Origin of the sequence: Streptomyces sp. NPDC005898 (assembly GCF_040629635.1) — a bacterium.
Classification (GTDB): domain Bacteria; phylum Actinomycetota; class Actinomycetes; order Streptomycetales; family Streptomycetaceae; genus Streptomyces.
Genome location: NZ_JBEXWC010000006.1, coordinates 57,672 through 173,014, shown reverse-complemented (window position 1 = coordinate 173,014; position 115,343 = coordinate 57,672). Strand labels below are relative to the sequence as shown.

Sequence of the window (115,343 nt, the reverse complement as noted above, 5' to 3'; positions counted from 1 at the left end):
TACGGCGCCACCAAGCTGGCCGGCACCCTCGCCGTCCTGGACACGCCGCTCGACGCCACCGTCCTGCGGATCACCGACCCGGTGGGCCCCGGGGCGCCCCCGGACGGCCTGCCCGGCCGCCTCACCGCCGAGCTGAGCCGCGCCCTGACCCGGACACCGCACGGCCCGGTGCGCGTCGGCGTCCTCTCGGCGCACCGGGACTTCGTCGACGTACGCGATGTCGCGCAGGCCGTGGCGCTCGCGCTGGCCCTGCCGGGGCGGCTGCCGCGCCTGCTCAACATCGGCAGCGGCCGGGCCGTGCCGGTGCGCGACCTGGCGCGGGCCCTCGCGACCCTCGCGGGCTTCACCGGCGACATCGAGGAGGCGCCGGGCGCGGCGGGACGCTCGGCGGCGGTGCCCTGGCAGTGCTCCGACGTGACGGCCGCCGAGTGGGAGCTGGGCTGGCAGCCGCGGTTCACGCTGCGGGAGTCGCTGGCCGCCCTGTGGGCCGTGGACGGCTCCCCGCGCCCGGCGCCGGCCGCCGGGGACCCGCGCTGATCCCGCCGGTCCCGCTGCCGGCCCACGGCGCGTCCCGCCCCACGTGAAAACGGCCCCCGCCCGTTCGGGCAGGGACCGTTTTCGGACTTTCTTCAGCGGGCCGTGCGCGTGTGGACGTAGTCCACGAGCCGGGTCAGCGCCTCGGGGTCCGTGGTCGGCAGGACGCCGTGGCCGAGGTTGAAGATGTGGCCCTCCAGGCCCTCCGCGGCGGCCAGCACCTCGTCCGTCTTCGTCTCGACGGCCTCGCGCGTGGAGAAGAGGACGGCCGGGTCGAGGTTGCCCTGCAGCGCCTTGCCGGGGCCGACGCGCCGCGCCGCCTCGTCCATCGGCACCCGCCAGTCCACGCCGACGACGTCCGCGCCGGCCTCGCCCATCGCCCCGAGCAGCTCACCGGTGCCGACGCCGAAGTGGATGCGGGGCACGCCGTACCCGGCGACCGCGTCGAAGACCTTGGCCGAGGCCGGCAGCACCGAGCGGCGGTAGTCGGCGGGCGAGAGCGCGCCCACCCACGAGTCGAAGAGCTGCACCGCGCTGGCGCCCGCCTCGATCTGCACCTTCAGGAAGGCGGCGGTGATCTCCGCGAGCCGGTCGAGCAGGTCGGCCCAGAGCTGCGGGTCGCCGTACATCAGCGCCTTGGTGTGCTCGTGGTTGCGGCTCGGGCCGCCCTCCACGAGGTAGCTGGCGAGGGTGAAGGGCGCCCCGGCGAACCCGATGAGCGGGGTGGAGCCCAGCTCGCCCGTCAGCATCCCGATCGCCTCGGTGACGTAGTGGACGTCCTCCGGGGTGAGGTCGCGCAGCTGCGCGAGGTCGGCGCGCGAGCGGATCGGGTTCTCGACGACCGGTCCGATGCCGGGCTTGATGTCGAGGTCGACGCCGATCGCCTTCAGCGGGACGACGATGTCGCTGAAGTAGATCGCCGCGTCCACGTGGTGGCGGCGCACCGGCTGCAGCGTGATCTCGGTGACGAGGTCGGGCCGCATGCAGGACTCCAGCATGGCCGTGCCCTCGCGGACCTTGCGGTACTCGGGAAGTGAGCGCCCCGCCTGCCGCATGAACCAGACCGGCGTGTGCGGCACCGCCTCGCGCCGGCACGCCTTCATGAAGGGGGAGTCGTACGTCGCTGTGTTCTGCCGGCCCGTGGGGCTCTGGCTGTTGTTGGCACTCACGCGGAAAGTCTCGCACGTCGACCGGGAGCCCCCTCACGGGTGTCTCTCCCTGCGCGAAGGCGTCGTTCCCCTTAACCTTCCCCGCATGGCTGCGGCTCAGGGACAACGGTCGGACGGCGCTGGAGAGATGGACGGTTCGGAGGGGAATGTGGCGGATGCGGCTCCGCCGCCCTTCCGCGCGGCGGTCGAGGCGCTGCGGGAGGCACGGCTGCGGCCGGAGATCGAGATCGAGCCGACGCGACCGCCGCAGCGGCTCGCGCCCTACGCGTACGCGCTGGAGGCGGCGGTCGTGGACGGCGAGGAGGACCTCGCGGACGGGCGGCTCGTGCTGCTCCACGACCCGGCGGGACACGACGCCTGGAAGGGGCAGTTCCGGTTCGTGACGCTGGTGCGGGCGGAGCTGGAGCCGGAGATGGCCGCGGATCCGCTGCTCCCGGAGGTCTGCTGGACGTGGCTGACCGGGGCGCTGCGCTCGCGCGGGCTCTCGGTCGGGGAGGCGAGCGGCACGGTGACCCGCGCGGGGTCGTACTACTTCGGGGGGCTCTCGGAGCGCCCGCCCGCCTCACAGATCGAGATCCGGGCGTCCTGGACCCCCCGCGAGGGCGGCGCGGGAGTGCCGGACACGGCGGCGCATCTGGGGGCGTGGTGCGAGCTGCTGTGCCAGGTGGCGGGGCTGCCGCCGGCCGGGCCCGCGGGGGACGGCTCCGTGGTGTCGCTGCCCCAGCGGCGGGGGCCGCTCTCCCCCTGACCGTCCGGCGCACCGTGACCGCCCCGTGGCCCCACGCCACGGGGCGCTTCTGTGTCGCTCGGAAGAGTGACGGTTCGGAATGATCTTCGGATGGTCGAGCGCGTGTCCGAATTGCCCCGATTGACACTCATCAAATCGTGATCATTCCTAAAGCCCGACGGGTTTGCTGCCGAAGAGGTTTGTGACCTTGAAAAGCATGGTTCGTCCCGGCTTCCTCCCCGAGCCGGTCCCGTCCCGCCCCCTTCCGCTCCCCCCAGGAGGCCTGGTGTCCGTTCTCCTCGAGCAGCCCGCAAGCCTGGTCGCCTACCGCCCGAACAAGCCGACCGCCATGGTCGTCGTGGCCGACCCCCGCGTCAGATCCACCGTCACCCGCCACCTGTGGGCCCTCGGTGTACGCGACGTCATCGAGGCCTCGTCGATCGCGGAGGCTCGTCCCCGCATCGGCAACCCCCGCGACATCTGCGTCGCAGACGTCCACCTCCCCGACGGCTCCGGCCTGACGCTGCTGTCCGAGACCCGTGCCGCGGGCTGGCCCAACGGCCTCGCCCTCTCCGCCGCCGACGACATCGGCGCCGTGCGCAACGCCCTCGCGGGCGGCGTCAAGGGCTACGTCGTCACCGGCACGCGGACGAACGTCGGACTCCCCACCCGCCCCGGCGCCGCCCCCATCGGTTCGGCCGCCGCCCGAATGCACCGCCGCCCCCCGGGCGCCCCGAGCCACCCCGGCGGCTACCGCGAGCTGTCCGGCCGGGAGGTCGAGGTGCTCCGGCTCGTCGCCGAGGGCCAGTCCAACAAGGCCATCGGCGTCTCCATGGGCCTGTCCGCCCTGACCGTCAAGAGCCACCTCGCCCGGATCGCGCGCAAGCTCGGTACGGGTGACCGGGCCGGGATGGTGGCGGTCGCGCTGCGCACCGGAATCATCCACTGACCGATTTACACCCCTCCCGCGCCCGTCGACGGAACGTTCCGTCGACGGGTGCCGCGCATACCCGGATACCCTTGACAGGTGACCGACGCCCAAGAGACCGCAGCAGACAGCTCACTGCGAACCACCGGAGGCGCCCCTCCGGACGACGGCCTCGCTTCCGATGGGCTGCCGACCCCCTTGCTGGAACCGCGTGACGGCATTCCGCCGGTGATCGCCGACGAGGAATCCCTCGCCGCGACGATCGCCGCCTATGCCCGCGGCACCGGCCCCGTCGCCGTCGACGCCGAGCGCGCGTCCGGCTACCGGTACGGCCAGCGCGCCTACCTCGTCCAGCTCCGCCGCGAGGGCGCGGGCTCCGCGCTCATCGACCCCGTGGCCTGCCCCGACCTCTCCGCGCTCGGCGAGGCCATCGGCGACACCGAGTGGGTGCTGCACGCCGCCACCCAGGACCTGCCGTGCCTGCGCGAGATAGGCATGGTCCCCTCGCGGATCTTCGACACCGAGCTGGCGGGCCGGCTCGCCGGGTTCCCGCGCGTGGGTCTCGGCGCGATGGTCGAGAGCGTGCTCGGCTTCAGCCTGGAGAAGGGCCACTCCGCCGTCGACTGGTCAACTCGGCCCCTCCCCGAGCCCTGGCTGCGGTACGCCGCGCTCGACGTGGAGCTCCTCGTCGACCTGCGCGACGCCCTGGAGAAGGAGCTGGACCGGCAGGGCAAGCTGGAGTGGGCCCGCGAGGAGTTCGACGCCATCGCCTCCGCGCCGCCCGCGCCGCCCCGCAAGGACCCCTGGCGGCGGACGTCCGGCATGCACAAGGTGCGCAGGCGCCGGCAGATGGCGGTCGTACGGGAGCTGTGGAACGCCCGCGACCGGATCGCGCAGCGGCGCGACGTGTCGCCGGGCAAGGTGCTCGGCGACGGCGCGATCGTCGAGGCGGCGCTCGCCCTGCCGCCCAACGTGCACGCGCTCGCGGGGCTCACCGGCTTCGGGCACCGCATGGGGCGGCGCCAGCTGGAGCAGTGGCAGGCCGCGGTGGACCGCGCCAAGGCGCTGCCGGACTCCGAGCTTCCGCAGCCCGGGCAGACGGTGAGCGGGCCGCCGCCGCCACGGGCCTGGGCGGACCGCGACCCCGCGGCGGCCGCGCGGCTCTCCGCCGCGCGGGCGGCGATCTCCTCGCTCGCCGAGGGCCTCAACATGCCCCAGGAGAACCTGATCACTCCGGACACGGTCCGGCGGCTGTGCTGGGAGCCTCCGGCTCAGGTGGACGCGGACGCGGTGGCGGCGGCGCTGGCGGCGTACGGGGCGCGGCCGTGGCAGGTCACGCAGGTGACCCCCGCGCTGGTGACGGCGCTCTCCTGACCCGGCGCCCCCTCTCGCCGCCCCGCCCGGGCAGACGTGCGGGCACCGCGCATCGGGGCGACCGCCCCACCCCGACCCGCCGCTCCGCGGCGGACACCTCCCACCCACCCACCCGTTTACCCGGCATCCCACGGTGACCGACCCCCAGCCCCCACCAACCCGGGGCAACGGGTGGGTGGGTGGGAAAACACCCGCCGCGAAGCGGCGGACACCCACCCCACCGCCCGGCGCGAGCCGATTGTGACGTTCGCCTCCCCGAGCCGACCCTTGGCCACATAGTTACCGACAAGTAGCATGGCCGGAGGAAGCGCGCCGCAGGCGTGGCGCAACCGCACCCTGGAGGAGAGCCATCGTGCCTCGTACCGTCAGGGACGTCGTCTTCGTGGACGGCGTCCGCACCCCGTTCGGCAAGGCGGGTCCGAAGGGCATCTACCACGAGACCCGTGCCGATGACCTCGTCGTGAAGGCCATCCGGGAGCTGCTGCGCCGCAACCCGGACCTCGACCCCGCCAAGATCGACGAGGTCGCCATCGCGGCGACCACGCAGATCGGCGACCAGGGTCTGACGATCGGCCGCACCGCCGGCATCCTCGCCGGGCTCCCGCAGTCCGTGCCCGGCTACTCCATCGACCGCATGTGCGCCGGAGCCCTCACCGCCGTGACCTCGGTCGCCGGCAGCGTCGCCTTCGGCGCGTACGACATCGCCGTGGCCGGCGGCGTCGAGCACATGGGCCGCCACCCCATGGGCGAGGGCGTCGACCCGAACCCCCGCTTCGTGAGCGAGAAGCTGGTCGACGAGTCCGCCCTGTTCATGGGCATGACCGCCGAGAACCTGCACGACCGCTACCCGAGCATCACCAAGCTGCGCGCCGACGAGTACGCCGTGCGCTCGCAGGAGAAGGCCGCCAAGGCCTACGCCGACGGCAAGATCCAGGCCGACCTCGTGCCGATCTCCGTACGCCGTACCAACGAAGAGGCCGGTGAGACCGGCTGGGGCCTCGCCACCGCCGACGAGCCGATGCGCCCGGGCACCACCCTGGAGAACCTCGCCGGGCTGAAGACGCCGTTCCGTACCCACGGCCGCGTCACGGCCGGCAACGCCGCCGGGCTCAACGACGGCGCCACCGCCTCCCTGATCGCCTCCGAGGAGTTCGCGCGGGAGAACAACCTCCCCGTGAAGATGCGCCTCGTCTCGTACGCCTTCGCGGGCGTCGAGCCGGAGGTCATGGGCTATGGCCCGATCCCGGCCACGGAGAAGGCGCTCGCCAAGGCGGGCCTGTCCATCTCCGACATGGGTCTCTTCGAGATCAACGAGGCGTTCGCCGTGCAGGTGCTCGCCTTCCTGGAGCACTACGGCATCGCGGACGACGACGCGCGCGTCAACCAGTACGGCGGCGCCATCGCGTTCGGCCACCCGCTCGCCTCCTCCGGCGTACGCCTGATGACGCAGCTGGCGCGGCAGTTCGAGGAGCAGCCCGAGGTGCGTTACGGCCTCACGACCATGTGTGTCGGCTTCGGCATGGGCGCCACGGTCATCTGGGAGAACCCGAACCACAAGGACGCCGGAGGCGACAAGTGAGCACCACGACCACCGAGCTTCTGAAGGGTGCGGCCGAGCTGTTCCCGGACGAGGTCGTCACGCAGGCGCACGTGCGCCACCTCGAGCTGCCGGGCGGCGCGGGGCGCTTCGCGCTCATCACGCTGGACAACGGCTTCGACCACACCAAGCCGACCACGTTCGGCCCGGGCTCGCTGGCGAACCTGAACGCCGCGATCGACCAGGTCGAGAAGGAGGCGTCCGAGGGTTCCGTCGTCGGTGTCGGCATCACCGGCAAGCCGTTCATCTTCGCCGTCGGCGCCGACCTCAAGGGCGTGGAGATCCTCAAGCGCCACGAGGACGCGCTGGCCATCGGCAAGGGCGGCCACGACGTCTTCAAGCGCCTGTCGGGCCTCGCCGTGCCGACCTTCGCGTACTACAACGGCGCCGCGATGGGCGGTGGCGTCGAGGTCGGTCTGCACTGCTCGTACCGCACCGTCTCCAAGGCGCTGCCCGCCTTCTCGCTGCCCGAGGTCTTCCTCGGCCTGGTCCCGGGCTGGGGCGGCTGCGCGCTGCTGCCGAACCTGATCGGCGCCGACCGCGCGGTCTCGGTCATCATCGAGAACTCGCTCAACCAGAACCGTCAGCTCAAGGGCAAGCAGGTCTTCGAGCTCGGCATCGCCGACGCGATCTTCGAGGGCGCCGACTTCCTGGAGCAGTCGCTGCTGTGGACGGCCTCCGTCCTCAGGGGCGAGATCGAGGTCGTCCGTCCCGAGGTCGACCGGGGCGAGGCCTGGGACGCCGCCGTCGCGCGCGGCCGTGCCATCGCCGACTCCAAGGTGCACGGCGCCGCTCCGGCCGCCTACCGCGCCCTGGAGATCATCGAGGCCGCCAAGGACGGCGACCTCCAGAAGGGCTTCGACGCCGAGGACAAGGCGCTCGCCGACCTCATCATGGGCGGTGAACTGCGCGCGGGCATCTACTCGTTCAACCTCGTGCAGAAGCGCGCCAAGCGCCCCGCCGGCGCCCCGGACAAGAACCTGGCGCGCCCGGTCACCAAGGTCGGTGTCGTCGGCGCCGGTCTGATGGCCTCGCAGCTCGCGCTGCTGTTCCTGCGCCGCCTGGAGGTGCCGGTCGTGCTGACCGACATCGACCAGGAGCGCGTCGACAAGGGTGTGGGCTACGTCCAGGCCGAGATCGACAAGCTGCTCGGCAAGGGCCGCATCAACCAGGACAAGGCCAACCGCCTCAAGGCGCTGGTGAGCGGCGTCCTGGACAAGGCCGAGGGTTTCTCCGACGCGGACTTCATCATCGAGGCCGTCTTCGAGGAGATCGGCGTCAAGCAGCAGGTCTTCGCGGAGGTGGAGGCGGTCGCCCCGGCGCACGCCATCCTCGCCACGAACACCTCCTCGCTGTCGGTCACCGAGATGGCGTCGAAGCTGAAGCACCCCGAGCGGGTCGTCGGCTTCCACTTCTTCAACCCGGTCGCGATCCTGCCGCTCCTGGAGATCGTGCGCGGCGAGCGGACCGACGACGCCTCGCTGGCCACGGCGTTCGGTGTCGCCAAGAAGCTGAAGAAGACCGCGGTGCTCGTGAAGGACGCCCCGGCGTTCGTCGTGAACCGCATCCTGACCCGCTTCATGGGCGAGATCCAGAACATCATCGACGAGGGCACCCCGGTCGCCGTCGCCGAGAAGGCCATCGAGCCGCTCGGTCTGCCGATGTCGCCGCTGGTCCTCCTGGAGCTGGTCGGCCCGGCCATCGGCCTGCACGTCTCGGAGACGCTGAACCGCGCCTTCCCGGAGCGCTTCACCGTCTCCCCGAACCTCGCGGCCGTCGTCAAGGCGGGCAAGCGCGGCTTCTACGTGTACGACAGCGGGAAGCCGGAGCTGGACCCCGAGGTCGCCGCCCTCCTCAAGCAGGGCGACGTCGTCCTCACCGAGGAGCAGGTGCGCGACCGGGTGCTCGACGCGGTGGCCCAGGAGATCGGGCTCATGCTCGACGAGGGCGTCGTCGCCGAGGCCCAGGACATCGACCTGTGCCTGATCACCGGCGCGGGCTGGCCCTTCCACCTGGGCGGCATCACGCCGTACCTGGACCGTGAGGGCGTCAGCGAGCGGGTGAACGGCAAGCGGTTCCTCGCCCAGGGCGTGGCGAGCGTCCCGGCGTAACTCCTGCGCCGCCGCAACACGGCCGGGGCCGTACGGGAGCGACTCCCGTACGGCCCCGGCCGTTTCGCCGCCCGCGCGCCGTTTCCCGGTGCGCACCCGGCGTCAGACCGTCGTCCACGCCTCCAGGGCGAGGCCCGGCTCCGCCTTCTGGCGGGCGAGCCGCAGCGTGCCGTCGAGGCCGATCGCCGCCATGACCACGCGGCCCCGGGCGTCGAGGGCCAACGCCGGTGCGCCCATGCAGCGTTCGCCGGTCTCGGCCCACCACAGGCCCGCTTCCTCGTCCTCCGTGGGGAACGCGGCGAGCGCGGGGCGGCCGCCGGCGGTGCGGTGCGCGAGGACCGTGCAGTCGTGGCCGTCTATGGTCGTGCGCAGGGCCGCGACGGGTCCGGTGCCGGGGGCGCCGCCGAGCGGCACGGCCGGGCCGCCGTCGGCCGGGCGGTGGGCGAGCATGCCGCTGCCGTGCGCGTCGGCGGCGTAGTACGTGAAGCGGTCGGGGCCGGTCTCCAGGACCGTGCCCGAGCCGGGGGCCGCGGCGAGCGGCACGTCGTCCCGCCGCGTGAGGTCGCCGCCCTGCTTGTCCTGCGCCCAGCGCAGCGTGGCCTTGTCGCCGGGTGCGAGGACCTCGACGCGGCCGGTGGAGGTGGCGAGGGCGACGATGCCGTCCAGGGCCTCGCGGACCTTGAAGTCCTTCCAGGCCTCCCACTTGCCGCCCTTGCCCTCACGGCGCATCCGCACGCTGTGCACGGCGTCCCGCACGAAGACGTGGACGGTGCCCGCCGCGTCCACGGCGGCCGCGGGCGCGCCGAGGTGGGGGGCGCGCTCGACGAGCTTGGTGTGCGGGTTGCCGAGCGAGCGCCAGTCCATGAGCGGGCGGCCCGTCTGGTACTGGATGGAGTGCACGAGGTCGACGACGACCTTGCCGTCGGCCTCGCGCCGCTCACCGCGGCCCACGAAGTGCACGTAGCCGTCGGCGCCCTGGGCCAGCGTGAGGTAGGTCAGGTCGGGCGCCGCGAAGAAGTCGGGGCCCGTCCAGTCGGGGCCGCCGGGCGCGGTCTCGGTCCAGCGCAGCAGCCCGCCCTCGGCGCGGGCGTACGCGGTGAGGCGGCCGTCCTTGCCGCGCAGCAGCCAGCGGGCGGTGTCCGGGGCACCGGTGCTGACGGACCTCGTCGTCGGCGGCATGTCTCGGCGGCAACCCTTCCACGTTCACGTGCGCACAGCGTTTTGCCTATTAGTTTACGTTTGCCGCATGAGAACTCTTGTCGTCGTCGACGGCGCCAACGTGGTCGGTTCCGTGCCGGACGGCTGGTGGCACGACCGCCGCGGGGCCGCCGAACGCCTGCGGGACCGGCTCGTCGCCCACGCCGAGAAAGGCGTCGAGGGCCACCCGGGCCCGGTGGACGTCGTCCTGGTCGTGGAGGGCGCGGCGCGGGGCGTCGAGTCCGTGCCGGGCGTCCGCGTGGAGAGCGCGCCCGGCAGCGGTGACGACCACATCGTGAAAGTGGCCGCGGAGGCCGCGGGCCGGCCGTGCCTGGTCATCACGGCCGACCGCGAACTGCGCCGCAGGGTCGGTGAGGTGGGCGCCCACTGCGCGGGCCCGAGGACGGTGCGCGCGCCCTGAGCGACCTGCCTCGGCTAGAGCCGCTTCGCGCTGCGCAGCGTCGAGGCGTAGTAGCCGTTGCCGTCGAGGCGGGAGGTGCCGCCCTTGTCGCCGATGGTCGGGCCGTTGACCTCTTCCCGGCTGGAGATGAAGATCTTGTGGCCGTCGGCGTCGTGGCCGAGGAACATGCCGACGTGGTCGAGGCGCTGCTTGGTGCGGGCGTCGAGTTTAAAGAAGACCAGGTCGCCCGGTTGCACCACGTCGATGGACTTGGGGCGGTCGGCCGCGCCGACGCCCTTCAGCTCGATGACGTCCGTGCCGGCCTTGCCGCGCGCCATGCCGTTGGCGGTGCGGGGGAGGCCGTCGCCGGAACTGTCGTCGGCCATCAGGGGGTAGCGGGCCCGGTAGCCGAAGACCGTGCGGATGAAGCCCGAGCAGTCCATGGAGCGGGCCCGCAGCTTCTCGGGCTGGACGGTGGTGCCGTTGCGGAAGGTGTAGGGGATGCCGAGGTAGTCGTAGAAGTCGGACTGCTCCAGGCGCAGGTCGTTGCCGGAGCTGCCGTTGGGGTTCAGCGGACCGAAGTCGGCGTCACCGGCGTACGCGATGCCCTCGTCGTCCTTCTTGACGGGGGCGCCCTCCACGTACTGGAACGCCATCGCGAAGATGTCGTCCTCCTCGCTGCCGGAGAACTCCTTGTACCAGTCCTTGAACCACTTCTCCTTCTCCGCACCCTCGCGCCACGTCTCCGGCATCAGCCGCACCCAGTCGTTGGTGACGACGCGGGACTTGGTGTTCGCGGGCTCGGTGAAGGTGCGGCTCGGGCCGGTCAGCGTGGCGGTGCGGGCGCCGTCGGTGAAGGTGGCGAGCACCTTGCCGCCGTCGGTGCGCAGCACGGAGCGGTCGGGGTTCTTCAGGCGCTCCCACTTCAGCTCGCCGCTCGCCTGCTGCCCGGTGCTGTTGCGCAGCCCCGGGGTGTCGGTGACGGCCTGCACCTTGGGCACCTTGGCCGCTTCGTCCGCGCGCAGTTCCACGGTCAGGTAGGCGCTGCCGGCGAGCAGGGCGAGCACGGTCGCCGCGTGCAGGACGGGACGTTTCTTCTTGGGCGGCATGAATGACTCCAGGGAATCAGGCGGACGGCATGAAGCCGAGGAGGATCCCGGCGGTGAGGACGACGTAGGCCATGAGCGTCACCGAGCCGGTGGCGAGCAGCGTGGGGCCCTTGGGCTGGCGCACGAGCTGGTAGGCGATCAGGCCCGGGACGATGAAGCCGAGGGTCTGGTTCGCGTACATGAGCGGGAACTCCAGGGAGAGCACGATCATCACGGTGGCCTGGAGCGTCACGCCGAGCAGCACGACCGCGGCGAACAGCCGCTTGCCGTAGAGGATCACGTACTTCTGCATCAGCAGGGTGCCGGCGTACGTCAGCACGGTCACGCCGACCACCATGGCCGCGCGCTGGAGGTCCTCGACGAGGGTCAGCGCCAGCCAGCCCGGGGTGATCATGCCGCCGGGCGAGAGGTTGGTCGTCAGGTAGCAGACCAGGGAGAAGAGCAGCCCGAGCGCGATGCCGACCGCGGCGATCTCAGGGGTGAGGACGGAGGGAATCAACGGGGCTCTCCTGGGCTGTGCCACTGCTGGGTGTCGTCTGCGGCGGGCGGTGCGGGCGGCACCCGCGGCTCGAACATGCCGCGGGGGGCGGGGGGCCGGCCGTGGGTCTCGTACGGCTGGTGCTGCTGCTGATGCTGGTGCTGCTGGTGCTGCTGATATGGCTCGTACTGCTGGTGCGGGTCGTACTGCTGCGCCTCGTAGGACTGCTGGGCCTGCTGGGCCTGCTGGGTCTCGTAGCGCTGCTGGGCCTGCTGTGCCTCGTAGGGCTGCTGGTACGGCTCGTGTGCCTCGTACCGCTGTTCCGGGGCGTGGTGCTGCGCGGGGAGGCGGACCTGCGGGTGCTGGCCGGTGCTCGTGTACCGCGTCTCGTACGCCTCGGAGTAGTGCTGATAGGGGTCGACGTGCGGCTCGTAGAACGGCGCGGGCTCCTCGGGGGCCTGCTCCTCGCTCTCGTCCGGCGGCAGCTCCGCGAGGTGTTCCAGGAGCAGCTCGCCCTGGCCGTGGATGTTGCCGATCGCCACCAGGGAGGAGTCGGGACCGAGCTGCGCGAGCATCTCGCGCATGAACTCCTCCGGGTCGCGCCGGTCGCCGCCGAGGTCGACGGCGTGCGAGCGCCACTCGGCGGGGATCGCGTCGATGGCCGACTTGGCGGGGTGGCCGATGACGAAGACCTTGTCCGGCTTCAGGTCGGGGATGATCTCGCCCATCTGGCCGTTGCGCTCGACGCGGTCGGGGCGGCAGTTGATGACGACGTTGAGCGGCCGGTGGATGGCGCCGAGGTCGAGCAGCTGGTTGATGTTCATCAGCGTCGACTCGGGGTCGTTCGCCGCGAAGACGTTGGCGAAGCGGAGCTTCTTGCCGTCCTCGGTGGCGTACCGCTCGACGGAGAGGACACCGGGGTCCGGCGGCGCCTCGTACATGCCCTGGAGGGCGACCTCGCGGCCGACGCCGAGGAGGTCGGCGACCTTCAGCGCGATGGCCACGTTCTCCTTGAAGGTGAACCAGCTGAAGCCGCGCAGCTCGTCGTCGGTGACCGTCTCGGGGTCGGCGTAGACCAGCTCGCAGTTCCGGGCGTCGGCCTCCTCCTTGAGGATGTCGAAGCGGTCCTTCTCCGCGGTCACGCAGATGCCGCCCTCCGGCATGGAGCGCGAGAGCGAGCGCGCCACGTCGTCGAGGGTCGGGCCCATCTCGGCGAGGTGGTCCTCGCGGACGTTGCAGAGCACGCCGATGGTGGAGCGGATCAGCTTGGACTGGTTGATCTCCTGGAGGGCGGGCATGACCGCCATGCACTCGATGACCAGGGCGTCCGGGTGGTAGGCCGCGGCGCGCCGCACGATGCCGATCTGCTCGACGACGTTGGCGATGCCGAACTTGCGGTAGACGGGCTCCTCGGTGGCGTCCGGGTGGATGAACCGGGCGGCGGTGCCGGTGGTCTTGGCGACCGTGGTGAGGCCGCCGCCGCGCAGGGCGCCCGCGCACAGCCGGGTGATGGAGGACTTGCCGCGGATGCCGTTGACGAGCACCCGCGAGGGGATGTGCTCCAGGTTGGCGAAGTGCCGGCGCTGTTCGACGACGCCGGCCACCAACAGGACGGCGCCGCACACCACGAGCACGGTGTAGAGGAAGAGCACGGGGTTCAGTTCCTTCCGGCGAGGCTGGCCGTGACGCCGTCCCGTTTGCGCTGGGTGCCCGTCGGCAGTTGCTGCCGGATGAGTTCCAGACTGCGGGTGACGGCGCCGACCTCGTCGTGGTGGCGCGGGTACAGGACGGTGCGGCGGTCCCCGTCGGCGAGCGCCTCGGCCTGGTCGGCGAGGTGGCGCAGCGGCCGGACGACGACGATGTGCAGCCAGCCGAGGCAGGCCGCCGCCGCGGTGATGCCGAGGAGACCGGCGAGGACGGTGCGGTTCTGCAGGGTGTACTCGGGGATGGCGAGGCCCGACGCGGGCTGCCAGCTGAGCACGGTCCAGCCGAGCGAGCGGGCCGCGCCGCCGCCGACGAAGGGCGCGGCGGCCGCGATCTGGATGTCGTCGCCGTCGCGGTACAGGACGCCGCTGGGGCGCGGGCTGAGGCCGACCTTCTGTCCGGTGCCCTCGGCGAGCGCGTTCAGGCGGCCGCTGGGCAGCCCCTCGAACTCGCGGTAGCCGCTGTTGGCGCCGATCACCTTGCGCTTCTCGTCGATGACGCGGACCTGGCCGAGGCCGGGCCGCTTGAGCAGCGAGTTGAGGAAGTCGATGCGGAACTCGCCCACCACGGCGGCGCCCGCCCGGCCGGGGATCTCGGCCGTGCCGAGGATGACCGGCTCCTTGCCGCCCTCGTCGAGGACCCGGATCTGCTGGGTGGAGGGCCCCTTGCCACCGGGGCTGCGGGGGTCGTCGCCCGCCCGGGCCAGGACCTCGCCCTTGGCGTCGAGGACGTACAGGGACTGGTAGCGGGAGTGCTGGTTCAGGGTGCTCTCGAGGACCGCGGCCATGTCGGTGGCCTTGGTGCGGTTGCCGATGAGGGAGGCGACGGAGGTGAGGTCGGCGTGGCCCTCGTTGAGCGCGCGGCGGACCCGGTCGGTCAGGGTGTCGGTGCGTTCGCGCTGGTCGTTGACCATCTGCTGCGGTACGACGACGGTGTCGCCGGCGCGGTTCAGGAGCAGCATGAGCGGCGCGGACCAGGCGAGCAGGAGGACCGCGCACACCGCGATCAGCGTGCGGCTGCCGAACCGGCCGCGGCGGGCCGGTGTCTGGCCCGCGCCGGCGGGTTCGCCGAGCAGTTGGCGGCGCAGGCGTTCCAGGGCGGCGCCGATGCGGGCCGCCTCGCCGGACTTCGGCACGGTGACGGGCCTGTCCAGGTCGCCGCGGGTCAGCCGGCGGCCTTCGAGGAAGAGCCGGATCAGCGGGCGCTGGACGGTGCGCAGGAGCAGGAAGACGGTGAGCCCGCCGATGAGCAGCAGGGCGGCCGCGGCGAGCAGTCCGAAGGCGGAGCTGTGGGTGGCGACGGGGTCCTCGGCGACCGGGACCATCGCGACGACGGAGAGGCCGAGGCGGGTGGCGACGGTGGCCTTGCCCGCCTCGGGTCCGGCGAGGCTCGCGTAGCCGCCGATGGCGCGTTCACCGAGGTAGCGCTCGCCGGTGAGGTGGCCGCTGACGCCGAGGAAGCCGCCGGAGCCGGGCTCCTTGGACATGAGCGGGTGGGTGCGGGTCTTCTTCGCGGCGGCCTCGGCGAAGGCCTTGAGCTGCTTGTTGGACTGCTTGACCTCGTCGCGCTGGAGGTCGGTGAGGACCTGTTCGGGCTCGGGGATGCCGTCGGTGCTCAGCAGGTGCCCGTCCTGGCCGACGACGCCGATGGAGCGGAACTTGCCGAGGCTGATGCCGGGGAAGCGCAGGCTGCTGGAGGCGACCAGGAGCTGTTGGGGCTGACCCCGCCAGGTGAGCAGGGCGAAGGAGAGCAGGCGTGTCTCGCCGTTCTCCAGGCGCACCATGCGGGGGGCGAGGCCGTCCTCGTCGGCGAGCGCGCCGCGGTCGATGGCGGTCAGCGGGAGGTTCTCGCCGCGGGCGGCGAGGAGCTTGCCCGAGGAGATCTCGACGACCGCGGTGCCCATCCACTTCTGGTAGACGCTGCCGATCTTGTCCAGGACGGCGTCGGGGGGCACCGGTTCGCCGGCGCTGAACAGCTCGGCGGTGCGGGTCAGGTCGGTGACGGACTCGTCGATGGAGGCGCGCAGCGCGATGGCGCCGTCCTCCGCGAAGTGCTGCTGGGACAGCTTGACCGCCTTGGGCACGGCCTCCTGTCCGGCGCGGCCGAGGGTGAGGGCGGTGATGCCCGCGAGGGCGAGGAGCAGGACCGACAGCACGGCGATGGGGGGACGTATGCCACCCAGCAGGGACATGTCGGTCCTTCGGCGGACCTTGTGCCGCCGCTTCGAACGCGAAGCGGCCAAGGGGTGCTCCTCTCCTGGAATGACGCATGGCAGGGAAACGCACAGTGATGCGCTCCGGAGAGGTTCGACCCTCGGTCCGCCGAAAAAGATGTACGGCTTGAATGAGATGTGAGTTACATCGCGTTGCGCGGAGGTTTACCCTCCGGTTCAGTCCGCCGGAAGTTCTTCCAGCGGTTGGAGTCCGTCCTTGCTCGCACCCCTGTTCAGGAGCGTGCCCTGGGTGCGCTCGAAGGCCACCCGGTAGCGGGAGCGCTGCTGCTCACTGAGGCCCTCGCCGTCCCGCAGCACGGCGGCCACGTCGAGGAGCCGGTGGTCCTTGACCGCCCCCTTGGGCAGGGCGCCCGTCTCGTCCGGGTCCGGCGGGATGTCCACGAACGTGGGCACGTACTTGGCCTCGACGTCCCACTTGCCGCCGCGCTTGACGAACTCGAACCAGCCGATGACGCCCTCCTCGGTCAGCCCGCTGGGCACGTCGTGCCGGGCGATCTGGTTGCCGAGGCCGTACGCGATCCAGGTGCCGTCGACCTTCTCCATCGGCTGGACCACGTGGGCGTGGTGGCCGATCACGAGGTCGATGCCGGTCTCCCGGGCGATCCTGCGGGCCAGCGCGAGCTGGGGGCCGCTGGCGTTGGGCTGGTTCTCACGCCCCCAGTGGATGCTGAGGATGACCACTTCGGCGCCGGCCGCCCGCGCCTTCTTCTCGGCGGCGGAGATCCTCCCGAAGTCGTTCTGGTTGACGAGCCACGGCTTGTCCTTCGGGACCTCGCGGCCGTTGAACCCGAAGGCGAAGGCGATCTGCGCGACCTTGACGCCCTTGACCTCGGTGATGAGCGGCTTGTCCGCTTCCGCCGCGCTGCGCGCCGAACCGGTGTGGCGCAGTCCCGCCTTGTCCAGCGTGTTCAGGGTGCGGGTGACGCCGGCGGGGCCGTGGTCGAGCGTGTGGTTCGAGGCGGTCGAGCACTGGTCGTAGCCGACGTCCTTGACCGCCGTGGCTATCTGCGGCGGGACGAGGAAGTCGGGATAGCTCTGGAAGGGGCCGTCGGGCTTGCCCACCACCGGCTCGAAGTGGCAGATGCCGAGGTCGGCCTTGCTGATGACCGGCTTGACCCCGGCCATCATCGGCCCGAAGTCGAGGCCCCGGTCGCCCTTGCCCGTGACCTTGGCGTCCTTGCGGGCCTGGTCGGTGAGCTGGGGGTGGATCAGGATGTCACCCGCGGCGGCGACGGTGAACGAGGGGCCGTCGGCGGCGGCTTCGCCGTCGTCGCCGAAGGGGCCGCAGGCGGCCGTGGCGAAAAGCAGGAGCGCGGAGGCCGCACAGGTCACGAAATGCCTGCCGGAGGGACGTGTCATCACAGGGATATGTTTATACGACCATGATGAACTCCCGCACCCGGCCCATGGCGGTCGCAAAGAAGCTGCGGATCCTCGCCGCCGTCACGGCCTGTGTCCTCAGCCTCTCCCAGTGCACCGGGGACTCCTCGGGCAAGGATCGCGAGCCCACCGGGAAAGGATACCGGTCGCCGCGCGCGGCCATCCCCGAGCCCGGCCTGGAGCGCGTGATCGCCGAGTACACCGCCGGCTTCGGCGAGGACACCGGCTACCGCCACCCCTCCCGCAGGGACCGCGAGACCGTCGCCAAGGGGGTCGCCCTGCTCCTTGACGGCCGCCGCGAGGAGGCCGAACACCGCCTGGCCGACGTGGACTTCGCGCTGCGCACGGTGACCGACGAGGCCACCGGGCGCCGGTACGCGGAAGTGGCCGACCGCTCCGAGGGCGGCACCGCACCCCGTGGCTGGGGGCGCGTCTATCTTGACCTCGACTCCCCCGCGCGCTGGACGGTCCAGGTGCCGCACCCCGTCGCCGACCGGAACACCGAGCGGCTCGGCGCGCGGCTCCTCGGCCGCGCCCCGGGCGGCGTCCTGATCGTCGCGGGAGCACATCGCAAAGCCGGCCGTGCCGACGAGGCCGACGTGGCGCACCGCAGGGACAGCGTCTTCCACGCCGTCTGCGCCGAACTGGCGCGGCGCGGGCTGCCCGGCGTGCAGCTGCACGGCATGGCGGACGACTCGGCTCCGGACCACGACGTGGTCGCCTCCACGGGCCGGGGCTCCGAGGGGCGCCCCGAGGCCCGCGCCCTCGCGGCCGCCCTGCGCAAGAGGGGCTACGACGTGTGCCGGGCCTGGGCCCGGTCCTGCCCCCTGGAGGGCCGCACGAACGTGCAGGGCCGCGCGGCGGCCGCCCACGACGTCTCGTTCCTGCACGTGGAGTTCGGCCCGCGCCTGCGCGAGCGCCCCGCCGACGCGACCGAGGCGGTCAACGCCCTGGCGGAGGTCGTACGGGGGTGGGGGCGCCGCCGCTGACCCGCGCCCGCCCGCACCCGCCCGGCCGGGGATTCATCCCAGCTCCACGTCGCTGTGCAGGAGGTGATGGTCCGAGTACAGGGTCGGATGGACACCGTGCTTGCGCGCGGCGACGTCCCGCAGGAAGACGTAGTCGAACTTGCTGTGCCAGTCCGTGGTGGGCACGCAGCCGGCGGGGCCGCTGGGCGCGGGGCGGCACCCGGGGTCCGTGTCCGTGGCCAGGGACCACATCTTCGCCAGCTCGGGGGCGTCCGGTTCGGCGTTGAAGTCGCCGAGGACGATCGCGCGCTCGTGCCGGGCGACGGCCGCGGCGAGGACCGCGGTCTGTGCCGCCCGGACCTCCTCCTGCCGCCGTTGGGCGAGGTGCGTGTCGAAGACGCGGACGGGCCGGCCGTCGACCTTCGTGGTCACGGCCAGATACCCCCGGTCCTCGGAACCGCCGTCGGGGTAGCGCACGCGCACGCGGTCCGTCATCGGCGCCGCCGAGAGGATCGCCTGGCCGAACCCGCCCGGACGCCAGGGCCATCCTCCGCAGCGGCCCCAACTGCGCAGCACCGTCCCGTACTCGACGTGGTAGACCAGCCCGTACAGGCCCTCCAGATAGTCGCGGATCTTCTCCACGTCCCGTACGCAGGCCTCCTGCAGACCGATGGCCTGCGGCGCGTACGCGGCGATCTCCGCCGCCCGGCCGGCGTTGCCCACCTCGCAGGGGTTGCAGATGTTCCACGTCATGACCCGGTTCGGCACGACCTCCCGGACGGCGTCGGCGGGCAGCGACCGGGCGAGGAAGGCGTCGCCCGGCGCGCTCGGACCGAGAAGCGCCACGCAGAACACGGCCATGGCCACCGCGAGGACCCGCCTGCCCCCTGCCCGCACCCTCGCCTCCCTCACGGTCGATCACCCGACTGTACGCGGGAGCCGACCGCGCCGGCGGCCCGCCGGCCTCACTCCCCCCGCCGGTAGACCACCGCCCCCTCCACGCGCAGCACCGGCTCGTACCCCGCCTTCAGCGCCCTGCGCAGGGACGGGACGCGGGAGAGGCCGTACGGTTTGCCGCGGGAGTCGTCGACGACCAGGGCCGGCGGGTGGGCGCGCCACTCCCTCTCGAAGGTGGGCCACGCGCCCCGCACCCCGTACCTCTGCCCCACCTTCGGGCCGTCGCGGCCGCCGCTGTAGTTGGTCAGCAGGCCCGCCGTCAGGAAGCGGCTCGCGGGGGCGCGGTCGGCCAGCCAGTAGCCCTCCGGGTGCATCCCCCACAGCAGCACCTCGGCGTCGGGCGCCGTGTACGCCCTGACCGTCTCCGCGAGGCGCGTGGCGTGCGCCAGTTCGGGGCGCGGCACGACCAGGCCCCAGGCCAGGAACAGCGCGCACGCGCACCCCGTGACGGCGAGCGCGCGAGCCGTGTGCCGGCGCGGCAGGATCTGCAGGGCCGCCGTGCCCAACAGGGCGAGCGGCGGCATGAGTTGCAGGTAGTAGTGGCCGAAGAAGTGGAAGCCGAGCAGGACCGCCGCCGCCGACGAGGCGAGCCACAGCCACAGCTCCCCCGCCCCGGTGCGGGCGATGCGCAGCACGCGTACCACCGGCGGGACGATGCCCGCGCAGGCCACCGCGAGGAGCGCGGCGTTCACCAGTCCCCGCCCCAGCACGTGGAGTTCGGAGCCGGTGAAGGAGGCGTACGCGCCCGAACCCGTCACCGTCCAGAACAGGAAGCCGGAGAACGTGGTGAGCGCGGCCGCCGCGAGGACGGGGGCGCACAGACCGGCGCCCAGGCGCAGCAGGCCCCGGCGCCCCGCCCCGCCGCGCCACAGCAGCCACAGGACGGGCAGGAGCACCGCGCCCCCGGTCTGCTTGGCGAGGAAGGCGCAGGCGACCGCCGTGCCCGCGGCGCCCCACCGGCGGCGGTCCGCGCACCACATGGCGGCGGCCGTGCAGGGCAGCATGAAGACCTCGAAGCCGGCGGCCTGGGCGTCCTCGGGGTTGAGGCCGACGGAGATCAGCAGGTACAGCACGCCCGCCGTGCGCCCCGCCCCCGCTCCCCAGCGGCGCCGGGCCAGGGAGGCCAGCAGCAGTGCCGTCAGGAGCTGCGCGGCGACCGCGAGGACCTTCAGCGGCAGGAGCGAGGAGTCGCCGAAGAGCGCGAAGGCGCCCGCGTAGAGCCAGGGGACGAGCGGCGGCTTACGGTCGACCACCGTCTCGTACAGCTCGCCGCCGTCGGCCAGCATCCTTGCCTGGACGGCGAGATAGCCCTCGTCGGGGTTCCACAGCGGGCACCGGAAGGAGGGCAGGCGGGTCAGGCACGCCAGGGCGGCGAACAGGGGGAGCAGCCGCAGCCAGGGGGCCGCCCGGTCGCACGCGGTGCGCGACTCGCGCCGGCCCGGCGCCCGGACGTCGCGTACGGAACGTGGTGGGGCGGAGGGCGCGGCGGGCATGTGTGCACGCTATCGGGCCCCGCGCCTTTGGGCGTATCGGGACATACGGGGCCTGTCGAGAGACTTGCCGAAAGACTGCTGGCTACAGTGCGTTACCGGCGCGGGTGTCGCGCACGTGGAGGCGGCTGTGCGAGCGCCCGTACACGAAGTAGATGACGACGCCGATCACCATCCAGATGGCGAACCGCAGCCAGGTCTCCGCCGGCAGGTTGAGCATCAGCCACAGCGAGGCGAGCACCGACAGGATGGGCACGAACGGCACCAGCGGGGTGCGAAACGCGCGCGGCAGGTCGGGGCGCTGCCTGCGCAGCAGGATGACGCCGAGCGCGACGACGACGAAGGCGAACAGCGTGCCGATGTTGACCAGTTCGGCCAGTTCGTCGATGGACGTGAAGCCGGCGACGATCGCCACGATCACGCCGAGCAGGATCGTCGAGCGGTAGGGCGTGCCGAACTTCGGGTGGACCTTGGAGAACGTCAGCGGCAGCAGTCCGTCGCGGCTCATCGCGAAGAAGACCCGGGTCTGGCCGAGCAGCAGGATCATGCAGACCGAGGTGAGGCCGACGGCCGCGCCGAAGCTGATCAGGCCCGCCCAGAAGGGGTGCCCCACGGACTTGAACGCGTCGGCGAGGGGGGCGTCCGTCGACAGTTCGCTGTACTTCTGCATACCGGTGACGACCACCGACACGGCGACGTACAGGAGGGTGCAGATCAGCAGCGAGCCGAGGATGCCGCGGGGCACGTCGCGCTGCGGGTTGTGGGTCTCCTCGGCGGCGGTCGCCACGATGTCGAAGCCGATGAAGGCGAAGAAGACCACGGCCGCCGCGGTGAAGATGCCCATCACGCCGAAGTTCGAGGGCGTGAAGCCGAACATCAGCTGGACCAGCGGCGCGGCGACGCCCCCGGCACCCGCGGGGTGCTCACTCGGCGGGACGAACGGGTCGTAGTTGGCGCCGGTGATGAAGAACGCGCCGACGACGATGACCAGCAGCACCACGGTGACCTTGACGGCGACGATGACGTTGGTCACCCGCGAGGACAGCTTCATGCCGAGGACCAGGATGCCGGTCAGGGCGAGCACCAGCAGGAAGGCCAGCAGGTCGAAGCCGAAGCTTCCCTCGTGCGTCCCGCTGAGCGAGCGCGGCAGGTGCAGGCCCGCGGTGTCCAGGAGGGAGCGCAGATAGCCGGACCAGCCGACCGCGACCACCGCGCAGCCGAGCGCCAGCTCCAGGATGAGGTCCCAGCCGATGATCCAGGCCGGGAACTCCCCGAGGGAGGCGTACGAGAAGGTGTACGCGGACCCGGCCACCGGCACCGTCGAGGCGAACTCGGCGTAGCAGAGCGCCGCGAGCCCGCAGACGAGGCCCGCGACGACGAAGGCGAGGGCCACCGAGGGCCCCGCCGTCTCCTTGGCGATCTTTCCGGTCAGGACGAAGATGCCGGTGCCGATGATCACGCCGACGCCGAAGACCGTGAGGTCGAGGGCGGACAGCGACTTCTTGAGCGCGTGCTCCGGCTCCTCGGTGTCCCTGATGGACTGCTCGACGCTCTTCGTCCTGAAGAGGGTGCTGCTCACGGGCGTACCTCCCACGCTTGTCGTCCCCGACATGATCGAGAGGCCGCGTACCCGGCACGCCCCGGCGCGGGCCCATTCACGCGAATGGGCCGGTCCCACCACCCGTACAGGGTGTCGGGACCGGCCCTTCGGCGGTGTCGGGCGGGGTCAGTCGCGGGCGGGCTCCACGGCGTCCACCTCGTCGCCCGCGCGCTCGTACCGGCCGTCGAGCTTGGCGACCAGACCCGTCACCTGGCGGGCGATGTCCGGGGCGGTCAGCCCGATCTCGGCCATGATCTCCTTGCGGGAGGCGTGGTCGAGGAAGCGCGGCGGGATGCCGAAGTCGCGCAGCGGCACGTCGACGCCCGCGTCGCGCAGGGCCTGGGCGATGGCGGAACCGACGCCGCCCGCGCGGGAGTTGTCCTCGACGGTGACGACGACGCGGTGCTGCTCGGCGAGCGGCGCCATGGCCTCGTCCACCGGCTTGACCCAGCGCGGGTCCACGACGGTCGTGGTGATGCCCTGCTTGTCGAGCAGGCCCGCGATCTCCAGGCACATCGGCGCGAGCGCGCCGACGGACACCAGCAGCACGTCGGGGTGCTCGCTGCCCGCCTCGCGCAGCACGTCCATGCCGCCGACCGTGCCGACGGCCTTGACGGCCGGGCCGACCGCGCCCTTGGAGTAGCGCACGACGGTCGGCGCGTCGTCGACCTCGACGGCCTCGCGGAGCTGGAGGCGGACCTGGTCGGCGTCGCGCGGGGCGGCGATCCGCACCGTCGGCACGCACTGGAGGATCGACATGTCCCACATGCCGTTGTGCGAGGCGCCGTCCGTGCCGGTGACGCCCGCCCGGTCCAGGACGAAGGTGACGCCGCACTTGTGCAGGGCCACGTCCATCAGGAGCTGATCGAAGGCGCGGTTGAGGAAGGTGGCGTACACGGCGAACACGGGGTGCAGGCCGCCGGTGGCCAGGCCCGCCGCGGAGACGGCCGCGTGCTGCTCGGCGATGCCGACGTCGTACACCCGCTCGGGGAACGCCTTGGCGAACTTGGCCAGGCCGACCGGCTGGAGCATGGCCGCTGTGATGGCGACGATGTCCTCGCGCTCGTGGCCGAGCTTGACCATCTCCTCGCCGAAGACGGACGTCCAGTCCATGCCGCCCGCGGCGATGGGCAGACCGGTGTCGGGGTGGATCGGGCCGATGCCGTGGAAATGGTCGGCCTCGTCCTCCTCGGCGGGCTTGTAGCCGCGGCCCTTCTCGGTGAGGCAGTGCACGATCACCGGGCCGCCGAAGCGCTTGGCGCGCTGGAGCGCCGATTCCAGGGCCTCGATGTCGTGGCCGTCGATCGGGCCGACGTACTTCAGGCCGAGGTCCTCGAACATGCCCTGCGGGGCGATGAAGTCCTTCAGGCCCTTCTTGGCGCCGTGCAGCGTCTCGTACAGCGGCCTGCCGACGACCGGGGTGCGCTCCAGGATGTCCTTGCCGCGGGCCAGGAACCGCTCGTAGCCGTCGGTCGTGCGCAGCGTCGCGAGGTGGTTGGCGAGCCCGCCGATCGTGGGCGCGTACGACCGCTCGTTGTCGTTGACGACGATCACGAGCGGGCGGTCCTTGGCGGCCGCGATGTTGTTCAGCGCCTCCCAGGCCATGCCGCCGGTGAGCGCGCCGTCACCGATGACGGCGACGACGTGGTCGTCCTTGCCGCGCACCTCGTTCGCCTTGGCGAGGCCGTCGGCCCAGCCGAGGACCGTGGAGGCGTGGCTGTTCTCGATCACGTCGTGCTCGGACTCGGCGCGCGAGGGGTAGCCGGACAGGCCGCCCTTGCCGCGCAGTCCCTTGAAGTCCTGGCGGCCGGTGAGCAGCTTGTGCACGTAGCTCTGGTGGCCGGTGTCGAAGAGGACCTTGTCCTTGGGGGACTCGAAGACGCGGTGCAGGGCGATGGTCAGCTCGACCACGCCGAGATTGGGGCCGAGGTGGCCGCCGGTCTTGGAGACTGCCTCGACGAGGAAGCCGCGGATCTCTCCGGCCAGCTCGTTCAGCTCCTCGGGGCTGAGCCGGTCCAGATCGCGCGGTCCCGTGATGCGGGTCAGCAGCGGCACCCGTGCCTCCTTGCAATAGAGCTGAGATGTGCTGTTCGAGCGTTGCCGGGTCTGTCGAGTCTAATGTTCCGCCGCCGCGAACCGCGCCCGGGGAGCCGCTCCCGGCTCACACGGAGAACCCCCGCGCCCCTTGGGGGACGCGGGGGAAGCTCCGCAAGCGGCGCGGGGAGGCGCGCGACCAGCGACAACAGACCCGGCGGCGGGAAATCCGCCCGGAGGAACGCTACGCGCGCCCCGCCGACTTCTGCGTGCGCCGCGAGACGGAGTCGATGACCACCGCCGCGAGCAGCACCGCTCCCGTGATCATGAACTGGATCTCACTGGCCATGCCGAGCAGGTTCAGCCCCTGCTGGATGGACTGGATCACCAGCATGCCGAGGAGCGCGGACCACACCTTGCCGCGGCCGCCGAACAGGCTGGTGCCGCCGATGACGGCCGCCGCGATCACCATCATCAGCGTGTTGCCGCCGCCGAGGCTCTTGGTGGCGCCGCCGGACAGGCTCGCGATGAACAGACCGCCGAAGGCCGCCAGCATGCCGGAGATCGCGAAGACGGTGATCCGGACCCGGTCGACGTTGATGCCGGCCCGGCGCGCGGCCTCCGCGTTGCCGCCGACCGCGAAGACCTGGCGGCCGAAGGTGGTGCGGCGCGCCACGAAGTCCGCGATCACGAGGACGGCAAGGAAGAGCACCAGGGCCAGCGGCAGGCCGCGGGCGCCGGCGGGCTCGTTCAGGACGTACGCCGCACCGCCCGCGAGGACCGCGACGACGACCGTGCGCAGCACGATCTCGCTGACCGGGCGCGAGGGCAGCCCGGCGCTCCTGCGGCGCTTGCTGTCGAGCAGCAGGGAGGCCGCGTACGCGAGGATCGCGACGGCGGCCAGGCCGTAGGCCGCGCCCTTCTCCGCGAAGAAGTGGCCGGTGAGGTCCTCGACGACGCTGCCCTCGGGAGTGTTGATGCTCCCCTCGCCGCCCATCAGCCAGATCTGCAGGCCGCTCCAGCCGAGGAAGCCGGCCAGGGTGACCACGAAGGCGGGCACGCCGACCTTGGCGAAGAAGGCGCCGTGGACGGCGCCGATGACCAGTCCGGTGAGGATGGCGAGGAGCACCGCGAGCCAGTCGTTCAGGCCGTGGGTGACGCTCAGCACGGCCCAGACCGCCGCGCCCATGCCGGCCACCGAGCCGACCGAGAGGTCGATCTCGCCGAGCAGCAGGACGAAGACGATGCCGACGGCCATGATGCCGAGGCCGGAGGTGAAGACCGCGATGTTCGCGAGGCTGCTCGCGTCCAGGAAGTGGTCGTTCTTCAGCTGGAAGATGACCGCGATGACGATCAGGCCGATGACGACGGGCAGCGAGCCAAGCTCGCCGCCGCGCATCTTGCGCTTGAACTCGCTCCAGTAGCCGGCCAGGCCCTCCTCGCGCACCAGCAGGCGCGGGTCGACCGCGGGGACGGGCGCCGCGGAGGCCGGGGCGTCGGTGGTCTTGCTCGTCGGGGTCTTGGCGAGGTCGCTCACTTCGCTCCCTCCTTCGGTGCCGTGGCCGTACGCGCCTTGCGGCGGGTGACGGCGTTGTCCGTGGCGCCGGTGATCGCGGCGATGATCTCTTCGTGGGTGGTGTCGGCGACGGGGAAGATGCCGTTGTTGCGGCCGAGCCGCAGCACCGCGACCGTGTCCGCGACGGCCTTCACGTCGGCCATGTTGTGGCTGATGAGGATCACGCCGTGGCCGCGCTCGCGCAGCCGCTCCACCAGGTCGAGGACCTGCGCGGTCTGCTCCACGCCGAGGGCCGCGGTGGGCTCGTCGAGGATGACGACCTTGGGGTCGCCGACCAGGGCGCGGGCGATGGCGACGACCTGGCGCTGACCGCCGGAGAGCGCCGCGACCGGGATGCGGACGCTGGGGATGCGGATGGAGAGGGTGTCCAGGAGCTCCCTGGCCCGCTTCTCCATCTTGATCTCGTCGAGGACGGAGGCGCTCTTCAGCTCGCTGCCGAGGAAGAGGTTGGCGACGACGTCGAGGTTGTCGCACAGGGCGAGGTCCTGGTAGACGGTGGCCACGCCGAGGTTCTGGGCGTCGTGCGGCCGGCCGATGCGGACCGGGCGGCCCTCCCATTCGATGGTGCCGTCGTCGATCGGGTGGACGCCCGAGATCGTCTTGACGAGGGTGGACTTGCCGGCTCCGTTGTCGCCGACGAGGGCGACCACCTCACCGGCATGGATTTCGAGGTCTACGTCCGTGAGCGCCTGGACGGCGCCGAACCGCTTGGAGACCCCGCGCAACGCCAGCACGGGCGTAGCGGACACGTGAATCATCTCCTTCGCCGCCTGACCGGCGGGGATGGTGGTGCAGCGAGAGCAGTGCCGCGAGTGGGCACGGGTTCCAGGGAGCGCTCTCTGGAGCGCCCCCCGGAACTCACTTCTGAACGATGCGAACGATCTGAACGATGCGAACGGCTTTGCCGCGTGCGGGAGTTACTTGATGCCCGCCGCGTCGCACGCCTTCTTGTACTGGGCGGTGCAGATCTCGCTGACCTTGTAGACCTTGTCCTTGACGATCGTCTCGGCGACCTCGTTCTTGGTGATCGCCTGCGCGTCGTAGAGCTTGGCCGGGATGCCCTTGAAGTCGCCGCTGAGCGAGTCGACCTTGCGGTCGGTGATCGTGTCGATGGCCTTGCCCTGGAGCAGGCGCACCGCGATCTCGGCGGTGGTCTCGGCCTCCGGCTTGATCTCCTTGTAGATCGTGTAGTCCTGGTCGCCGCTCAACAGGCGCTGCACGCCCGCGAGTTCGGCGTCCTGGCCACCGACGGGGACCTTGATGCCGCGCTGCTTGAGGGCGGTGATCGCGCCGCCCGCCATGCCGTCGTTGGCGGCGTAGACGCCCTGGATGCCGTCCTTGCCGAGCTTGTCGATCGCGGAGGACATCTTGCGGTTCGCCTCGTCGGGCGACCAGTCCGGGATGTCCTGCTCGTACGCGATCTTCTTGACCTTCTTGTCGAGCACCGAGTGGGCGCCCTTCTTGAAGAAGGGGGCGTTCGGGTCGGTCGGCGAGCCGTTGATCATGACGACGTTGGCGTCCTTGGCGTCGGAGCCGAGCGCCTTGACCATGGCCCCGCCCTGGAGGCGGCCGATCTTCTCGTTGTCATAGCTCACGTAGGCGGCGAGCGGGCCCTCGGCGAGACGGTCGTACGCGACGACCTTGACGCCCTGCTTCTCGGCCTGCTTGACCCAGGACTTGGTCGACTTGTAGTCGACCGCGTCCAGAATGATCACCTTGATGCCCTGGGTGACGAGGGCGTCGAACTGCTTCTTCTGGGTCTCGATGTCCTGCGCGGCGTTGTTGTACTTGACCTTGCAGTCCGAGCAGAGCGCCTCGATCTTCGCCTCCATGATGGGGCGGTCGAAGGTCTCGTAGCGGGTCGTCTTGTTCTCGGGGAGCAGCAGACCGATGGTCTTGCTGTCGCCGCCGTTGCCCTTGTCGTCGCCGTCGCCGGCCTTGCCGCACGCGGTCATGGCCAGTGCCATCGAAACCGCGGCGGTGCCTATGACGACGCGACGCGTCACTGCGTTCATGGTGGGTGCCTCCCTGACGAGGCCGCGTCGTTGCGGCCGAGGTGGCTCGAAGTCAACTCGGCCGCCACACCAGCGTCAAGGAGTAAATCCTTAACGAGATGACAACGGTGCCATGCGTTATCTAAGTGAAGGCAGGCGCGGCGACAGCGAGCGACCCGTCCAAAAGGGTCGAATCGCCCATCTCGCTGAGCGCGAGCGCCAGCGCGCCGAGCACCTCGGCCCGGCCGCCGAGGGCCCCCGGCAGCACGGTCAGCTGCCGCGCGGCGCTGGGGATCGCGTAGCGCCCCACCGACTCCCTGATGGGCCCGAGGACCAGCTCACCGGCCTCGGCGAGGTCCCCGCCGAGGACCACCCGGGAGGGGTTCAGGAGGTTGCACAGATTGGCCACGCCGCTGCCGATGTGCCGCCCGACGTCGGCGATCACCCGTCGGCACCCCGGGTCGCCGCCTCGCGCGAGCCCCACCACGCGCTCCATGGTCAGGTCCGTGCCGTGGCTGGACTGGAGCAGCGGCAGGACGTAGCGGGCGGCGGCGAAGGTCTCCAGGCAGCCGCGGTTGCCGCAGCGGCAGACCGGGCCCGACTCGTCGAGGGTGATGTGCCCGATCTCGCCGGCGGTGCCGCCGGGCCCGCGGTAGATGCGCCCGCTGATCACGAGCCCCGCGCCGACGCCGCTCGCCACCTTGATGTACGCGAGGTCCCTGACCCCGCGCCCGCTCCCCCACACCAGCTCGCCGAGCGCGCCGAGGTTGGCGTCGTTGTCCACGTGCACCGGCACGCCGAGGCGGCCGCCCAGCTCCTCGGCGGGCTTGGTGCCGGTCCAGCCCGGCAGGATCGAGGTCGAGCCGAGCGTGCCGGACTCCACGTCGATGGGCCCGGGCACGCCGAGGCCCACCCCGGCGATCTTCGTACGGTCCACTCCCGTGGCCGCGATCAGCCTGCTGACCAGCTGCTCGGCCCGGTCGAAGCCCTGGGCGGCGGACGCGTCCACGTCCAGCGGCTCGGCCTCCTCGGCGAGCACCTGGTGGGCGAGGTTGCCGACGGCCACGCGCAGGTGCGTGTGGCCGAAGTCGACGCCGATGACGATGCCCGCGTCCCCGCTGAGCGAGACGCTGCGGGCCCGCCTGCCGCCCGCCGAGGTGGGCGTGACCTCGACCGTCCCGCCGTCCTTCAGCTCCCGCACGATGTTGGAGACCGTCGCCGCCGACAGGCCCGTCGTCCGCGCGATCTCCGCCTGCGTGAGCGAACCGGCGAGGCGTACGGCGCGTACGACCCGCTCCAGATTGGCCCGGTGCAGAGAGGACTGCGACCCCGGAGTCTCCATTGACTCTTCCACCTTTGCCTGTATGACGTACGACACCAGGGCCGCCCGTACAAGTTGTGAACTCCAAGCTCCGATGAAGGGGTTGGCGCAGTCAAGTCCTTGACGGAAAAACAGTGGATCGGACGCGACAGGGGCCGGGGCCCGGCGGGGGACATTCCGCTCCCCCGTCCGGGCCCCGGCCCCTGCCGCGTCGGCCGTTACTTCACCGATCCGGCCGTCAGCCCGCTCACCACATGCCGCTCGATGAACGCGAACAGCACGATGACCGGCACGATCGCGACCACGGACGCGGCGAAGAGGTAGTTCCACTGGACGGTGTAGTTGCCGATGAAATTGTTGATGCCCACCGTCAGCGGCTGCTTGTCCGGCTCGGTGGTGAGGGTCAGGCCCATCACGAACTCGTTCCAGGAGGTGATGAAGGTGAAGATCACCGCCGTGACCACGCTCGGCAGCGCGAGCGGCAGCGTCACCCTGGTCATCGCGCCGAAGCGGCTGGTGCCGTCCACCATGGCGGCCTCCTCCAGCTCCGGCGGGATCGAGCTGATGTAGGCGGTCAGGATCCACACCGCGAAGGCGAGGTTGAACGCCGCGTTGGTGAGGATCAGCGTCCAGACCGAGTTGAGCATGTCCAGCTGGTGGAACTCGCGGTAGAGGCCGACCAGCAGGGCGGTGGGCTGGAACATCTGGGTGACGAGGACGAGCAGCAGGAACGCCTTGCGGCCCCGGTAGCGCATGCGCGCCGTGTAGTACGCGGCCGGCAGCGAGACCAGCAGGACCAGCAGGGTCGCCCCGCCGGCGACGAGCAGGGTGACCTGGAGGTTCTGGCCCAGCTCCGACTCCTTCCAGACGTCGACGAAGTTGGCCCACTCCAGGTCCTGGGGCAGGTAGGTGCGGTCCCGCAGCTCGTCCTTGGGGCGCAGCGCGGTGACGATCATCTCCAGGTAGGGCGCGAGGAAGATCGCCGCGAGGAGCCAGGCGCAGGCCGTGACGACCAGGGTGCGGGGCCGGAAGGCCCGCTTGCGCGCGCGGCCCTTGCCGGGTGCGGGGCGTATCGCCGTCGTGGTGGCCATCAGTCCTCCTCGTTCCACCGGCTGACCTTCAGGAAGATCAGTACGAGCACCACGACCATCAGGAAGTTGACGACCGACATGGCCGCGGACTCGCCGATGTCGGTCTCCTTCAGCTTGTACATGAACACCATCGATGTGGAGGTGTCGTAGCCCGGACCGCCCTGGGTCATGGCCCAGATGATCGGGAAGGAGTTGAAGACGTTGATCAGGTTGATGACCACGCCGACGAGGAAGGCGGGCCGCAGCATCGGGAGCGTGATGTGGCGGTACGTCTGCCAGGGCCCCGCCCCGTCGATCCGCGAGGCCTCGTAGACGTCCCGGGGGATGGTCTGGAGGCCGGCCAGGAGCGTGTACGTGGTGAAGGGCAGGGAGACGAAGACGGCGACGGCCATCATCCAGGGCCAGGCGGTCTCCGGCCTGCCGAGCCAGTCCCGGGGGCTGTCGATGAGCCCGAGGTCCAGCATCGCGGTGTTCAGGACGCCCGCGGTCTGGTTGAGCATCCACTTGAAGCCGATGGCGGTCATCAGGACGGACGCGGCCCAGGGCGCGATGAGCGCCCAGCGGGTGACGCGGCGGCCGGGGAACTTCTGATCGAACAGCTGGGCGAGTGCGAGCGAGAGCAGCATCGTGACGGTGACGACGACGACCGTCCACACCACGGTCCAGGTCAGGACCGCCCCGAGGTCGCTCTCCTCGAAGAGCTTTGCGAACTTGGCGGTCCCGGCGCCGCCGCGCACCTTGCCGGCGATGGAGATGTTCAGGAAGGAGGTGCGGACCAGCTCGATGACGGGCCAGACGACCACGGCGAGGATGAGCAGGACGACGGGCGCTATCCAGGGCAGCGGGCCGAGCCGGGCGATGCCGCCGCGGCGGCTCACCGGCGCGGCCGCGCGCCCGCCCCGTCCCCGGCCCGGGCCGGCCGGGGACAGAGGGGCCTTCAGTGACACAAGGACTCCTTGCGAACCAGAGGGGCTGGGGGGCTACTTGGCGTCGGCGGCCGCCGACTCCGCCTTCTTCTGGAGGTCGCCGAGCACCTGCTTCGGGTCGTCGACGACGGCCTTGCCGCCGGTCTTCTTGATCTCGGCGGAGACGAGGTCCCACGAGGTGTCGCCCAGCGGGTAGAACCTGGCGTTCGGCAGCACCTCGAAGAACGGCTCCAGGTCCTTGTGCCTGCCGTTGGACCGCATGCTCTTCAGCGCGTCCTGGGTGACCGGCATGAGGTTGTACATCTCGTCGAACGCCAGCATCTTCTTGGAGTACGTGAAGTCCAGGAACTTCTTGACGCCCTCCTTCTCGGCGCCGCCGTCCTTGAACGCCATCATCCAGTCGGCCACGCCGAGCGTGCTCTTGAGCGGCCCGTCCTTGCCCGGGATGGGCGCGACGCCGTAGTCGACCTTGCCGTCCTTGGCCATCTGGACGAGGCTCGGGTGGCCGTTGAGCATGCCGACCTTGCCGCCCGCGAAGTCGGCGAAGGCCGTCTTGCGGTCGGTGGAGGCGGGGTTGGCGTAGGTGAGGCCGGGCTTGACCAGGTGGGTCTTGAGCCACTCGAAGGTCTCGACGTTCTTCGCGCTGTCGACGGTGTACTTGCCGCCCGCGTCGGTGTAGCCGCCGCCGTTGCCCAGCTCCCACATCATCGTCTCGCCCTGGGCCTCCTCGGGGCCGAGCGGCAGGGCGTAGGGGGTCTCGGCGGCCTTCTTGGCCTTGATCTTCCGTGCCGCGGCGACCAGTTCGTCCCAGGTCTTCGGCGGGCTCTTCACGCCGGCCTTCTTCAAGACGTCCTTGTTGTAGAACATCACGCGGCTGGAGGAGACCCAGGGAATGCCGTACTGGGTGCCGTCGACCTCACCGGCCTCGGCGAAGGCGGGGATGAGGTTCTCGCGGGTCTTGGCGGACATCACCTCGTCCGCCTTGTAGAGGAGGTCGTCGGCGACCTTGTCGGCGTAGCCGCCGGTCTGGAGCAGGTCGGGCTCGTCGCCCGCCTGGATCATGTTCTTGACGGACTTGTCGATCTCGTTCCAGTTGATGACCTGGACGTCGACCGTGTAGCCCTTGTTGGCCTTCTCGAATTCCTTCTTGACCTGGTTCCAGTACACCTTGGAGGCGTTGGAGGCCTTGTCGCCGTAGTCGGCGGCGACGAGTTTGATCGTCTTGCTGTCGCCGCTGTCGCCGTCCCCGCCGCAGGCGGTGAGTCCCAGCGCCATGCAGAGCGTTGCCGCGCCGGTGGCGACCATTCGGTTCCTCATGCTGTTCAACCCTTCGACTCCAGTGTCGACTTGACGCGTACAGTCGCCCCCCGCTGCGCCGTCGGGCCGACACTACTCACGTCCGGTTTTGCCTCGACAGGCCTAGACCACTTTCGTGGCCAAGCTGAAATCACCTGCCTCACCAGGTCACTTGAGCGCCCCGGCGGTCAGACCGGCCTGTACCTGTCGCTGGAAGACCGCGTAGACGACGAGGACCGGCAGCATGGCGATCGTCAGGCCCGCGAAGAGCGCCCCCCAGTCGCCGCGGTAGCCCTGGGAGACCGCCAGCGAGGCGAGGCCCTGTGGCAACACGTAGTTCTGCTCGTCCTCGTTGTTGAGCAGCAGCGGGAGCAGGTACTGATTCCACTGGCCGAGGAAGTTGAAGATGCCGATGCTGACCAGGCCCGGTTTGGCCATCGGCAGCATGATCTGGAAGAAGGTGCGGGTGTGCGAGGCGCCGTCGACCATCGCCGCCTCCTGCACGCCGGTCGGCAGCGTGCGGAAGAAGGAGGTCAGGAAGAAGGTGGTGAAGGGCAGGGAGTACGCGATGTAGGCGATCATCAGGCCCGGCCGGGTCTCCAGGAGCCCGAAGTTCTCCATGACGGCGAAGAGCGGCACGAGCGCGAGGATGACCGGGAACATCATGCCGCCCGCGAAGAGCATGAAGACGAACCGGTTGCCGGGGAAGGTGAAGCGGGCGATGACGTAGGCCGCCATCGAGCCGAGCAGCATGGTGCCGGTCAGCGAACCGGCCAGGATGATCAACGAGTTGACGGTGTAGCGGCCGATGTTGGCCTTGTTCCACGCGTGGGTGAAGTTCTCCCAGTGGAAGGAGGCCGGCCAGCCCATCGGGTCGCTGAGGATCTCGGCCGAGGGGCGCAGCGCGGTCAGCGCGACCCAGATCAGGGGCCCGGCGGCCAGCACGACCCACAGGACGAGGAAGGCGTGCGAGAAGACGTTGAGGGTGGTGCCCGCCTCGCTCTGCTTCCGGGGGGCGGCGGCGCTGGTCGTGGTCATGAGGCAGTGGCTCCCGCGCTCTTCAGTATTCGATCCGGTCACGGTTCCCGACCCGCATGACGATCAGCGAGAACGCCATGCTCAGGACGAGGAGGACGACGCCGATGGCCGTGGCGTAGCCGTACTGGCCGTCACGGAAGCGTTCGTAGAGGAAGACCGGGGTGACCTTCAGGACGTGCGGGGGCACCATCACCAGGCAGATCGCGAAGGTGTCGAGCGCCTGGATGCCCATGTAGATCCAGCCCGTGCGCACCGAGTCACGGATCAGCGGGAGGGTGACACTGAAGAAGGTGCGGGTGCGGCCCGCGCCGTCCAGCAGCGCGGCCTCGTACACGTCCTTGGGGATCGACCCCATGGCGGCGGAGAACAGCACGACGTAGAAGCCGATGAAGCTCCAGCTGATCACCATCAGCAGGGACACGAGGCCGAGGGTCCGGTCGCCGCCGAGCCAGGCGGGCCCGTCGACGCCCATCTTCTCCAGGCCGCCGTTGATCAGGCCGCTGTTGGTGTTCAGGACGCGGCCCCACACCACGGCGATGATGGCGACGGACAGGACCTGCGGGAAGAAGTAGACGACCTTGTAGAACGAGGACCCGGCGACGCCCGCGATGGCCTTGCCCCTGCGGTGCCGGCCGCCCGCGGTGATCATGTAGGCGAAGAACATGCCGAGGACGAGGGTGAGGACGGGGGCGATGACGAGCAGCAGGGTGCTGATCCGCAGCGATTCCCAGAACCGGTCGTCGTCCCACATCTTCCGGTAGTTGTCGAACCCGACGAAGTTCGCGACGGGGCCGCCGGACCAGTCGGTGAACGAGTAGTAGATCGCCTGGAGGAAGGGCGAGACGACGAACAGCGCGTAGAAGGCGAGGGGCACGGCCAGGAAGCCCACGATGAAGCGGTACTTGTCGAGCGTGCGGTAGCGCCGGTCGTAGCGGACGCGCCGGGGGGTGAGGCCGGGCGGCAGCAGCAGCGCCGGCCACAGCAGCAGGCCGGGCAGCGGGGCGGGGGGCTGCCCCGGGGGCGGGCCGGGGGGCGGCTTGTGCCCGGTCCGCCCGCCCGCCGAGGGCTTCTTCGCGGTGTCGTTCATGGTCGTCTTCGGGGGTGGCGGATCGCCCACCCGGGTGGTGTCACGCTGCACGCTGCTCGGTCCCGCCCGCTCGTCCACCTCGCCCGCTCAGGCCTTCTTGACCTTGGTGATGTCGGGGTCCTTCAGGATCCGTTCACTGGCCTTCCGCATGGTGTCCATGGCCTGCTTGGGACCGATCTGGCCCTGCATGAACGTGTGGATCATGTTGTTGAAGTCCTCGCGGAACAGCTCGTTGTACCAGTCCATGAAGTGGGGAATGACGATGTTCTCGCCGGCGGCCTTGATCGCCTTCTGTGCGCTCGCCGTGCCCGAGGGCAGCTTCTCGCCGTCGATGGCGCCCTTGACGACGGGCATAGAGCCGACCTCCTTGAAGAGGTTGAGGGCGGCTTCCTTGCTGTACATCATCCGCAGCCACTCCAGGCCGCCCTGCCGGTTCCTGGCCTTGGCGGGGACGATGAAGGGCTCACCGGCCGGGGCGTAGAGCGTGCCGAAGGGCATCTTGTCGCCGGAGTCCAGCGAGGGGGTCGCGCCGACCGTCATGCGGAAGTCCGCGGGGGTGGTGTCCTTGGCCTCGTTCTCCACCCAGGAGCCGTTGGGCACGAAGAGGCACTTGCCCTCCTTGGTCCAGGCGGTCTGCATCTCGGTGTGGGCCTGCTGGCCGTCGAAGCCGGTCAGCACGTACTTCTTGGCGACCAGTTCCTCCCAGGCCTCGAAGACGTCCCTGACCGCGTCGTGCCGCCAGGCGTCCGGCTCCAGGTAGTCCATGGCCTCGATGACCTCGCGGCCGCCGCGCTGGGCGAACATCGCGTACATGCTGAAGAACATGTAGCGGGGGTGGCCGCCGGGGTAGCTCCAGCCGTGGATGCCCTTGGCCTTGGCCTTCTTGCAGACGGCGAGCATCTCGTCCCAGGTCTTCGGGTACGCGCTGTCGAGCCCGTCCTCGAGGAGCTTGGCGGAGTACCAGTTGCCGTACACCGTCAGCGCGATGTTGAGCTGGTAGCACTCCTGGCCGCCGAAGCGGCCCATCTGCTCGACGACCGGGACGAGGGTCTCGCGGACGGTGACGTCCGGGTCGTCCCAGGAGGGGGCGTCGAGCACTTCACCGAGGTCGGCGACCTGTTCGTTGTGCACCAGCTTGCCGATGTTCATCTGCTCGGCGCCGGAGTTGTTGACGACGTCCGCGGTGGGCTTGCCCCGGACGATCTTCGGCTGGACCTGGGTGGCGATCTTCTCGGTCGCCTTCTGGTCCGGCTTGGCGTCGGGGTACTTCTTCGCGTACATGTCCGTGACGAACTGGGCGTACTTGTCGCCGTACCCGCCGTTGAAGATGTAGACCGTCAGACCCGCGTCCGCCTTCACGCCGAGCGGGTTCTTCGCGGACTTCTCGCCCTTCTCGGCCTTGTTGCCCTCGCCGCCCCCGCTGGCGCACGAGCTGAGCGCCCCCATGGCCGGCACCGCGAGCAGCCCGGCGGCCGCCGCCCTCTTCATGACATCACGACGGTTGACGCTGGTGGATCCCATGCTCAAGTCCTCGCCTTCATACAGGACTCAGGCGGTGAACCGGACCCTCCCCGGCACCGCGGTGGTGTGAAGCTGGGGTCGTGCGTGGATGCCGAACGGCTGTGCGGGCCGACGGGTGCCGACAGGTATAGTCCACTCCCCGTCGGCTGAGCAAGATCGAATACACGTTTGCCCCACGGGTTTTCCTAGTTGAGACCTACGGGATCGCCTGGTCAAAACCTCTCGCACCACGCCGGGCGGAGGCGTGGACTTTCGCGGCGTTTCGCATGGACTTTCCGGCGGGGGCGGTCTCTGACGGGCCCGTCCCGGGCGGGGGCGGTCTCCGCCGGGCTCTCGCCGAGCACGCCCCGGGCGGGGCTCATCCCTCCGCGGCGTGGCGGGCGCGCAGCGCCCTGACCTTGTGGCGGTTGCCGCAGTGCTCCATGGAGCACCAGCGGCGGCGTCCGGGGCGCGAGGTGTCGACGTAGACGAGATGGCAGTCCTCGGCGGCACAGACGCGGACGCGGTGGGCGAAGGGGCCGGTCAGCAGCTCGACGGCGTCCCGCGCGACGGTGGCCAGCAGGTGTGTCCCGGTGGCCGCGTCGGCCCACCGCCGCTGCCCGGTCGGCGTGATGGCGGGTGCCAGGGGCGGGCGGGCGGCCGCCTCGTTGAGTACCTCCAGGTCGGCGGGCGGATGGGGCTCGCCCCGGGTGTGGGCGACGACCACCCGGAGCAGCGCGTCGCGGAGCCCGCGCGCGTCGGCCACCTCGGACGGGGAGATGTCCAGTACGGGCGTCGGGGTCAGCCGGCACCGGTCCGCCCAGGTGGCCAGGTCGGCGGGCTCATGCAGCACCTCGTAGCGGCGGTAGGGGCCGGGGCCGCCGGTGGGCAGCAGCTCCAGGCACAGCGCGCCGGGGTCGAACCGGTAGGCGACGCCGGTGTGGGAGCGCAGCGTCAGCCCGTTGGTTGCGGAGGACGTCATGTAACCAATATAAGTGGTTACATGGCACTGAGTTGGAAGCTGGTCATCGACAGCAGGAACGCACCCGCCCTGGCGGACTTCTGGGCCGCGGCTCTGGAGTACGAGGTGGAGGACCCCGGCGCACTCGTCGAGCGGCTGCTGGCCGCCGGCCACATCGGCGAGGAGGCCGTCATCGAGCACCGCGGCCGCAAGAACTTCCGCGGCTACGCCGCGATCCGCCACCCCGAGGACCCGTACGACGAGATCAGCGGCGTGGGCCGCGGCCGACGGCTCCTCTTCCAGGACGTGCCCGAGAGCAAGGCCGGCAAGAACCGCCTGCACCTCGACGTCCACAGCGAACCCGGCGGCCTCGACGCGCTGGTGGCCCGGCTGGAGGGCCTGGGGGCGACCCGTGTCCGCGAGCTGGACAAAGGGCCGGCCGGGCACTGGTGGATCATGCGGGACCCGGAGGGCAACGAGTTCTGCGCGGCGTAGGGGCGGAACCCGGGGGGTGCGGCCGGCTCAGCGGGGGCGGTCGGGCGTGGCGTCGAGGAGCGCTCGAAGGTCGCGCGCGTCGGGGTGGTCGAGTTCGTCCAGGATCTCCAGCGCCCGGCGGTAACCCTCACGCGCTTCGTCGAGGTGGCCGACGGCTCGGCGGGCGTCCCCCAGCCCTCTGAGCGCCGCCGCCTGGAGGAAGCGGTCGTCCAGCTCACGGAAGAGGCGGAGCGCCTGCTCGTAACAGGCGATCGCCTCCGTGTCCCGGCCCGCCTGGTGGTGGACGAACCCCAGGCTGTCCCAGGTGTGCGCCTCACCCGTGCGGTTCCCCACCTTCTGGAAGAGCGCCAGCGCCTGCTCGCAGTCGGCCGGCGCCCTCTGGGTGTCGCCGAGTTGGGCGCGGTACCAGCCGATCGCGTTGAGGGCGCTGGCCTGCCCGGGCGGGAAGTCCGCGGCCCGGTAGAACTCCAGGGTCCGCTCGGCGTGGCCGAGTGCCTCCCGGTGCCGGCCCTGGCGTTGGAGGGCCCAGGCACGACATCGACGGTGTCTTCGGTCCCAAGACGCACGACGCCACCGTCGCCTGGCAGAAGGACAACGTGGACCAGGCCGACGGCATCGTCGGCAAGGACACGTTCGGCGCGGCCGGCCTGTTCCTGGACGACTCGGACGGCAACGGAACGGTGGACCACTACTTGGGCACCGAGGGCCGTACGTTCCTGGTCAGCCGCACCGCCGACGGCGACTACACCTTCTACGACCGGGACGGCGACAAGCGCATCGCCGGCTACAACTACCGGACCTGCGGCTGACACCCCGTTCGCCGGCCGGTGCCTCCCGGGGGGACGATCCCCGGGAGGCACCGGCCTCCGCAACAGCCTTGACACCATTCGCCACTTGCCTCCCTACTAGACCTTGCGCAGCGATCGTGACAACGTTGTCCAACCGCAGGGAGGGGCTCGGGGATGCCGTACAGGGCACGCAGACCTCGTTACAGAGACCACCGTCCGGGTGCGCCCGGACCCCGTTCGGCCGTGGCCGTCGGCGCGCTGGCGCTGGCGCTCGTCGCGGCGTCGCAGGGGGGCGCCGTCGCCGGGCCCGAGCAACCGCCCCGCGCGGAGCGGGAGTTCGTGTCCTCCTTCGAGGAGGAGGATGCCCGGCCGGACTGGGTGAGCACCGTCGAGACGGGGCCCGACGGCAGGAAGAAGGCCTCCGGCGTCAACGGCGCGTTCAGCTCCGGCCTGCCCGGCAGTGTGATGGACCAGGTCACCGAGGTCCGCGCCAGCGGGGAGAACGCGGGCTCCGGCGAGGTGGCCGAGAACCTCGTCGACGGCGAGGCCACCAGCAAGTGGCTGACCTTCGCGAAGTCCGGCTGGGTCGAGGTCGACCTGAAGGAGCCCGCCAAGGTCGTGACGTACGCGCTGACTTCGGCGAACGACCACGCCGAGCGCGATCCCAGGGACTGGACCCTCCAGGGCTCCACGGACGGCAAGGACTGGAAGGTCCTCGACAAGCGGGCCGGCGAGGCGTTCGACGGCCGGCACAGGACGAGGAAGTACGACGTGGCCGACCCCGCCGCGTACTCCCACTTCCGTCTCGATGTCACGGCGAACAACGGCGCCGCCGACATCCTCCAGCTCGCCGACCTCCAGCTCTCGGTCGGCGGCACCGAGACCCCCGCCCCCGAGGACATGCTGAGCCTCGTGGACCGCGGCCCCAGCGGCTCCCCCACCGCCAAGGCGCGTGCCGGGTTCACCGGCAGGCACGCGCTGCGCTACGCCGGCACCCACCTGGCCGACGGCCGTGGCTACTCGTACAACAAGGTCTTCGACGTCAACGTGCCGGTGCGGCGGGACACCGAGCTGGGCTACCGCGTCTTCCCCTCGATGGCGGAGGGGGACCGCGACTACGCGGCGACGAACGTCGCCGTGGACCTGGCGTTCACCGACGGCACCTATCTGAGCGACCTGCGCGCCGTGGACCAGCACGGCTTTCCGCTCAACCCGCGCGGCCAGGGCGCCGCCAAGGTGCTCTACGTCAACCAGTGGAACAACGTCACCTCCTCCATAGGCCAGGTCGCGCGCGGCAGGACGGTCGACCGGATCCTGCTCGCGTACGACGCCCCGAAGGGCCCGGCGAAGTTCCGCGGCTGGCTGGACGACGTGTCGCTGACGGAGAAGGCGCCGGCCAGGCCGAAGGCGCACCTGTCCGACTACGCGGACACCCGGCGCGGCACGAACTCCAGCGGCGGCTTCTCACGCGGCAACAACTTCCCGGCGACGGCCGTCCCGCACGGCTTCAACTTCTGGACGCCGGTGACGAACGCGGGCTCCCTGAGCTGGCTGTACGACTACGCGCGCGGCAACAACGACGACAATCTGCCGACGTTGCAGGCGTTCAGCGCGAGCCATGAGCCGAGCCCGTGGATGGGCGACCGGCAGACGTTCCAGCTGATGCCGTCCGTCGACAAGGACACCCCGAGCGCCTCGCGGACCAAGCGGGCGCTGCCCTTCCGGCATGAGAAGGAGACGGCGCGCCCGCACTACTACGGCGTGACGTTCGAGAACGGCCTGAAGGCCGAGATGGCGCCCACGGATCACGCCGCGATGATGCGGTTCACCTATCCGGGTGAGGACGCGAGCGTCATCTTCGACAACGTGTCCGACAAGGGCGGTCTCACCCTGGACAAGGAGAGCGGTGTCGTCTCCGGGTTCTCGGACGTCAAGTCGGGCCTGTCGACGGGCGCCACGCGGCTGTTCGTCTACGGGACCTTCGACGCGCCCGTCACCGCCGGCGGCAAGCTCGAAGGCGGCGGTGGCGGTGACGTCACGGGCTATCTGCGCTTCGCGGCGGGCGAGGACCGCACGGTCAACCTGCGTCTGGCCACGTCCCTCATCAGTCTGGACCAGGCGAAGGCCAACCTCGACCGGGAGATCCCAGCCGGTACGTCCTTCGGCCGGGTGAAGGAGCGCGCCCAGCGGCAGTGGGACGCGATTCTCGGCAGGGTGGAGGTGGAGGGCGCGAGCCAGGACCGGCTGACGACGCTGTACTCCTCGCTGTACCGGCTGTATCTCTACCCCAACTCCGGTTTCGAGAAAGTCACTTCGCGGGGCGGCGGGACGACGTACAAGTACGCGTCGCCGTTCTCGCCGCAGACCGGCCCCGACACCCCGACGCACACCGGTGCGAAGATCGTGACGGGCAAGCCCTATGTGAACAACGGCTTTTGGGACACCTACCGGACGACATGGCCCGCGTACTCCCTCCTCACGCCCAAGAAGGCGGGCGAGCTGGTCGACGGCTTCGTGCAGCAGTACAAGGACGGCGGCTGGACCTCGCGCTGGTCGTCCCCGGGGTACGCGGACCTGATGACGGGCACGTCGTCGGACGTGGCGTTCGCCGACGCGTACGTCAAGGGCGTGAAGTTCGACGCGGAGGCCGCGTACGAGGCCGCGTTGAAGAACGCGACGGTCGTGCCGCCCACTTCGGGCGTCGGCCGCAAGGGCATGGGGACCTCGCCGTTCCTCGGCTACACGAGCAGCGAGACGCACGAGGGCCTGTCGTGGGCGCTGGAGGGCTACCTCAACGACTACGGCATCTCCCGGATGGGCGCGGCCCTCTACAAGAAGACGGGCGAGAAGCGCTACAAGGAGGAGTCCGCGTACTTCCTCGACCGCGCCCGTGACTACGTGCACCTCTTCGACGCGGAGGCGGCGGGGGCGGGCACGGACCCCGGCTTCTTCCAGGGCAAGGACGCCAAGGGTAAGTGGCGTGTCCCTTCGGACAAGTTCGACCCGCGCGTGTGGGGTCACGACTACACCGAGACGAACGCCTGGGGCTACGCCTTCACGGCCCCGCAGGACTCCCGCGGCCTGGCCAACTTGTACGGCGGCCGCAAGGGCCTCGCGAAGAAGCTCGACACGTACTTCGCGACCCCCGAGACCGGCTCCGCCGAGTTCGCCGGCTCCTACGGAGGTGTCATCCACGAGATGACGGAGGCGCGTGACGTGCGGATGGGCATGTACGGGCACTCCAACCAGGTCGCTCACCATGCCGCGTACATGTACGACGCCGCCGGGCAGCCGTGGAAGACGCAGGAGAGGGTCCGCGAGGTCCTCGCCCGCCTCTACACGGGCAGCGAGATCGGCCAGGGCTACCACGGCGACGAGGACAACGGCGAGCAGTCCGGCTGGTACCTCTTCTCCTCGCTCGGCTTCTACCCGCTGGTGATGGGGAGCGGCGAATACGCCATCGGATCACCGCAGTTCAAGGCGATGACCCTGCACCTGGACAACGGCCGCGACCTGGTCGTCAAGGCGCCGAAGAACAGCGCGAAGAACGTGTACGTGCAAGGGCTCAAGGTCAATGGCAAGGCCTGGCGGTCGACCGCGCTCCCGCACGAGCTGGTCGCGCGCGGCGGGGTCCTGGAGTTCGACATGGGCCCGAAGCCGTCCTCGTGGGGGGCGGGCCCGAACGCCGGGCCGACGTCGATCACCCAGGACGACGAGGTGCCCTCGCCCCGCAAGGACGCGATCAAGGGCGACGGAGACCTGTTCGACAACTCCTCGGCGACCTCGTCGCCCCTGTCCGGCGCGGTGGAACTACCGGTGGGCGGGGCCACGAAGGCCGTGCAGTACACGCTGACGTCGTCCACCGACCGGACGAAGGCGCCGCGCGGCTGGGTGCTTCAGGGCTCCGTCGACGGCGAGAAGTGGCGGGACCTGGACAGGCGCTCCGGTGAGGCGTTCGCCTGGGACCAGCAGACCCGGGTGTTCACGGTCGCCCGCCCCGGAACCTATCGCCATTACCGGTTGGTGCCGGAGGGCTCTTCGACTCTGGCGGAGGTGCAACTGCTGGGCTGAGGCGCCCCGTTCGAGGCCGGCCGTGCCCCGCTGACGCTTGCCGTCAGTGGGGCACGGCCCTTTCGCATTCCCCCTCGGTTCCGTCCGCGGCGGCGAGAAGGTGGGGTTCTCCTCAGGTCCTGCCAGGGGGTTGCCTCAGGCCCGGCCTGGGGGGTGCTCCCGTCTTGGTCGGGGGGTTGCCTCAGCCCCGGCTCGGTGGGTGCCTCCATGGCCGGGTGGGCCCTTCCCATGGGTCAATTGATCTTGGGTCGAGCACCCTCTCCGCCTTCCACTTCCAGCGATGCGAGGCAACCACCATGACGTACCGTCGAATTGCTTTGGGCCCGGTGACGGCGCTCGCCGTCGCGGCGACGCTGGCGATGCCGGCCACCGCCGCGTGGGCCGGCACCGACCCCGGGACGCCCGCCCGCGACGGCGCCGGGCACAGCAGGACGGAGCTCCAGCGGGGGCTGGACGCGGTGGTCCGGGAGGACGGAGTCGTCGGCGCCGAGGCCACCGCCGTGGACGGACGACGCCGGGAGTACGTGCGCAGCGGCGCCGCCGAACTCGGCACCGACCGGCCGGTGCCCCGCCAGGGGTACTTCCGGATGGGCAGCAACACCAAGACCTTCGTCTCCACCGTGGTGCTGCAACTGGCCGCCGAGGGCCGCCTGCGTCTGGACGACACCGTGGACCGGTGGCTGCCCGGCGTGGTCGCGGGCAACGGCCACGACGGTGGCCGCATCACGGTACGGCAGCTGCTCCAGCACACCAGCGGCCTGCCCGACTACGCGGCCGAGCTGCCCGTCCTGGACGAGGCGGCCTTCCAACGGCACCGCTTCGACCACCACGAGCCGCGCGAGCTGGTCGACCTGGCCCTGCGGGAGCGGCCCCTGTTCGAGCCCGGCAAGGGCTGGAGCTACTCCAACACCGGTTACATATTGGCCGGGATGATCATCCAGAAGGCGACCGGTCACCACTGGAGCGACGAGGTACGGACCCGGATCATCGAACCCCTCGGCCTGAAGCACACCTTCTCGCCGCGCGAGCGCACGGGCCTTCCGGTGCCGCACGCCAAGGGCTACCACCAGTTCAAGGAAGGCGGCCGGCTGGTCGACAGCACGGAGATGAACATGAGCTGGGGCAGCTCGGCGGGCGACCTCATCACCACCGCGCCGGACCTGACGCGCTTCTGGCGGGCCCTGCTCGGCGGCGAACTGCTCGAGCCCCGCCAGATGAAGCAGATGCTCCGGACGGTGCCGGCTCCCTCCGAGGGGGACACGCGGGTCAGGAGGATGGGGCTCGGCATCTTCTGGACGCAGCTCGACTGCGGCGGCGGCTACTGGGGCCACGGAGGGACGACCCTCGGCCATCTGAACGCCAACGGCTTCCTCGGCAAGGGCGACAAGGGGGCCCTCGTGATGCGCTCCACCAACCGGTTCGCCGACGACCGCGACCAGCGTACCGATCAGCTCCTCGACGACACGTTGTGCGCGATGAAGCGGCGTTCCTGAGCCGGAGCGGGAGCCGGAGCGGGAGCCGGAGCCCGGGCCGGAGCAGGTGACCGGGGCGGAAGACCGGGGCGCGGCAACTGAGGCCGTTTGGCCGATAAATCGAACATGCGCTCTAATCGAGCCATGAACAGCGACGCGTTCCCTCCGGACCTCCTGGAGGCCCAGACAGCCTGGTACACCACGTACGGACAGCTCGCCGCCACGGCGGCCCACGGATCGGCCGCGCACCGCAGACGGCTGCTGCGCCTGTCCCGGCTGATCGCCGCCCACCCGTACTGGGAGACACCGGAGGGAACGCCGGCCGCCCGAGTGGCCCTCAAGGAACTCGCGCGCGTCAAGGCACGGCCGTGACACCCGCCGGCGCCTTCGAGGAGTACGACGTGGCGGCGGAGCCGGACATCCGGATGAACTCGTCCCTCCGGGTCGAGATCAATCTGCGGTGCCCGTCCGACGGCCGTGCCTACCGGGAGCTGGCGGAGAGCTGGTTCACCCGTGCCGTGGCCGCTTTCGCGGGGCCGCTCGGCGAGGGCTTCCACCACGACCTCGACCTCACGGAGCCGGCCCTGTCCACCGATGGCGACGCTCCTCTCGGAGCGCCGGGGACCCTCTGGGCCGACTTCGTCTACTACAGGGCCCGCCGGGGCCGGGCCAGACTGGTGCAGACCCATTGGTCGCCCGGGAACTGGCAGCGGTTCCGCGAAGAGCTGGAGAACCGTCCCGCCGACGCGCAGCTGGAGCTGTCCCTCCTCGGTGCCGACGGCCGGCCCGACGAACCGTGGCTGGCCGTCTCGGTGAAGCGGGAGAACCAGGCGCCGGACGTCGTCTCCCTGGTCGCCATCCGTACGACGGAGGAGTTCCAGGACCCGGCGACGGTGGATGAGGCGCAGAGGCGCTGGGAGTCCTCCTTCCGGTCCTTCGTCGAGAGGTACGACCCCGTGTGGTACGCCAACATCGCCGACGACTCCGAGCACACCACGGGCCGCACGGCCCTGGAGGACGGCCTGGGCCTGCTCCTAGAGGACACCCTTCCCGAGCTCGGCTCGACGCTGCGCGGGTACGCGTGGCTCACCGTCTGCTCCCCCGGCGTCACTGCCGCGCTGGGCGGAGTTCCCGCGCTCCGGGCGAGCGGGGCCTTCGCCGAGGTCGCCGCGCTCCCCGGCGGCGGGGCCTGGCTCAAGGCGACCGACCGCGTCCTCGCCTACACGGACTCCCGCGTGCGGGCGGTGTTCCGGGCCCTCGCGCCCGCGCTCCCCCCGGGCAAGCCGACCCCGTCCCTGACGTGGGAGACGCCCCGGCTGGCATTCCAGGACCCCGACGACCTGACGGACGCCACCTGAGCGTGTCCGTGTCCGCGTCCGAGTCGGTGTCCGCATCGATGCCGGTGCCGGGCCCGGGCCGCGGGAAGCCGGTCTCGACAGCACGGGGCCCCCGTGCCTAAGATCCACGGCGACATCGCGTGTCGGTCACCGGCCGGGTGAGGCATGGAGGTGTCAGGAGATGCCTGTTGGAGGCATTCCTTGTCGGTCGAGCTGAACCACACGATCGTCCACGCCCGGGACAACCGGGAGTCCGCCGAGTTCCTCGCGGACCTGCTGGGCCTTGAGATCACCGCGGAATGGGGCCCGTTCGTCGCGGTGGCCCTGGGCAACGGAGTCACCCTGGACTTCGCCGCCGTCCCCGCCGAGCACATCGCACCGCAGCATTACGCGTTCCTCGTCTCCGATGCGGAGTTCGACGCCGCGTACGAGAAGATCGCCGCGCGCGGCGTACCGCACTGGGCCGACCCGCATCAGAGGCAGCCGGGCGAGATCAACCGCAATGACGGCGGCAAAGGGGTCTACTTCCTCGACCCGGCGGGTCATGCCATGGAACTGATCACGGTCCCGTACGGCGGCTAGCCGCCCCGCGAAGCCCGAGGGCCGCACCCCGCGCAAAGGCGGGGTGCGGCCCTCGTTTGCTCCTCGCGCTGACCTACTTGCGGATCAGGCTGCGGAGCACGTACTGCATGATGCCGCCGTTGCGGTAGTAGTCCGCCTCGCCGGGCGTGTCGATGCGGACGACCGCGTCGAACTCGACACCGGTGTCGGTGGTGACCTTGACCGTGCGGGGGGTCGTGCCGTTGTTCAGCTCGGTGACGCCGGAGAAGGAGAAGGTCTCCTCGCCGGTCAGGCCGAGGGAGGACGCCGACTGGCCCTCCGGGTACTGGAGCGGCAGGACGCCCATGCCGATGAGGTTCGAGCGGTGGATGCGCTCGTAGGACTCGGCGATGACGGCCTTGACGCCGAGGAGCGCGGTGCCCTTGGCGGCCCAGTCGCGGGACGAGCCGGAGCCGTACTCCTTGCCCGCGAGGACGACGAGCGGGATGCCCTGCTCGATGTAGTTGCGCGAGGCGTCGTAGATGAACGAGACCGGCGCGTCCTCCTGCGTGAAGTCACGCGTGAAGCCGCCCTCGGTGCCCGGCGCGATCTGGTTGCGCAGCCGGATGTTGGCGAACGTGCCGCGGATCATGACCTCGTGGTTGCCTCGGCGCGAGCCGTAGGAGTTGAAGTCGCGGCGCTGCACGCCGTGCTCCGTGAGGTACTTGCCGGCCGGGGTGTCGGCCTTGATCGCACCGGCCGGGGAGATGTGGTCGGTGGTGACCGAGTCGCCCAGCTTGGCCAGGACGCGGGCGCCCGTGATGTCGGAGACCGGGGTGGTCTCCATCGTCATGCCCTCGAAGTACGGGGGCTTGCGGACGTACGTCGACTCGGTGTCCCACTCGAAGGTGTTGCCGGTCGGGATCGACAGCGCCTGCCACTGGGCGTCGCCCGCGAAGACGTCCTGGTAGGACTTGTTGAACATGTCCTCGCCGATGGAGTTGGCGACGACGTCGTTGACCTCGGCCTCGGAGGGCCAGATGTCCTTGAGGTAGACCGGGTTGCCGTCCTGGTCGGCGCCCAGGGCCTCGGTCGTGATGTCGATCTTCATCGAGCCGGCCAGGGCGTACGCGACGACCAGCGGCGGGGACGCCAGGTAGTTCATCTTGACGTCGGGGTTGATGCGGCCCTCGAAGTTCCGGTTGCCGGAGAGGACGGACGTCACGGCCAGGTCGTGGTCGTTGATCGCCTTGGAGACCTCGTCGGGCAGCGGGCCCGAGTTGCCGATGCAGGTGGTGCAGCCGTAGCCGACGAGGTTGAAGCCGACCTTGTCGAGGTAGGGGGTGAGCCCCGCCTTGTCGAAGTAGTCGGTGACGACCTTCGAACCGGGCGCGAGGGTGGTCTTGACCCACGGCTTGCGGGTCAGGCCCTTCTCGACGGCCTTCTTCGCGACGAGCGCGGCGGCGACCATCACGTACGGGTTCGAAGTGTTGGTGCAGGAGGTGATCGCGGCGACGGTGACGGCGCCGTGGTCCAGCTCGTACGTCGAGCCGTCGGGGGCGGTCACGAGGACCGGGTTCGACGGGACGCCGTTCGTGGTGGCCGGGGCGTCGGAGGCCGGGAAGGACTCCTTGCCCGCCTCGTCCACGCCGTCGACGTAGTTGCGCACGTCGCTCTTGAACTGCTCGGCGGCGTTCGCGAGGACGATGCGGTCCTGCGGGCGCTTGGGGCCGGCGATGGAGGGGACGACCGTGGAGAGGTCCAGCTCCAGCTTCTCGGAGAAGTCGGGCTCGGCGGCCGGGTCCAGCCAGAGGCCCTGCTCCTTGGCGTACGCCTCGACAAGCGCGACCTGCTGCTCGTCGCGGCCCGTCAGCTTCAGGTACTTCAGCGTCTCGTCGTCGATCGGGAAGATCGCGGCGGTGGAGCCGAACTCCGGCGACATGTTGCCGATGGTGGCGCGGTTCGCGAGGGAGGTGGCGGCGACGCCCTCACCGTAGAACTCGACGAACTTGCCGACGACGCCGTGCTTGCGCAGCATCTCGGTGATGGTGAGGACGAGGTCCGTGGCGGTGGTGCCCGGCTTCAGCTCACCGGTCAGCTTGAAGCCGACGACACGCGGGATGAGCATCGAGACGGGCTGGCCCAGCATCGCGGCCTCGGCCTCGATGCCGCCGACGCCCCAGCCGAGGACGCCCAGGCCGTTGACCATCGTGGTGTGCGAGTCGGTGCCGACGAGCGTGTCGGGGTACGCCTGGCCGTTTCGGACCATGACCGTGCGGGCCAGGTGCTCGATGTTGACCTGGTGGACGATGCCGGTGCCCGGGGGGACGACCTTGAACTCGTCGAAGGCGGTCTGGCCCCAGCGCAGGAACTGGTAGCGCTCCTTGTTGCGGCCGTACTCCAGCTCCACGTTCTGGCCGAAGGCCTCCGCCGTGCCGAACTTGTCGGCGATCACGGAGTGGTCGATGACCAGCTCGGCCGGGGTCAGCGGGTTGATCTTCGCCGGGTCGCCGCCGAGCTCCTTCACGGCCTCACGCATCGTGGCGAGGTCCACCACGCACGGGACGCCGGTGAAGTCCTGCATGATCACGCGAGCCGGCGTGAACTGGATCTCCTGCGACGGCTGTGCCTGGGAGTCCCAGCTGCCGAGCGCACGGATGTGGTCGGCGGTGATGTTCGCGCCGTCCTCGGTGCGGAGCAGGTTCTCAAGGAGGACCTTCAGGCTGTAAGGGAGCCGTGCGGAGCCCTCGACCTTGTCCAGCTTGAAGATCTCGTACGACTCGTCGCCCACGCGCAGCGTGCTGCGGGCGTCGAAGCTGTTCGCCGACACGACAGTCTCCTTCAATTTTTGTGCGCGTTCCAGCACATCCTGCCGCCACGACTCCTCGTCGATCCGCTAAGGTAAGGCTTAGTTAGGTAACCCTTACCGGCTGGTGGCTTCTGGTGCGCCTCGGCAGATATCTCGATGTCGAGATAACTCTAGTACATGCCCTGCCGTGACGACGAGGCACGCTCGGTTCGCTGTCAAACGCCTCGATCGGATGACGGCGGGCGGGCGGCGTACGGAGGCGTGCGTGTCGGCGGCGCCTGCGCCTGAGCCGTCCTCTCCGGCCCGGCCGACGATCAGGGCGACGTCACTTCGTCGGCTGTCGACTCCAGAATGCGGTCGAGTGTCCGGCGCCCCGTTCGGCTCATCGTCGGATTGCTCTCGACGTAGTACCAGACGAGGCCCATCGCCTGTTCGAACGCCCATGCCTTGCCGCGCTCCCACTCCAGGTCGTCACAGCCCAGTGCGCGCCGGAGCACGTCCCGTGGGCCCGGCCGCAGGAGGTGCCAGCCGCCGACCAGATCCAGCGCGGGGTCGGCCGGGCCGAAGCCGCCGGTGTCGAGGACGCCGCCGAGCCGGTCTCCCGCGACGAGTACGTTGCCGGGAATCAGGTCGCCGTGACTCATCACGTCGGCGCTCGTGCGCGGCAGCTCGCGGAAGTGGCTCCACAGGCGGCGCAGCCGGGGCACGTCGAGCAGTTCCCGGCTCTCCTCGAAGCACTTCTCCATCCAGGCGTCGTGGTCGGCGAGGACGCCGCCGCGATGGTCACCGCTGAAGACCCGACCGCGCGTCCCGGCTTTCCGCAGGGCCGCGATGAAGGCCGCAAGGTCCTCGGCGAAGGCGTCCGACCCGCTCGGGTCGGCATCGGAGGCGACCGTTCCCGGCAGCCACGTCTGGACCGACCACGGCATGGGGTAGCCCGCTCCCGGCTTTCCCAGGGCGACGGGTTCCGGAACGGGAAACGGGGACACCTGTGCCAGCTCCGCGCTCGCCCGGGCCTCCCGTTCCAGCACCGCCAGCGCCTCGGCGGGATCGGTCGGACGCAGCGGGAAACGCGCGGAGAGGTCGTCGCCGATACGGAAGATGGCGTGGACCGTCCCGGTCGACGCCAGGCGCCGGATCGGCTCGCCGCTCCACTGAGGGAACTGTTCCTGGACCAAGGTCGCCACGACGTCGGTGGTCACGTCCACTTGGTCATCGTGCATGGTCAACCTCGATCCACAGAGGCGGGCATATCGTGGGAGAGCGATCGTCTGCGATCGAACCTAGTCGCTCAAGCTCAGGGCATCGCAACCGATTAACGACGCTGTGCCTATCGGGCTGCGTGACGGCCCGCACGATCGGTGCCGTCCCCTTCGCGGCCCGGGGTGTCGTGTCCCAGGCCCCGCCGGATCGCTGTCTCCACGGGTGAGTACGCGCCGTCCGCCCGCTCCAGTTCGTACGGTGCCGCCGGCATCAGCGGTGGCTGCGCCATGAAGCGCGGCCGCGACCCATGGTGCGGTTGCGCCGCGTGCACCAGGAACGGATGGCACAGGAAGACATCGCCCGGGGACCCGGTGGCAAGGGCGAGGGGCCGGTGATCGGACGCCGCCACCAGCTCGGGCGCGAGGGTCGGCCCGCTCGCCCCGTCCTCCCCGTGCTTCGCCAGCACCTTCGGCACGTCGAGGTGTGAGCCGACCCGGATCCGGGTCGGGGCGTCCTGCTCACCGACCTCGCTGAACAGGAACAGCATCAGCAGCGCCCGGCCCCGGGAGCGCAGATTGGTGAAGTACCAGCTCTCGCCCTCCGGCAGATAGCTTCCCTCGATGTGCCAGCCCGCGTCGTCCGGCTCCTCCTCGTGCGGGAAGCGCAGCGGGAACGTGCCCAGCGAGTAGCGCGGTTCCCAGCGTCCCGGGCCGACGAGCAGGTCGTACGCGTGGTGCAGCGAAGGGGAGTTGGGCGCGGCGGCGAACGGCCCCTGAGCCATGCCGCCCACCCAGTGCACGGGCCGCGTCCACGTCGCCGGGTCGTCCGGGTCGCAGCCCGTTTCTCGCCACAGCAGCCGCGCGCAGTCCGCGGCCACGCGCGGCGCGACGGCACCCTCCAACTTCACGTAGCCATCACGGAGAAACCGGGCTACCAAGGTCGCGTCATCCATGCCCTCATCGTGCGACGCCCCCGCCTCGATCACCCGACATTCCCCGCACCACCTTTGCCGGGTGCCCATCGGAGCACGATCGGCCCCCGTTGCCGTCGACGACCACCAGACCGCTGGCGAGCAGTTCAGTCGCAGCGTGACGGCGACGCCTCGACGCCGGGAGTGGGGTGCGGGCCTGCGCCCTACCCCTCCCCCTGCCTGTCGGAGAGGATCTCGCGCGCCTGTTCGGCGGCGCGCGTCATGCTCTCGCCCACGAAGTCCATGAAGCGCGCGATGTTCTCCAGGCGGACGGCCGCCGGTGCCTGGGGGCCGAGCAGGTTGGCGCCTTCGCGCGCGGTCTCGGCGAAGCGGGCGTGGGACGCGGCGGCGGCGACCATGCCCTGGTACCAGACGTCGTTGTCGACGACATAGCGCTCGCGGCGACCCTCCTCGCGATCCCGGCGGATGAGGCCCTGCCTCTCCAGGAACCCGACCGCCTTGGAGACGGACGCCGCGCTGACCTGGAGGCGCCGGACGAGTTCGGACGCGGTCATGCTTCCCTCGTCGGTCGTGTAGAGGCAGGTCAGCACCCGGGCCATCATCTTGGGCAGACCGGACTGCATGAGGAGCGTCGTGAACGCCTCCTCGTAGGCGAGCACGGCCCCTTCGTCGCGCCCCTCGCCTCGCGGGGCCGCCTGTGGTGCCCCCGGCGCGGACTGCGCGCGCCGGTGGGCGCGGCGCTCGGTGGCACGGTGGGCCAGGTCCGCGCGGTAGCCGGTGGGGCCGCCGTTGCGCATGACCTCGCGCGTGACCGTCGAGGTGGGGCGGTCCAGGCGTCGGGCGATCTCCGCGTACGCGAGCCCGTCGGCCAGCCCCAGCGCGATCTGCTGACGCTCCTGCTGCGTGAGCCTGCCTCCCGGCATCGCGATCTCCCTTACGTCTTGCTGCATGCATGTCGTGTGCGCGGTCGCCACCACCGCCGCCAGCATAGCGTTCAGTCGTCGCCATTGCAACGCAGACCTAGCCTGCCATTGCGTTAGATTTTCCTCCATTGCAATGATTGAGCCCATCTGACCTGCGTAAATGAAATCGGGGTGCAACTTGTTTGTTGCTGAGTACGTGAATGCAACGTAGCGTTCACGACATCAGAAACCGCGAGTCCAAGGAGCACACCATGCAGAAGTTCGCCACCGCCGCCCCGGTCTCCGCCCATGTCGACATCCCCGCCGGACTCATTCGGTTCATCGCCGCCGACCGGGCCGACACCACCGTCGAGGTGCTGCCGGCGGACGCCTCGAAGAGCCGCGACGTGACGGTGGCCGAGCAGACCTCCGTCGTGTACGCCGACGGGGTCCTGCGGATCGAGACCGCGCCGGTGAAGAACCGGGTGCTCGGCGCCGCCGGTTCCCTCGAGGTGACCGTCCAGCTGCCGGCCGGCTCCCGCGTCGAGGCGAAGGCGGCGAGCGCCGACTTCCGGGGCGTCGGACGGCTCGGCGACGTCACCTTCGAGTGCGCCCAGGCCTCGGTCAAGCTGGACGAGGCCGCGGGCGCCCGCCTCGCCCTCGCCGCCGGTGACATCACGGTCGGCCGGCTGAACGACTCCGCCGAGATCCGCACCCAGAAGGGCGACATCCGGATCGCCGAGGCCGTGCGCGGCACGGTCACGCTGCGCACCGAGGCCGGCGAGATCTCCGTCGGCGCCACCCGCGGGGCCCGCGCCTCACTGGACGCCGGCACCGCCTACGGCCGGGTCCACAACGCCCTCCAGAACGCAGGCGGCGACATCGACCTGCACATCCAGGCCACCACCGCCTACGGCGACATCGTCGCCCGCAGCCTCTGAGGAGCCCCCGTCATGACGAATCCGGCCATCGCGGCAAGCGGACTGCGCAAGTCCTACGGCGACAAGACGGTGCTCGACGGCATCGACCTGACCGTCCCCGAAGGAACGGTCTTCGCCCTGCTCGGACCGAACGGCGCGGGCAAGACCACCGCCGTCAAGATCCTCTCCACCCTCGTCTCCGCCGACGCCGGCACCCTCCACGTCGGCGGCCACGATCTCGCCACCGACCCCCAGGCCGTCCGCGGCGCGATCGGTGTCACCGGCCAGTTCTCCGCCGTCGACGGTCTGATCACCGGTGAGGAGAACATGCTCCTCATGGCGGACCTGCACCACCTCCCCCGCGAGGAAGGCCGGCGCACCGCCGCCGAACTCCTGCGCCGCTTCGAACTGCACGAGGCCGCCAAGAAGCCCGCCTCCACCTACTCCGGCGGCATGAAGCGGCGCCTGGACATCGCCATGACCCTCGTCGGCGACCCGCGGATCATCTTCCTCGACGAGCCCACCACCGGACTCGACCCGCGCAGCCGGCACACGATGTGGCAGATCATCCGCGACCTCGTCACCGGCGGCGTCACCGTCTTCCTCACCACGCAGTACCTGGAGGAGGCCGACGAGCTGGCCGACCGCATCGCCGTCCTGCACGACGGCAGGATCGCCGCGCAGGGCACCGCCGAGGAACTCAAGCGGCTCGTCCCGGGCGGGCACGTGCGCCTGCGCTTCACCGACCCCGCCGTCTACCACGCGGCCGCGCGCGCCCTGGACGACAGCGTCCGCGACGACGAGGCGCTCGCCCTCCAGGTCCCCGGCGACGGCAGCCAGCGCCGGCTGCGCGCCCTCCTCGACCGCCTGGACGCGGCGGGCATCGAGGCCGACGAGCTGACCGTGCACACCCCCGACCTCGACGACGTCTTCTTCGCCCTCACCAGCACCGAAACCGACCCCGGCGCCGGCACCAGCACCGGCGCCGGCACCGACACGTCCCAGGAGATGGCCCGATGAGCTCCCTGCCCCTCGCCGTGCGCGACTCGACGACCATGCTGCGCCGCAACCTCCTGCACGCCCGGCGCTACCCGTCCCTCACGCTGAACCTGCTGCTCACGCCGATCATGCTGTTGCTGCTCTTCGTCTACATCTTCGGCGACGCGATGAGTTCGACCCTCGGCAGCGGCGGCCCCGACCGCTCCGCGTACATCGCCTACGTCGTGCCGGGCCTGCTGCTGATGACCGTCGGCAGCACCGTCGTCGGCACCGCGGTGTCCGTCTGCAACGACATGACCGAGGGCATCATCGCCCGGTTCCGGACGATGGCGATCCACCGTCCCTCGGTGCTGATGGGGCACGTCGTGGGCAGCGTCCTGCAGTCGGTCATGGCCGTGATCCTGGTGGGCGCGGTCGGCGTGGCCATCGGCTTCCGCTCGACGGACGCGACGGCGCTGGAGTGGCTCGCGGCGTTCGGGCTGCTCGTGCTCTTCTCCACGGCGCTCACCTGGATCGCGGTCGGCATGGGCCTGGTCAGCCCGAACGCCGAGGCGGCCGGCAACAACGCGATGCCGCTGATCCTGCTGCCGCTCCTGTCCAGCGCCTTCACCCCGGTCGACGCGATGCCGGGGTGGTTCCAGCCGATCGCCGAGTACCAGCCGTTCACCCCCGCCATCGAGACCCTGCGGGGCCTGCTGCTCGGCAGCGGGATCGGCCACAACGGATGGCTCGCCCTCGGCTGGTGCCTGGCGCTCACGGCGCTCGGTTACCTCTGGTCGACCTCCACCTTCAACCGCGACCCGAAGTGACCCCCGTACCGGCGTGGGGGCCGCCCGGGGCCTCAGACCAGTTCAGGCTGGGGCTCCAGGGGCTTCGCCGGTACGGGCTTGGGCTCCCACAGCCGGGTGGTGCGCTGATAGCCGTAGACGACCGAGGCCATCGCCAGGACGAGCAGCGGACCGAACACCCACGGGTAGCGGGCCATCTCCATCGGCAGATAGCGGTACGACGTCAGGAGCGCCGTGAAGACCACCGTGCCGTAGGCGACCAGCTGGACGGCCCGGCGGTCCCAGCCCCGGTCGAACGCGCGCAGCGCCGCGTCGATGGTGAACGCGAAGACCACACCGGCGATGATGTCCGCCCCGTAGTGGTAGCCGAAGCCCAGCGTGGCGCCGAGGGTGGCGATCAGCCAGAAGGTGCCCGCGTAGCGCAGCAGCCTCGGTCCCTTGCGGGAGTGGATGAAGATCGTCGTGGCCCACGCCGTGTGCAGACTGGGCATGCAGTTGCGGGGGGTGACCTCGTCGAAGGGCATGTGCTGCGGGGTGACGAGCGGGGTCGGGGTGTTCGGCCACAGGTGCGCCACCGCGTACTGCCCGCCGTCGGCGCCGTAGGCGAAGATCGGGCCGACCACTGGATAGATCATGTAGATGCCCGGCCCGAGCAGCCCGATGACCAGGAACGTGCGCACCAGGTGGTGGCCCGGGAAGCGGCGCTCGGTCGACACGTTGCGCAGCTGGTACAGGGCGACGATGACGGCGGCCACCGCGAGCTGGATGTAGACGTAGTCGAGCACGTGCTCGCCGACGGTGCCGGTGGCCCGGACCATCCGGCCCACCACCCACGACGGATTGCCGAGCGCGTGGTCGGCGGTCGCCACGTACTGGTCGAGCACCGTGGGGCGGGTCTTCCAGGTGATCAGCAGCCAGATGTCGCCGGTCTTGCGGCCGGCCACCAGCAGCAGGCCGAGGCCGACGCCCTTGAGCAGCAGCAGCCGTTCCTTGCCGGTGCGGCGCGTGAGGGCGATGACCCCGTAGGCCAGGAGCACCCACAGGGCGCCGTTGCCGAACATCATCTTGGCGTCGACCGCCCACCGCACCAGGAAGAAGACGATGTCGATGCCGATCGCCGCGCCCATCGCGATGAGCCGCTGACGCCAGGTGAGCACCACCATCATCAACGCCATGCCGGCGTAGAGCAGCGGCCCCGACTTGGGTGCGAAGACGACCTCGCGGGCCTGGTTGGTGATCGGCCCCGACACACCGTAGCCGCGTGCGGCGATCTCCAGCGCGATGAGGAAACCGAGGGCCACCACACCCGCCGTGGCCCAAAGGATCACCCGTGGCCGACGCCAGGCGGGGACCTGATCTGGGGACTTTGTTCGCGAAAACGCCCGCGGTGCTCTAGATATCAATTGTTTGGCCGATTTGTTAGACGTCAGCGGTGAGTCCGAGCATGCTATCCGAGGGACGCTGACGGGTTCCGCCGGTCGGGTACGGGCGTTGACGTCGGGGCCGCTCACGCGGGCCGGGTGCGGCGGGCGGTGACCGTGATCGTGGTGTAGCGGGCGGTGAAGCGGCCGCCCATCGCGTCGACGGCCGCGCCGACGCTCTCCAGGACCAGGGCCCGTCGGGCCGGTGGAACGCGGGTGAGGGTTCCCTGGGTCGGCAGCTGGTCGAGCCAGTCGTCCCGGGTGTAGGTCCACTCCCAGTCGTCGCGCCACCGCTCGGGGGCGTCGAAGCGGCCGGTGTGCGCGATGCCGTCGGCGGCCTTGGCGAACAGCGGCTCGTAGCCGTCCAGGGCGCGGGCCGGCGCCGCCCGGAAGTCGAAGGGGGCGTCGGGCAGGGCCCGCTCGTACGCCTCGGCGAACGCCTCCGTCACGGCGGGCGGGAGTTCGGGCACGTTCCAGAAGGCGGCCAAGCGCCCGCCGGGCCGCAGCACCCGGGCCGCCTTGGCCGCGCCCGCGACCGGGTCGATCCAGTGCCAGGCCTGGCCCGCGACGACCGCGTCGAACTCCCGGCCGACCGGCTCCCAGGCCTCGAAGGCGGCGATGTCGACCTCCGTCCCGAGCCGCTGCGCCGTCCGCGCCATCCTCGCGTCGGGCTCCACCCCCAACACGGTGCAGCCGGCCGCGGCGAACTGGCGGGCGGCGATGCCGGTGCCGCAGCCGACGTCCAGGACGTCCGGTCCTGCGGCGGCCAGGCGGGAGACCAGGGCATCGGGGTAGCGGGGTCGGGCCCGGTCGTAGCGGTCGGCGTCCGAGCCGAAGGACTCGGCCAGGTGCCGGTGGCGGTGCGGGGCGGGGGCGGGCGGTGTCGCCTGCGGGTCGCCCTCAGGCGTGGGCCGTTGTGCGTGGGGGTCGCTCCCGGAGATAGTGGGCATGCGCCCACCCTGGTGGGCACGCGCCCACTCGTCAACCGATCGGGCGGATCCGCGAGCGAGAGCACGAGAGAAGAGGGGTGCGCCCGTGCCGACAGGGGTGGCCATCCGGGATGTACGCGAGCAGCTCTTCCGGGCCGCCGAGCGCGTGTTGCTGCGCACGGGGCCGAACGCGCTGACCAGCCGGGCGGTCACCGCGGAGGCGGGCTGCGCCAAGGGCGTCCTGCACCGGCACTTCGCCGACTTCGACGCCTTCCTCGTGGACCTCGTGCGCGACCGCGTCGCGGGGCTCGACGCTCGCAGTGCGGCGCTGCGGGCGTCCGCCGGGACGGGCACCGTCGCCGGGAACGTCCGCGAGGCGCTCAGCGACCTCTTCGGGTCGGTCGCCCTCGCGGTCGTCGGCCTCATCGCCTCCCGGGACGTCCTGCGCGCCCGGTTGCGCGCGACCTCGCCGGCCGGCGTGCCCCTTCTTACGGAGGCCGGGGCCATGCTCGCCGCCTACTTGGACGCGGAGCGCGAGCTGGGCCGCCTCGCGGACGACGCCGACACGGACACCCTCGCGCTCACGCTCATCGGCGCCGGCCATCTGCTCTTCGCCGGCCTGGAGGGTGTCCCGCCGGACGCCGACGCCGTGCACAAGGTCGTGGCCGGGGTGCTCTCGGGCGTCGTACGGGAGGCGGCGTAGGAGTCGGGGCGGGCGGCGCGGTGTGTGCGGGTGGCTTGGAGCAGCCGGTCGGTCCTCTTCGGGTCGCATGCGGACACGTACCACTGTCGACCGCGCGAGCCCGGGCGGCGACGGTGGCCCGCCCAGCGTGCGCGGAAGGTCTCTGGCATACGTCGTCCCTGCTCACGTACGCCTCGGGGGTGGTACGCCGATGCCGTGTCGTCCCTGTCATCGGTACCGGTGAGCGGGGCGGGGCGGGCGATCTCGTGCTGCTCGGCCGCGATGTGACGCGGTGTCGGTGGCCGGGATCAGTCCCGCCGAAGTGCGCCCCGCGCTCACCGGAGGCACAGTGGTGCATGACGCGTGGCCCTGCCCCGGCGCCCACGGTGGGCTCGTCGGCGCCCACGGTGGGGTCGTCGGCGGTCGGCTCGCGCGGTCGGGTGAACTCCCCTACGGGGAAAGGTCGCCCGGAAGGCCGCTCCCCGGATGGCCCACCCCAGCGCGCAGTTCATCTCATATCTGAGATAACCTGCCACACATGGCAGACGACTACCTCGTACGCATCGGTAAGCTCATCCGTGACGCCCGGCAGCACAGGGGCTGGACACAGACGCAGCTCGCCGAAGCGCTCAGCACCAGCCAGAGCGCCGTGAACCGCATCGAGCGGGGCAACCAGAACATCAGCCTTGAGATGATCGCCCGCATCGGTGAGGCGCTCGACAGCGAGATCGTGTCGCTCGGCTACGCCGGGCCCATGCACCTGCGGGTGGTCGGCGGCCGCCGGCTCTCCGGTGCCATCGACGTCAAGACGAGCAAGAACGCGTGCGTGGCGCTGCTCTGCGCGTCCCTGCTCAACAAGGGGCGCACGGTGCTGCGCCGCGTCGCCCGCATCGAGGAGGTCTACCGCCTCCTGGAGGTGCTCAACTCCATCGGCGTACGCACCCGTTGGATCAACGACGGCGTCGACCTGGAGATCGTGCCGCCCGCCAAGCTGGAGATGGACGCCATCGACGCGGAGGCCGCGCGCCGCACCCGCTCGATCATCATGTTCCTCGGCCCGCTGCTGCACCGCATGGACCGCTTCAAACTGCCGTACGCGGGCGGTTGCGACCTGGGCACCCGCACGATCGAGCCCCACATGATCGCGCTGCGCCGCTTCGGTCTGGACATCGCCGCGACCGAGGGGCTGTACCACGCGGAGGTGGCCCGCGACGTCTGCCCCGACCGCCCCATCGTGCTGACCGAGCGCGGGGACACCGTCACCGAGAACGCCCTGCTGGCCGCGGCCCGCAGCGCCGGCACGACCGTCATCCGCAACGCCTCGTCGAACTACATGGTCCAGGACCTGTGCTTCTTCCTGGAGGCCCTCGGCGTCGAGGTCGAGGGCATCGGCACGACGACGCTGACCGTGCACGGCGTGCCGACCATCGACGTGGACGTCGACTACTCCCCCTCCGAGGACCCGGTCGAGGCGATGAGCCTGCTCGCCGCCGCCGTCGTCACGGAGTCCGAGCTGACGGTGCGCCGGGTGCCGATCGAGTTCCTGGAGATCGAGCTGGCGGTCCTGGAGGAGATGGGCCTGGACCACGACCGCACGGCGGAGTACTCCGCCGACAACGGTCGCACCCGTCTGATCGACCTCACGGTCCGCCCCTCCAAGCTGGAGGCGCCGATCGACAAGATCCACCCGATGCCGTTCCCGGGCCTGAACATCGACAACGTCCCCTTCTTCGCGGCCATCGCGGCGGCGGCGCAGGGCAAGACGCTGATCCACGACTGGGTCTACGACAACCGCGCGATCTACCTCACGGACCTCAACCGCCTCGGCGGCCGCCTCCAGCTCCTCGACCCGCACCGCGTCCTGGTCGAGGGCCCCACCCGCTGGCGCGCCGCCGAGATGATGTGCCCCCCGGCCCTGCGCCCCGCGGTGGTCGTCCTCCTCGCCATGATGGCGGCCGAGGGCACCTCGGTGCTGCGCAACGTCTACGTCATCAACCGCGGTTACGAGGACTTGGCGGAGCGCCTGAACTCCGTCGGGGCACAGATCGAGACGTTCCGGGACATCTGACCGGGACGTCACACCTGCCCGCCGGCGCCGCGTGGGTGAACGCCGCGCGGGGCGGGCAGGTGGCCCGGATCAGCCGCCCGAGGCGGCGAGTTCCTTGAGGTCGACCGTCTCGCCCTTGGCCGGCGCCTTCGGGCTCACGGGCTTGTTGTAGTCGGTGAAGGTCGCCTCGTTGGGCTTGTCGCCGCCCTTCACGGTGGCGCGCAGGATGTAGGGCTTGCCCTCCGTGGCCACGTACATCGTGTGGGTCTCGCCGCCGGAGGCCTTTTTCGTCAGCGCGATGGCCTCCTTGCCGTCGATGGACGTGGTGTCGCCCTTCTTCATGCCCTTGCGGCTCGACTTGTCCTCGTCCATGGAGGCGATCAGGCCCTGCTTGTCGCACAGGCCGGACGTCGCGGCGTCGTCGGCGGGTGTCTTGACCCACTTGTCGACGACCTTGTCCAGCACCTTGTCCGAACCGGCCTGGTTCCGCAGCGCGTTCTTCCAGTACTGCTCGTTGCCGCGCACGTACAGCGCGGCGTTCGTGTGCCGCAGCTCGGCCTTGGCGCCCTCGGCGTCGATGGTCCCCTCGCAGTTCTTCTCCTGGTCCACCGCGAGGTCCACGCTCACCGACTTGCCGCCGGCCTGCCGCATGTCGCCCTTCAGGCGCATCGAGTCGGCCTTCTTGGTGGCCGCCACCGCCTTGGCCGCGATCTGGTCGGCACTGTCCTTGGCGAACGGCTTGTCGGCGCCGTCATCACTGTCCCCACACCCCGTCAGCAGAACGGCCGACAGCCCGACGATTCCGATGACACCCGTAACCTTGCTCGCACGCACGTGCTCACCCCTCCTCATCACCGGACCCTGGCGGCCGCGGCTGACTCCACCTACCCGCGAATCAGTCGGTGACGCAGGGGACTTGACGGTCTGTAGGGAGTCCAGAGACCGTCGGTGCGGCGGCTCGCCCCTTCGGGCCGCTCAGTCGAGAACGGCCACCCCGTCAAGCTCCACCAACGCTTGATCGTCCCATAGCCGGACCGCGCCGAGCACCGCCATCGCGGGGTAGTCGCGCCCCGCCAACCGCCGCCAGAGGCGGCCCAGTTCGGCGGCGTGGGCGCGGTAGTCGGCGACGTCCGTGGCGTAGACGGTGACGCGGGCGAGGTCGGCGGGGGTGCCGCCGGCGTGGCGCAGGGCGGTGAGGAGGTTGGTGAGCGCCACCTCGAACTGCTCGGGCAGGGTGGTTCCGACGACCTTGCCCGCCTCGTCCAGCGCGGTCTGCCCGGCGAGGAAGACGAGCCGGGAGCCGGTCGCGGCGACGGCGTGCGAGAAGCCGGTGGGCGGGGAGAGTTCGGCCGGGTTGACGCGGCGCAGGGTCATGGGGCGGGCCTCCTGGTTCTCCGGGTCGGTGACGGGGGCGTGCGGCACGACGGCGCCCCGGCGGGGGCGGGATGGACCCCGCGTGGCCGGCCACGGCTCGGTCCGGCCGCTCGCGGGCTCACAGTCCGGCCGCCCGCGGGCTCACGGTCCGCCCGCCGAGGGATTCGCGTCCGGCATCGAGGGCTTCGCGGTGCGCCCGCCGAGTGGTTCGCGGTGCGGCACCGGGGGATGCACGGTCCGGCCCACCGGCGGATGCACGGCCCGGCGCCGAGGGATTCGCGGTCCGCCCGCCGAGGAATTTCTCGGCCCGGCACGGAGGGATGCACGGCCCGCCCGCCGGCGGATGCACAGCCCGGCACCGAGGGGTTCGCCGTCCGCCCACCGGCCGATGCACAGCCCGGCGCCGAGGGATGCACGGCCCGCCCGTCGGCGGGCTCATCCGTACAGCTCCTTGGCGATGATCCCGCGCTGGACCTCGCTCGCCCCCTCGTAGACGCGCGGTGCCCGCACCTCACGGTAGAGGTGTTCGAGCAGGTGGCCGCGGTGCAGGGCGCGGGCGCCGTGCAGTTGGACAGCGGCGTCGACCACGTACTGCGCGCTCTCCGTGGCGAGCAGCTTCGCCATCGCCGCGCGCCGGGCGATGCCGGGGCCGTGCGGCCCTTCCCGGTCGTACGCCGCCGCTGCCGCGTACACCATCAGGCGCGCCGCCTCCGTGCGTGTGGCCATCTCGGCGATCTGGTGGGCGACGGACTGGAGGTCCTTCAGCTTGCCGCCGAACGCGTCCCGGGCGGCGGTGTGCGCGAGGCTCGCGTCCAGTGCCGCCGCCGCCATGCCGACGGCGAACGCGCCGACGCTCGGCCGGAACCTGTTCAGGGTGGTCATCGCGACGCGGAAGCCGCGGTCGACCTCGCCCAGGACGTCCTTGCGGCCCACCTGGACGCCGTCGAAGGCGAGCGTGCCGATCGGGTGCGGGGAGAGCATGTCGAGGGGGGCGCCGGTCAGGCCCGTGCGGTCGGCGGGGACCAGGAAGGCGGTGACGCCCCGGGAGCCCGCGCCCGGGGAGGTCCGGGCGAAGACGGTGTAGAAGTCGGCCTCGGGGGCGTTGGAGATCCAGCACTTCTCGCCGGTGAGGCGCCAGCCCGCGGGGCCGTCCGGGGCCGCCGCGAGGGACAGGGCCGCCGCGTCCGAGCCCGCGCCCGGCTCGGAGAGCGCGAAGGCGGCGACGGCGCGCCCGGCGCGGACGGGCGGCAGCCAGCGCTCCCGCTGCGCGGGCGTGCCGTGCGCGTGGACGGGGTGGGCGCCGAGGCCCTGGAGCGCCAGGGCGGTCTCCGCCTCCGTGCAGGCGTAGGCGAGCGATTCGCGCATCAGGCAGAGGTCGAGGGCGCCGGCCCCCGATCCGGTGCCGTCCTCGAACAGCCGCACCAGCAGACCCAGTTCGCCGAGCTCCTCGACCAGGGGCCGGTTCACGTGACCCGGTCGCCCCTGCTCCGCGAGGGGCCGCAGGCGCTCGGCGGCGAGGGCGCGCAGCTCCGCACACCAGGCGGTTTGTTCAGGATTGAGCGAGAATGCCGTCACCCCGGCCCCTCCTTTATCGCGCACCGTTGACTGTCGTCACCATCACGATACGCTCGTGGGGCGAGCCCACCACAGCGCCCGACCCGCAGGCAAGGGGGCAGAGCCGCCATGGATCCCACCGGCATACCGGGGCTGACACCGTCCGGCCACACCGACACCTTCGCCCGCGACCACCTCCCGCCGCGCGACCAGTGGCCCGCCCTCGTCCACGACCTCCCCGAGCTGCGCTACCCGGACCGGCTCAACTGCGGTACGGAGCTCCTGGACCGGACGGTGGAGCGGCTCGGCCCCGCCCGGCCCGCGTTCCACTCCGCGTCCGGCGGGACCTGGACGTACGGCGACCTGCTCGGCCACGTCGACCGGATCGCCCGGGTGCTGAGCGCCGAGCTGGGTGTGCGGCCCGGGGAGCGGGTGCTGCTGCGCGGGCCCACCACGCCCTGGCTCGCGGCCTGCTGGCTGGCGGTGATGAAGGCGGGCGCGGTCGCCGTCACGGTGCTCGCCCAGCAGCGGGCGCCGGAGCTGGCCGTCATGTGCGAGATCGCCCGGGTGCGGCACGCGCTGTGCGACGTACGGTCGGTCGACGACCTGGTCAAGGCCGGGGTGCCGGGCCTGGGCGTCACCACGTACGGCGGCGCGGGCCCCGACGACCTGCTGGCGCGCGCGGCCCGACGCCCCGGGCCCTACGCGGCGGTGGACACGGCCGCCGACGACGTCGCGCTCATCGCGTTCACGTCCGGCACGACCGGCCGCCCCAAGGGGTGCATGCACTTCCACCGCGACGTGCTCGCCATCGCCGACACGTTCGCGCGGCACATCCTCCGGCCCGTCCCCGACGACGTGTTCGCGGGCAGCCCGCCGCTCGGCTTCACCTTCGGCCTCGGCGGGCTCGTCGTCTTCCCGTTGCGCTTCGGCGCCTCCTCGGTCCTGCTCGAACAGGCGGCGCCCAGACAGCTCCTGCCCGCCATCGGGCGCCACGGCATCACGGTGGTGTTCACCGCGCCGACCGCCTACCGCACGATGCTGGAGAAGCTCGACGGGTACGACATCTCCTCGCTGCGCCGCTGCGTCTCGGCCGGCGAGAACCTCCCGGCGGCCACCTGGCGCGCCTGGCACGAGCGCACCGGGCACCGCATCATCAACGGCATCGGCGCGACGGAACTGCTGCACATCTTCATCTCCGCCGCCGACGACGCGATCAGACCGGGCACGACGGGGCGCCCCGTTCCGGGCTGGCACGCGCGCGTGGTGGACGAGTCCGGGGCGCCGGTGCCCGACGGCGAGCCGGGCCTGCTCGCGGTGCGCGGCCCGGTCGGCTGCCGCTACCTCGCCGACGAACGCCAGCTCCAGTACGTGCGCCACGGCTGGAACGTCACCGGGGACACCTACATCCGGGACGCCGACGGCTACTTCCGCTACGTCGCCCGCGCCGACGACATGATCATCTCGGCCGGCTACAACATCGCGGGCCCCGAGGTGGAGGAGGCGCTGCTGCGCCACCCCGACGTCGCGGAGACGGCGGTGGTGGGGCGTCCGGACGAGCTGCGCGGGCACGTCGTGGTGGCGTACGTGGTGCCGCGCGAGGGAGCGCCACGGGACGCGGAGAAGCTGCGGGAGTTCGTGCGCACGGAGCTGGTCCCCTACAAGTGCCCGCGCGAGATCGTGTTCCTGGACGCCCTGCCGAGGACGGCGACGGGCAAGCTGCAGCGGTTCCGGCTGCGGGCGGCGCCGTCGGCCCGGCGGGCGGCGGAGTCCTCGGCCGCTCCGGGGCCCGTAGAGTGATCACGTGTCCGAGCAGCACACTCCACGGTCCCTGATCGTCACCTTCTACGGCGCCTACGGCCGGGGGGCGCCCGGCCCGGTCCCGGTGGCCGAGCTGGTGCGCCTCCTCGCGCCGCTCGGCGTCGACGCGCCGTCGGTGCGCTCGTCGGTGTCGCGGCTCAAGCGGCGTGGGCTGCTGGTTCCGGCGCGCACGCAGGCGGGCGCCGCGGGCTACGCGCTCTCCCCGGAGGCCCGTCAGCTCCTGGACGACGGTGACCGCCGCATCTACGGCGGGGCGGCCGGGGCGCGGGAGGGCGGCTGGGTCCTCGCGGTCTTCTCCGTGCCCGAGGCCGAGCGGCACAAGCGGCACGTGCTGCGCTCCCGGCTCGCGGGCCTCGGCTTCGGCACGGCGGCGCCGGGCGTCTGGATCGCTCCGGCGCATCTGCGCGAGGAGACCCGGCACACCCTGGAGCGCCTCCAACTCGCTCCGTACGTCGACCTGTTCCGGGGCGAGCACCTGGGCTTCGCCGCGACGGCGGAGGCGGTGGCGCGCTGGTGGGACCTCGCGGCCCTGGCCAAGCAGCACGAGGCGTTCCTGGACCGCCATGAGCCGGTGCTGCGCTCCTGGCAGGCCCGCGGCGACGCTCCCCCGCCGCCCGAGGAGGCCTACCGCGACTACCTCCTCGCGCTCGACTCCTGGCGTCGACTGCCGTACGCCGACCCGGGCCTGCCGCCGGCGCTGCTGCCCCGCGACTGGCCGGGCGTCCGGTCGGCGGAGGTGTTCACGGCGCTGGACACGCTGCTCCGGGAGGCGGGGGCGCGGTTCGTGTCACCGCCCGACACCGGCTGATGCCTCGTCAACCGCCGAGCGACAGGCGGGGTTTCGGGGCGTCGGTGCGGCCCGTCTGCGGTCTGCGGCTGCCCGCGCGGTAGGGCAGGGGCCAGGTCACCCCGGGTCCCTCGTACCCCTGCTCGGCCGCCGCGTGCAGGGTCCAGTGGGGGTCGTAGAGGTGGGGGCGGGCGAGGGCGCAGAGGTCGGCGCGGCCCGCCAGGACCAGGGAGTTGACGTCGTCCCAGGAGGAGATGGCGCCCACGGTGATCACCGGGACGCCGGTCTCGTTGCGGATGCGGTCGGCGTAGGGCGTCTGGTAGGAGCGGCCGTAGTCGGGGCGTTCGTCCGCGACGACCTGGCCCGTCGAGACGTCGATCGCGTCGGCGCCGTGCGCCGCGAAGGCGCGGGCGATCTCCACGGCGTCCTCGGCGGTGGTGCCGCCCTCGGCCCAGTCGGTGGCCGAGACGCGGACCGTCATGGGTTTGCCGGCCGGCCACACCTCGCGCACGGCGTCGAAGACTTCGAGGGGGAAGCGCAGCCGTCCGGGCAGGGAGCCGCCGTAGGCGTCCGTGCGCCGGTTGGTGAGGGGCGAGAGGAACCCGGAGAGCAAGTAGCCGTGGGCGCAGTGCAGTTCGAGGAGGTCGAAGCCCGCTTCCTCGGCGCGCGTGGCCGCCGCGACGAACTGTTCGCGGATGCGCGTCAGACCCGGCCGGGACAGTTCGCGCGGCGTCTGACCACCCGGCTTGTACGGCAGCGGGGAGGCGGCGTCCAGCGGCCAGTTGCCGTCGGGCAGCGGGTCGTCGATGCCTTCCCACATGCGTTTCGTGGAACCTTTGCGGCCCGAGTGGCCGAGCTGGACGCCGATCGCCGTGCCGGGCGCCTGGGCGTGCGCGAAGTCGGTCACGCGGCGCCAGGCCCGGGCCTGTTCGGCGGTGTAGAGCCCGGCGCAGCCCGGTGTGATGCGGCCGCGCTCGCTGACGCAGACCATCTCGGTCATGACCAGGCCCGCGCCCCCCAGGGCCCGGGCGCCCAGGTGGACGAGGTGGAAGTCGCCGGGGACGCCGTCCACGGCGCGGTACATGTCCATCGGGGAGACCACGACGCGGTTGCGCAGGGTGAGGTCGCGCAGGGTGAAGGGCGTGAACATGGGGGGTGTGCCCTCGGGGCAGCCGAACTCGCGCTCCACGGCGCGGGTGAAGCCGGCGTCGCGCAGCCGGAGGTTGTCGTGGGTGACGCGGCGGCTGCGGGTCAGGAGGTTGAACGCGAACTGCCGTGGGGGCTGGTCGAGATGGTCGGTCAGACGCTCGAACCACTCCAGGCTGGCGCGGGCGGCCCGCTGCGTGGAGGCGACGACGGGGCGGCGCTCGCTCTCGTACGCCTGGAGGGCGCGCGGGATGTCGGGCTGTTCCCGCAGGCAGGCGGCGAGGGCCAGGGCGTCCTCGACGGCGAGCTTGGTGCCGGAGCCGATGGAGAAGTGCGCGGTGTGCGCGGCGTCGCCCAGCAGCACCGTGTTCCCGTGCGACCAGCGGGAGTTGACGACCGTACGGAAGTTGGTCCAGGAGGAGCGGTTGCCGCGCAGGGGGCGGCCGCCTAGAGCCGCCGCGAAGATCTTGGCGCAGCGCTCGGTGGACTCGCGCTCGTCGAGCCGGTCGAAGCCCGCCGCCGCCCAGACCTCCTCGCGCATCTCGACGATGACGGTGGAGGCGCCGGTGCCGGCCGCGGAGTAGGGGTAGCCGTGCAGCTGCATGACGCCGTGCTCGGTCTCGGCGATCTCGAAGCGGAAGGCGTCGAAGGCGAAGTCGGCGGCCAGCCAGATGTAGCGGCAGCGGTGGGTGGTCACGCTCGGGCCGAAGGCCTCGGCGTGCGTCTCGCGCGTGCGGCTGTGCACGCCGTCGGCCGCGACGACCAGGTCGTACGCGGCCGCGAGGGCGGCGGCGGGCGGCGCCTTGGCGCGGAAGCGGAGTTCGACGCCGAGTGCGCGGCAGCGGGCGTGCAGGACGGCGAGGAGGCGGCGCCGTCCGAGCGCCGCGAAGCCGTGGCCGCCGGAGGTGTGCCGCCGGTCGCGGTGCACGATGTCGATGTCGTCCCAGCGCACGAACTCCGCCTGGAGGGCGGCGTAGACCTCCGGGTCGGCGTGTTCGATGCCGCCGAGGGTCTCGTCGGAGAGGATGACGCCGAAGCCGAAGGTGTCGTCGGGGGCGTTGCGCTCCCAGACGGTGACCTCGCGGGCCGGGTCGAGGCGCTTGAGCAGCGCCGCGGCGTACAGGCCGCCCGGGCCGCCGCCGATGACGGCCACGCGGTGGGCGCCCGCGTTCATCGGCCCCGCCACTTCGGCGGGCGCTTCTCGGTGAACGAGGCGTGGAACTCCGCGTAGTCCTCGCCGTTCATGAGCAGCGCCTGGGTCGCCGCGTCCAGCTCCACGGAGGCGGCGAGCGGCATGTCCAGTTCGCTGGTGAGCAGCGCCTTGGTCTGGGCGTACGCGAGGGCCGGGCCGTCCGCGAGGCGGCGGGCCAGGGCCGCCGCGGCCTCTGCCGCCTTGCCCTCGTCCGTCAACTCGCTGATCAGGCCGATCCGTTCGGCCTCGGGGGCGCGCACCGCGTCGCCGAGCATCAGCAGCCGGGTGGCGTGGCCGAGGCCGACGACGCGGGGCAGGAGGTAGGCGGCCCCCATGTCGCCGCCGGAGAGGCCGACGCGGGTGAAGAGGAAGGAGAAGCGGGCGCTGGGGTCCGCGACGCGGAAGTCCGCGGCGAGGGCGAGCACCGCGCCGGCGCCGGCGGCGACCCCGTGCACGGCGGCGATCACCGGGAAGGGGCACTCCCGGACGGCCCGGACGACCTGGCCGGTCATGCGGTTGAAGTCGAGGAGCTGGGCGGTGTCCATGGCGAGCGTCGCGCCGATGATCTCCTCCACGTCGCCGCCCGAGCAGAAGCCGCGCCCCTCGCCGCCCAGCACGAGGGCGCGCACGGACTTGTCGCGGGACAGCTCGGCGAGGAGGTCGCGCAGGTCGGCGTAGGCGCCGAAGGTGAGCGCGTTGAGCTTGTCGGGGCGGGCGAGGGTGACGGTGGCGACCCCGTCGTCGACGGCGAGGCGCAGGTGCCGCCAGTCGGGGGTGCGGGTCGCGGAGCCGGTGAAGGGACTCATGAGGTGCGGCCTCCTCGGCCTGGGGGCTGGAGTTCGCCGGCCGCGGCGCGGCGCCCGGTGCGGGCACGCGGTGCGGCTCCTGTCGAAGCTATCACCGATCTGTGACCGTCGTCACGAGTGCGCGATACAGGGGGCGGGAGTCCGCCGAGGGAGCAGGGCCGGACGTCCCGCGCCGTGCCCGACCGCGGCCTCTGTCGACATAGCGCTTAGGATTTGTACGGTTGAAAGCAGGACCGCCGCCTGCTGCCTTGAACGGACCCCTCTTGCCTCAGCCCCCCGCCCCCGCCTCCTGGCGCATCACGCTGCCGCACAGCGCGGCAGCCGTGCCCGTCGCCCGCGCCCTGGTCCGCACCGCCCTCACCGACATCGAGGCGTCACCCGACACCGACACCGCGGAGCTGCTCACCGCGGAGCTGGTCGCCAACGCCGTCGAGCACACGGTGGGGCAGAGCCCCATAGAGCTGGTGATCGAGCTGCTGCCCACCGGCTGCCAGGTCGAGGTGCACGACTCCAGCCCGCTGCCGCCCGGGAACCTCAGCGCGTCCGAGCCGCCCGGCCCACCCGACCCCTGGCAGGAGCACGGGCGCGGCCTGCTCCTGATCCGCACCCTCAGCTCGTCGTGCGGGCACCGCCCCACCGCCTCCGGCAAGGCGGTCTGGTTCACGCTCCCGACGCGGCCCTAGCGGGGAGCCGCCGGCCGGTCAGGCGAGGGTCGCGACCAGGACCGCCTTGATGGTGTGCAGGCGGTTCTCGGCCTCGTCGAAGACGACGGAGTGCGCCGACTCGAAGACCTCGTCGGTGACCTCCAGGGAGGTCAGGCCGTGGCTCTCGTGGATCTCGCGGGCGACCTGGGTGCCGAGGTCGTGGAAGGCCGGCAGGCAGTGCAGGAACTTCACGTCCGCGTTGCCGGTGGCGCGCAGCACGTCCATCGTCACCGCGTACGGCGCGAGGGCGGTGATGCGCTCGTCCCAGACCTCCTTGGGCTCGCCCATGGAGACCCACACGTCGGTGGCCACGAAGTCGGCGCCCCGCACGCCCTCCTCGACCGCCTCGGTGAGCGTGATCCTGGCACCGCTCCCGGCGGCGAGCGCGCGGGCCTGGGCGATGACCTCCTCGGCCGGCCAGTAGGCCTTGGGCGCCACGATGCGGACGTCCATGCCGAGCAGGGCGCCGGTGACGAGGTAGGAGTTGCCCATGTTGAGACGGGCGTCGCCGAGGTAGGCGAAGGCGACGTCGGTGAGGGGCTTGGCCGTGTGCTCCGTCATCGTGAGGACGTCGGCGAGCATCTGGGTGGGGTGCCACTCGTCGGTGAGGCCGTTGTAGACGGGCACACCGGCGTGCGCGGCGAGGGTCTCCACGGCCTCCTGGGCGTCCCCGCGGAACTCGATGGCGTCGAACATGCGGCCGAGCACGCGGGCGGTGTCCTTGATGGACTCCTTCTTGCCGATGTGCGAGCCGGACGGGTCGATGTACGTCGTCGCGGCGCCCTGGTCGGCGGCGGCGACCTCGAAGGAGCAGCGCGTCCTCGTGGAGTTCTTCTCGAAGATCAGGGCGATGTTCTTGCCGGTCAGCCGCCGGATCTCGGTCCCGGCCCGCTTCGCCGCCTTCAGCTCCGCGGCCAGGTCGACCAGGCCGCGGAACTCCTCGGCGGTGAAGTCCGACTCCTTGACGAAGTGGCGGCCGGTGAGGTCTGTGGCCATGGCGATGCTCCTTGAGCGCGGGGACGGGAACCGGGAAGCTGAAACTATATACGATCCTTTACATTAGTATGCAGATCGGCTTGGACAACGGCATCCGCCGGGCCGGGGCGCCCGCCCGTCAGGCCCCCGGCACCGCGTCCCGCTGGATCGGACAGCTCATGCAGCGGGGACCGCCCCGGCCGCGCCCCAGCTCGCTCCCGCGGATCTCGATCACCTCGATGCCCTGCTTGCGCAGGAACGTGTTGGTCGTCGCGTTCCTCTCGTAGGCGATCACCACACCCGGCTCGACCGCGAGGACGTTGCAGCCGTCGTCCCACTGCTCCCGCTCCGCCGCGTGCACGTCCTGGGTGGCCGTGAGCACCCGGATCGCGTCCAGGCCGAGCGCGGCGGCGATCGCCCGGTGCATGTTCTCCGGCGGATGGTCGGTGACCTTCATCTCCTTGTCCCCCGCGCCCGGTTCGATGGTGTACGAGCGGAGCATGCCGAGCCCCGCGTACTGCGTGAAGGTGTCGCCGTCGACCATGGTCATGACCGTGTCGAGGTGCATGAACGCACGTCGCTTCGGCATGTCGAGCGCCACGATCGTCTGCGCCGAGCCCGCCGCGAACAGCTTGTGGGCGAGCATCTCGACGGCCTGCGGCGTGGTGCGCTCGCTCATGCCGATCAGCACGGCTCCCTTGCCGATGACCAGGACGTCGCCGCCCTCGATGGTCGAGGGGTAGTCGGCCTGGCCCTGCGACCACACGTGGAAGTCCTCGGACCGGAACAGCGGGTGGTGGCGGTAGATCGCCTCGAAGTGCACGGTCTCGCGCTGCCGGGCGGGCCACCGCATGGCGTTGATGGACACGCCGTCGTAGATCCACGCCGAGGTGTCGCGGGTGAAGAGGTGGTTGGGCAGCGGGCCGAGCAGGAAGTCGTCCAGGTCCATGCAGTGGAAGCGCACGGAGGTCGGCTCGGCGTGCGCCTCCAGGAACTCCCGCTTGGTCATGCCGCCCACCAGCGCCTCGGCCAGCTCCGTCGAGGGCATCGTCTCGAACGCGGCCCGCAGGTGGTCGGTGGCCAGCGGGCCGTACTCCTTCTCGTCGAAGACGCGGTCCAGGACGAGCAGGCGGGCCTCGGGTACGTCCAGGGTCTCGGTCAGCAGATCCCCGAAGAGGTGGACCGTCACCCCCCGGTCGCGCAGCACGTCCGCGAACCCGTCGTGCTCCTGGCGGGCCCTGCGCACCCACAGGACGTCGTCGAAGAGGAGGGCGTCCTTGTTGCTCGGAGTAAGCCGCTTGAGCTCCAGATCGGGGCGGTGCAGTATGACGCGGCGCAGCCGCCCGGCCTCGGAGTCGACATGGAATCCCATGGGGTCCATCTTTCCCCGGCCGGACGGCTCACGCGCGGACAACGCGCCACCTGGTGGTGGTCACAGCCTCGGGTCGACCGGCTCCGACTCCAGGGCGAGGACCGCGAACACCGGCTCGTGGACGCGCCACAGCGGCTCGCCCTCCGCGAGCCGGTCCAGCGCCTCCAGGCCGAGCGCGTACTCCCGCACGGCCAGCGAGCGCTTGTGGCCGAGGGAGCGGTCCCGCAGCTTGGCCAGGTTCTCCGGGCGCGTGTACTCCGGACCGTAGATGATCCGCAGGTACTCCCGGCCCCGGCACTTGACGCCGGGCTGCACCAGCCGCCCCTCGGCGTTCCTGACCAGGGCCCCGACGGGCTTGACGACCATGCCCTCGCCGCCGCGGCCGGTCATCTCCAGCCACCAGTCGATGCCCGCCCCGACGGACGACGCGTCGCCGGTGTCGACGTACAGGCGGCGGGTCGTCTGGAGCAGCCCGCTCCCGTCGTGCTCCACCATGCGGTCCAGCAGGGCCAGTTGGGCGTCGTGCGGGAGCGCGGCGAGGCTGCGGCCCTGGACGGCGAGGATCTGGAACGGCGCGAGACGCACGCCCTCCAGGCCGTCGGTCGGCCAGCAGTAGCGGCGGTAGGCGTCCGTGAACGCGGCGGCGTCGGCGGCGCGTTCCCGCTGGCGGGCCAGCAGGTCGCCCGCGTCCACGCCACGCGCCGTCGCGGCCCTCAGGGCGGCCAGCGCGCCGGGGAAGACGGCCGCCGACGCGGCGCCGACGGCGGCGTACTGCGTGCGCAGCAGACCGGACGCCTTCAGGGACCACGGCATCAGCTCGGCGTCGAGCAGCAGCCAGTCCGTCTCCAGCTCCTCCCACAGGCCGGCGTCCCCGGCGGCGGCGCGCAGCCGGGCGAGTATCTCCTCGGTGACGGACGCGTCGTTGAAGAAGGGGCGGCCGGTGCGGGTGTAGAGGGAGCCGGTCGGGCCGCCCTCGACGCCGAACCGGTCCCGGGCCGCGTCCGCGTCACGGCAGACCAGGGCCACCGCGCGCGAGCCCATGTGCTTCTCCTCGCACACCACCCGGGCGACGCCCTCCCGCGCGTACGAGGCGAAGGCCTCCGCCGGGTGCTCCAGGTAGCCGTCCCGCCGGGAGGTGGCGGTGGGCGCCATCGTCGGCGGCAGGTAGGGCAGCAGGCGCGGGTCGACGGCGAAGCGGCTCATGACCTCCAGGGCCGCCGCCGCGTTCTCCTCGCGGACGGCGACCCGGCCGGCGTGCCGGGTCTCCACGACGCGGCGGCCGTGCACGTCGTTCAGGTCGAGGGGGCGCCCGTCGTGGCCGCCCGGCGCCTCGGAGCGCAGCGGCTTGACGGGCTCGTACCAGACGCGCTCGGCGGGTACGTCGACGAGCTCGCGCTCCGGCCAGCGCAGCGCGGTCAGCTTGCCGCCGAAGACGGCGCCGGTGTCCAGGCAGATGGTGTTGTTCAACCAGGTCGCGGTGGGCACGGGTGTGTGGCCGTAGACGACGGCGGCCCGGCCGCGGTACTCCTCCGCCCACGGGTAGCGCACCGGCAGCCCGAACTCGTCGGTCTCGCCGGTGGTGTCGCCGTACAGGGCGTGCGAGCGGACCCTGCCGGACGTGCGCCCGTGGTACTTCTCGGGGAGCCCGGCGTGGCAGACGACGAGGTCGCCGCCGTCCAGGACGTAGTGCGAGACGAGACCGTCCAGGAACTCCCGCACCCGGACGCGGAACTCCTCGCTCTCCCGGCCCAGCTGGTCGACCGTCTCCGCGAGCCCGTGGGTGAGCCGGACGCCGCGGCCCCTGAGGTGGCGGTTGAGCTTGTTCTCGTGGTTGCCGGGCACGCACAGCGCGGTGCCCGCGGCCACCATCGCCATGACGCGGCGCAGCACGCCCGGGGTGTCCGGGCCGCGGTCGACCAGGTCGCCGACGAACACGGCCGTACGCCCTTCGGGGTGCGCGCCGTCGACGTAGCCGAGCTTGCCCAGCAGCGTCTCCAGCTCGGCGGCGCAGCCGTGGACGTCCCCGATGATGTCGAAGGGGCCGGTGAGGTGGGAGAGGTCGTTGTAGCGCTTCTCGGTGACGATCGAGGCGCCCTCGACCTCCGCGACGCCCCGCAGGACGTGCACCTTGCGGAAGCCCTCGCGCTCCAAGTGCCGCAGAGAGCGGCGCAGTTCGCGCTGGTGGCGCTGGATGACGCGGCGGTGGACGCCGGCCCGGTCGGGGCGCCCGGCGTTACGCGCGGCGCAGACCTCCTCGGGCACGTCGAGCACGATGGCGATGGGGAGCACGTCGTACCGCCTGGCCAGTTCGATCAGCTGCTTGCGGCTCTCGCTCTGCACGTTGGTGGCGTCGACGACGGTGCGCCGGCCGGCGGCCAGGCGCTTGCCCGCGATGTAGTGCAGCACGTCGAAGGCGTCGCGGCTGGCGCTCTGGTCGTTCTCGTCGTCGGCGACGAGGCCGCGGCAGAAGTCGCTGGAGATCACCTCGGTGGCCTTGAAGTGCCGGTGGGCGAAGGTGGACTTGCCGGAGCCGGTGGCGCCGACGAGCACGACGAGGGAGAGGTCGGTGACGGGAAGCCGGCGGTGCGTCCCGGGCGTCACGGCCTCGGTGTCGACGGTGTCGTCACGGCTGTCGGTGTCGTCACGGCTGTCGGTCATGCCGCCCGCACCTCCTTCGTGTTCTTCTCCGCCTGTGTGAAGACCGCCATCTGGGTGGGCGGTCCGACCTCCGGGTCGTCGTCGCCGACCGGCACGAACTCCACCGTGTACGCGTGCCGCTCCGCGACCTGGCGGGCCCAGATCCGGAACTCCTCGCGCGTCCACTCGAAGCGGTGGTCGCCGTGGCGCCGGTGGCCGGCCGCGAGGGTCTCCCAGCGGACGTTGTACTCGACGTTCGGCGTCGTCACCAGGACCGTGCGGGGTCTGGCCGAGCCGAACACGGCGTATTCCAGGGCGGGCAGCCGCTCCACGTCGAGGTGCTCGATCACCTCGCAGAGCACCGCCGCGTCGTACCCCTTGAGCCGGCTGTCGGTGTACGCGAGCGAGCCCTGGAGGAGCTGGACGCGCTGGGCCTGCCGCTCGCCCAGGCGGTCCAGCTTCAGCCGCCGCGAGGCGAGGGTCAGCGCGCGCATCGACACGTCGACACCGACGATCTCCGTGAACCGGGCGTCCTTGAGCAGCGCCTGCACCAACTGGCCCTGGCCGCAGCCGAGGTCGAGCACGCGCGCCGCACCGGCCGCGGTGAGCGCCGCGAGGATCGCCTCACGGCGGCGCACGGCCAGCGGCACCGGCCTGCCCTCCGACGCGTCCGCGCCCTCGTCGGCCCCGGGGTCGGCGGACTCCTCCGTCACGGCGTTGTCGATCTCCGCGATGTCCGTGTCGTCGGCGTCGGCGAGCCGGACCAGTTCGAGCCGCTCCTGCGCCTGACGGGTCAGGGAGTGGCGGCGCGCGAGGTAGCGCATGGTGATGACCTGCTGCTCGGGGTGGTCGGCGAGCCAGCCCTCGCCGGCCCGCAGCAGCTTGTCGACCTCGTCCGCCGAGACCCAGTAGTGCTTGGCGTCGTCCAGGACGGGCAGCAGCACGTACAGGTGCCGCAGCGCCTCGCCGAGGGTCAGTTTCCCGTCGGGCACGTCGAGCACGAGGCCGACGTAGCGCGAAGTGCCCCACTCGGGGAACCGCTCGTCCAGCGGGACGGGTGTCGCCGTCACCGTCCAGCCCAGCGGCTCGAACAGCGCCCGCACCAGCTCCGCGCCGCCGCGCGCGGGCAGCGCGGGCACCTCGATCCGCAGCGGCAGCGGCTGTCCCACCCGCTCGGGCAGCGCCCTGCACACGCCGCGCATCGCGCTGGAGAACACCGCGCTGAGCGCGACGGCGAGCAGCGACGAGGCGGCGTAGGGGCGGTCGTTGACGTACTGCGCCAGTGCCGCGTCGGGCGCGCCGCCCCGCCCCTTGCCCTTGCCGCGCCGCACGAGCGCGACGGGATCGACCTCCAGGAGCAGCGCGGCCGTGCAGCGCTCCGCGCTCGCCTCGGGATAGAGGACGTGCGCGGGACCATAGGAGGTGGGATACGTCTGGGCGCTGTCGGGATGCTTGTGCAGCAGGAACCCGAGGTCGGTCGCCGGGCGTTCGGGGGTACCGGTGGTGGTGATCGTCAGGAACACGGGTCGGCCTCGAAACGGGGTCTGAGCCGTGGCGGCACCGGGCGCGGGTCCCCGCACGTCACGTCACAGTGCACGTCACATGCGCGGGCGCCGCGCGCCGGTGGTCCCCACGGCAAGGGGAAAGCGCGCTTCGGTGCTCGCGGCTCCGGGCCGTACCCGGCCCCGGAAGCCGTGCGCGCGCCGCGCCACGGTCGCCCGTCCACGCGGCGCCCTCACCTGCGGCGCGCCCCCACAACGTACAGCGAACGGCACGGGCACACCCCGGAATATCCGCTCAGCCGTTCGTCCGCCCACCCGCCGTTCAGGCCTGCTTCTCCCGTCGTCCGCCGAGGGCGACGGCCAGCGCGCCGAGGGCGCAGACGACGCCCGCCGCGAGGTAGGCGAGGTGGTAGCCGGCGAGGCGGTCGTCGGCGGTCGCCGCGATCAGGACCAGGACCGCCACTCCGACGCTGGCGCCGATCTGCTGCGCCACGACGTTCACCGCTCCGGCGACCGCGTGCCGCTCCGGCTCGACGCCGGACAGTCCCGCGGAGGTCATCGAGGGGAAGTTGAGGCCCTGGCCGATGCCGCTGATCACCAGTCCGGGCAGCACGTGCAGCAGGTAGTCGCCCTCGTGCGGGGTGCTCATCCACAGCGCGGTCCCGCCGCCGATGAGGACCAGCCCGACGGCCATCAGCGTCCGCGGCGTGTACGTGGCCAGCAGGCGCCCGGTGGCGAAGTTGGCGGTGAGGAAGACGGCCGCCGACATCGGCACCAGCGCGAGGCCGGATTCGAGCGGGGAGTAGTCCAGCATCCCCTGGAGGTACAGCGGGGCGAAGAACAGCATGCCGACCGAGCCCATGTACTGCAGGAACGCCGCCAGGCTCGCGGCCCGCACCGAGGCGATCCGGAAGAGTCCGAGCGGCAGCACCGGGTCGGCCGTGCGGTGCTCGCGTACGACGAACAGCGCCAGGAAGACCACCGCGACGCACAGCGAGACCCAGGCCACCGCGCCGCTGCTGCTCGCACCGACGACGACCAGGGTCAGTCCGAGCGTGCCGGATATCGCGCCGGGCAGGTCCAGGCGGCCGCCGCGTCCGACGCCGTCGGGCAGTCCGGCGCGCGTCGCGGACAGGACGGCCAGCCCCACGGCGACCGAGAACCACAGCACCGAACGCCAGCCGAAGAACTGGGTCAGCACGCCGCCCAGGAGGACGCCGCCGCTGAAGCTCGCGGCGCCGACGGCCGCGTAGATGCTCAGGGCCCGGTTGCGCGCCGGACCGGCCGGGAACACCTCGGTCAGCAGGGCCAGCGCGGCCGGTCCCGACAGGGCCGCGCCGATGCCCTGGACGGCCCGCGCGCCGAGCAGCACGCCGGTGCCCGGTGCCAGGGCGCCGACCAGCGCGGCGAGCGTGAACAGGGCGACGCCGAGTTCGAACACCCGCCGCCTGCCGAAGACATCGGCCAGTCGGCCACCCACCAGCAGGAAGCCGGCGAAGGTGACGGCGTAGGCGGTCATGACCCACTGGAGGGTGGTGTCGTCCAGGTCGAAACGCTCGCCCACGGAGGGCAGCGCGGCGTTGAGCACTCCGAGGCCGCTCACGTCCAGCGCGAGGGCCCCGGCCAGCACGCCGAGCGCCAGGCCCGGGCGCTGCCCCGGCTTCACCTCGGTACTGGTCATGCGGGCCTCCCCGGCACGCGCGGTCGTGCGGCCACAAGACGGTGGGGGGACGGTCTGGACGAGGTGCCGTCGGCGGCGGCCCTGAACGGCCGCCCTAAGGTGGCGAGTTCCATCCGTCCGGTGCCCACCACCAGGACGCGGGGGTCAGCCGGCGCCGGCTCGTGGTTCATGATTTTCATGGCGAGCAGCTTGCAGTGCTTCTTCGCCCGCTGTCCAGCCCGTACTTATTCACCAGCCACCGGAGCGGATTCCCGACCGCGCGCCGGAATTGACCCGTGTTGAACGAAGTTGCCCGCTGATTCCCCACGACGCCCGAACCGCCACACAATTTCGGCCCGGGAAGCGATCGAACCAGTCACTTCGGGGGCCAGATCGCGCCAGTGCACCTTCCTGCCAACGGGCCCCACTTGTTTCACGTTTCACTGGGTGGCAGTCTGAAGTTGTCGGTCGGGCGAGTACCTCGTTACGCGGTCCGCGCCAGTCCACACCATTCTTGACCTGGGAACATTCAGCCGGGAAGACTAAAACGGGGGTCGGGTCGCGGTGCGGGTACCAGTTCTCTTTCAGCCATATCTCCCTGTGCGGGCTTGACACGGACGCTTCGCGTACCACCTGTGCACTGACGCCCCTTTCCTGTGAGACTCGGCCCCGGCCGTGCCTATCCGCACGTCCGTGTGTACGCCGCAGGCATCTCATTTCCGCCACTCTTTTCCGACCGTCGGGGTTTGTGAAGCCTAAAACATCCGGGCGCCCGCTCCGTCGGTCCATTCCGTCCGCCCTGCCGAGGAGCCGAAATGCCCCAAGAGCGCGCAGCAAGAGATTCTCAAGCCATTACCGATTTTTTGCTGTCTCGCGTCGCTGAGCTGATGGACATGTCCGAGGAGGCCGTCGACCGCTGGGCGCCGATGCACCAGTACGGCCTGGACTCGCTGAAGTTGTCCAAACTCGCCGCCTCGTTGTCCGAATTCCTCGGCTGGAAAGTCCCGGTCACGTGGATGTGGCAGTACCCGACGGTCGACGAGCTGGCCCGCGCGCTCCTGGAAGGCCCCCGGACCACGCAGGCCGCCGCCCCGAGCGAGGAGCGGCGCGCGGCCTCGCACGAGCCCATCGCGATCGTCGGCATCGGCTGCCGCTTCCCCGGCGGCCCCGACCCCGCCGCGTTCTGGCAGTTGCTCACCGAGGGCGGTGACGCCGTGGGGCCCGTGCCGGCCGCGCGGCGCGAGCTGTTGGGCGACGCGGTGCGCTGGGGCGGCTTCATCGACGGCATCGACCAGTTCGACCCGCTGTTCTTCGGCATCTCGCCCCGCGAAGCCGTCCAGATGGACCCGCAGCAGCGGCTGATCCTGGAACTGGCCTGGGAGGCACTGGAGGACGCGGGTGTCGCGCCGGACAGTCTCGTGGGCACCGAGACCGGCGTGTTCATGGCCTCCTGCTGGGGCGACTACGCCGCGTTGGCGCACTACCGCGGCCCCGACGTGCAGATCACCCCGCACACCGCGACCGGCATGCACGACGGCATCATCGCCAACCGCGTCTCCTACGTCCTCGGTCTCCAGGGGCCCAGCATGACCATCGACGCGGCCTGCGCCGGATCGCTGGTCTCGGTGCACGCGGGCTGCCAGTCGCTGTGGCTGGGCGAGAGCGAGCTGGTGCTGGCCGGCGGCGTCAACCTGAGCTTCGTCTCCGACTACTACACCGCCATGGACGCCATGGGCGCGCTCGCCCCCGACGGCCGCTGCAAGTCCTTCGACGCCCGCGCCAACGGCTACGTACGCGGTGAGGGCGCCGGCGTCGTCGTACTCGCCCCGCTGAGCGTCGCCCTCGAACGCGACCTGCCGGTGTACTGCGTGATCAAGGGCAGCTCGTCCCAGAACGACGGCCTGAGCAACGGCATGACCGCGCCGAACCCCCAGGCGCAGGAGCTGATGCTGCGCAACGCCTACCGGCGGGCCGGCATCGCCCCGTCCCTGGTGGACTACATCGAGTGCCACGGCTCCGCGACGCCCCTCGGCGACCCGATCGAGGTCAACGCCATCGGCGCGGTCCTCGGCGGCGACCGGGCGGAGCCGCTGCGGCTCGGCTCCGTCAAGTCCAACGTCGGGCACCTGGAGGCGGCGGCCGGCATCGTCGGCCTGGTCAAGCTCGCCCTGTCGATCCGCAACGGCGTGCTGCCGCCGAGCCTGCACTACGCCACCCCGAACCCGCAGATCATGTTCGAGGAGTACAACCTCACCGTCCAGGACCGGCTCACGCCCTGGCCCCGACGGTCCGACGCCCGCCGCGGCGGCGTCAGTTCGTTCGGCTTCGGCGGCGCGATCTGCCACGTCGCCGTCGAGGAGCTGCCGCGGCCCGAGAGCTCGCTCGTCCTGCTGGCCGAGGACTCCCTCGAAGCGCTGGCCCAGCGGGCCTCGGCGCTGCGCGAGGAGAGCGACCTGCGGGCGATCTGCCGCCGGTCCCCCGGCGACGGCGCGTTCCGGCTCTCGGCCACCGCCCGCGACATGAGCGAACTGAGGGCAAAGCTGGACGCCTTCGCCGCCGGCGCGAAGGCCGACGGGCTGAGCGTCGGGGAGGCGAGCGGGCGCCGGCCGCGGGTGGCGTTCCTGTTCTCGGGCAACGGCTCGCAGTGGGTCGGCATGGGCAGGCAACTGCTCGCCGGCATGCCGGTGTTCCGGCGCTCCATGATGCGCTCCGACCAGCGGATGCGGGAGCTGCTCGGCTTCTCGCTCGTCGAGCAGCTGCTGGCCCCCGACGGCCGCATCGACGACATGGACGTCTTCCAGCCGCTGCTCTTCTCGATCCAGGTGGCGCTGGCCGACGCCTGGCGTTCGCTCGGGGTGGAGCCGGACGTCGTGGTGGGGCAGAGCGTCGGCGAGTTCGCCGCCTCCCACATCGCCGGCGCGCTCGACTTCGACGACGCCTCCCTGCTGGCCGCCCACCACGGCCGGCTCCTGCAGCAGCTGGCCGTCGGACGCGGTGAGGGCATCGTGGTCACCACCGGCGCGGACGCCGTCGAGCCGTACCTGACCGGCAAGCTCGCGATCGCGGGCCGCAACGGCCTGAACTCCACCCTGGTGACCGGCACCCCGGAGGAGATCGACGGGCTCGTCCAGCGGCTGACCGACGAGGGCCTCACCACCCACCGGGTCCGCATGGGCCACGCGCCGCACTCGTCGCTGGTCGACCACGTCCTCGCCCCGCTGAAGGTCGAGCTGGAGGGCATCGCACCGCGCACCACGCGCGTCCCGATGATCTCGACGGTCACCGGCGAGGCCGTCGACGGAGCGGAGCTGGGACCCGAGTACTGGGCGGCCAACCTGCGCCAGGAGATCCGGGTGGTCGACGCCCTGCGGAACCTGCGCGGCCACGACATCGACGCGGTGATCGAGCTCAGCCCGCACCCCGTCCTGCTCAAGTCCGTGGCGGAGATCCTGCCCGTCACCACCCTGCCCTCGCTGCGCCGCGGCGCCGACGAGGCCGCGACCCTGCTCGGCTCGCTCGGCGCGCTCCACACCGCCGGTCTCACCGTCACCCCGAGCCCGTTCCTCGCGGGCGACCGGGGCCGCCACGTCACGCCCGCGCCGGGTGCGGTGGCGGCCGACGAGCGGGTGCACCTCGTGCCCGTCACGGCGCGCACGGCGGACGCCCTGGTCGACACCTGCCGCGAGCTGTCCAACCACGTCGAGCGGGATCCCGGCCTGCGGGTCTCCGACCTCGCCTACACCCTCGCGACCCGGCGCACCCACCATGGCCAACGCGTCGCGCTGTTCGCCCGCAACCGGCAGGACGTCCTGGACGGCCTCGCCCGGCTCGCCGCCGGGGAGCCGCACCCCGACGTCGTCACCGGCACGGTCGCCGGCAACCGCGACCGGCGGGTGGCGCTGGTCTTCTCCGGCGGCGGCACCCAGTGGGTCGGCATGGGCCGCGAACTCCTGGACTCCCACGAGGGTTTCCGTACGTGGATGACGGCCTGCGACGCCGCCGTGCGCGCGGCCGGCGGCTGCTCGGTGCTCGACCAGCTCGCCGCCCCGGCCGACGAGGCCAGGTTCGAGGAGATGGACTTCCAGCAGCCCGTCCTGTTCGCCCTCCAGGTCTCCCTGGCGAAGGTCTGGCTCGGTCTCGGCATCCGGCCGGCCGCCGTCGTCGGGCACAGCCTGGGCGAGGTCGCGGCCGCCTGTGTGTCCGGCGCCCTGTCGCTGGAGGACGCCGCCCGCGTGGTCGTCGCCCGCTCGCACCTGCTCGAACGCAAAGCGGCGGCCGGCGCCATGATCTCGGTCGACCTGCCGGAGGCGGAGCTGGTGCCGCGGCTCGCCCCGTACGCCGAGCACGCGGCCGTCGCCGTGGTGAACAGCCCCACCAGCGCGGCCGTGTCGGGCTCGCCCGAGGCCGTCGACGCCCTGGAGGCGGACCTGAAGCGGGAGGGGATCTCCACCCGCCGCATCCGGGTCGAGCGGCCGGTGCACAGCCCCGGCATGGACCCGCTGATCGAGCCGCTGCGCGAACGCATCGACGGCATCACGCCGTTGGCGAACACCATCCCGTTCCGCTCCACCGCCCTGGCCGACACGGTGGACCCGGTCGCCGACGTCGACTACTGGGTGCACAACCTGCGCAACCAGGTCCGGTTCGCCGAGACGATCGGCGCGCTGGTGGACGAGGGCGTCGGCACCTTCATCGAGATCGGCCCGCACGAGACGCTGCGCGGCGCGGTCGAGGAGATCGCGCTGACCCGGGGCGCCCAGGTGCATGCCGTCAACTCGCTGCGGCGGGGCGAGAGCGACGTCCGCTGCCTGCTGGGGGCCGTCGCGTCGCTGTACGTCAGGGGCCTCCCGCTGACCTTCGACCCGCTGTTCTCCGACGACGTCCAGGTCGTGGAGACCCCGCTCGTGCAGTGGCAGAAGGACCGCTACTGGATCGACACGACGCTGCGTCCCCAGTCGGTGTCGGCGCCGGTCACCCAGCCGGCGGCGCAGGGTACGGCCGCGACCGTGACGGCTCCGGCGGCGGTGGCGCCGGCCGTGGCGCCGGTGGCCGAGCCCGTCGCCCCGGCCGTGGACGACAGGGCGCCCCAGGACGTCGTCCTCGGTGAGATCGCCGACGCCCTCGGCGTACCGGCGAGCAGGTTCGACGAAGGGGCCAGTCTGCGGGACTTCGGCCTCGATTCGATGCTGGCGATCCGCCTGGTCAACCGGTTGCAGTCGCTGTTCGGGCACCGGGTGTCGCCGGTGGTGTTCCTGGACGGGCGGACCATCGCGGAGGTCGTCGCCCACGTCGTGGAGACGATCGGCGGGACGGCGCCGGCGCCCGCGGCGGTACCGGCTCCCGCGGCGACACCCGCTCCAGTACCCGTCCCCGTCCCTGTGGCCGCGCCCACCCCGGCGCCCGCGCGGCCCGCGCCGACGTTCCTCGACGACCTGTCCGAGCTGAACGCCGAGGAGCTGGTGGAGGAGCTGGCCGCGCGCGGCCTCCTCGACCCGACCGACGACCCGGCGCTCGACCAGCTGCGCGCCGACGGCCTCGGGTTCACCCTGGCGCCGGTGTCGCACGGCCAGGCCTCGCTGTGGTTCATGCAGCAGGTCTCGCCGGACGCCGTGCCGTACAACTTCATGGTGGCGGCCCGGATCCGGGCCGCCGTGGACGAGAAGGCCCTGGAAGGCGCCGTCCGGGCGGTGATGGAGCGGCATCCCGCGCTGCGCACGCTCTTCGTGGAGGCGGGCGGCAGCCCGCACCAGGTCATCCTGGACGAGCCGGAGTACGAGTTCCTCGTCGAGGACACCACCGGCCTGGACGACGAGGAGGCCCGCGAGGCGCTGGCCGCGATCGGGCACCTGCCGATGGACCTGGACAACGGGCCGCTGGTGCGCGTGGTGCTGATGACGCGCGGGCCCGAGGACCACTACCTGCTGCTGCTCGTGCACCACATCGCGTCGGACGCGGCGTCGGCCGACGTGATGATCCGCGAAGTCCAGGAGTTCTACGAGGGCGCCGACCCCGCCGCGCGCGAACCGGTCGCCCCGTACACGGAGTTCGTCGCGTGGGAGCGGGAGTGGCTGGCGGGGCCCGCGGCCGACGCGGCGCTGGACTGGTGGTCGCAGAAGCTGGCCGACCCGCCCGCCCACCTGGACCTGTCCACCAAGGAGCGCCCGCCGGGCGTCACCTACGAAGGCCGTGACCTCACGTTCCGCTGGAGCGCCGAGGAGAGCAGGCTGCTGCGGGAGTTCGCGGTCCGAGAGGGGGTGTCGGTCAGCACGGTCGTCCTGGCGGGCTTCTTCGCCACCCTGAACCGCGCGGCCGGGGTCGAGGACTCCGTCCTGGCCACCGCCATCGCCCAGCGCGGCGAGCCCGGCTGGGAGTCGGCCATCGGCTACTACCTGAACACCGTGCTGGTGCGGGCGCGGCCGGCCGGCGACCGCAGTTTCCGGGAGCTGCTGAGCGAGGTCCACGCCTTCTCGCTCGGCCTGCTGGAGCACATGAACTATCCGCTCGACCTGTTGGCGTCCGCCCTGAAGCCGCCGCGGGCCGAGGGCCGTTCGCCGTGGTTCGACGTGGTGGTGAACTGGCTGTCCTCGGACGCCTTCCCCCGCTCCGTCAAGCTCTTCCACGGCATCGGCGAGACCCTCGCGCCCGACGGCGCGCTGCCGCTGGAACCGCTGCAGGTACGCAGGCACCTCGCCAAGTTCGACCTGGAGATCTCGATGGCCGACATCGACGGCGAGGTGGCCGGCCACGTCCAGTACAAACCGAGCTATCTGGAAAGGGAGACCGTGACGGCACTGCTCGCGCTCTACCGCACCGTGCTCTTCGAATCGATCGCCCAACCCGACCTGGCACTCGAAGGCATCGCGCCGAGCGGCCGCCCCGAGGAGACGGACAAGTGACCGAGACCCTGCACTCCGAGTTCATCGAACAAGCCGTCAAGAACCCTGACGCGCCCGCCGTCTACTCCGACGCCGGCGTTCTGACCTACGGCGAGCTGAACGAGCGCTCCCGCGTGCTGGCCGAGCGGCTGGTGGCCGACGGCGCCGGTCCCGGTGTGCCGGTCGGCGTCTGCGTCGAGCGCACGCCCGACCTGCTCGTCGCCCTCCTGGCCGCGCTGCGCTCCGGTTCCTGCTATGTGCCGCTGGACCCCAACTACCCGGCCGACCGGCTCACGTTCATGGTCGAGGACAGCGGGACCCGCCTGCTGCTGACCACCCCCGCGTCCCGGGCCAACTGCCCGGCGGGGCCGACCGTCGTCGTGCTGGGCGAGACCGTGACGACCGAGCCCGGCGCGACACCGGTGCCGGTCGTGCCCCACGACACCGCGTACGTCATCTACACCTCGGGCTCCACGGGCAGGCCGAAGGGCGTGGCCATCCGGCACGGCGGCTGCGTGGCGATGCTCGCCGAGATGGACCGGGTCCTCCAGGGCTGCGACCTGAGCGGCATATCGGCGGCCGCCTCGGTCTGCTTCGACATGTCCGTGATGGAGATCTTCAACGCGCTGTGCCGGGGCGGTGCCGTGATCCTCGTGGAGAGCGCCGTCCATCTGCCGGAGAGCCCGCACGCCGACAAGATCACGCATCTCAACGTCATCCCGTCGGTCATGAACAGCCTGCTGGACGCCGGCGCCCTGCCCCCGAACGTGCGCTCGATCGTGTTCGGCGGCGAGGCCCTGCGCCGCAAGCTGGTGGACCGGGCCTACCAGGAGACCAACGCCGAGCGGGTCTTCAACGCCTACGGCCCCACCGAGGGAACCGTCTTCTGCTCGTTCGGCCCGGTGCCGCGGGACTCGGCCGACGAGCCGACGATCGGCCCGCCGACGGACAGCGCCCGGGTCCGCGTACTGGACGACGACCTGAAGGAGGTGCCCGCCGGGGAGTCCGGTGAGCTGTACCTCGGCGGGGTGGGCCTCGCGCACGGTTACGTCAACCGGCCGCGCACCACGGCGGAGCGGTTCGTGCCGGACCCGTACCTCGCCGGTGAGCGCATGTACCGCACCGGTGACCTGGTCAAGTTCACCGCCGACGGCGAACTCCAGTTCCTCGGCCGCACCGATCACCAGGTCAAGCTGCGCGGCTACCGCATCGAGCTGGAGGAGGTCGAGGCCCGTCTGACCGGCTGCCCCGAGGTCCGCGAGGCCGCCGCCGTCGTCCAGGGCAACAGGCTCATCGGCTACGTCGTGCCCGCCGGCGAGGGCGCGTCCGAGGACGGCCCCAGGCTGGACGCGGGGCTCCAGAACGCCATCACCGGCAGGCTCGCCGTCGAGCTGCCCGACTACATGGTCCCCGCGACGCTGGTGTTCCTGCCCGCGCTGCCGCTGGGGCCCGGCGGCAAGCTCGACCGCGACGCGCTTCCCCAACCGCCCGCCGCCGACCCCACGGCCGGCCCCCTGACGGCCGCCGGCACCCCGACCGAGGTGGCCCTCGCGGAGATCTGGGGCCAGCTCCTCGACCTCGACCCGGCGGGCATCGACGTCCACGCCGCCTTCTACGACCTCGGCGGCGACTCGCTGCTGCTGGTCCGCCTCGCCCGGCTGATGACCCGGCGCTTCGACCGCCGCGTCCGCGTGCCCGACCTGTTCAGCTTCCGGGACATCTCCTCCCTCGCCCGCTGGCTCGACGAGGAGAGCGGCGCCACCCCCGAGGTGGTCCAGTCCGCCCGGCTGCGCGCGGGCGCCCGCCGCGCGGCCCTGCGCGGCCGCGCCAAGTCCAGCGGCAGCTGAGCCACCCCCATCCGACCCGAAGCAGGAGTTCCCTCATGACCGAAAGCCCCGAGCAGGACTACGACCCGGGCGACGTCGCCGTCATCGGCATGTCCCTGCGGGCCCCCGGCGCCCGCACCAAGGAAGAGTTCTGGGACAACCTCGTGCACGGCAGGGAGTCCGTGTCGTTCCTGGCCAAGGACGACATCCACGTCGACGAGACGCTGATCCACAGCCCGTTCTACGTACGGGCCTGCGGCGTCCTCGACACGTACGACAAGTTCGACCCGTCGGTGTTCGGCATCAGCGACCGCATGGCCGCCGCGATGACCCCGGAGAACCGGCTGTTCCTGGAGAGCGCCTGGGAGACCCTGGAGGACGGCGGCTACGACCCCGACCGGGTCACCGGCGAGGTCGGTGTCTACGGCGCCAACAACCCGCAGACCGCCGCGCTCTACAGCTCCCCGCCGGACCGCGTGTCGGTCGGCCCCGAGGCGATCGAGGCGAGCCTCGCCTGGTCGCCGGACACCATGACGTCCAACGCCCTGTACTACATGGGCCTCACCGGTGAGGCCGTGACCGTCGCCGCGGTCTGCGCCGGCTTCCACTACGCGGTCCACCTGGCCTGCCAGTCGCTGCTGCTCGGCCAGACCGACATGGCGATAGCCGGCGGTTCGATGGTGCGCCTGCCGCACCCGCGCGGTCACCTGTGGGAGGAGAACCGCATCCTGTCCAAGGACGGACACTGCCGCCCGTTCGACGCCAACGGCACCGGCACCGCGCTCTCCAGCGGTGTCGTCACCGTGCTGCTCAAGCCGGTGGGCCAGGCCGTCGCCGACCGCGACCACATCTACGCCGTGGTCAAGGGCTCGGCCGTCAACAACAACGGCGTCAGCGCGATGGCCTACGGCCTGGCGCAGCCCGAGCGGCTGAGCGCGTGCATCGCCAACGCCATGGAGGTCGGCGGCGTCACCCCCGACACCGTGTCCATGTACGAGGCCAACGGCCTCGGCATGCCGATGACCGACGAACTGGAGGTGCACGCGGCGAGCATGGCGTTCGGCAAGCAGACCGGCACCACCTCGATCGGCGGCGTCAAGGGCAACGTGGGCCACGGCGGTGTGGTCTCCGGCGGCTTCGGCGCGATGAAGGCCGCGCTGGCCCTGCACCACAAGACGCTGCCCGCCACGATCAACCTGACGGAGGTCAACGAGGACCTCGACCTGCCGAGCACGCCGTTCGTACCGCAGGTGGAGACGGCGGACTGGGTCACGGACGCCGGCATCCGCCGTGCGGGCATCACCTCGATCGGCGGCGGCGGTTACAACGCCCACCTGGTCCTCGAAGAGGCGCCGACCCTCCCCGGGCGGGAGCCCGAGGCGGCGGGCAGGCCGCGCCTGGCCACCCTGTCGGCCCTGGACGACGAGGCGCTGGCCCGTCAGCGCGCACGGCTGAAGGACTGGCTGGAGGCCGACCCGGAGCTGCGTCTCGACGACGTCTGCTTCAGCCTCAACATGGGCCGCAAGGTGATGGCCCGCCGCTGGGCGGCCGTCGTCCGCAGCCGCGAGGAGCTGATCGCGGCGCTGTCCGCCGACGCCCCGCGGGGCCTGGCCACCGAGACGGCCGCCGCGCCGCGGGTGGACGTGGACGCCTTCCGCCGCGGGGACGAGGGGATCGTGCCGGCCGGCACGGACGCGCAGGCGCTGTCGGACCTGGCCGCCGCCTGGGTGAACGGCCAGCAGGTGGACTTCGCCTCCCTGCACCGGGGCGAGGCCAGCCACCGGGTGCCGCTGCCCACCTATCCCTTCCAGCCGCGCCGGTTCTGGCGCACGGACTGGTGACCGTGAGCACTCCCGCACTGGACACCCTGGACCTGGGCGACCCGAACACGTTCGCGGAGCACGACCTCGGCGAGTTCTGGCGCACCCTGCGGGACACCGCGCCGGTGTACTGGAACCCGCCGGCCGACGGCCGCCGCGGATTTTGGGTGCTCTCCCGTTACGACGACATCATGGCCACCTACCGGGACAACGTGAACTTCACGTCGGAGCGCGGCAATGTGCTCGTCACGCTGCTGGGCGGCGGCGACGCCGGCGCCGGCCGGATGCTGGCCGTCACCGACGGACACCGGCACCACGAGTTGCGCAAGATCCTTCAGCGGGTGCTCTCGCCGAGGGTCCTGAACGCGGTCGCGGCGACGGTGCGGGCCAACACCCGGCAGTGGATCCGCGAGGCGGTCGAGGCCGGCTCCTGCGACTTCGCCGAGCAGATCGCCAGCCGTATCCCGATGACGACGATCTCGAACCTGCTCGGCGTGCCCGAGCAGGACCGGGAGTTCCTGCTCTCGCTCACCAAGACCGCGCTGTCGACCGACGACGAGGACGTCGACGAGGTCGACTCCGAGATGGCCCGCAACGAAATCCTGATGTACTTCATGGACATCGTCGAGGAGCGGCGCGAGTCGCCGGGCGACGACGTCATCAGCATGCTCGTCGGCAGTTCCATCGACGGGGTGCCGCTCTCCGACGAGGACGTGGTGCTCAACTGCTACAGCCTCATCATCGGCGGCGACGAGACGAGCCGGCTCACGATGATCGACTGCGTGCGCACCCTCGCGGCCCGGCCCGACGAGTGGCGGCGGCTCAAGAACGGCGAGGTCAAGACCGACACGGCCGTGGACGAGGTGCTGCGCTGGGCCTCGCCCACGATGCACTTCGGGCGCACCGTCGTACGGGAGACCGAACTGCACGGTGTGCGGCTGCGGCCGGACGACATCGTGACGCTGTGGCACGCCTCGGGCAACCGGGACGAGCGGACCTTCGACCGGCCGGAGGTGTTCGACCTCGGCCGGACCCCCAACAAGCACATGGCCTTCGGCTACGGCCCGCACTTCTGCGTCGGCTCGTACCTGGCGAAGGTGGAGATCGCCGAACTGCTCATGGCACTGCGGGACTTCACCACCGGTTTCGAGCAGACCGAGGAGCCGCAGCCCATCCGGTCCAACTTCCTGACCGGGTTCTCCACGATGCCGGTGCGGTTCCTGCCCGATCACTCCGGACTGAAAGAGGTCGACTGATGAGCGGCAACCCCTTCGAGGGCGGCGACGGCGACTGGCTGGTGGTGGTCAACGCCGACGAGCAGTACGCGCTGTGGCGGCCGCACCTGGAGGTGCCCGAGGGCTGGCGGGTCGTCCACTCCGGCCCGGACCGCGAGGGCGCCCTGGACCACGTCGAGCAGCACTTCACCGCGTTGACGGCAAGCCGGGAGCACGAGTGAACATCTACATCTCGGGACAGGGGGCCTTCGCGGTGCAGGTCGCGGACGCCCTGCTGGACGAAGGGCACAAGATAGCGGGCGCGGCCTCACCCCGGCTGCGCAAGGGGCAGTCCGACGAGAGCAACGCGATGTCCTGGGACCGGCTGCGCGCCTGGGCGTTCCCCAGGAGCATCCCGTGGACGGACTCGGCCGAGCTGCGCGCGATGCACATCCCGGACGGGGTGGACATCATCGTCGCCGCGCACTCCCACGCGTTCCTCGGCCGCCGGACGCGCGCCAAGGCCTCCGTGGCCACCATCGGCTACCACCCCAGCCTGCTGCCGCTGCACCGGGGCCGGGACGCCATCCGGTGGACGATCCGCGACGGCGACAAGGTGACGGGCGGGAGCGTCTACCACCTCACCGAGCGCACCGACGCCGGTCCGCTCGCCGCCCAGGAGCACCTGCTCGTGCCGCCGGGCTCGACCCCGCAGAGCCTGTGGCGCGAGCACCTGGCCCCGCTGGGGGTGCGGCTGCTGGTGAAGGTGGTCGCCGACCTCGCCGCCGACCGGCGGATAGAGGTCCCGCAGGACGAGAAGCTGGCGACCTGGGAGCCGGCGATGGACACGAAGCCCCTCTTCAAGCCCGAACTGATCGCGCTGCCCGGCACGGCACAGGTGGACGGCAGCAAGTGGGCGCTGCACGGGCAGTGAGGAGGACGGGTGTGGCAGGGATGACGCGGTGCCGTGGGCGCCGTGGGCGCGCGGATGAGTACCGCGTGACCTGACCGGACCCGCGTGCCGGCCCGGTCCGACGGCTCGCCGAGCCGTGGCCGGCACGCGGGTCACACGGGCACGGCAGCGGGCGCCGCGGGCTGTCTCCTCGTACGGCGGGGCTGCCACCGGGCGAGCAGCGCGGCGATCTCGGCGGCCTCCGCGGTGCCCCGCCGGTCCGTGACGCGCCGGTCCATGACGCGGTGGGCGATCAGCAGGGCGGCCCTGGCCCGGTCGAGGTCACCGAGCGCGAGCAGCGCCCGGCCGCGCGCGGCCATCGCCAGAGCGTGGCAGAACGCGTCACCCGGTTCGCCGTCGACGGCGAGCGCCACGTCCGCGCGGTCGAGGGCCGCGCGGGGGCCGGTGAGGTCCAGTTCGCAGAAGGCGAGGCGGGCCCAGCACAGCGCCGCCCGGCGCGGGTCGCGCGAGCGGTCGTACAGGCGCCGCGCCTCGCGCAGCCGGTCGGCGGCCTCGGCGGGGCGGCCGTCCCGGAGCAGGGCGCAGCCCGCCTGGTAGAGGACGTGCGCGAGGGTGGAGGTGCTGTCGGCGCGCCGTGCCCGGCACACCGCTTCGGCCAGCGCGGTGTCGGCCTCCGGGCGCCGCCCGAGTGCGTCGAGCGCCCGCGCGATGGGGGTCAGGACGCGGATCTGGTCGGCGTGGCCACCGAGCGCGCCGAACCTGGCGTAGGCGAGCCGCAGTTGCTCCAGGGCGGCCTTCGGACGGCCCATGGCCAGGAGTACGACGCCCAGTTCACGGCCGGCCTCGGCGGCGACCAGCGGATCGCCCGCCGACGCGGCCAGGCGCAGGCTCTCGCGCAGGGTCCGCTCGGCGTGACCGTGGCTCCCGCTGCCGTGGTGCGGGGCGGCGAGCAGGCGCAGGGCGCGGCCCGCGCAGAGGTCGTCACCGTGCCGCCGGGCGGTCTCCAGAGCCAACTCGGCCAGGGGTGCCAGGTCGCGGTGGCGTGCGGTGCCGGCGAGAAGGTGGGACCAGGCGGTGAGCAGGTCGACGGCGGGGCGCAGGCCGTCGGGGGCGCGCAGGCCTTGGGGGGCGCCACCGCCGTCGTCCGGGTCCGGGTGCTCGGGGATGTGACGCAGGGCGTCCTCGGCGGTCGCGTACAGGTCGGAGTGCGCGCCCGCGAGCCAGTCGCGCGCGGCCGCCGCGTCCGGCAGGTCCTCGCCCGGGGAGGCCGGGCGGTGCAATAGGTCGGGCAGCACGGTGTGCGGCTCGGTGCGGCGGACTGCGGTGACGACGGTGGCCAGGACGTGATCGAGGAAGCGCAGCCGGGCCGCGGTGCGCTCGCGGGGACTCTCGTGGCGTGCGCACTGGTGCCTGGCGTAGAGCCTGACCAGGTCGTGGAAGCGGTAGCGGTCCTCGCCGTGCGGCTCCAGGAGACCCGCGTCGACCAGGTGTTCCACCGCTGTCTCGGCCTCCTCGTCGGCCACGCCGAGCAGGGCGCCCGCGGCGCCGCGGCCGAAGGAGGGCAGGGGGCAGAGGGAGAACAGGCGGAAGGCGCGGGCGAGGCCGGGGCCGAGGGCCTCGTAGCCGGGCCGGAAGGCGGCCGCCACGCCCAGGTCGGCCACGCGCAGCTCGTCGAGCCTGCGGTGCTCGTCGCGCAGCCGGGCGGTGAGATCGGCGAGGGTGCGGCCCGGCCGCGCGGCCAGGCGGGCGGCGGCGATACGGACGGCGAGGGGCAGTCCCCCGCAGGACGCGACGAGTTCGCGGGCGGCGGCCGGTTCGTCGGCCACGCGGTCGTGGCCGATCATGGCGGCGAGCAGGGCGAGCGCCTCCCGCTCCGGCATCGCCTCGACGTCGAGGAGGCGGGCGCCGGGCAGCGTGACGGTCCGTGAGCGGCTGGTCACCAGGACCGCGCAGCCGGGGGTGCCGGGCAGCAGCGGCCGCAGGTGCGCGCTGTCGCGGGCGTCGTCGAGGACGACCAGGACGCGGCGCCCCGCGAGGAGCGAGCGGTACAGGGCGGTCCGCTGGTCGAGGCCGTCGGGTACGGCGCTCTCGGGTACGCCGAGTGCGCGCAGGAACCCGGCGAGCGCGCTGCCGCTGTCCACGCCGGGCGCGGGGCCGGTGCCGCGCAGGTCCACGTACAGCTGTCCGTCGGGGAAGTCCTCGCGCAGGGCGTGGGCGACGTGCACGGCGAGCGCGGTCTTGCCGACGCCGCCGAGTCCGGTCAGCGTGGCCACGGCCATGGTGTCGCCGGAGACGGCACCGCGCAGCGTCTCGCCCAGCAGCCGCACTTCGGTCTGGCGTCCCGCGAAGTCGGTGACGTCGGCCGGGAGTTGAGCGGGGACGCGGGGTGCGTACTGCCTGTCGGGGGTGCGGAGGCCCCGGTCGTCGGCGGGGGTGAGCGGCCTGGTCGGGGCGGAGGCGGCCCGTGGCGTCTGCGGGGCCGGAACCGGGTACGGGTCGCGAGCGACGTGGTGGCGAGGGCCGCTGTCCGAGTCGCCTTCGGGGCGAGGGTCATCGTCACGGGCCGACGCGGCCTGGTACCGGGGGCGTTCCGCGGCCGGTGGCGGAGGTGCGCACGGGCGCGGGTCGGCGACCGGCGGCAGGGCCGCGCCGTTGAGCAGCCCCTCGTACAGGGCGGCGATCTCCCGGCCCGGCTCGACGCCCAGCTCGGTGGCGAGCGTGCGGCGCGTGGCCTCGTACACCGCGAGGGCGTCCGCCTGCCGTCCCGCGCGGTGCAGGGCCAGCATCAGCAGGGCCTGGGGGCGTTCGCGCAGCGGGTGTTCCGCGGCGAAGGCGCGCAGGGGGGCGGTCGTCTCGCCGTGGGCGCCCAGTTCGATGGCGCAGGCGAAGAGTTCCTCCTGGGCGGTGACGGACAGCTCGGTGAGCCGGTCGCGCTGGCGGCCGGCGTAGGGCCCGGGCAGGCCGGCCAACGGGGCGCCGTCCGACAGCGCGAGGGCCGCGGTCAACTCCCCGTGGGCGTCGGCGTGCCGCCCGGCCGCGCGCATGCGCCGGGCGGCCGCCACCCGGTCCTCCAGCTCGCACGCGTCCACGGCGTCGCGCGTTACCCGCAGCGCGTAACCGTCGCCGGCCGACACCAGGAGCCGGGCGGGCTCGCGGGAGCGGCGGCCGGGTTCTAGGAGGCCGCGCAGCCGGGAGACGTACGTACGCAGGGTGCCGACGGCGCGCGGCGGCGGCTCCTCGCCCCAGAGGGCGTCGACCAGCTCCGAGGCGGGGACCGGGTGCCCGTCGCGCAGCAGCAGCGCGGCGAGGGTGGCGCGCTGCTGCGGGGAGCCGAGCTTCAGCGGCCGCCCGTCGCACCAGGCGCGCACCGGCCCGAGGACCTGGAACGACAACGCCCCACCCTCGTAGCCCCGCGCCGTCTCCCCCGTGCCGTTCGTGTCGTTCGTGTCGTTCGTGTCGTTCGTGTCGTTCCGGATCGGTCCGCCGTCCGCGTCGCCCCGCATCGTCCGACCGCACCCCTTGCCCCAAGACGCCTCGTGCGTGTGCCCGTTCGTACTGGTCGCACTGGCCTTCGATGGCCACGCGCCCCAAACGTTACGACAGCCACCCCCGCCTCCCCGCGTACCCGGCGCACCCGCGCCACCTTGTTGACCAGGTATTGACGCTGCTGGAGAGCCGCGTGCGGCATATGCGCCAGACAGCGCGCGCATTCGGCCGGATGCGGTGAGCGACGGAACGCGAACCGGCCCACGTCCGTCCCGGGGCCCGGCACGGACGCCTTCCGGGGCCCGCCTGGGGGCGGACTGCCCAGGAACAGGCCGCTCAGGAACGGGCTGCGCCAGAAGCTCCCAAAAAGCGGACGAGTGGCCGCCAGGCGCCGGAGGGGTGTGCCCGGCGGCCACGTCTAGAGTCGCGGCTACGACAGCTGCGACTGCACCTGGGAGGAGATCAGCTCCAGGTGGTCCAGGTCGGCGAGGTCGAGGCACTGGAGGTAGATACGGCTCGCGCCGATCGCCTCGTACCGCCCGATCTTGTCGACGACCTCCGCCGGTGAACCCGCCAGGCCGTTGGCCTTCAGCTCGTCCACCTCACGGCCGATGGCCGCCGCACGCCGCGCGACCTCCGCGTCGTCCTTGCCGACGCAGGCCACCAGCGCGCTGGAGTACACCAGGTCGTCCCCCTTGCGCCCGGCCTGCTCGGCGGCCGCCCGGACCCTGCCGAACTGGCGCTCACTGTCCTCGATCGAAGCGAAGGGGATGTTGAACTCGTCGGCGAACCGCGCCGCGAGCCGCGGGGTGCGCGTCGCGCCGTGGCCGCCGATGAGGACCGGCACCTTGGACTGGGCGGGCTTGGGCAGGGCCGGCGAGTCGGTGAGCTGGTAGTGCTTGCCGTCGAAGTCGAAGGTCTGGCCGACCTCCGTCGCCCACAGGCCGGTGACGATCTCCAGCTGCTCCTCCAGGCGGGCGAACTTCTCCTTCGGGAAGGGGATGCCGTACGCCTTGTGCTCCTCCTCGAACCAGCCCGCGCCCAGGCCCAGTTCGACCCGGCCGCCCGACATCTGGTCGACCTGCGCCACCTGGATCGCGAGGACGCCGGGCAGCCGGAAGGTGCCGGCGGTCATGAGCGTGCCGAGCCTGATCCGCTTGGTCTCCCGCGCCAGCCCGGCCAGCGTGATCCACGCGTCCGTGGGGCCGGGCAGGCCGTCGGCGGCGCCCATGCGCAGATAGTGGTCGGAGCGGAAGAAGGCGTCGAAGCCGAGGTCCTCCGCGGCCTTCGCGACGGTGAGCAGGGTGTCGTAGGTCGCCCCTTGCTGGGGCTCGGTGAAGATTCGAAGATCCATGGCTCCATCCTGCCTGTTCGCATGCCCGTCTTCCCTGCCGGTCCCGCCGATCCCCCGCCGCCCCGGTCGGGTGAAATCCGCCGGCAGCGCGCCCCCGAAAGCGCCGGCCGGCCCCGCGCCCCGACCATCCACCCCGGCACAGCCGCCTGCCCCCGCGCGCAGACCATCCACCCCGGCACAGCCGCCTGCCCCCGCGCGCAGACACCCACCTCCGTACAGCCACCCGCCCCGCGCACGCACCGGCCTTCACACGACCACCCGCCCCGCGCAGACACCCGCCTTCGCACAACCGCCCGCCCCGCGCAGACACCCGCCTTCGCACAACCGCCCGCCCCGCGCAGACACCCGCCTTCGCACAACCGCCCGCCCCGCCCAGGCACCCGCCCCCGCACAACCATCCGCCCCGCGCAAGCACCGGCGCCCACGGGCAGGCATCCTCCCCCGCACCACCGCCCGCCTCCGCGCAGGCACCACCCCTTCCGTACAGCCACCCGCCCCGCGTAGCACCCGTCTTCGTACGGCCACCCGCCCCGCGCAGACACCCACCCCCACACAACCACCCGCCCCGCGCAGACACCCACCCCCGCACAACCACCCGCCCCACGCAGACACCCACCCCCGCACAACCACCCGCCCCACGCACGCACCGGCGCCCACAGCCAGGTAGCCGCCCCGCCCAGGCCCCCCCCGCACGGCCGCCTCCCCCTCACGCCCACCCCGCCGCCGGATCCGCCTCCGGTAGACCCTGTTCGCGCACCGCGAGTCTGCGCAGCATCTCCAGGACGCGGTCCCTCGACTCGTCGGCGGCGTCTATCGCCTCCATGCACTGCCAGTACACGCCCTCGTCGGCGGCGCCCATCGCGACTCCGACGAGCGCGATGCCGACCTCGCCGAGCAGCCGGTCCAGCGCGAGCAGGACGTCGTGCGCGTCGCCGGTCTCCGTCAGCCGCGCGGCCCTGATGTCCTCCGTCCCCAGCCGTGGGGCGTCGAGCACCCCGCAGGCTCTGCCGCCGACCTCGCTCAGCCCCAGCGCCTCGCCCCGTAACTCAGGAGGGCCCGCCACCGCGAGGCGGCTGCCGATCGCCTGCGCGAGCGCCTGCGACTGCCACACCTCCACGACGATGGCGACCGGGTCCTCGCTCAGCGCCAGGGCGCGCCGGTTCGCCTCGATGAGCCGCATCGCGTTCATGCACAACCCCCACCCTCCCGCGCGCCTACGCCGCACGTTCGCCCGAACTCCCGCGTCCACTACCCAGAGTGATACCCATCCGGTCGAAAAGCCAGGGGAAGCCGGAAATCTGTGGACAACCAATCGATATTCGACAAGCCAACCGCTCCGGAGAGTGACGGAAGTATCGACAAGCGGGTTGTGGCAGCGCTCAGAAGCCGTCGAAGCCGGGACGGTGGGGCCGACGAAGCCCCCGCAGAATCAAGCCGGTAGGGCCGACGAGGCCTCGGAGGCCAAGCCGGCCGGGCCTAACGGCCCCCAGGTCGCGCGCCGGCAGACTTCCCGCGCCCCTCACCAACCGGAGACCGTCCCCCACCAACCGGAGACCCTCCCTCGCCAACCGGAAACCGCTCCTCGTTCCGGTCGATCTTCGCCGCGAGCGCGGCCAACGCGTCGATCCCCAGCACCTCGCAGAACTGCAGCAGATACGCGAGGACGTCGGCGACCTCGTCCGTCACCCGGTGCGCGGAGTCCGGGTCCCGCATCACCCGCTCCGACTCCTCCGGCGTCAACCACTGGAAGATCTCCACCAGTTCGGACGCCTCCACGCTCAGCGCCGCGGCCAGGTTTTTGGGGGTGTGGTACCGCCCCCAGTCGCGGGCCTTCGCGAACTCGGCCAGCCTGCGCTGAAGTGCCGCCGCATCAGGTACGTCACGTCGTTCCGTCACGGTCAAGGTCTACCACCGAGGCGCCGGCGGCGGTCGCCCAGGCCGGGTCCCGGACCGCCCCGACCAGGCGGATGTGGCCGCGCGCACACATGCGCGCCGCCAGTTCGCCGAGCGCGCGCGCCTGTCGGGCGTCCATGCGGCGGTCGAGGCCGTCGGCGACGACCGTCAAGGTCTGGTAGGCCGCCGGAACCTCCGCCACCGGGTCGACGGCGAGCACGCCGGGCCCGGTCAGCAGGACGAGCGCGAGGGCCAGGTACCGCAGCTCCCCGTCACCGAGGCGCGCGAGGGGCGTACGGACCCCGTCCCCCCGGTCCACGTAGGCCTGCATCGAACCGTCCCGCGCCTCCTCGGCGTACACGTCGCCGACCGGTCCCGCACAGCCCTCGCGCACCGCGGAGACCAGCAGCGCGTGGCGTACGGAGCACTCGGTGCGGGTGCGCCACAGCACTTCGGCGAGGTTGTCGCAGCCCCCCAGCAGCCGGCCCGCGCCCATCCGTCCGGCCGGGACCGGCGCCCGCATCCGGCCGGGGCGCGGGTCGCACGGGAACACCGAGCGCAGCGCGACCACGACCTGCTCGGCCGCCGCGAGGACCAGGCGCTGCCCCTCGGTCTTGCCCGCCACGCGCAGCGGCACGAGGGCCGTGCCGAGCCGGTCGTCCGGCATCGGGGCGCGGGTCACGGGCGCGGCGCCCGCCGTGTGCCAGGCGGCCTGGACCACGGGCCGGCCCGGGTCGCGCAGGGCCGTCTCCAGGAGGACGAGGTCGCCGCGGGTCAGCCGCTCGCCCACGACCCGCAGTTCGGGCTCGACCTGGACGGCGAGGTCGAGCCGTACGGTCCCGGCGGGTCCCTCGACCGTGCAGCCGATGCGGAAGCCGCGCCGCCGCTGGCCGTCGGCCCGGGCGCGTTCAGGCACGCACGCCGCGGGGTCCTCGAAGACCTCGGCCAGTTCCGCGCCGCCGCCGAGCCGCGCCAGCGCCTCGTACGCGCGCAGGGCGCTGGACTTGCCGCTGCCGCTGGGGCCCGCGAGGAACGTCAGAGCACCGAAGGGGAGCACCGCGCCGCGGTGCCCGGCGAAGGCCGACAGCCGTAACTCGGTGACCTGCGGTCGGTCGTGGCCTGCCGCCGGTCGGGCGGCGGGCACCGGGGTATGCACCGTCATGCTCGGAAGCTAAGGGGCGGCGGGCCGGGCGAACCGTTACGCCCAACCGACCTTCCTACGATCGGGGGATTCCCCCGAAAGATCCCCCGACCCGAACAGCGAGGGGCTACGACAGAACGCGGCCGGCCCAGGCGGACGGTCCCGGCGGAGGGCCCTGACGGCCGGCCCCGACGGCAAGCCCCGGCGTGCGGTGCCGCACGGCACGGCCCGGCCCGGCGCGGCCGGCACCTACGGCTGCGCGACCGCTTCGACCAGGCCCTGCACCTCCGTGCCGGGCGGCGCGAGGAGGAAGACGTTCTTGTCGACCCGGTGCATGCCGCAGCCGAGGCCCATCACCACACCGCTGCTGAAGTCCAGGACGCGCTTGGCGACGTCCGTCTCGGCGCCCGTCAGGTCGAGCAGGACCGGGATCTGCGACATGACGGTCTCGGCGACCTCGCGGGCGTCCGAGAAGACGTTGACCCGCATCACCACGAACCGCCGGCGCGTCTCGGTCTCCGCGTCGGGCAGCGCGCTGTGTCCGGGCCACGAAGGCCATTCGTTGCGGCTGCGCAGCGGTACGACCTGGGCGAGCCCTTCCCACTGTTCGTCGGTGACGTCGTGGCGCTGACTGCTACTCACTGGCCCACCCCGTCCTGGCTCGCACTCGTTGTCTGCACCGGGCAATTCTTACGCCAAGTCACCCGTTCAGCCCAACAGCGACACGGATGGCCCCCTCGAAGCGTCCCTGGAGGCGATAAGGGGGCGTGGCCAGGTCCCCAGTAGAGTGCGGCTGCGCAGCCCTTTCCGAACCCGAGGTCAGGTACCAGCAGTGACCCCCGCACCCCCTCCCGACACGCCAGCCATACCGGCCACAACGGGCACACCAGGCACGTCGGACATACCGGCTGTCACCGTCGTGGGCATCGGGGCGGACGGCTGGGAAGGCCTGCCGGCCGCCTCCCGTGCGGCGCTCGCCGAGGCCGAGGTGCTCATCGGCGGACCCCGCCAACTGGATCTGCCGCCCCTGCCCGAGTGCCCGGGCGAACGCGTCGCCTGGCCCTCGCCGCTGCGGCCCGCCGTGGCCGGCCTGCTCGCGGCCCACGCGGGGCGCCGGATCGCCGTCCTGGCGAGCGGCGACCCCATGTTCTACGGCATCGGGCGCGCCCTGAGCGAGGAGCTGGGCGCCGCCGCGCTGCGCGTACTGCCGCACCCCTCCTCCGTCTCCCTTGCGTGCGCGCGCCTCGGCTGGCCCGTCGAGGACACCGAGGTCCTCACCCTCGTCGGCCGCCCGGCGGCGCGCCTCGCGTCCGCGCTGTACGACGGGCGCCGCCTCCTCGTGCTCAGTGCCAACGCCGACACCCCCGCCGAGGTCGCCGCGCTGCTGTGCGAGCGGGGTTTCGGACCGAGCCGGCTGCGCGTGCTGGAACAGCTCGGTTCGGGTCGGGAGTCCCGTTACGAAGGTGTCGCCGAGGCCTGGTCGCACGCGCCCGGCGATCCGCTGAACGTCATCGCGGTCGAGTGCCGCCGCTCCCCCGGCGCCCTGCGCCTCGGTGCCGTCCCCGGGCTGCCCGACACGGCGTACGAGAGCGACGGGCAGCTCACCAAGCGGCATGTGCGTGCCGCCACGCTGGCGGCGCTGGCGCCCGCGCCCGGTGAGCTGCTGTGGGACGTGGGCGGCGGGTCGGGGTCGATCGCGGTGGAGTGGATGCGGGCGCACCCGGCGTGCCGTGCGGTCACCGTCGAGAAGAACGCGGTGCGGGCCGAGCGGATCGTGCGCAACGCCGATCGTCTCGGCGTCCCCGGGCTGCGCGTCGTCACCGGCGCGGCGCCCGAGGCGCTGAGTGAACTCCCCGTGCCCGACGCGGTGTTCATCGGCGGCGGCCTCACCGCGCCCGGCCTTCTCGACGCCTGCTGGGAGGCGCTGCCGGCCGGCGGGCGGCTGGTGGCCAACACCGTCACGCTGGAGTCGGAGGCACTGCTCACCGGCTGGTACCGGCGCCACGGCGGCGAGTTGGTGCGGCTCGCGGTCGCGCAGGCCGTTCCCGTGGGCGGCTTCACCGGGTGGCGGCAGGCCATGCCGGTCACCCAATGGTCCGTCACCAAGCGTGCCGGTCAAGGCGACAAGGCGATCGAGGAGATCTAGAACGATGACGGTGTACTTCATCGGTGCCGGGCCCGGCGCGGCCGACCTGATCACGGTGCGCGGCGCGCGGACGCTCGCCGCCTGCCAGGTCTGCCTCTACGCGGGCAGTCTGGTGCCGCGCGAGCTGCTCGCCGAGTGCCCGGAGGGCGCCCGGCTGGTGGACACCGCGCGGCTCGATCTCGACGCGATCACCGCCGAGCTGGTGGGCGCGCACGAGCGGGGGCTCGACGTGGCGCGGCTGCACTCGGGGGACCCGTCCGTGTTCAGCGCGGTCGCCGAGCAGATGCGACGCCTCGACGCGGCGGGCGTTCCGTACGAGGTCGTCCCCGGTGTCCCGGCGTTCGCGGCCGCCGCCGCCGCGCTGAAGCGGGAACTGACGGTGCCGACCGTCGGGCAGACGGTCATTCTCACGCGGGTCGCGCAGCGGGCCACCCCGATGCCCGAGGGCGAGGACCTGGCCACCCTGGGCCGCAGCGGCGCCCTGCTCGTGCTGCACCTCGCCGCCGGGTACGTGGACCGGGTCGTCGAGGAACTCCTGCCCCACTACGGCGCCGACTGCCCGGCGGCCGTCGTCGCCCTCGCGAGCCGCCCCGACGAGGTGGTCCTGCGGGGCACGCTGGAGTCCATCGCGGGGCAGGTGAAGGAGGCCGGGATCGTGCGGACCGCCGTCATCCTGGTGGGCCGCACGCTGGGCGCCACGCAGTTCCGTGACAGCCACCTGTACTCGGCGGACCGGGACCGGCACAACTGCTGACGGGGCGGGATGCGGTTCGGCGCGGGCCGCGATTCGGCGTGGGTCGCCGTTCGGCGTGGGGTCGGCCGGGCCGGTCCTCGGAGCGCCCCCGCCTCAGGGGCCCCGGAGTTCGCTTCGGCCCACCACCGTTCCCGCCCGGTCGATGCAGATGACGTCCACCGCCACCGGGGCGCCCCGCAGCACGCCCAGCGCCTCGTCGCGTGCCGTCGCCGCCACCAGGTCGCCCAGCGGCACGCCCGCCGCCTCGCACAGGCGCAAGGTTTCGAGGCCCGTGTTGGCGGCGGCCACCCGCGCCGCCAGCGCCTCGTCCGCGCCGCCCGCCCGCGCCAGTTCCGCGAGGAAGCCCTTGTCGACCTGGGAGCGCGCCGAGTGGAGGTCCAGGTGGCCCGCCGCCAGTTTGGACAGTTTGGCGAAGCCGCCGCAGATGGTGAGGCGCTCCACGGGGTGACGGCGCACGTACTTCAGGACGGCCCCGGCGAAGTCCCCCATGTCGAGCAGCGCGTCCTCCGGGAGGCCGTGCTCCGCGACGACCGTCTTCTCGGACGTCGAACCGGTACACCCCGCGAGGTGCGTGCGCCCGGCCGCCCGCGCCACGTCCACGCCGCGCCGGATGGAGTCGATCCACGCCGAGCAGGAGTAGGGCACGACAATGCCGGTCGTACCGAGGATGGACAGGCCGCCGAGGATGCCGAGACGCGGGTTCCAGGTGGAGCGGGCGATCTCCTCGCCGTGGTCGACGGAGATCGTGATCTCCACGTCCGCCGTGGTCCCGGCGCGCTCGGCCACCAGAGTCACGTGGTCGCGCATCAGCTGCCGGGGCACGGGGTTGATCGCGGGCTCGCCCACGTCGAGCGGCAGACCGGGGCGGGTGACCGTGCCGACGCCCGGGCCCGCCTTGAAGACGACGCCGGAGCCGGGCGGCAGCCTGCGCACCGTGGCCCGGACGAGCGCGCCGTGCGTGACGTCCGGGTCGTCGCCGGCGTCCTTGACGATGCCCGCCATGGCGTACGTGTCCGTGCGCTCCTCGGCGGCGAGCGCGAAGGCGGGCGTCTGGCCCTTGGGCAGCGTGATCGTCACCGGGTCGGGGAAGTCGCCGGTGAGCAGCGCCGTGTACGCGGCCGTGGTCGCCGCCGTCGCACAGGCGCCGGTCGTCCAGCCGGACCGCAGACCGGTGTGCTTGAGTTGGGCGCCGCGCCCGCCTTTCGCCGCGCCCGGCTCGTCGGACCCGCTCGGCCCACCTGCCTGACCCGGCTCGCTCGGCCGGCTCTGCCCACTTGGCCTACTTGGCCCACTTAGCTCACTCATGAAGGAAACCGAACTCCGTGCACGTACTGATTCTGGGGGGAACGACCGAGGCCCGTCGCCTGGCGGAGCTGCTCGCGGACGAGGCGGGGCTGCGGGTGACCAGTTCCCTCGCGGGGCGGGTCGCCGCGCCCCGGCTGCCGCCCGGCGAGGTCCGCGTCGGCGGGTTCGGCGGGGCCGAAGGGATGGCCGCGTGGCTGCGGGAGCACCGCGTGGACGCGCTCATCGACGCCACCCATCCTTTCGCCGGGACGATCTCGTTCAACGCGGCGGAGGCCGCCGCCACGGCCCATGTTCCCCTGCTCGCCCTGCGCAGGCCCGGCTGGGTCGCCGGTGAGGGCGACGACTGGCATCCGGTCGGCTCCCTGGAGCAGGCGGCGCGGGTGCTTCCGGCCCTTGGTGAGCGGGTGTTCCTCACCACCGGGCGGATGGGCCTCGCCGCGTTCGCCGGGGACCCGGAGCTGGACGGTCTCTGGTTCCTCGTACGATCCGTCGACGCGCCGGAGCCGCCGTTCCCCGCCCGGATGGAGGTCCTCCTGGACCGGGGTCCGTTCACGCTCGACGGCGAGCGCGAGCTGCTGCGCGCGCACCGGATCGACGTCCTCGTGACGAAGGACAGCGGGGGTGCGGCGACGGCGCCCAAGCTTGTCGCTGCGCGCGAGGCGGGGGTTCCGGTGGTGGTGGTCCGGCGTCCCGTCGCGCCCGCCTCGGCCGAGGTGGTCGCCACGCCTCGGGAGGCGGTGGCCTGGCTCCTCCTCCAGCGGGAACGCGCCTCGGGCCGTCGTTGACCCGCCGGCCGGCGGGGGCTGGCCGCGCAGTTCCCCGCGCCCCTTAAGGGGCGCCCACCTCGAAACCCCCCGCGGGCGCGTCGTGGCTGAGCGCGCCGTTCCCCGCGCCCCTTGAGGGGCGCCCACCTCGGTCCTTGGACAGCTGCGCGGGGAACTTCGTGGGCGGCTCTCAGCCGGCCGTAGGGGCTTCTCAGTCCCCCTCCGGGTACCTCCTCGGGGTCCAGACGATCTCGTCGGCCGCGCCTCGCCGGGTCCACCGTGTCTGCGAGGAGCCGATGATCAGCAGCGTCCGCATGTCCACCTCGGTCGGATCGAGGTCCCCGAGGCGCACCACCCGTACCGACTCCTCCGGGCCTCCGACGTCCCGGCCGAGGACGACCGGCGTATCGGGCGTCCGGTGTTCCAGGAGCAGTTCCCGCGCCTTGCCCACCTGCCAGGTGCGGCTGCGCGAGCCGGGGTTGTAGAGGGCGAGGACCAGATCCGCGGCGGCCGCGGCGGCCAGGCGTTCCGCGATGACCTCCCACGGCTTGAGCCGGTCGGAGAGGGAGATCGTGGCGTAGTCGTGGCCGAGGGGAGCGCCCGCGCGCGCGGCGGCGGCGTTCGCGGCGGTCACCCCCGGCAGCACCCGCACCGCGATGTCCTCGTACGCGTCCTGCGAGGCGGCCTCCAGGACGGCCGTGGCCATCGCGAAGACGCCGGGGTCGCCGCCCGAGACGACGGCGACGCGCCGCCCGCGCCGCGCCAGCTCCAGGGCGAACTCGGCGCGTTCGGACTCCACCCGGTTGTCGGAGCCGTGCCGCTGCTGCCCGGGGCGGCGCGGCACGCGGTCGATGTACGTGGTGTAGCCGACGAGGTCGTCGGCGGCGGCGAGCGCGCCGCGCGTCTCGGGGGTGAGCCAGAGGGGACCCGCGGGGCCGGTGCCGACCACGACGACCTCCCCGCGGCGGTCCGCGACGGGCTCCGGCCCGGGGCCGCCCGTGAGCGGCGCCACCCGGCTCGGCAGCACCGCCACCGAGAAGTAGGGCACGGACTCGGGGTCCACGTCGGCGAGGCGGCCGGTGCGCTCGCCGTCCATGGTGGCGCGCTCGACGTAGCGGGCCTCGTCGAGGCGGCCGGCCCGCTCCAGGGCGCCGCGCACCCTGCCGAACGTGCGGCCGAGCTTCATGACGACCGCCGAGTCCGTCGACGCGAGGCGGGCGGCCAGCTCCTCCTCGGGGAGGGTGCCGGGCAGGATCGTCAGGACCTCCTCGGCCTCCACGAGGGGTTCGCCGAGGCGGGCGGCGGCGGCGCTGACCGACGTCACACCGGGGATGACCTCGGTGTCGTAGCGGTGCGCGAGCCGCTTGTGCATGTGCTGGTAGGAGCCGTAGAAGAGCGGGTCGCCCTCGGCGAGGACGGCGACGGTGCGCCCGGCGTCCAGGTGCGCGGCGAGGCGCGCGGCGGCCTCTTCGTAGAAGTCGTCCAGGGCACCGCGGTAGCCGCCGGGGTGGTCGGTGGTCTCCGTGGTGACGGGGTAGACCAGCGGCTCCTCGATGTGGTCGGCGCGCAGGTGCTTCTCGGCGATCCGGCGGGCGATGGAGCGGCCGTGCCGGGCCGAGTGGTAGGCGATCACGTCGGCGGCGGCGATGACCTCGACGGCGCGCACCGTCATCAGGGAGGGGTCGCCGGGGCCGAGGCCGACGCCGTACAGCTTGCCCTTGGGGGTCCGGGTCTCGGTGTTCACTCCGCCTCGCTCGCAATCGCGTTGATCGCGGCGGCGGCCATCGCGCTGCCGCCCCGGCGGCCGCGTACGACCAGGTACTCCAGCCCGAGGCGATTGGCGGCGAGGGCGTCCTTGGACTCGGCGGCGCCGACGAAGCCGACCGGTATGCCGAGGACCGCGGCCGGGCGCGGGGCGCCCGCCTCGATCATCTCCAGGAGGCGGAAGAGCGCGGTGGGCGCGTTGCCGATGGCGACGACGGAGCCTTCGAGGCGGTCGCGCCACAGCTCCATGGCGGCCGCGCTGCGGGTGGTGGAGAGCTGCGCCGCGAGGTCGGGGACCGCGGGGTCGGTGAGGGTGCAGATCACGTCGTTGTCGGCGGGCAGCCGCTTGCGCGTGACGCCGCTCGCGACCATGTTCGCGTCGCACAGGATCGGCGCGCCCTCGCGCAGCGCCTTGCGGGCGTCGGCCACCACCCGCGGGCTGAAGGCGAGGTCGCGGACGAGGTCGACCATCCCGCAGGCGTGGATCATCCGCACCGCGACCTGGCTGACGTCGGCGGGCAGACCGGCGAGGTCCGCTTCCGCGCGGATGGTGGCAAAGGACTCGCGGTAGATCGCCGCGCCGTCCTTCTCGTAGTCGAACACTGTGCTCTCGCTCATCTCGTGGCCGTTGTGGTGGTGGTTGCGGATGTCGTACGTGCTGTCGTGACCGTCTCGGTCAATGTCCTGCCGCTCACGGGTGCCGTCGTGCCGGCGGTGCGCACGCTCACCTCGTAGCGCCCCTCTCCGGTGGCGAGTACGTCCACCCAGTCGCCGCGCGGATGTCCGCACCGGCGCTCGCAGCCGGACCAGTGGACGGGCAGGCCCCCGGCGCCGGGGACGGCGTCCGCGCGGACGTCGGCGAGGGACTTGGCGCAGCCGGGGCGTCCGGTGCAGGCGCCGACGCCGAGCCAGGGCGAGCGGGGGTCGGTGAGGAAACCGGCGTCGGCCAGCGCGCGCAGCCGCTCGCGCGCGGCGGCCTCGTCCGCGAAGCCCGGGACGACGAAGCCGCGCCACGGGGTGACCCGGATCTCCCCACCGGGCGCGGGGAGCAGGACCCGCCACTGCGCGGCGCTCACCCGGCCCAGCCGGGCACTCACCACGACCGCGTACCCCAGGCCGGCGTCACCGATGACGCCGGGGACGGGCGGGGCGGCGGCCGCCGGGGCGCTGTGCGCGGGGGTTGGGTCGGGCGGCGCGGAGATCGGCTCCGCCGGTCCGGGGGCCGGGTCGGTCGGCGCGAGGGGCGGGTTGGTCGGCGCGGGGGCCGGATCGGAGATCGGCGTGGCCGGCTCGGAAGCCTGCTCGGCCGGCCCGGAGACCGGCACCGTCGGCCCAGAGACAGGGGCAGGCACGGGCACAGGCACAGGGACGGACGGTGCGGACGCCCCAGGCGCCACAGACGCCGCAGACGGCGCGGACGCCCCAAGCGCCACAGACGCCACAGACGCCACAGAAGCCGCAGGCGCCGCAGAAGCCGGCCCGGCCGGCCCGGTCGGCGTTCGGGCGACGGAGGCGCACCCGCTCGGCGAGGCGTCCGGCGTCACGGGCTCTGTCGTGAGGCCCGCCGCCGCCAACGCCTCCGCCAGGTTCACGCCCCGCCCGGCCGGCAGTTCCGTCACCCGCCACGCGCCGTTGCCCGCCTCGCGGGCCGCGGCGAGGAAGGCACCGGCCGCGGCGAGGGCGGCGCGCGGCGCGTCGGGGCCCGGGAGCCGCCGGACGCCGGCCCCGACCCGTATCTGCGCCGTACCGCCCGATTCTGCGATCAAGGTCACATCGCCGCCCAGTCCGGCGACGTCCCCGCGCCCGTCGTCGAGGACGAAGAGGAAGCGGCCGGAAAGCGCTGTCGTCCAGTCCTGCCCGCACAGGAGCCGGTCCAGCTCGCGGGCCCACAACTGCACGTCGGCGTGGCCGAGTCGGTCCAGTCCCGCCGACGGGGAGGCCACGATGTTCCGGACGCGCTCGTGGCGTTCGGAGGGCAGCAGGCCGGCGTCCGCGAGGAGCGCGGAGAGTTCGCCGCCGCAGCTCTCGCCGAGGCCGCGCAGCTCGATGTTGCCGCGCGAGGTGACGCTGAGGTTCCCGTCCGCGAGACGCTCAGCCGCGTCGGCCAGCGCCAGCGCCTGACACACCGTCAAGAGCCCTGCGGGCACCCGGAGTCGGGCCAGCGCGCCGTCGTCGGCGCGGTGCAGACGCAGGGCCCCGGGGCAGGCGTCGCCCCGGTCGCGTATCCGGTCACGTATGGGGGATTCGCCCTGGTTCATGGAAGGTGCTCGGCTGGGCGGCATGGCGGCGAGCATACCCACGCCGATCCGGCCGGTCGCCTCCCGAGACGGGCCGTCCCGGCAGGCGGCCGCCCCACCGGCGGCGGGCAGGACTTACTATGCAGGCGGCGGCCCGCCAGGTCCGCCGACGCCAGCGACGGCGTGGGTCCACCAGGACCCGAGGGAGGAAGGCCGGTGCGAATCCGGCGCGGTCCCGCCACTGTGAGCCCCACCGAGGTGGGGCGAGCCAGGAACTCCTGCCGTCCATACGACCACCCGGGGCGCGGACACCCCGAGGAAGGCCTGCGCCCGCATGCTTCTGCTGCTGTCGACCTCCGACACCGACCTGCTCAGCGCCCGTGCGGCGGGGGGTCCGGTCGACTACCGGTTCGCCAACCCCTCCCGCCTGGACCTCGCCGAGCTGCCCTCGCTCCTGGAGGGCGCCGACCTCGTCGTCGTACGCCTCCTCGGCGGTGTCCGCGCCTGGCAGGACGGGCTGGACCAGCTCATCGCCAGCGGCCTGCCGGTGGTCGTGCTCACCGGCGAACAGGCACCCGACGCCCAACTCATGGCCTCCTCGACGGTGCCCGTCGGCATCGCGGCCGAGGCCCACGCCTACCTCGCGCACGGCGGCCCGGCGAACCTGGAGCAGCTGGCCCGCTTCCTCTCCGACACCGTGCTGCTCACCGGCCACGGCTTCGACCCGCCGGCGCCCGCGCCGTCCTGGGGCCCGCTGGAGCGCGCCGCCCGCGACATCGAGGGCCCCACGGTCGCGGTGCTGTACTACCGCGCCCACCACATGAGCGGCAACACCGCGTTCATCAACGACCTGTGCGGCGCCATCGAGGACGCCGGCGCCCGCCCGATGCCGCTGTACGTGGCCTCGCTGCGCGCCCCCGAGCCCGAGCTGATCGACGCGCTGCGCCCCGCCGACGCCATCGTCACGACGGTCCTCGCCGCCGGTGGCACCAAGCCCGCCGAGGCCTCCGCGGGCGGTGACGACGAGTCGTGGGACGCGGGCGCGCTGACCGGGCTCGACGTGCCGATCCTCCAGGCCCTGTGCCTGACCGGGTCGCGTTCGGCCTGGGAGGAGAACGACGAGGGCGTCTCTCCGCTCGACGCCGCGAGCCAGATCGCGGTGCCGGAGTTCGACGGGCGCCTCATCACCGTGCCGTTCTCGTTCAAGGAGATCGACGAGGACGGGCTCCCCGCCTATGTCGCCGACGCCGAGCGGGCGACCCGGGTCGCCGGGATCGCCGTGCGCCACGCGCGCCTGAGGCACATCCCGGCCGCCGACAAGCGCCTCGCGCTGGTGCTCTCCGCGTACCCGACCAAGCACTCGCGGATCGGCAACGCGGTCGGCCTGGACACCCCCGCCTCCGCGGTCGCGCTGCTGCGCAGGCTGCGCGCCGAGGGCTACGACTTCGGCCCCGAGGCCGACATCCCCGGCCTCGTCTCGGGCGACGGCGACGAGCTGATCCGCGCGCTGATCGACGCGGGCGGCCACGACCAGGAGTGGCTCACCGAGGAGCAGCTGGCCGCCAACCCCGTCCGTATCCCGGCCGCCGCCTACAAGCGCTGGTACGCGACGCTGCCGCAGGAGCTGCGGGACTCCGTCGAGCAGCACTGGGGGCCGCCGCCCGGCGAGATGTTCCTGGACCGCTCGCGGGTGGGCGAGGGCGGCGACCCGGAGGGCGACATCGTGCTGGCCGCCCTGCGGCGCGGCAATCTGCTCATCCTCATCCAGCCGCCGCGCGGCTTCGGCGAGAACCCCATCGCGATCTACCACGACCCCGATCTGCCGCCCTCGCACCACTACTTGGCGGCCTACCGCTGGATCGCGGCCCCCGCGGCCGACGGCGGCTTCGGCGCCGACGCGATGGTCCACCTCGGCAAGCACGGCAATCTGGAGTGGCTGCCCGGCAAGAACGCGGGCCTCTCGGCGGCCTGCGGCCCCGACGCCGCGCTCGGCGACCTGCCGCTGATCTACCCGTTCCTGGTCAACGACCCGGGCGAGGGCACGCAGGCCAAGCGCCGCGTGCACGCCACGCTCATCGACCACCTCGTGCCGCCGATGGCCCGCGCCGACTCCTACGGCGACATCGCGCGCCTGGAGCAGCTCCTGGACGAGTACGCGCAGATCAGCTCCATGGACCCGGCGAAGCTGCCGGCGATCCGCGCGCAGATCTGGACGCTCATCCAGGCCGCGAAGCTCGACCACGACCTGGGCCTGGAGGACCGCCCGGACGACGACGGCTTCGACGACTTCCTGCTGCATGTCGACGGCTGGCTCTGCGAGATCAAGGACATGCAGATCCGCGACGGTCTGCACGTCCTCGGCACCGCCCCGGCGGGCGCCGACCGCGTCAACCTCGTCCTCGCCGTCCTGCGCGCCCGCCAGATCTGGGGCGGCACCTCCGCCCTGCCCGGCCTGCGCGAGGCGCTCGGCCTGGACGAGTCCGCGGCGACGCGCGTGAGCGCCGACGAGGCCGAGGAGAAGGCCCGTGCGCTGGTCCAGGCGATGGACGACGCCGACTGGGACCCCGCGGCCGTGGCCTCGGTGGCCGCGGGCCAGGGCGAGCAGGTCGCCGCCATCCTGGAGTTCGCGGCCCGCGAGGTCGTGCCCCGCCTGGAGGGCACCACGGCCGAACTGGACAACGCGGTACGCGCGTTGGAGGGCCGCTTCGTCCCCGCCGGGCCCAGCGGCTCCCCGCTGCGCGGCCTGGTCAACGTCCTGCCGACGGGCCGCAACTTCTACTCCGTCGACCCCAAGGCCGTGCCCTCCCGCCTCGCGTGGGAGACCGGCGAGGCCCTCGCCGACTCGCTCATCGAGCGGTACAAGAACGACAACGGCGACTACCCCACCTCCGTCGGCCTGTCCCTGTGGGGCACGAGCGCGATGCGCACGGCGGGCGACGACGTCGCCGAGGCGATGGCGCTGCTCGGCGTCCGCCCCGTCTGGGACGACGCCTCGCGCCGCGTCACCGGCCTGGAGGCCATCCCGTACGAGGACCTCGGCCGCCCGCGCATCGACGTGACGCTGCGCATCTCGGGCTTCTTCCGCGACGCGTTCCCGCACACGATCGGCCTGCTCGACGACGCGGTGCGCCTCGCGGCCTCGCTGGACGAGCCCGCCGAGCACAACTACGTACGCGCCCACGCCCAGGCCGACCTGGCCGAGCACGGTGACGAGCGCCGGGCCACCACCCGCATCTTCGGCTCGCGTCCGGGCACGTACGGCGCGGGGCTGCTCCAGCTCATCGACTCCCGCGACTGGCGCACGGACGCGGACCTCGCCGAGGTCTACACGGTGTGGGGCGGCTACGCGTACGGGCGAGGGCTCGAAGGCCGGCCGGCCCGCGCCGAGATGGAGACCGCGTACAAGCGCATCGCGGTGGCCGCGAAGAACACGGACACCCGCGAGCACGACATCGCGGACTCCGACGACTACTTCCAGTACCACGGCGGCATGGTCGCGACCGTGCGCGCCCTGCGGGGCACGGCCCCCGAGGCGTACATCGGCGACTCGACGCGTCCCGAGACGGTCCGCACGCGCACCCTGGTCGAGGAGACCTCGCGGGTGTTCCGCGCGCGGGTGGTCAACCCCAAGTGGATCGAGGCGATGCGCCGCCACGGCTACAAGGGCGCCTTCGAACTCGCCGCGACCGTGGACTACTTGTTCGGGTACGACGCCACGACGGGCGTCGTCGCCGACTGGATGTACGACAAGCTCACGGAGACCTACGTCCTGGACCCGACCAACCGGCAGTTCCTCCAGGAGAACAACCCCTGGGCGCTGCACGGCATCGCGGAGCGCCTCCTGGAGGCTCAGTCGCGGGGCATGTGGGCGAAGCCCGACCCGGCGGTCCTCGAAGCGCTGCGGCAGGCCTACTTGGAGACCGAGGGCAATCTGGAGGACGAGGGCCCGCGGGCATGACCGGGAGCGCCGTCCGGCACCTCTATCTCGCCCGGCACGGTGAGGCCACCGCCGACGAGAGCGAGCTGACCGAGGCCGGGCGGCGCCAGGCCGCGCTGCTCGGGGAGCGGCTGCGGGGCGTACCCCTCTCCGCGATCCACCACGGGCCGCTGCCCCGGGCCGAGCAGACGGCCCGGCTGGTCGGGGAGCGGCTCGACGGGGTGCCCCTGCACCGCTGCGAGGCCGCGGGGGACTACATCCCGTACATGCCGGCACGGGACGAACTCCCGGCGGACAGCGCGGAGTCGACGCTCCAGCGGCTGGCCCGGTTCCCCGCCGATGAGCGGGAGGGCGGGCCCGCGCTGGCCCGCGCCGCCCTGGAACGGTTCACCGGCCCGGTGCCCGGCGCCGAGCCGCGCCACGAGCTGCTGGTCACGCACAACTTCCTGATCGGCTGGCTCGTGCGGGACGCCCTCGACGCACCGCCGTGGCGCTGGCTCGGCCTCCACCACGGCAACGCGGCTCTGACCGTGATCCGTTACGCGCCGGGGCGCCCCGCCTCGCTGGTCTTCTTCAACGACATGCGGCACCTGCCCGCGGAGCTGCGCTGGAGCGGCTTCCCGGCCGAGCTGACACCCGAGGACGGGGCCGCCGGCGCGGTCACAACAGGCGGGGAAACGCCAGGGTGTTGATCAGCGGGCCCTCGATCGTGACCCCTTCGCCGATCAGCGTGTCGGTGAGGGGCAGCGGGTTGGGGTTCCCCACGGCCCGCCCGGTCGCACCCGCGGCCGGGGCGGCCGACAGCGCGATGCAGAGGGCGAGTGGCCCCAGCAGGGCGGCGTACACGGACAGGGCGCGACGGTTGCGCATACGACTGTCTTCTTCCCGTTCGTATGATCGTCGGTGACTTCTCGGGCGCCGGAGGGTTACACACGGCGAGCGGGCCGCGGTCGGCGGCCCACGGGTGTGGTGCGAGGCGGCTGCGGTGAGCGGCAGTTGGACGCAGAGGCTGTCCCGATGGGCACTGCTGGCGGTGGCGAGGCGGCGCCGGCCGTGTGGTGCGCCGGCGCGGCGCACGCCGACGAGACGCACGAGAACTCGCACAACGCGCCCACGGTCGCGCTGATCAGCACCGGCCAGATCGACGACCCGCTGGAGGACGTGCTGGAGCACACCCTCAACTTCGGGGACGGTTACCGCTGGGGATGACGCCCGGCCTGCGCGGTCCCCTCGGGCCGCGCAGGCACGCCCTTCGGCACGGGCGTTCAGATCACGGGGCGGTGAGGCACGTGACGCCGGGGACCTCGCTGGGGAGGGCGGGTGCCGCCGGGTCGACGAGCGTCGTGACGTCACCGACCGCCTGCGTCAGGCAGTCGACGGTCATGACCGGGTCCGGGACGGCACCGGCGGGCACCGCGAGGACGCCCAGCAGGGTGACGGCCCCGAGGACGACGGCGGCGGTACGGCGCATGTGAACTCTCCTTCGCTTCGGCGGTGTTGCCGACGGCCCGACACTCCCTGCCGGACCGCTCCGTGCCTCCCCACCCCACCGGCCCCATACGCCCCGTATCACCCGAACGGGGACGAGGGAACGATCCGCCGCCGTCCGGAGGGCGCGGGAAGCGCGACTCGCTCTCCGCTAAACTGCTCGGCGCTGCGCACCTTCCCGGAGGGTACGGGTGCGGGTCATGCGCCGTTCGGCGGCATGTGAGGAGCGGATGGTGTATCACCGCGTGGCTGCACGCGGTGTGTGCGCGGATGCCCGGTGGGTTGTCCCCCACCATTCCTTCTCACCGCCAAGGAGTGGTCACGCATGAACCCTGCCGAGTACGGGCCCGCGCGTCGCGTCTGGTTCCGCAAGGTCCTGACCGACGTCGCCATCGGGGTCGTCGCCAATCTTGTGGTGGCGGCCCTGACGGCGGCAGCACACCTGCTCTTCTGAGCAGGAAGGTGGCGGGTCCGGAGAGCCCGCCACCCACTTCGACCCACCGCGCTCAGAACAGGGTCAGGCCGTTCTTGTCCCGCAGCTGCTTGGCCTTCTTCTTCCGGGCGTGCCGCGATCTGCTGCCCTTGGCGGGGCGCACCTCGTGCGGAACGCGCACCTCGGGCGGGAGACTTGCCCAGGTCGGCCGGAGGCCGCGGATCTCCGTGTCGGGCACGAGCGACTTGAGGTACTTCCGCGTCTCCTCGTCCGTGGAATAGAGGACGGTCGCGCGGCTGGCACGGGTCAGCAGCACGTGATAGGCGTTGCGGACACAGCGGGCGAACGCTTCCTCATCGCCTTTGGTCCTCCTGCACATCTCCCTGTCGAGCGAACCTCGTTCCACGATCTCCCACCGTCCGGTGGTCTTGTCCCGCCTCTTCTTGCCCCGCTGGAACACCCATCGGTCGGTGCGCCAGACCATGTCGTCGCCCATGATCACACCGCACCAGTCCCACTCGAGGCCCTGCGCGGTGTAGATGCAGCCGATCTGGCCGAACCCGGCGTCGTGCACGCCCCAGATCTTGGAGGGCGGTTCGCCGCCGGCGCAGTAGGACTCGCTCGACGCGTTCCACGGGCGGTGCCAGTCGTCGATGCGCACGTCGGCCACGAGTCGGCGCTCCTTGTCCGGCGGGCTCCAGGGCCAGCAGAAACCGGCCACCATGCGGGCGGAAGCGCCGGCGGCGAACTCGGTCCGGAGAATGCCCTCCATGTCGTCCGGGGTGTCCGCGACCTCGATGTGCATCAGGCCGTCGGGCGTCCAGATGTCCGGTGTCCGGCCCGAGATGCCGAGAAGGGACCGCACCCAGCGGACATAGGCGTCGCTGCCCCCGCACCGGTACTGCTCCTGCAGTTGATAGCGACGGGCGATCACGCCGCGGCGTCTGGCCGCGTCCTCGATGACGCTCACCGTCCCCACCTCGTCGGGGCGCAAGGACTGGCTCTCGTCCAGGAAGAAGACGGTGAGGCGCGAGGCGTCCAGCAGTTCGTCTATCTGGGCCTTCGTACCCTGTTTGCCGGCGGGCCAGAACCTGCTGGTCGACCGCTCCCGCAACCGGTGCGCCTCGTCGCAGATGAGGACGTCCAGCGGCTCCTCCGGCGGTGTCACGAAGTTGCTGAAGTAGGTGAAGCTCTCCTTGAACTCGCGGTCCCCGTAGCCGACGTGTTCCTGCATCGCGGCGTTGAACGCACGTGATCCGCTGGCGTACTTCACGGTTCGGCCGGCGGCCTCGAACTCCGCCTTCAACTGCAGGCCGATGGCGCTCTTGCCCGTACCGGCACCGCCGGTGACGAGGAACACCGCTCGACGCGGGTTCGGGACGAGTGCGTCGGCGGCGGGATCGTCCAGGACATGCGCCGCCGCTTGGAGCACGTCTTCCGCGACCGTCCTCTGACGGCCCCGCAAGGTGAAGACGGTGTCCTCACCATTGGATTTGATCATGGCGTCGAGCAGCGGCGTGTTGCTCAGGTTCATGCGGCTGAGCAGGATCTCCGCCGCGGAGGACGACTCGTCCGCGGTGAAGTGCCGCCTGAGGTCCGCAAGGAGCTTGTCCCTGGTGTCCTTGGTGTAGGTACGGGCGTACGACCCGGTGGGGGCGTCGACGCCCAGCAGCGGTCGTACGGAATCGTCGGTGGCATTGTGCAGGTAGGCGAAGCCGCCGCACTCGAACCGCAGGCCGTGCAGCGGGCCGGTGGCTCCGGTGAACAGCTCATAGCACTCCCGGAGCTGGAGCGCCGGATGCTTCTTCGCCTCCTCGATGCCCGGCACGTACACCAGGTCCGCGGTCGCTCTCTCCACGCGGGTGACCGTGGACCAGCGCTTCAGCTCCACGAGCTGGACGGAGATGTCGCCGTCCGTCGGGTGGCGGCCCGCCAGCACCACGTCGATCCGGCGACTGCGGTCCGAGCGTTCGGGGTCGTCGACGGTGGCCGAACACTCGACGATCATCTCCACGTTGCCGCGCTCGGCGGCCACCAGATCCTTCGCCAGCTCGATGAGGCTCTCCGCCCAGGCCGTGCATTCGCCGAGCGACGCCTTGACCCCCCGGAAGTGCGTCCACCGGGAAGCGAGGTGGGGCACCATGCCCCGCCGGGCGTCGAGGGTGAGCAGATCTCTTGCCGACAACCGAAGCAGGAGCATGGACACGTGACGATTCCCCCAGGGCACGAGTGACTCGTGCGGGTGGGGGCATGTCCACTGGGGAAGCCCGTCGGGCCGCAACCGGTAGCGGTGATCCTAGATACACCGCCGCGGGAGCCGGAAATCGCGTCCGGTCGCCGGCCTTCAGGCCGTGACGACCTCACGCGCCGTTCCCACCAGTTCCCGCAGCTTCTCCCGCGTCTCGGGGTCCGTCGAGTAGACGACCGTGCCGACCATCCCCCTGGTCAGCAGGACCTTGTAGGTGTTGCGGATGAGGCGGTCGACGTCCGCGTCCGACGGCGCCTTCTTGAAGACGGGGTCCTTGGACGCCGCACGGTCCGTGACCCACCGGTCAGTGCGCCAGACCAGGTCCGGTCCGAGGATGACCCCCGACCAGTCGTACTCGAAGCCCTGTGCCGTGTAGACGCAGCCGACCTGCCCGAAGCCGGCCGGATCGGTCGCCCAGAGCGCCGACGGCGGTGCGCCGGCGACGGTTCGCTCGCCGCGCAGGTTCCAGGGGCGCGCCCAGTCCCCGATGGTCACGTCCGCCACAAGTGGTTCTCCCGGCTTGGGCTCCTTCGACCAGGGCCAGCAGTACCCGGCGGACATACGAGCGCCGTAGCCCTGGGCACGGCGTCCGTCGAGGAACGCCTCCATCTCCCGCGGGCTCTCGGCGACCAGCAGCTCCATACGATCGTCGGGGTCCCAGACGACCGGGCCGCCCGGCTCGAGACCGAGGAGCCGTACGACCCAGCGCAGGTAGGCGTCGCTGCCCCCGCAGCGGAACTGGCTGTCGAGCGGCACCACACGGCATGCGAGGCCCTTCCTCGCGGCGGCCGCCTTGATCTCGGCCACGGTGCCCAACTCGCCGGGCCGCACCACCTGGTGTTCGTCGAGGAGGAACACCGGCACACGCGCGACGTCGATGAGTTCCTCCACCTGCGGGGTGCCGGTGCGATGAGCGGCCGGGGTGTAGCGGTTGGCCGACGTCTCGCGGATGCGGTGGGCCTCGTCGCAGATCAGCACGTCCAGCGTGTTCTTCTCCGCGGTCATGAAGCTGTTGAAGTACTTGAAGAGGTCCTGCACCTCGCGCTTTCGCGCGCCCGCCACCTTGCGCATCGTCTTGGTGAACGACTGGGAGCCGGTGGC

The 115,343-nt window shown here is 72.1% G+C and carries 88 protein-coding genes, 1 pseudogene and 1 riboswitch (2 of these 90 cut by a window edge); of the genes and pseudogenes, 36 read left to right on the top strand and 53 right to left on the bottom strand.

Annotated features, from left to right (window positions below; all coding sequences use genetic code 11):
* Positions 1-537, top strand: partial view of an NAD(P)-dependent oxidoreductase gene (locus ABZ385_RS11165; RefSeq protein WP_358911006.1) — the 3' portion only. It extends 390 nt beyond the left edge of the window; 537 of the gene's 927 nt are visible here — the last part of the coding sequence; its start codon lies beyond the left edge, outside the window; its stop codon occupies positions 535-537.
* A gap of 92 nt (positions 538-629) precedes the next feature.
* Here the strand turns inward: ABZ385_RS11165 and hemE are convergent, their stop codons facing one another.
* Positions 630-1,703 carry a uroporphyrinogen decarboxylase gene (hemE, locus tag ABZ385_RS11160; RefSeq protein ID WP_358699728.1) on the bottom strand — a complete coding sequence of 358 codons (1,074 nt, stop codon included), beginning with the start codon at positions 1,701-1,703 and terminating at the stop codon, positions 630-632.
* A gap of 85 nt (positions 1,704-1,788) precedes the next feature.
* Between hemE and ABZ385_RS11155 the strand changes: the two genes are divergently transcribed.
* The 5 genes from ABZ385_RS11155 to ABZ385_RS11135 all read left to right on the top strand — a co-directional run bounded on the left by ABZ385_RS11155 (position 1,789) and on the right by ABZ385_RS11135 (position 8,440).
* Positions 1,789-2,451 carry a DUF3000 domain-containing protein gene (locus ABZ385_RS11155; RefSeq protein WP_358583687.1) on the top strand — a complete coding sequence of 221 codons (663 nt, stop codon included), beginning with the start codon at positions 1,789-1,791 and terminating at the stop codon, positions 2,449-2,451.
* Positions 2,452-2,716: 265 nt separating this feature from the next.
* Positions 2,717-3,379 (top strand): response regulator transcription factor, encoded by a 663-nt coding sequence (locus tag ABZ385_RS11150; RefSeq protein ID WP_030687574.1) that lies wholly within the window; start codon positions 2,717-2,719, stop codon positions 3,377-3,379.
* Between the two features lie 78 nt (positions 3,380-3,457).
* Positions 3,458-4,732, top strand: coding sequence for a ribonuclease D (locus ABZ385_RS11145; RefSeq protein ID WP_358911004.1), 1,275 nt, complete (start codon positions 3,458-3,460; stop codon positions 4,730-4,732).
* 352 nt (positions 4,733-5,084) lie between these two features.
* On the top strand, positions 5,085-6,311 hold the full coding sequence (locus ABZ385_RS11140) for an acetyl-CoA C-acyltransferase (protein ID WP_358583683.1): 1,227 nt from the start codon (positions 5,085-5,087) through the stop codon (positions 6,309-6,311).
* A complete protein-coding gene (locus ABZ385_RS11135; protein WP_358583681.1) occupies positions 6,308-8,440 on the top strand; it encodes a 3-hydroxyacyl-CoA dehydrogenase NAD-binding domain-containing protein in 2,133 nt (710 codons plus the stop codon). Before ABZ385_RS11140 ends, ABZ385_RS11135 begins: the two co-directional genes overlap by 4 nt.
* A gap of 102 nt (positions 8,441-8,542) precedes the next feature.
* Here the strand turns inward: ABZ385_RS11135 and ABZ385_RS11130 are convergent, their stop codons facing one another.
* Positions 8,543-9,619 carry a hypothetical protein gene (locus ABZ385_RS11130; RefSeq protein ID WP_358911002.1) on the bottom strand — a complete coding sequence of 359 codons (1,077 nt, stop codon included), beginning with the start codon at positions 9,617-9,619 and terminating at the stop codon, positions 8,543-8,545.
* Between the two features lie 67 nt (positions 9,620-9,686).
* On the opposite strand from ABZ385_RS11130, the gene ABZ385_RS11125 reads away from it, so the two are divergent.
* A complete protein-coding gene (locus ABZ385_RS11125) occupies positions 9,687-10,058 on the top strand; it encodes an NTP pyrophosphohydrolase (RefSeq protein WP_358911000.1) in 372 nt (123 codons plus the stop codon).
* Positions 10,059-10,072: 14 nt separating this feature from the next.
* Here ABZ385_RS11125 and ABZ385_RS11120 read toward each other — a convergent pair whose 3' ends face one another.
* From ABZ385_RS11120 to ABZ385_RS11100, 5 genes are all read right to left on the bottom strand, one after another.
* The gene (locus tag ABZ385_RS11120; protein WP_358583675.1) at positions 10,073-11,146 is read right to left on the bottom strand and encodes an NlpC/P60 family protein; all 1,074 of its coding nucleotides are present in this window, start codon (positions 11,144-11,146) and stop codon (positions 10,073-10,075) included.
* A gap of 16 nt (positions 11,147-11,162) precedes the next feature.
* Entirely contained in the window at positions 11,163-11,645 is a 483-nt protein-coding gene (locus ABZ385_RS11115) for a poly-gamma-glutamate biosynthesis protein PgsC/CapC (RefSeq protein WP_358583673.1), read from the bottom strand.
* A complete protein-coding gene (pgsB, locus tag ABZ385_RS11110; RefSeq protein ID WP_358910998.1) occupies positions 11,642-13,276 on the bottom strand; it encodes a poly-gamma-glutamate synthase PgsB in 1,635 nt (544 codons plus the stop codon). Before pgsB ends, ABZ385_RS11115 begins: the two co-directional genes overlap by 4 nt.
* A 5-nt stretch (positions 13,277-13,281) precedes the next feature.
* Positions 13,282-15,519 (bottom strand): HAMP domain-containing protein, encoded by a 2,238-nt coding sequence (locus ABZ385_RS11105; protein WP_358910997.1) that lies wholly within the window; start codon positions 15,517-15,519, stop codon positions 13,282-13,284.
* A gap of 198 nt (positions 15,520-15,717) precedes the next feature.
* Positions 15,718-16,920 carry a CapA family protein gene (locus tag ABZ385_RS11100; RefSeq protein WP_358910995.1) on the bottom strand — a complete coding sequence of 401 codons (1,203 nt, stop codon included), beginning with the start codon at positions 16,918-16,920 and terminating at the stop codon, positions 15,718-15,720.
* Between the two features lie 23 nt (positions 16,921-16,943).
* Between ABZ385_RS11100 and ABZ385_RS11095 the strand changes: the two genes are divergently transcribed.
* The gene (locus ABZ385_RS11095; protein ID WP_358910993.1) at positions 16,944-17,930 is read left to right on the top strand and encodes a hypothetical protein; all 987 of its coding nucleotides are present in this window, start codon (positions 16,944-16,946) and stop codon (positions 17,928-17,930) included.
* A 33-nt stretch (positions 17,931-17,963) separates the two neighbouring features.
* Here the strand turns inward: ABZ385_RS11095 and ABZ385_RS11090 are convergent, their stop codons facing one another.
* From ABZ385_RS11090 to ABZ385_RS11020, 15 genes are all read right to left on the bottom strand, one after another.
* Positions 17,964-18,770, bottom strand: coding sequence for an endonuclease/exonuclease/phosphatase family protein (locus ABZ385_RS11090; protein ID WP_358911150.1), 807 nt, complete (start codon positions 18,768-18,770; stop codon positions 17,964-17,966).
* A 104-nt stretch (positions 18,771-18,874) separates the two neighbouring features.
* Positions 18,875-20,359 (bottom strand): glycosyltransferase family 39 protein, encoded by a 1,485-nt coding sequence (locus ABZ385_RS11085; RefSeq protein WP_358910991.1) that lies wholly within the window; start codon positions 20,357-20,359, stop codon positions 18,875-18,877.
* 82 nt (positions 20,360-20,441) lie between these two features.
* Positions 20,442-21,968 carry an amino acid permease gene (locus ABZ385_RS11080; RefSeq protein ID WP_358583663.1) on the bottom strand — a complete coding sequence of 509 codons (1,527 nt, stop codon included), beginning with the start codon at positions 21,966-21,968 and terminating at the stop codon, positions 20,442-20,444.
* Positions 21,969-22,082: 114 nt separating this feature from the next.
* Complete coding sequence (gene dxs, locus ABZ385_RS11075) at positions 22,083-24,011, bottom strand: 1-deoxy-D-xylulose-5-phosphate synthase (protein ID WP_358583662.1); 1,929 nt, start codon at positions 24,009-24,011, stop codon at positions 22,083-22,085.
* Positions 24,012-24,234: 223 nt separating this feature from the next.
* Positions 24,235-25,527, bottom strand: a complete 1,293-nt coding sequence (locus ABZ385_RS11070; RefSeq protein ID WP_358583661.1) for a sugar ABC transporter permease — start codon at positions 25,525-25,527, stop codon at positions 24,235-24,237.
* On the bottom strand, positions 25,524-26,324 hold the full coding sequence (locus ABZ385_RS11065; protein ID WP_358583660.1) for an ATP-binding cassette domain-containing protein: 801 nt from the start codon (positions 26,322-26,324) through the stop codon (positions 25,524-25,526). Before ABZ385_RS11065 ends, ABZ385_RS11070 begins: the two co-directional genes overlap by 4 nt.
* 159 nt (positions 26,325-26,483) lie before the next feature.
* Entirely contained in the window at positions 26,484-27,581 is a 1,098-nt protein-coding gene (locus ABZ385_RS11060) for a substrate-binding domain-containing protein (protein WP_358583659.1), read from the bottom strand.
* 121 nt (positions 27,582-27,702) lie between these two features.
* Positions 27,703-28,902, bottom strand: coding sequence for an ROK family transcriptional regulator (locus ABZ385_RS11055; RefSeq protein ID WP_358583657.1), 1,200 nt, complete (start codon positions 28,900-28,902; stop codon positions 27,703-27,705).
* 197 nt (positions 28,903-29,099) lie between these two features.
* A complete protein-coding gene (locus ABZ385_RS11050; protein ID WP_358910989.1) occupies positions 29,100-29,972 on the bottom strand; it encodes a carbohydrate ABC transporter permease in 873 nt (290 codons plus the stop codon).
* A complete protein-coding gene (locus ABZ385_RS11045) occupies positions 29,972-30,901 on the bottom strand; it encodes a sugar ABC transporter permease (protein ID WP_358911148.1) in 930 nt (309 codons plus the stop codon). The genes ABZ385_RS11050 and ABZ385_RS11045 overlap by 1 nt, the downstream gene beginning before the upstream one ends.
* 51 nt (positions 30,902-30,952) lie before the next feature.
* Positions 30,953-32,215 (bottom strand): extracellular solute-binding protein, encoded by a 1,263-nt coding sequence (locus ABZ385_RS11040; RefSeq protein WP_358910987.1) that lies wholly within the window; start codon positions 32,213-32,215, stop codon positions 30,953-30,955.
* A gap of 147 nt (positions 32,216-32,362) precedes the next feature.
* Positions 32,363-33,232, bottom strand: a complete 870-nt coding sequence (locus ABZ385_RS11035) for a carbohydrate ABC transporter permease (protein WP_358910985.1) — start codon at positions 33,230-33,232, stop codon at positions 32,363-32,365.
* Positions 33,233-33,254: 22 nt separating this feature from the next.
* The gene (locus ABZ385_RS11030) at positions 33,255-34,319 is read right to left on the bottom strand and encodes a sugar ABC transporter permease (RefSeq protein ID WP_358910983.1); all 1,065 of its coding nucleotides are present in this window, start codon (positions 34,317-34,319) and stop codon (positions 33,255-33,257) included.
* 87 nt (positions 34,320-34,406) lie between these two features.
* Entirely contained in the window at positions 34,407-35,840 is a 1,434-nt protein-coding gene (gene ngcE / locus ABZ385_RS11025; protein ID WP_358580814.1) for an N-acetylglucosamine/diacetylchitobiose ABC transporter substrate-binding protein, read from the bottom strand.
* A 358-nt stretch (positions 35,841-36,198) separates the two neighbouring features.
* Positions 36,199-36,801 (bottom strand): ABATE domain-containing protein, encoded by a 603-nt coding sequence (locus ABZ385_RS11020; protein WP_358580816.1) that lies wholly within the window; start codon positions 36,799-36,801, stop codon positions 36,199-36,201.
* A gap of 21 nt (positions 36,802-36,822) precedes the next feature.
* Between ABZ385_RS11020 and ABZ385_RS11015 the strand changes: the two genes are divergently transcribed.
* Positions 36,823-37,275, top strand: coding sequence for a VOC family protein (locus tag ABZ385_RS11015; RefSeq protein ID WP_358580819.1), 453 nt, complete (start codon positions 36,823-36,825; stop codon positions 37,273-37,275).
* A gap of 27 nt (positions 37,276-37,302) precedes the next feature.
* On the opposite strand, the pseudogene ABZ385_RS11010 reads toward ABZ385_RS11015, so the two are convergent.
* Positions 37,303-37,794: pseudogene (locus tag ABZ385_RS11010) on the bottom strand (tetratricopeptide repeat protein); the annotation flags it as partial.
* Between ABZ385_RS11010 and ABZ385_RS11005 the strand changes: the two are divergent.
* The 6 genes from ABZ385_RS11005 to ABZ385_RS10980 all read left to right on the top strand — a co-directional run bounded on the left by ABZ385_RS11005 (position 37,767) and on the right by ABZ385_RS10980 (position 45,525).
* A complete protein-coding gene (locus ABZ385_RS11005; protein WP_358580821.1) occupies positions 37,767-38,084 on the top strand; it encodes a peptidoglycan-binding domain-containing protein in 318 nt (105 codons plus the stop codon). The pseudogene ABZ385_RS11010 and the gene ABZ385_RS11005 sit on opposite strands and share 28 nt — an antisense overlap.
* 153 nt (positions 38,085-38,237) lie before the next feature.
* Positions 38,238-42,134 (top strand): GH92 family glycosyl hydrolase, encoded by a 3,897-nt coding sequence (locus ABZ385_RS11000; protein WP_358910981.1) that lies wholly within the window; start codon positions 38,238-38,240, stop codon positions 42,132-42,134.
* A gap of 296 nt (positions 42,135-42,430) precedes the next feature.
* Positions 42,431-43,627: a serine hydrolase domain-containing protein gene (locus tag ABZ385_RS10995; protein WP_358580826.1), complete on the top strand. Its 1,197-nt coding sequence runs from the start codon at positions 42,431-42,433 to the stop codon at positions 43,625-43,627.
* 123 nt (positions 43,628-43,750) lie between these two features.
* Positions 43,751-43,978: a hypothetical protein gene (locus ABZ385_RS10990; protein WP_358697669.1), complete on the top strand. Its 228-nt coding sequence runs from the start codon at positions 43,751-43,753 to the stop codon at positions 43,976-43,978.
* On the top strand, positions 43,975-44,964 hold the full coding sequence (locus ABZ385_RS10985; RefSeq protein ID WP_358910979.1) for a hypothetical protein: 990 nt from the start codon (positions 43,975-43,977) through the stop codon (positions 44,962-44,964). The genes ABZ385_RS10990 and ABZ385_RS10985 overlap by 4 nt, the downstream gene beginning before the upstream one ends.
* A 180-nt stretch (positions 44,965-45,144) precedes the next feature.
* Positions 45,145-45,525, top strand: a complete 381-nt coding sequence (locus ABZ385_RS10980) for a VOC family protein (RefSeq protein ID WP_358580833.1) — start codon at positions 45,145-45,147, stop codon at positions 45,523-45,525.
* Between the two features lie 73 nt (positions 45,526-45,598).
* Here ABZ385_RS10980 and acnA read toward each other — a convergent pair whose 3' ends face one another.
* The 4 genes from acnA to ABZ385_RS10960 form a co-directional block, all read right to left on the bottom strand.
* Positions 45,599-48,313, bottom strand: coding sequence for an aconitate hydratase AcnA (gene acnA / locus ABZ385_RS10975; RefSeq protein ID WP_358910977.1), 2,715 nt, complete (start codon positions 48,311-48,313; stop codon positions 45,599-45,601).
* Positions 48,314-48,606: 293 nt separating this feature from the next.
* Complete coding sequence (locus ABZ385_RS10970) at positions 48,607-49,515, bottom strand: aminoglycoside phosphotransferase family protein (RefSeq protein ID WP_358580837.1); 909 nt, start codon at positions 49,513-49,515, stop codon at positions 48,607-48,609.
* A gap of 107 nt (positions 49,516-49,622) precedes the next feature.
* Complete coding sequence (locus ABZ385_RS10965) at positions 49,623-50,447, bottom strand: phytanoyl-CoA dioxygenase family protein (protein ID WP_358910975.1); 825 nt, start codon at positions 50,445-50,447, stop codon at positions 49,623-49,625.
* Positions 50,448-50,629: 182 nt separating this feature from the next.
* Positions 50,630-51,349: a helix-turn-helix domain-containing protein gene (locus tag ABZ385_RS10960; RefSeq protein ID WP_358699200.1), complete on the bottom strand. Its 720-nt coding sequence runs from the start codon at positions 51,347-51,349 to the stop codon at positions 50,630-50,632.
* 251 nt (positions 51,350-51,600) lie between these two features.
* Between ABZ385_RS10960 and ABZ385_RS10955 the strand changes: the two genes are divergently transcribed.
* From ABZ385_RS10955 to ABZ385_RS10945, 3 genes are read left to right on the top strand one after another with little or no spacing between them, the layout of a single operon-like run.
* Entirely contained in the window at positions 51,601-52,269 is a 669-nt protein-coding gene (locus ABZ385_RS10955) for a DUF4097 family beta strand repeat-containing protein (RefSeq protein ID WP_358699198.1), read from the top strand.
* 12 nt (positions 52,270-52,281) lie between these two features.
* The gene (locus tag ABZ385_RS10950) at positions 52,282-53,268 is read left to right on the top strand and encodes an ATP-binding cassette domain-containing protein (protein ID WP_358910974.1); all 987 of its coding nucleotides are present in this window, start codon (positions 52,282-52,284) and stop codon (positions 53,266-53,268) included.
* Positions 53,265-54,056: an ABC transporter permease gene (locus tag ABZ385_RS10945; protein WP_358580847.1), complete on the top strand. Its 792-nt coding sequence runs from the start codon at positions 53,265-53,267 to the stop codon at positions 54,054-54,056. The genes ABZ385_RS10950 and ABZ385_RS10945 overlap by 4 nt, the downstream gene beginning before the upstream one ends.
* A 32-nt stretch (positions 54,057-54,088) precedes the next feature.
* Here ABZ385_RS10945 and ABZ385_RS10940 read toward each other — a convergent pair whose 3' ends face one another.
* The gene (locus tag ABZ385_RS10940; protein WP_358580893.1) at positions 54,089-55,360 is read right to left on the bottom strand and encodes a phosphatase PAP2 family protein; all 1,272 of its coding nucleotides are present in this window, start codon (positions 55,358-55,360) and stop codon (positions 54,089-54,091) included.
* Positions 55,361-55,542: 182 nt separating this feature from the next.
* A complete protein-coding gene (locus tag ABZ385_RS10935) occupies positions 55,543-56,304 on the bottom strand; it encodes a class I SAM-dependent methyltransferase (RefSeq protein WP_358911146.1) in 762 nt (253 codons plus the stop codon).
* Between the two features lie 187 nt (positions 56,305-56,491).
* Between ABZ385_RS10935 and ABZ385_RS10930 the strand changes: the two genes are divergently transcribed.
* Entirely contained in the window at positions 56,492-57,088 is a 597-nt protein-coding gene (locus ABZ385_RS10930) for a TetR/AcrR family transcriptional regulator (protein ID WP_358910972.1), read from the top strand.
* A gap of 517 nt (positions 57,089-57,605) precedes the next feature.
* A complete protein-coding gene (locus ABZ385_RS10925) occupies positions 57,606-59,135 on the top strand; it encodes a UDP-N-acetylglucosamine 1-carboxyvinyltransferase (protein WP_358580849.1) in 1,530 nt (509 codons plus the stop codon).
* 69 nt (positions 59,136-59,204) lie between these two features.
* Here ABZ385_RS10925 and ABZ385_RS10920 read toward each other — a convergent pair whose 3' ends face one another.
* From ABZ385_RS10920 to ABZ385_RS10910, 3 genes are all read right to left on the bottom strand, one after another.
* The gene (locus tag ABZ385_RS10920; protein ID WP_358910970.1) at positions 59,205-59,948 is read right to left on the bottom strand and encodes a hypothetical protein; all 744 of its coding nucleotides are present in this window, start codon (positions 59,946-59,948) and stop codon (positions 59,205-59,207) included.
* A 141-nt stretch (positions 59,949-60,089) separates the two neighbouring features.
* Positions 60,090-60,488: a RidA family protein gene (locus ABZ385_RS10915; protein ID WP_358911144.1), complete on the bottom strand. Its 399-nt coding sequence runs from the start codon at positions 60,486-60,488 to the stop codon at positions 60,090-60,092.
* Between the two features lie 435 nt (positions 60,489-60,923).
* Positions 60,924-62,063: an acyl-CoA dehydrogenase family protein gene (locus ABZ385_RS10910; RefSeq protein WP_358910968.1), complete on the bottom strand. Its 1,140-nt coding sequence runs from the start codon at positions 62,061-62,063 to the stop codon at positions 60,924-60,926.
* A gap of 108 nt (positions 62,064-62,171) precedes the next feature.
* Here ABZ385_RS10910 and ABZ385_RS10905 point away from each other — a divergent pair, with 108 nt between their 5' ends.
* On the top strand, positions 62,172-63,842 hold the full coding sequence (locus ABZ385_RS10905; RefSeq protein ID WP_358910966.1) for an AMP-binding protein: 1,671 nt from the start codon (positions 62,172-62,174) through the stop codon (positions 63,840-63,842).
* A 4-nt stretch (positions 63,843-63,846) separates the two neighbouring features.
* Positions 63,847-64,671 carry a PaaX family transcriptional regulator C-terminal domain-containing protein gene (locus ABZ385_RS10900; protein ID WP_358580857.1) on the top strand — a complete coding sequence of 275 codons (825 nt, stop codon included), beginning with the start codon at positions 63,847-63,849 and terminating at the stop codon, positions 64,669-64,671.
* 7 nt (positions 64,672-64,678) lie between these two features.
* Here the strand turns inward: ABZ385_RS10900 and ABZ385_RS10895 are convergent, their stop codons facing one another.
* Both ABZ385_RS10895 and ABZ385_RS10890 read right to left on the bottom strand, forming a co-directional pair.
* Positions 64,679-66,970, bottom strand: coding sequence for a bifunctional salicylyl-CoA 5-hydroxylase/oxidoreductase (locus ABZ385_RS10895; RefSeq protein ID WP_358911142.1), 2,292 nt, complete (start codon positions 66,968-66,970; stop codon positions 64,679-64,681).
* Complete coding sequence (locus ABZ385_RS10890; RefSeq protein ID WP_358580859.1) at positions 66,967-67,794, bottom strand: enoyl-CoA hydratase family protein; 828 nt, start codon at positions 67,792-67,794, stop codon at positions 66,967-66,969. Before ABZ385_RS10890 ends, ABZ385_RS10895 begins: the two co-directional genes overlap by 4 nt.
* 263 nt (positions 67,795-68,057) lie before the next feature.
* Here ABZ385_RS10890 and ABZ385_RS10885 point away from each other — a divergent pair, with 263 nt between their 5' ends.
* Entirely contained in the window at positions 68,058-68,477 is a 420-nt protein-coding gene (locus ABZ385_RS10885; protein ID WP_358910964.1) for an ATP-binding protein, read from the top strand.
* An 18-nt stretch (positions 68,478-68,495) separates the two neighbouring features.
* Here the strand turns inward: ABZ385_RS10885 and argF are convergent, their stop codons facing one another.
* From argF to ABZ385_RS10860, 5 genes are all read right to left on the bottom strand, one after another.
* A complete protein-coding gene (argF, locus tag ABZ385_RS10880) occupies positions 68,496-69,494 on the bottom strand; it encodes an ornithine carbamoyltransferase (protein WP_358580865.1) in 999 nt (332 codons plus the stop codon).
* Positions 69,495-69,612: 118 nt separating this feature from the next.
* The gene (locus ABZ385_RS10875) at positions 69,613-70,845 is read right to left on the bottom strand and encodes an arginine deiminase (RefSeq protein ID WP_358910962.1); all 1,233 of its coding nucleotides are present in this window, start codon (positions 70,843-70,845) and stop codon (positions 69,613-69,615) included.
* Positions 70,846-70,905: 60 nt separating this feature from the next.
* Positions 70,906-73,503 carry a polynucleotide kinase-phosphatase gene (locus ABZ385_RS10870; protein ID WP_358910960.1) on the bottom strand — a complete coding sequence of 866 codons (2,598 nt, stop codon included), beginning with the start codon at positions 73,501-73,503 and terminating at the stop codon, positions 70,906-70,908.
* Entirely contained in the window at positions 73,500-75,005 is a 1,506-nt protein-coding gene (locus ABZ385_RS10865; protein ID WP_358910958.1) for a 3' terminal RNA ribose 2'-O-methyltransferase Hen1, read from the bottom strand. Before ABZ385_RS10865 ends, ABZ385_RS10870 begins: the two co-directional genes overlap by 4 nt.
* A gap of 301 nt (positions 75,006-75,306) precedes the next feature.
* Entirely contained in the window at positions 75,307-76,665 is a 1,359-nt protein-coding gene (locus ABZ385_RS10860; RefSeq protein WP_358580874.1) for an MFS transporter, read from the bottom strand.
* Positions 76,666-77,459: 794 nt separating this feature from the next.
* Between ABZ385_RS10860 and ABZ385_RS10855 the strand changes: the two genes are divergently transcribed.
* The 6 genes from ABZ385_RS10855 to ABZ385_RS10830 are packed head-to-tail and all read left to right on the top strand — an operon-like array spanning position 77,460 to position 89,313.
* The gene (locus tag ABZ385_RS10855; protein ID WP_358910957.1) at positions 77,460-83,540 is read left to right on the top strand and encodes an acyltransferase domain-containing protein; all 6,081 of its coding nucleotides are present in this window, start codon (positions 77,460-77,462) and stop codon (positions 83,538-83,540) included.
* Positions 83,537-85,366 (top strand): non-ribosomal peptide synthetase, encoded by a 1,830-nt coding sequence (locus tag ABZ385_RS10850; protein ID WP_358580878.1) that lies wholly within the window; start codon positions 83,537-83,539, stop codon positions 85,364-85,366. The genes ABZ385_RS10855 and ABZ385_RS10850 overlap by 4 nt, the downstream gene beginning before the upstream one ends.
* 35 nt (positions 85,367-85,401) lie before the next feature.
* On the top strand, positions 85,402-87,186 hold the full coding sequence (locus ABZ385_RS10845) for a type I polyketide synthase (RefSeq protein WP_358580881.1): 1,785 nt from the start codon (positions 85,402-85,404) through the stop codon (positions 87,184-87,186).
* Entirely contained in the window at positions 87,183-88,421 is a 1,239-nt protein-coding gene (locus tag ABZ385_RS10840; RefSeq protein ID WP_358580883.1) for a cytochrome P450, read from the top strand. Before ABZ385_RS10845 ends, ABZ385_RS10840 begins: the two co-directional genes overlap by 4 nt.
* On the top strand, positions 88,421-88,621 hold the full coding sequence (locus ABZ385_RS10835) for an MbtH family protein (RefSeq protein ID WP_358580885.1): 201 nt from the start codon (positions 88,421-88,423) through the stop codon (positions 88,619-88,621). Before ABZ385_RS10840 ends, ABZ385_RS10835 begins: the two co-directional genes overlap by 1 nt.
* On the top strand, positions 88,618-89,313 hold the full coding sequence (locus ABZ385_RS10830; RefSeq protein ID WP_358580888.1) for a formyltransferase family protein: 696 nt from the start codon (positions 88,618-88,620) through the stop codon (positions 89,311-89,313). Before ABZ385_RS10835 ends, ABZ385_RS10830 begins: the two co-directional genes overlap by 4 nt.
* A 131-nt stretch (positions 89,314-89,444) precedes the next feature.
* Here ABZ385_RS10830 and ABZ385_RS10825 read toward each other — a convergent pair whose 3' ends face one another.
* From ABZ385_RS10825 to ABZ385_RS10800, 6 genes are all read right to left on the bottom strand, one after another.
* Positions 89,445-92,795, bottom strand: coding sequence for a BTAD domain-containing putative transcriptional regulator (locus ABZ385_RS10825; protein ID WP_358910955.1), 3,351 nt, complete (start codon positions 92,793-92,795; stop codon positions 89,445-89,447).
* 413 nt (positions 92,796-93,208) lie between these two features.
* On the bottom strand, positions 93,209-94,132 hold the full coding sequence (locus tag ABZ385_RS10820; RefSeq protein WP_358910953.1) for an LLM class F420-dependent oxidoreductase: 924 nt from the start codon (positions 94,130-94,132) through the stop codon (positions 93,209-93,211).
* Positions 94,133-94,838: 706 nt separating this feature from the next.
* Positions 94,839-95,321: a DUF6099 family protein gene (locus ABZ385_RS10815; RefSeq protein ID WP_358580787.1), complete on the bottom strand. Its 483-nt coding sequence runs from the start codon at positions 95,319-95,321 to the stop codon at positions 94,839-94,841.
* Positions 95,322-95,608: 287 nt separating this feature from the next.
* Positions 95,609-96,028, bottom strand: coding sequence for a nucleotide pyrophosphohydrolase (locus ABZ385_RS10810; protein ID WP_358701275.1), 420 nt, complete (start codon positions 96,026-96,028; stop codon positions 95,609-95,611).
* The gene (locus ABZ385_RS10805; protein WP_358910951.1) at positions 96,012-97,187 is read right to left on the bottom strand and encodes an ATP-binding protein; all 1,176 of its coding nucleotides are present in this window, start codon (positions 97,185-97,187) and stop codon (positions 96,012-96,014) included. The genes ABZ385_RS10810 and ABZ385_RS10805 overlap by 17 nt, the downstream gene beginning before the upstream one ends.
* A 228-nt stretch (positions 97,188-97,415) precedes the next feature.
* Complete coding sequence (locus ABZ385_RS10800) at positions 97,416-97,808, bottom strand: cell division protein SepF (protein ID WP_358580778.1); 393 nt, start codon at positions 97,806-97,808, stop codon at positions 97,416-97,418.
* A 223-nt stretch (positions 97,809-98,031) separates the two neighbouring features.
* On the opposite strand from ABZ385_RS10800, the gene cbiE reads away from it, so the two are divergent.
* On the top strand, positions 98,032-99,312 hold the full coding sequence (gene cbiE, locus ABZ385_RS10795; protein ID WP_358700152.1) for a precorrin-6y C5,15-methyltransferase (decarboxylating) subunit CbiE: 1,281 nt from the start codon (positions 98,032-98,034) through the stop codon (positions 99,310-99,312).
* Between the two features lie 4 nt (positions 99,313-99,316).
* Complete coding sequence (gene cobM, locus ABZ385_RS10790; protein WP_358910950.1) at positions 99,317-100,066, top strand: precorrin-4 C(11)-methyltransferase; 750 nt, start codon at positions 99,317-99,319, stop codon at positions 100,064-100,066.
* Between the two features lie 93 nt (positions 100,067-100,159).
* On the opposite strand, the gene ABZ385_RS10785 is transcribed toward cobM, so the two are convergent.
* Positions 100,160-101,371 (bottom strand): cobalt-precorrin-5B (C(1))-methyltransferase, encoded by a 1,212-nt coding sequence (locus tag ABZ385_RS10785; protein ID WP_358580772.1) that lies wholly within the window; start codon positions 101,369-101,371, stop codon positions 100,160-100,162.
* A gap of 17 nt (positions 101,372-101,388) precedes the next feature.
* On the opposite strand from ABZ385_RS10785, the gene ABZ385_RS10780 reads away from it, so the two are divergent.
* A complete protein-coding gene (locus ABZ385_RS10780) occupies positions 101,389-102,156 on the top strand; it encodes a cobalt-precorrin-6A reductase (protein ID WP_358910948.1) in 768 nt (255 codons plus the stop codon).
* 190 nt (positions 102,157-102,346) lie between these two features.
* Here ABZ385_RS10780 and cobJ read toward each other — a convergent pair whose 3' ends face one another.
* From cobJ to ABZ385_RS10765, 3 genes are all read right to left on the bottom strand, one after another.
* Positions 102,347-103,807 carry a precorrin-3B C(17)-methyltransferase gene (cobJ, locus tag ABZ385_RS10775; RefSeq protein ID WP_358911140.1) on the bottom strand — a complete coding sequence of 487 codons (1,461 nt, stop codon included), beginning with the start codon at positions 103,805-103,807 and terminating at the stop codon, positions 102,347-102,349.
* A 68-nt stretch (positions 103,808-103,875) separates the two neighbouring features.
* A complete protein-coding gene (locus ABZ385_RS10770; RefSeq protein ID WP_358580802.1) occupies positions 103,876-104,502 on the bottom strand; it encodes a precorrin-8X methylmutase in 627 nt (208 codons plus the stop codon).
* Positions 104,503-104,513: 11 nt separating this feature from the next.
* Positions 104,514-106,181, bottom strand: a complete 1,668-nt coding sequence (locus ABZ385_RS10765) for a cobalamin biosynthesis protein CobG (protein WP_358910947.1) — start codon at positions 106,179-106,181, stop codon at positions 104,514-104,516.
* 132 nt (positions 106,182-106,313) lie between these two features.
* Positions 106,314-106,433: riboswitch (cobalamin riboswitch) on the top strand.
* A 37-nt stretch (positions 106,434-106,470) separates the two neighbouring features.
* On the opposite strand from ABZ385_RS10765, the gene cobN reads away from it, so the two are divergent.
* Positions 106,471-110,094 carry a cobaltochelatase subunit CobN gene (cobN, locus tag ABZ385_RS10760; protein ID WP_358910946.1) on the top strand — a complete coding sequence of 1,208 codons (3,624 nt, stop codon included), beginning with the start codon at positions 106,471-106,473 and terminating at the stop codon, positions 110,092-110,094.
* Positions 110,091-110,765, top strand: coding sequence for a histidine phosphatase family protein (locus ABZ385_RS10755; protein ID WP_358910944.1), 675 nt, complete (start codon positions 110,091-110,093; stop codon positions 110,763-110,765). Before cobN ends, ABZ385_RS10755 begins: the two co-directional genes overlap by 4 nt.
* On the opposite strand, the gene ABZ385_RS10750 is transcribed toward ABZ385_RS10755, so the two are convergent.
* The gene (locus ABZ385_RS10750; RefSeq protein WP_358910942.1) at positions 110,734-110,943 is read right to left on the bottom strand and encodes a hypothetical protein; all 210 of its coding nucleotides are present in this window, start codon (positions 110,941-110,943) and stop codon (positions 110,734-110,736) included. The genes ABZ385_RS10755 and ABZ385_RS10750 overlap by 32 nt on opposite strands.
* A 147-nt stretch (positions 110,944-111,090) precedes the next feature.
* On the opposite strand from ABZ385_RS10750, the gene ABZ385_RS10745 reads away from it, so the two are divergent.
* Entirely contained in the window at positions 111,091-111,282 is a 192-nt protein-coding gene (locus ABZ385_RS10745) for a hypothetical protein (RefSeq protein WP_358910940.1), read from the top strand.
* Positions 111,283-111,343: 61 nt separating this feature from the next.
* Here ABZ385_RS10745 and ABZ385_RS10740 read toward each other — a convergent pair whose 3' ends face one another.
* On the bottom strand, positions 111,344-111,544 hold the full coding sequence (locus tag ABZ385_RS10740; RefSeq protein ID WP_358580761.1) for a hypothetical protein: 201 nt from the start codon (positions 111,542-111,544) through the stop codon (positions 111,344-111,346).
* 342 nt (positions 111,545-111,886) lie between these two features.
* On the opposite strand from ABZ385_RS10740, the gene ABZ385_RS10735 reads away from it, so the two are divergent.
* A complete protein-coding gene (locus ABZ385_RS10735; protein WP_358910938.1) occupies positions 111,887-112,015 on the top strand; it encodes a DUF6408 family protein in 129 nt (42 codons plus the stop codon).
* Positions 112,016-112,067: 52 nt separating this feature from the next.
* On the opposite strand, the gene ABZ385_RS10730 is transcribed toward ABZ385_RS10735, so the two are convergent.
* Together ABZ385_RS10730 and ABZ385_RS10725 are read right to left on the bottom strand one after the other, a co-directional pair.
* Positions 112,068-114,194, bottom strand: coding sequence for a DUF2075 domain-containing protein (locus ABZ385_RS10730; RefSeq protein ID WP_358911138.1), 2,127 nt, complete (start codon positions 114,192-114,194; stop codon positions 112,068-112,070).
* Positions 114,195-114,338: 144 nt separating this feature from the next.
* Positions 114,339-115,343, bottom strand: partial view of a DUF2075 domain-containing protein gene (locus ABZ385_RS10725; RefSeq protein WP_358910936.1) — the 3' portion only. The gene runs 879 nt beyond the window's last position; the window shows 1,005 of its 1,884 coding nt (coding positions 880-1,884); its start codon lies off the right edge, out of view; its stop codon occupies positions 114,339-114,341.

Excerpts from the sequence above, each read along its gene's own strand:
- ABZ385_RS11155 (WP_358583687.1), top strand. The coding sequence starts at position 1,789 with ATGGCTGCGGCTCAGGGACAACGGTCGGACGGCGCTGGAGAGATGGAC.
- ABZ385_RS11130 (WP_358911002.1), bottom strand. The coding sequence starts at position 9,619 with ATGCCGCCGACGACGAGGTCCGTCAGCACCGGTGCCCCGGACACCGCC.
- ABZ385_RS11125 (WP_358911000.1), top strand. The coding sequence starts at position 9,687 with ATGAGAACTCTTGTCGTCGTCGACGGCGCCAACGTGGTCGGTTCCGTG.
- ABZ385_RS11120 (WP_358583675.1), bottom strand. The coding sequence starts at position 11,146 with ATGCCGCCCAAGAAGAAACGTCCCGTCCTGCACGCGGCGACCGTGCTC.
- ABZ385_RS11105 (WP_358910997.1), bottom strand. The coding sequence starts at position 15,519 with ATGTCCCTGCTGGGTGGCATACGTCCCCCCATCGCCGTGCTGTCGGTC.
- ABZ385_RS11100 (WP_358910995.1), bottom strand. The coding sequence starts at position 16,920 with ATGACACGTCCCTCCGGCAGGCATTTCGTGACCTGTGCGGCCTCCGCG.
- ABZ385_RS11095 (WP_358910993.1), top strand. The coding sequence starts at position 16,944 with ATGATGAACTCCCGCACCCGGCCCATGGCGGTCGCAAAGAAGCTGCGG.
- ABZ385_RS11090 (WP_358911150.1), bottom strand. The coding sequence starts at position 18,770 with ATGGCCGTGTTCTGCGTGGCGCTTCTCGGTCCGAGCGCGCCGGGCGAC.
- ABZ385_RS11085 (WP_358910991.1), bottom strand. The coding sequence starts at position 20,359 with ATGCCCGCCGCGCCCTCCGCCCCACCACGTTCCGTACGCGACGTCCGG.
- ABZ385_RS11080 (WP_358583663.1), bottom strand. The coding sequence starts at position 21,968 with ATGTCGGGGACGACAAGCGTGGGAGGTACGCCCGTGAGCAGCACCCTC.
- ABZ385_RS11065 (WP_358583660.1), bottom strand. The coding sequence starts at position 26,324 with ATGATTCACGTGTCCGCTACGCCCGTGCTGGCGTTGCGCGGGGTCTCC.
- ABZ385_RS11060 (WP_358583659.1), bottom strand. The coding sequence starts at position 27,581 with ATGAACGCAGTGACGCGTCGCGTCGTCATAGGCACCGCCGCGGTTTCG.
- ABZ385_RS11055 (WP_358583657.1), bottom strand. The coding sequence starts at position 28,902 with ATGGAGACTCCGGGGTCGCAGTCCTCTCTGCACCGGGCCAATCTGGAG.
- ABZ385_RS11050 (WP_358910989.1), bottom strand. The coding sequence starts at position 29,972 with ATGGCCACCACGACGGCGATACGCCCCGCACCCGGCAAGGGCCGCGCG.
- ABZ385_RS11040 (WP_358910987.1), bottom strand. The coding sequence starts at position 32,215 with ATGAGGAACCGAATGGTCGCCACCGGCGCGGCAACGCTCTGCATGGCG.
- ABZ385_RS11035 (WP_358910985.1), bottom strand. The coding sequence starts at position 33,232 with ATGACCACGACCAGCGCCGCCGCCCCCCGGAAGCAGAGCGAGGCGGGC.
- ABZ385_RS11030 (WP_358910983.1), bottom strand. The coding sequence starts at position 34,319 with ATGAACGACACCGCGAAGAAGCCCTCGGCGGGCGGGCGGACCGGGCAC.
- ngcE (WP_358580814.1), bottom strand. The coding sequence starts at position 35,840 with ATGGGATCCACCAGCGTCAACCGTCGTGATGTCATGAAGAGGGCGGCG.
- ABZ385_RS11020 (WP_358580816.1), bottom strand. The coding sequence starts at position 36,801 with ATGACGTCCTCCGCAACCAACGGGCTGACGCTGCGCTCCCACACCGGC.
- ABZ385_RS11015 (WP_358580819.1), top strand. The coding sequence starts at position 36,823 with ATGGCACTGAGTTGGAAGCTGGTCATCGACAGCAGGAACGCACCCGCC.
- ABZ385_RS11000 (WP_358910981.1), top strand. The coding sequence starts at position 38,238 with ATGCCGTACAGGGCACGCAGACCTCGTTACAGAGACCACCGTCCGGGT.
- ABZ385_RS10995 (WP_358580826.1), top strand. The coding sequence starts at position 42,431 with ATGACGTACCGTCGAATTGCTTTGGGCCCGGTGACGGCGCTCGCCGTC.
- ABZ385_RS10990 (WP_358697669.1), top strand. The coding sequence starts at position 43,751 with ATGAACAGCGACGCGTTCCCTCCGGACCTCCTGGAGGCCCAGACAGCC.
- ABZ385_RS10970 (WP_358580837.1), bottom strand. The coding sequence starts at position 49,515 with ATGCACGATGACCAAGTGGACGTGACCACCGACGTCGTGGCGACCTTG.
- ABZ385_RS10965 (WP_358910975.1), bottom strand. The coding sequence starts at position 50,447 with ATGGATGACGCGACCTTGGTAGCCCGGTTTCTCCGTGATGGCTACGTG.
- ABZ385_RS10960 (WP_358699200.1), bottom strand. The coding sequence starts at position 51,349 with ATGCCGGGAGGCAGGCTCACGCAGCAGGAGCGTCAGCAGATCGCGCTG.
- ABZ385_RS10955 (WP_358699198.1), top strand. The coding sequence starts at position 51,601 with ATGCAGAAGTTCGCCACCGCCGCCCCGGTCTCCGCCCATGTCGACATC.
- ABZ385_RS10950 (WP_358910974.1), top strand. The coding sequence starts at position 52,282 with ATGACGAATCCGGCCATCGCGGCAAGCGGACTGCGCAAGTCCTACGGC.
- ABZ385_RS10945 (WP_358580847.1), top strand. The coding sequence starts at position 53,265 with ATGAGCTCCCTGCCCCTCGCCGTGCGCGACTCGACGACCATGCTGCGC.
- ABZ385_RS10925 (WP_358580849.1), top strand. The coding sequence starts at position 57,606 with ATGGCAGACGACTACCTCGTACGCATCGGTAAGCTCATCCGTGACGCC.
- ABZ385_RS10915 (WP_358911144.1), bottom strand. The coding sequence starts at position 60,488 with ATGACCCTGCGCCGCGTCAACCCGGCCGAACTCTCCCCGCCCACCGGC.
- ABZ385_RS10905 (WP_358910966.1), top strand. The coding sequence starts at position 62,172 with ATGGATCCCACCGGCATACCGGGGCTGACACCGTCCGGCCACACCGAC.
- ABZ385_RS10895 (WP_358911142.1), bottom strand. The coding sequence starts at position 66,970 with ATGAACGCGGGCGCCCACCGCGTGGCCGTCATCGGCGGCGGCCCGGGC.
- ABZ385_RS10890 (WP_358580859.1), bottom strand. The coding sequence starts at position 67,794 with ATGAGTCCCTTCACCGGCTCCGCGACCCGCACCCCCGACTGGCGGCAC.
- argF (WP_358580865.1), bottom strand. The coding sequence starts at position 69,494 with ATGGCCACAGACCTCACCGGCCGCCACTTCGTCAAGGAGTCGGACTTC.
- ABZ385_RS10875 (WP_358910962.1), bottom strand. The coding sequence starts at position 70,845 with ATGGGATTCCATGTCGACTCCGAGGCCGGGCGGCTGCGCCGCGTCATA.
- ABZ385_RS10870 (WP_358910960.1), bottom strand. The coding sequence starts at position 73,503 with ATGACCGACAGCCGTGACGACACCGACAGCCGTGACGACACCGTCGAC.
- ABZ385_RS10860 (WP_358580874.1), bottom strand. The coding sequence starts at position 76,665 with ATGACCAGTACCGAGGTGAAGCCGGGGCAGCGCCCGGGCCTGGCGCTC.
- ABZ385_RS10855 (WP_358910957.1), top strand. The coding sequence starts at position 77,460 with ATGCCCCAAGAGCGCGCAGCAAGAGATTCTCAAGCCATTACCGATTTT.
- ABZ385_RS10845 (WP_358580881.1), top strand. The coding sequence starts at position 85,402 with ATGACCGAAAGCCCCGAGCAGGACTACGACCCGGGCGACGTCGCCGTC.
- ABZ385_RS10835 (WP_358580885.1), top strand. The coding sequence starts at position 88,421 with ATGAGCGGCAACCCCTTCGAGGGCGGCGACGGCGACTGGCTGGTGGTG.
- ABZ385_RS10825 (WP_358910955.1), bottom strand. The coding sequence starts at position 92,795 with ATGCGGGGCGACGCGGACGGCGGACCGATCCGGAACGACACGAACGAC.
- ABZ385_RS10820 (WP_358910953.1), bottom strand. The coding sequence starts at position 94,132 with ATGGATCTTCGAATCTTCACCGAGCCCCAGCAAGGGGCGACCTACGAC.
- ABZ385_RS10815 (WP_358580787.1), bottom strand. The coding sequence starts at position 95,321 with ATGAACGCGATGCGGCTCATCGAGGCGAACCGGCGCGCCCTGGCGCTG.
- ABZ385_RS10805 (WP_358910951.1), bottom strand. The coding sequence starts at position 97,187 with ATGACGGTGCATACCCCGGTGCCCGCCGCCCGACCGGCGGCAGGCCAC.
- cobM (WP_358910950.1), top strand. The coding sequence starts at position 99,317 with ATGACGGTGTACTTCATCGGTGCCGGGCCCGGCGCGGCCGACCTGATC.
- ABZ385_RS10785 (WP_358580772.1), bottom strand. The coding sequence starts at position 101,371 with ATGAGTGAGCTAAGTGGGCCAAGTAGGCCAAGTGGGCAGAGCCGGCCG.
- cobJ (WP_358911140.1), bottom strand. The coding sequence starts at position 103,807 with ATGACGGTGCGCGCCGTCGAGGTCATCGCCGCCGCCGACGTGATCGCC.
- ABZ385_RS10765 (WP_358910947.1), bottom strand. The coding sequence starts at position 106,181 with ATGCCGCCCAGCCGAGCACCTTCCATGAACCAGGGCGAATCCCCCATA.
- cobN (WP_358910946.1), top strand. The coding sequence starts at position 106,471 with ATGCTTCTGCTGCTGTCGACCTCCGACACCGACCTGCTCAGCGCCCGT.
- ABZ385_RS10755 (WP_358910944.1), top strand. The coding sequence starts at position 110,091 with ATGACCGGGAGCGCCGTCCGGCACCTCTATCTCGCCCGGCACGGTGAG.
- ABZ385_RS10750 (WP_358910942.1), bottom strand. The coding sequence starts at position 110,943 with ATGCGCAACCGTCGCGCCCTGTCCGTGTACGCCGCCCTGCTGGGGCCA.
- ABZ385_RS10745 (WP_358910940.1), top strand. The coding sequence starts at position 111,091 with ATGGGCACTGCTGGCGGTGGCGAGGCGGCGCCGGCCGTGTGGTGCGCC.
- ABZ385_RS10740 (WP_358580761.1), bottom strand. The coding sequence starts at position 111,544 with ATGCGCCGTACCGCCGCCGTCGTCCTCGGGGCCGTCACCCTGCTGGGC.
- ABZ385_RS10735 (WP_358910938.1), top strand. The coding sequence starts at position 111,887 with ATGAACCCTGCCGAGTACGGGCCCGCGCGTCGCGTCTGGTTCCGCAAG.
- ABZ385_RS10730 (WP_358911138.1), bottom strand. The coding sequence starts at position 114,194 with ATGCTCCTGCTTCGGTTGTCGGCAAGAGATCTGCTCACCCTCGACGCC.